We start from the raw sequence: 115,343 nt of genomic DNA, 5'->3' as shown, positions 1-115,343 counted from the left end.
TCTATTTGTTTTTGTATACCGTGCTCCTTAAACATTTTACGTACAGCTTTCTCGACTCGAACTTTACGCTCCAGGTCGTTGGAAATGATAGTCTGAGTACAGAGCTTTATGATCGCAGCGACACCTTGCTCGATAAGCCACTCACGCGACATGAACACGTCGATGTCTAGCTCGTCATCTTTACTAGTAGTATCACTCATAGATTCTCCTTATCCTTCACAAATATTTTCAATGTTTTACCATCGTCTTGAAAACTCTGCTCAATCTGGATGGTACTAGTCTCTGCATTTCTGAAAGCTCCATACACTCGACCACCCATCATCCCACTGCCGCCACACTTGTCGCATGGCTTCTCTTTGTAGCTTCCGTTTTTTTGCAATACGTTTGCAGTTTTTCTTCCACGACACCCGAAACATTGGCGATGATCGATGACCTCGAAGCGAGTGACATTTTCTAACGATTCACGCTCATCAATATCTAGTTTCCATTGTTCAAAAATCTCGACTTTATCTGACAGATTCATCGCGTTACACTCATCTACCTTTGCTTGAGTGTAGGTGTCGATGAGTTGCATAGTAATGTCACGAAGCCCCTCCCTTCCGCACGTACAGCTTCTGTTGTTAACCTCTTTATCGCACCATAACTTATGAGGATGGATGTTATCGAGTAGCTCTTCTCGCACTCGATCATGCAGCGTCAGTTTGGTTGTTGGTTTAGTAGGGTTAGGCATTATTGAAAACTCCAATACCCGCTAGATAGATGATGCTCGTCGGAATCTTCACTATCGTAATCCTTGTGCGATACGCTGTGACTATCGTAGTGGTACATTCTTAGGTTGCCACTATCATCTGCATAGTCTTCGTGCTGAATATCGTTTAGCTTGACTGCCAGTTTAACGGCTTCCTCTTCCGTGTTATTCTCAAGTTGCACATCGAGCACCAGAGGCATTTCATCGTTATCACAAAATCGTTGACCAGTTATGTCGATGTCGTTATTGCATCCACTACAGAAAACTAATTTACTCACTACTTCTTATCTCCCCCATATAGGTTTCTACGTTGATGATCTTTAAGCCGATTCTGTGCCATTCGAGCATTTATAAGGCCTGACGTAGTGAGCGATTCTGTCCTTAGATTCTCACCGATCACATTTTTATCGACTGCTAGTTTTATCGCCTCTCTTGCGGATTTTTTCTTTCCATCCCATTCGGCACTAGGTTCATAAAGTTTGAATTTATAGATCTCTAGGGCGAAGTCGTTTAAAAGTCTGCTTAGCTCTTTATCGAACTCTGACTCTGTAGGGGTGTTACTCATCTCCGTTCCTCCAAACTCCCCGCCAGATACCCGAACGGATCATCAGACACAGCGACAGTCTGGGTACGAACTATCCACTCCTCACCCCAAAGTGCTCGGCAGAAGTCGTGGTTCATCAGCAAGATCCCCAGTACTGCACGAGGTGGCATGTTCCACTGGTTAATCAGATCCATGGTTCCGAAGAGTGCAGGGTTGTGGTAGCCGTTGGTGTTGGCGAGTCTGATTGCAGCGCGGAGCGTTTGGGTTGGGGTCATGAGGTGACCTCCAGGAGTTTTGGGTTCTCGAAGATGTTACCGATGACCGTTCCGTAGCCGAAACAGTCATCAGTAAACCTTTCTACAGGGCGCGTTCCGTCGTAGGATCGTTCTTGCCATTCAATTAAGAAACCAGCATTGTGCCAAAATACTTGACCGATATGACCCTTACTGTCTTTTAAAATGTCACCTGCGTAAATCTCTACGCCGTCCTTATCCGTAAGACCTATGCACTGAGAAGTGTTCTCATCGGTCAGGTCGAGGCGCAGTAGGTTGTTGATATAGACGCCGTCCCCCATCTTCCCGAATATAAAGTCCACCCGTGGCTGTGTGGAGGAGTAGAAACATCGACGTTCGGCGTCCCATGCCCGGAGTTTGATGCGGTGACTCATGCCATCTCCCCCGCCCAGTCCTCATAAGCAGCTTCGAGCTTGAGGTAGTCAGCGATCACCTCTTCCTCAGACTTGTAGTCACCTACGTGAACGAAGCCATCGTCGGTTTCAACGAGCAGGTAGTGTCCGATTAAGGCAGACGGATCAGCGAGGCCGGCAGACTGGATGGCTTCCTCGAAGTTGGTTGTCAGCTCTTGAAGTTCGGCTTCACTGTTGCTGATCCTGGCGAAGCAACCCGTGGTAGATGCGGTGTCCCCTGAGCTTTGGTTGGCCCAGCCTTCTAGCGAGAGGTAATGCAGGACTTTATCGCGAGGCGAGGAGTACTTGGTGCTGATGTACTCGGGTGTGGATGTCTTTTCTAGATTCTTATATTCATGTTTCTCCTATGCAAATAACTATGAGCCAAATAGTCATTAAATGCAATAGCGAAATGCTCGGACTTATCCACAGTTTTCAACTTCACTATTGCAATTCTTTAGACTTTGTGTTTAAATAAGTAACGTAATGATAGTTAAAACAAACGGTTCACTAAATATCCCCCTAACAGCGAAGATCACTCTTTCCCCGTATGTTCGCAAGTACGCAGATAAGATCGATTACCTGTTCACCCATCAGACGATGGACGGCTACACACCCTCTTCGAATCGCTAACCCCACCTCGCAATTCTCTCCATTCCCCACCCCCGAAACTCGCTATCCCCTTTCTCGGAATCTCGCATAAAATGGGTCGAAATCCGCATTCGGCTATTTGTCCCGTGCGCGATTTTCCAGAGAATTGGGAGGCCACCCATGGATACAGCCAACACCACCGCTTTCGACAGGTCACGGGGACTCTCCCTTGACGATCTTCTCCCCGAGTCTCAGCGGGTACACACACCGGAACCCGAATACGAGATCTACGAGCCGGTACAGCCGCCGGCCACCCGTAGGCGTCGACCTCGCTGGCGTCGATGGACGATGTACGTTGCGCTCGTAATACTCACTCCCCTAGCGCTTTCGGAGATGGTGACGCTCTCGTACCGATGGTTCACGCCACCTCGAACGTCGTTCATGCTGCAAGACGAAAGCCCGATCGTTTACCAGTACGTCGATCTCGACCACATCAGCCGATACATGATTGCGGCAGTGATCGCCCACGAAGATCAGCGACTTGGCATGCGCGCTGGTGGGTTTGAGATCAGCGACTTGACTTCTAAGGCAAGGGAATACATGGACGGCGATGCTGGAGTAGGTGGATCAACCATCCCCCAGCAGTTGGTGAAGAACATCTTCCTCTGGCCTGGGCGTAGCGCTATCCGCAAGGGACTCGAAGCAGTTATGGCGACAGAGTTCAGCTACACAATGTCAGATCAGCGGATCTTGGAGCTGTATCTCAACTACGCACAGTTCGGTCCTGGCCTTTACGGGGTGTGTGCAGCGAGTTGGTACTACTTCAACACCCCGCCCTGGTTCATGAGCGAGTACAACGCCAACCAACTATCGGGAGTGCTCCCTCGACCCGCGTACATCGAACGTGCAGCAGACGGCGGGATCTACCTCGGCCCCGATGCTGATCAGCTGGCGATCGAGAAGGTGGACATAGCGGCGAGGTTCAACCCTGGTTCGATTGCTGCTCTTGGTGGATGGGAAGGCACTGTTGCGACAGTGGGGATTACCGACTCTGCACTCGACCACGCGGAAGAGCGCGGTGAAGACTCTTGCTCGACCATGCCTGACAGTGTTGCTGAGCGACTGGAAACTGAACTCGGCCAGCGATGATCAGTCACGAACATCGTCAGCGATGCGAACAGACACGTGGATGTCGTCAAAGGTGTCAATCAGATCGTTGACGATCGACTGCAACCCACGGTTGACTTCCCGTTCCAGTGCGTCGATATGTAGCTCGAAGAGAACTATCTGATCCATCTCAATGACCGTGGCAACCAGCTGTCCTCCAGGTTCCAACGTGAGGTACTGACTGAACCCACGACCAAGCTGCTCAGACCGATCTTCAAGCGTCGAAGGGCCGATGAAGTATCCAAGATCGCTCAAGCATCGCCTGACGGATGCCATCGTTCGGTCGTACAACTCGTAGATCCCGATCTCTGAATCGAGTCCCATACTGATAAAGAGCCGGTGCATGATGTACTCCCGTGCGCTGATTGATCCCACCAGCTTAATCACGACCGCGACAAGGCGATTGGTCGCAACAACTAGTAACAGATAACTAAGCGGGAACCCGTGGCGCCGGCGTTGCTGACGGTGTGCCGTGGTAAGACTTCACGATGGATTTCATCTTGGGCGTGCTGCGGTTCTTACAAGCAGTGGCGGGACTCGTCGGAATCTTTCTTGTCTTGGTCGGTGGCTGGGATCTGTATCAGACAAGCAGCAAGTCAGGTACCAGTGGTTTCAAGGAGTCTGAGAAGAAAACGATGAAGGACGATTTCCATATGCTGCTTCTTGGTCTGGGTCTACTCGTTGTGTCCGGTGCGATCTTCTCGTTCTTCTAGACGTTGTGAACTAGCTCAGGTGTGCTCTCACTGCGTTGGTCGATGTAGTCACGCCAGTACTCAGGGCGAGGGCAGTAGTTGAAACGAAGGTTCGTCTCGGTGCCTGCTGTTTGGATTAGAAGATTGCCGTAACCACCAACGAACGCCAACGGTCCCCTGCGCTGCACGTTGAGGTCTTCGATCTCATTCCAATCGCAGTGTGTCTCGCTGCTGAAGAACAGACTCCCCCAGTTCTTGATCGTCACGCCGCTGTCGTTGAGTGTCATCGAGTGCAGGTTGTAGACGATGGCGGTTACTGCTGTGGAGATCAGGACGACTACGCCCATCAGCTGGAGGATTGCAATCGGTGTCGTATCGCGTGGATTCTGAGTGTGGAGGAAGTACGCCAAACCATAGATGAATCCAGCGATCAGAAGGCCCACCAGAATCAACCCAATTAGGCCAAAGAGACTGCGCCGGATGATGATTGGTTGGTTACCCATATGTTCTTAACGTACGACAATGCTTGAAATATGTCACTAGGAACGCACAGAAGGCCGCTCGTGAGGTTCGAGCGGCAAAGATGGGCATTTAGTCATGCTGACGTTTCAAGCAGGCCAGGATGCTCGTGGACGTTACCCACTACTTCCCATTCACGGCACTGGGCGTCTGTGTCACCTCGGTAGGGAGTGAACGGCTTTGTATGCCTGCCTTTTCGGAACCGGAAGCAACCCCACTCGTACGTCATAACATATCCGTCCGCATCGATGTCTCCCTCGTAGATCTCTCTACTAGTGCGGTCGAGTAGGCCCGTAAATTGCTCCAGCGTCATCGGACGAGCTTTGTGGCAGAGCGGACACCAGACGCCTAGTTCACCACGCTGGTTGAAGTGGACTGCCTCTAACGGAGTGCCAAAACCCGCCGGGACGTAGCCGTGGCTTGCGCACCAGAAACGGAATGTGATCACTCGGCTCATGAACGCATCCTCATCGGGTACATTGCCGCCAACTCCTGGGTTCGGACGGCTGAGTAATCAACAACCTGGATCACGGGCGTGATGACCTGCGGTTCAACCCGCTGCCTAGATCCGCCAAGCCTCATGACCAGGACGATGAACTGCACGCATTCAATCGACAGCTCACGACCGAACAGGATGATCGAGAGAGTCGTGGAAATCAAGGATGTTCTTCTCATCAACCGTCACAGGACTGTCCAGGATCTCCTCTCGCAAAGTTGTTTTCATGACCGCACTCCAACATGCTGCACAGTCACGGTCGTCGTCTTCCCCTGCAACGTCCCGGTCTTCTGGCAGATCCCTTGATCTTTGAAATCTCCGAGTACGTTCTCTCGGTGAGATGGACTGTTCATCCAGGCAGCAACGAGGCTCGCATCGTCAGGGTATGACTTCGCAAGGTTCTCCCCCGCAGTTGTGTAGCGGTAGCCGGCCTTCTCGATGAAGCTCCAGGGAGTCACGCCATCTGGTGAGGTATGTGCCCAATAGTCCTGTGAGAGCATGTGATCCGCTTTGGCACACGCGCTCGATCTGAGCGTCTCACTTGTTGTGAAGGGCTGCTTACCCGTTTTGGTTCTCTCAGCGTTGACGATGGCTTCGAGAGAGTTCGGACTCGCGGCGTCACTAGAGACGGCAGCAGGTTCAGCCAGCGACGGTTCGGGCTTGTCGGCCGTCAAGAACGCTAATGTCAGCATAATTATGGCGGAGGCGAACATAGAAGCTATGAAGATACCGTTGAGCGGCCAACGATCCATCGCACCTTTAATCATAGGTATAGATGCCCTTCTCGGCGCTTCATCTCGTCGTCGCTTGCAACCATGCTTCGATGCACGAGGGCATAACTCGTCACCTCGATGCCGCCTGAAACATCTTTTGTGTACGACGGAACGATGTAGTACTGCTCTAGCTGTGGGACTGATGTGTCGAGTGTGATCCTGACGTATCCAGCTGAACTCCTATCGTCAAAATTGATGGTGAGTGGAATTTCGATATTCATGACCTATCGCTCTTCTTCCACAACGACAGTCCACTCACCATTCCCCGAAACATCGAGGTAGTAGCCGCCAGATGCCTTGTACATCAGCGTATCTCCACTTACTGGAGCCATGGTGACCTCAGGGATTCCGCCATGCTTGTCGAGAGACTTACCCTCTGCCATCACGTAGACGTTCACGAACGGGCTGTACTCACCGTTCACTGTGTACGTGATCCGTTGCTTGGAGCTGTTCAGCTGGAAGATGTCACTGCGCTTGCTTGTCGAGCCGGATAGCTCGATGACCTTGTGCCAGGACTTCTGTTGCGCGGGTGCTGGTGTCGAGGTTTCAGTTGGAACTACAAGCCCAGTTGGTTGGTCGGCCTTTTGAGTGAAGGCTGCGACGGCGATGAAGGCGACGATTACTAGTAGAAAGACTACGAGGCCGCGGCGGTTCTTATTGGGTTGATCGTATGAACTCATATTGCATTGATTCCTGCTTATTTACTATGCAAATAACTATGAGCCAAACTAACGATAAATGCAATAGCGAAATGACCTGTTGAGCATCAGGCTGTGGAAAACTCGACCATCGACTCCTGTAATGTCCCGCGAGTGCTGAAGAAAATTGGATACGGTGTCGGTCTACTGATCGGCGTTCTCCTTGTGTCGTTGCTGGCCTACTACCTGTTCGCGCTTGCTACGGGGACCACATTCAACGAAACACAGTGGGCCGCAGCGGGTGCATGGTTCGGCGGGATCATGACGTTCGGAGCAGTCAGCGTCGCTCTGTGGCAGACCAATCTCGCACGAGCAGACACTGCTGCCGCAAAGGTCGAGGCCGACGAGCGGCTAACTCGCGAGTTGAATGCAGCTGACGTCCGATTGTTGAAGGAACTCGATCGAGCGCGAGAGGTCGCGAGCGAACAGATGGCTAGCGCGGAGGCGCGCCATACCGCCCAACTCGTGAAGTCGGATGAACTTCTTGCCAGGGAACTGGACGCCCAGAGGCGGGCCGAGCAGGTCCGATGCATACCGCCTCTCTGGGAAGAAATCCTGGCCCTTGCGCTACCAATACAGGAGTTCCAGGAACTGGTGACAACCGTGCCATCTCTTCCGCGAACGGTTGCGACTGCAGAGAAATTTATGCTGGGAGTGAAGCCATGGATGCAATCTTTAGCGTCAATTGAAATGGGATTCAACACACCACACCTCATAGTGAGCGAACCTCATACCCTGGCAGCACTCAAGGTCTTATATGAAGATGTGCGTCGACTTCATCAGCTAAGCGACGACGCAATTACGACAGCGATACGAGAACATGTTGCCCCCGATATGTCAGAACTAGATAGGTGCTACTTGAAGATTATTGGACAGAGAAACACGATGACGGAGACGATTCGCGAGCACCTAACACAAGCCCCTCCACTGAAACAGCCTGAAAGTGCTCCCTCCTAGAAGCCAGTAGCGCCTTGCCTACGTTCGTCCAGGGTTGAGCATTACTGGCAATCCCCTCGCTCGATCGCGTGCCGACTGTCGAGCAGCCTTCAGAGTTGGGAAGAAGCTGTTGTGCGCGTTGGCATCCAAGTTAAGAGGAACGTCCAGGCTGGAGATGAGCTGGTGCTCCAACACCCAAGGCTCGGGGTTCAGAACCCACGAGACCAATGCGTTCTCAGCCATCCACTCGGACAGCACCTTCTCACCCGTAACGAACGTCAACCGTTTGCCCGAACCAACCAGACGTAGCTCGATCCCCAGTTGATCCGACAGCAAGCACCCAAGTGTTAGCCGCAACGTCGAACCTGCGGCATTGCCCCTGTAGTGAGTCTTGATCCGAGTCCGAAGAGTCTGTTTGCTCGGGGCTTTTCCATTAGTGGGAGGCGCTGATGGACTGATCCCCGTGTACAGCAAGGTCAGCCCGTCCTTCTTCGCACACCCTGCCGTATTGATGTCGGCGGGCAACTCTCGGAACCACCAGCCGTAAACACCAGGGGTGGCCGGCACGGGGCAAGGACTCGTTAGAACCTGAGCACGAGTATGGGGAGATGCTGCCAGGTAAAGGGCGCTTTCATCCACGGCGGAGTCAGTGGTGGGGATCAGGTTCATAGCGAGGATGTTCGCATAGTGGTCTGACAGTGAAGGACGATCGGTCGGATCTGCTTAGATCAGCGGGTGCAAACCCCGAAGTTTTCAAGGACCTACACGACATTACGGTGGACCTGCATCATCTTGTTCGCCATCGTCGTGGTCCTTGCTCTGATTGTCCTTGTTCCGCTCTTCGTCGAACGTGTAGATCAGTGGAGTGGGTGGAAGAGCGGAGAATGGGCTGCGGCGGGGGCCTGGATCGGTGGGATCGGTGCGACAACGGCGGTAATTGTCGCACTGTGGCAGACAAAGCTAGCGAGAAGTGATGCAGCTGAAGCAAATTCTCGGCTTGATCACCAACTCCAGACCGCGAGTCGCCTTGAGCAGATTAAGACGATACCTCCTATTTGGGACGCCATCCGCACGCTGTCGACACCGACCACAAATTTGATCATAGCCTTTTCCAAGATGAACGAACGAATTAACGACCGCGATGCAGCCGAGGAAGATCTTACGCGGGCCGACTTCGAGATTGTTCATAATACTGCGAACATCTGGAAAGAAACCTTCACTGCTGTTGAATCATCATTTTCTCCCGCACTCATGATAATCGAAGAGGAGAAAACGAGAATTATCATCGCTACGTTGTACCAACGAGTGATAAAGCTCCACATGATCGCCATCACCGCACTAAAGGGTTTTCCAGAATGGGAACGGTGTGATCCAAAGGAAATACAACGTGAATACGAGCGCGTGAATGCGATGAGAACACCAGTAGTCAATACAGTCCGAAAACACCTGATGGAGATACCTCCGTTGACGTCGTTGGTCGAGGACTTCACTGACGAAGATCTGACCAAGGCGACGACATACGCGGCCAAGAGACAGTGATCGATAGGGAACGCGGACTTCTTGCGACCATGCCATCGAACCAACTCGCGCTCGTTGAGGACCGCAGGAAAATCGAGAAGACGGTCCTGTACGCCCGCGATGGTGACGAAATGGTGATGATGACCGACTTCGCAGCAACACGTAATTACGTACCAGACCAAGTGGCAATAGGGGCGCTTCAGTCAGTTGTCGAGACACTATCTAAAGGTGACACCCTGATCCTCCATACGATGAAATCCCTTGATCAAGGCCACTATTTCGGATTCTCTGTTCCCGCCTTGGAACTCTTGGAACGGGGCGTCACCGTCGTCACGGTTGAAGAGAACTTCGTTTTGAAGGATGACCTGGGATCTCGAATCCTTGTCGGCGCAAGTTCCATCGCGTCGGAGATACAGAAGAGTCAGACTGCTGCTCAGCCACTAGCAATCACCAGTCCTGACACAGTGGCGACAGACGAAGACAAGAGTTCCTAGGTCGTCGTCCTGGCGCAGTTCACGGATCGAGCACGGCGGAGCCGAGAACTTCTCGCACTCGAAGCAAACATGCTCGTTCAGACCACTGTCGACCATCCAAGCGACGACACGGCGACGCAGCCGATCACCCAACAGTGCTGGAGCGCGCTTAGGCCGAGGACCGAGGAACTTGTTCACCGTCTTCTGGATCGCACGCTCCCCCACAGATAAGCCAAGTTCTTCCACGATCTCAGCAGCACACTTGCCGGCTTCGGCTAGAGCAAGGACTTCATCGAGATCGTAGTGACGTCTTGGCATATATAAGACTAAGTATATAGGAGAAGTAATGAAAGTTTACCAGCCAAAAGATTATTCAAAATTTGTAAAGACCTGGGCACAAGCCAAGAGACTCGGAGAGGACACAGGATGGGTTTCTAAGCGACTCAAGTTGGACCGCGATGAGGTTCGTGGTGCAGCACAGTACCTACGCAACCGTGGGGTTGAGCTACCAAGCCTTAGGCACAAGATAGAAATACCTGCCGAACACTACAACCAGATAATCGCCAGCGAGCTTACTGACCAGTCGCAGGTCCAATCGTCACGAACTACGAAGCGAATCATATAGTTCGCTATGGTGTGCGCCCTCGAACGTAGATTGTGCGCCGCATGAAATCGCCGTCTAACAGAGGTCACTGACTCAAAAACCAAGCACACCACATAGTTTCAATATTTCAAGCCCCGAAATTCATTGACACACCGCCTGCAACGTGGCGAAGCTCGTGACCAGACAATGATCCTGCAATCGCAGTCAAGTTTGCAGCGCAAGTTCGCAACACGCCGAGTTGTCCACAAGTAGCAGCACATTGAAATAGAAAATCGTCAAGTGAACAACTTTTCTCTTGACAAACCGCTGGCATTGCTGGCCGTCGAGCGTAACTATTATTCAGCGCACCACGCATTATTAGTTGGTATTCACCCGCTCGTCGTCCAGCTGTGTCAGTGAGTACACAACTTAATAAGGAGAACCAATTTATGTCCACACGTTATTCATCATCAAGCAGTTCATCGAGCAGCGGAGGCATCGGCTTCGTTGGCCTGCTCACCATCGTCTTCGTCACCCTCAAGCTACTGAACGTGATCAATTGGTCCTGGTGGTGGGTAGTTTCACCGATCTGGATCACAGGGTCGCTCGTCATAATCGCAGTCGTACTTGGATTCATCGGATACCTGATCTACAGGGCCCTCAGGAGGAACAAGTAGATGAGCGGTCGACACACCAAGACGGCAATCGTCACAGTAGGAGTGCTCACCATCGCCGTGGTGGCCTCGACAGGGACAGCCCTCGCAGCGCGATACATCGAATTGCCTTGGACGAACACCATTTACCAAGTGAGTAGCCGAGAGAACCAAGGCAAGACTCCAACTGTCAGCATGTTCGACCACGACGGAAACAAGTGCTACGTGGTCACAGGCGCGCAGGAGGAAAATTACCGAGCCGACGGCGACCACGTTGGAATCAGTTGCGTGAGGTCGAACTGATGGAACGCTTCCCCTCCCCCGAAGAACCCGAACGCTACAAGATCAACACTGCTCAAGAGAAAGCACTACGCAACCTCTGCCACCGCTACGGCGTGGAGTACCGAGCTGATGACTACTACGTCTATCCACCTGATGCAGCAATGTGTCCAGGTTATGCCGAGGGCTGGGTTGGCGGTTACGTAGATGGTGAGTCGCGGCTGTACGTCGGGGTTTCTCCAGATGGACGGGTCAATTCGTAGTGGCCGACTACAACGACCTCCCACGAGCAACGATGCGGACAGTCAAAGTTGCTTTCGACGTAGACGGAACCCTTCGCTGCAACTGCACCGAGACCTGCGAAGATCCGAACCAACGCATAGTCGATCTGTTCAAGATCCTCGCCAGCTTCAAGAACGTAGAGCTGTTCGTATGGAGTTGTGGCGGAGCTAGGTACGCCGAGCGATTCGCTGACAAGTTCGGCTTGAACGTGGCAGCGAGTCACTGTCTCAGCAAGTTTGGCGCACTAGCAATGGATCTCTGCATCGATGACATCCAGGACACCGACCTCGCAACCATCAATCTGATCGTGAGGGAGAAGTAATGGCTACCAAGGAAACTCACACAGCCAAGATCCTCAATCTGCTCAAGGCCAAGGGCAAGGTCAGCAACCTTGAACTCCGCAAGGTCGCGTGGCGCTACCCCGCTCGCGTCCTCGATCTGAAGCACGAAGGTCACCTGATCCGCAGTGTCCACGACAAGGGACCACTGTGGTTCTACATCTATGACGGTCACCAGGATGACGGAGTGGCGGCATGAACCTTCACCCCTACTTGATCCCCGCACTCAAGCTAGCCGGCCGATGGATCGCGATGTTCCTGGTAATCGCCGTGATCATCGTTGGAACCCTGTACCTGTCGCTGTTCATCGTTCCAGTGCTGATCTGGCACACGTAGGGACTGGTCGGATTGGTACTGTTCGCGCATGGCAGACGACTTGAAGATCTTCATCAGCTGGTCCGGCGATCTCGCCAAAGGTGTGGCACATGTATGGCATGACCTACTACGCGAGATGTTTGACCGGGTCACACCATGGGTCTCAGACATTGACATCGAGGCAGGTGCCCGTGGTCTCGATGAGATCAAGCGTGAGCTTGACGGAACCCTCTTTGGAATCGTCGTAGTGACGCCGGAGAACCAGGATGCGCCGTGGCTAAATTTCGAAGCAGGCGCTCTATCGAGGTCTCTGTCAGAGGCGTCCACGCGGGTTGTACCAAGCCTGGTCAACTTCTCCAGTCCGACACAGATCACAAGTCCGCTGAAGCAGTTTCAAGCCACACTGCTGAATGAGGATGGCGTTGCGCGCGTCCTCAAAGCTGTTGCAGGCGTGGTGGACGCCGATTGGCCGACGAAGGAAAAGGCCTTCACTCGCATGTGGCCCGAATACCAGACGCGGTTCAATGACAAGATTGTCGAGAGTGTTGACCCAACAAATCCAGAGCCAAGAACAAACCAAAGCATGCTTGAGGAGCTCCTGACTATAACGCGCTCAATGCAACACGATTTGCAAGGCACCACGAGGTTTCTGCCAGGAGGAATGCTGATTTCGGACGGACCTGCGCTTTCCGCCGACGATGCCCGAGCATGGCTAACCGAGTACTTAGTTACCGTAGATATCGATGTCATCGACATGAAGATTGATACGCGAATTAACGGGCGTCCAATCGTCAAGTTAATCGTCGCTGACGACACACCTGCACAGGTAATCAAGAATTTACGGGCGGAAGTGGAAGCACTTGCCAATATTACGCTGATTTGCGAATATCAGGGCAATACCAACAGGCCGCCACGAACTAAGCGTGGATAACAATACGATCAATATCACGGAGATCAATAAATAAGATGAGAACAACTTCATATGGAAAAACAACCCAACAACAACCCCGAACACTGGTCAGATGAACGGCTCATCGACCACGAACTAGCAAGCGCCACATCAGAAGAACGCTCAATTGGAGACGCTGGCGCACGCGTGATCGCCTCGCAATGGCATGGCGGTCAGGCGAGCGCCCTCTACAGCCTCACCAGTACTGGAGCGATCGATCTACCCCAAGTCGTCGCTGAGATCAACGAGTCTTGGGCCAACGCCGACACCGACTACAACCGCGAACACCTCGAAGCCCTTGGTGCGTACGTTATGGCCCGTGAGTCACATGATCCCGTCGAAGGATGGTCGAAGCAGTGGCTCACTTCCCCAGATGAATCAACTGAACAAGACGACTTCTGCCCCGCCTGTCGCGCTCACATGTCCGCCCCTCACTCCGTGGGTTGCCCACTCGGCGAAGAAGATCCCGAGCTACTTGAACAGGTCGAGCAGGCTGTCACAGCTAAGGGAATCGCAGTCGCCCACTGGCTTGAGTACGTCGGCTTCAGGAACGGCGAAGAGCTGGAAGCGGCGATCGACATGTTCGAGGACCACTATCTGGGTCACTTCGAGAGCATCGAGGCGTACGCGGCCGACTACTTGATCGAGAGCGGACTCGAAGCTCAGTTGGATCAGTTGAGGCAGTACCTACCCGAAGACATGAGACAGCACGTCAAGTGGGATGAGGCAGGTATCGCGCACGACTTCGCCCTGAACACCATCCACTCTGTTGAAGACGATGACGGCCATCTGTACCTGTTCACCAAGTAGCGAGTTATCCACAACCACAGCGCATTTCGTGACATTTCGCTATTGCAAAAGAAGACGGTTTGGCTCATAGTTATTCGCAGAGGGGAACACCAAAGCAATGAATACAGAACGCGAAATCGTGAACATCAATCTCGAGTTCGAGCACGCCGATGACACACCGTTTCTACGGTTGATCGGTCAGTACAAGACGAAGCGCCGAGCACGTGAGGCTCGCAAAGACAAGGAGACGATATTATCGCGTTCACAGTCTTTCATCTCACGAAAGCGTTCACTGCAATAGTGAGACCCAGAAGGTAGCAAGGTTGCCCGCAAAACTCCGTCTCGAACGGTAAGGCCGTGTCTGATCAGGACGGCAACCAAGCACCACACTTAGCCGCACAGCGAGGGCGGCCGAGATGCACCTTTACAGAACAGTTCATGCAGTTAAATGGGCGCATCAGAAAATAATTAGAGCATTAGATTGCGATTTTTTACAACTACCTGGTGCGTTCTAGTGTGCATACAAGTGGCGGAATAGGTAGACGCATATCCAAGGCCCGTAAGCTTATGGGGAGAGAAGCGTAAACCGCAGACTTACGGCGTTGACTCATGCAAGGTGACTTCACCCTCTGGGACTCGAAATCCCAGTAGGGGCAAATCAGTAATCCGTCTAGAACGGTACCTGCCTTGTATGCACAACATGGACTATGTAAGACGTAGTAGCGCTGACAGTAAGTATTGTATGAATTGAGCTCTGGGAGATGATCGCCCGGAAGTTTCAACACTGACGCTTGCTATTAGCGCCATACGCCTTACATAGACCACCTTCTAGTAGTAGGGCAGCCAAAAGAGTGATCTGCGGCGGAGTGAGGCTTTCGAGCTGATCTGGACTAGGGCCACTACTACTAGCAGCCATTTAACTGCATGAACCACTTCCACTTCCCGGCATATTCATCGTGTGCTGGGAAGTGGGCGCATGAACCTCCACAGCTCGTGCGCTCTACTGGTCAGGGTTTAGGTGAGAGGGTCGCGCCGATTAATAAGGCGCAAGTGAGTCCACGTCGTGAGACCTCCTTCCGCGAGGCCCAGCTCACCCCCTGACCCCAAGTCGCTGATCTCTGCACCTGGATCAGCACTTCGTACCTGTCACGAGTTCCCACAATTCATTTGGCTTCAAAGTTTGCCCTCCAGTTTCTCTGAAGTTTCCTGCCCGTGGAACGTAATCCGCTTGCATGACGGCTAGTACGTGGACTCATGACGGGTATCTAGTTGCTCCATCGAGGTTCTGTTGAAGCCCACCCTCAACAGGACACTTGATTACTCGATGGCGCAACCAGATCGACTGTCACACAACTAAATAACAACTGAACAAGGAATCATCCATGGCACACAACGGACCTGAATCACTGCCGAACCAACCGTGCATCGACCATCTAGCCGGCACGGTGGATCTACGGGCAGACATCGCCAAGCTCGCACTGATACTCGCGTTCGAGGACACCTTCAGCGAGGTAGACGAGCGCCTGATTACACGAGAAGAAGCTCTTGTACGCATGGAGGCATTGGCTCCGCACATCTTGCATGGTGCTTACCGGGGAGGTGCTGCATGAGCAAACTGACTGTGGACATCAACGAAGAAACAGCCCTGTTCATCAAGAGCATCGCCCATGAACTGAGCACACAGAACAACCGTCATACCGATACTCCAATCTTCCGCATCTACGAAGAGCAGAAGGTCGAGCGTCGCGACGGATGCGGCGACCATACTGAACGACTTGATTATGAAGGCGCACATGAACACTGGTGTGAACCGTGCAAGCGGATCTGGGAAGAGTTTGATTGTGACGATGACAAGTTGCCAGCACTTGGCGAAGACGATTGCTACTGCGACGGTCTTGCTGATGCGCATTGGACCTACGACATCGAACTACTACCGGCGGTTGGTGGGTATGACGGCGTAGCTTTCCTTACCGAAAAGGCCGCACAAGAATACCTTGAATCCAACAGCTACCACTTCACCAAAGGGGTTGTGTACGCGGAGAGTGCGTTCAGGGATCACGAGTTGAAACCGATCATTGCAGCGTTGCAAGAGATTGGAAGCCAGCTATGAACGAACAACCGCCAAAACCATCCCGCATAGAAACCGAGATCGCTGCCAAGTTCGTAGGTATCCCGAACGCTCAACTCATCCGCGAGATGGAGCACGCCCAAGACTTCGGTTACGACGACGAAGAGTTTGAACTCAACCGACGGCTCAAGCTCGGTGGCCTCGCCTGGCGATGGAGCGGGGACTTCTACCGGCCAACGGTTGAGGTGTACAAGCCGGAAGATGTTGAACAGCAACCAGACACACCAGAGGAGGTGATATGACAACCCATTACAACTACAACCCTGAAGGAGTACCACTCTCCCACCACGAAGACAGCGAAGAACAGCTGGTGATCGGGAGCGAGCGAGACTTCATTGATCTGCAGGAACCTGAACTAGTACGTTCGATCGGAGCAGCAGCCCTTAGACGTGCTCAGGAGCAGCTAGGCGTGTACTTTCACTGTCGCGACAACTTGGAAGAGTACGGCCACGAGCCAAAGAGTCGCATCCGCAAGATTGATCTGGTTGAGAAGTATGGCGGGAAGCCATGAGCGTCTCAAGTGAAAAGGGCAAGTCCCTCGAAGAACACATCGCCAAGACCCTCCGTAAGAAGCTAGGCGCAAGAGTCTAGCGGGACAAGCGAAGTGGTGCAGGTTCGCATCAGAAGATGGACCTGAACAACTTCTACGGAGACATTCCATTCGACATAGAGGCGAAAAATCATAAGACCATCGCGATCAAAGACCGGATGCGCCAGGCGAAGGCCGGCGCAAGCTTGAACCGCATCCCTACCGTGGTGTTCAACGCAGACGATGACGTACTCGCCTGCATCCCGTTCGATGACCTGGTTAACCTCGCAGTTCAGATCCGAGACCTCACTGCTGAGATCGATGATCTGAGATCTCCGATCCCCGCAAGTCGACTCACCTACCTTGGCGACCAGAACGACAACGGTAATAAAGAACTCGTGGTGGAGCCGAACCCGTCAAACGCATTGTCCGAACTGACAAAGCGCATCGCTATATCCGGTGTAGCCACTTGCCGTAACGGTCACATCGTCTCGCCTGGCTCTAACCGTTGTCTCGACAAGCACTGCGCATTCAGTTCGACCTACAAGAAGCCCAAGGTCAAGCAGTAGCGCCGCTCGCGGTGCTTGTCCTGATCTCAGCCGAGATCAGGTAGGCCCCACGATCAAGAAGGACGTGAGCACGATGGGTTCAATCCAATGCCTCATCATTCCTGCAGACCTCGATGTACTGGTACAGACGATGGAACTTGAACAAGGCGACATCAAGACTATGCAAGGCATCGTTGATGGACGGTTCCAAGTACTCGAACTCGAAGCTCAGAAGGCATCGATGTTCGTGAACGAGGAGGGGAAGAACATCGGCCTCAAAATGAACCAGAGAGCGACGATGCTGCTCTGGCTGTCGGATAGTGTCTGGCGATTCCAAGATGTCGTGGCAGGCAACGTGTTCATCATCGGACCACCTGACGATGAAGGCGACTCCACATCCGTTCCGCAAGAGTTGGTGGATCTGCTGTTCAGTACTGAGAAGTACAAGGGCGAGGTCACCACCCTCAACGACGAGGACTCCTGGAGCAGCAACAACCTGGAGTTCCCTGACTACTGGGAAGCCGCACATAGCGTGCTGGAACTGGCTTCACGGTGGCAGCTCGTCAAGGAAGCTCGTGTCGTTGCAGCTTAGATCGTGGGAGTAAGACCCCGGCTCATTGCGAGCCGGGGCATTTCATCACTCGCCAGGTGCTGGAAGCGCTCGCTTACGTCGGATCTCGTAGTCAAATCTCACCTCTGTGTGGGTCGCCCCCCGATTTTGACACTTGACGTCAACGATCTTGACCATCAAATACCCGCCATCGACACGTATCGCGCCAATCGCCCCGACCGAGATGTCTCGAGTGTAATTACTCCAGTCATAGGCTCCGGGGTCATCAACCTCGGCAAACTCCCTCGCATGCTTCAGCGCCGCGACGTTCCCGGCGTGATCGATGATGTAAACCGAGTCATCGCCGCACTCGCTGGTTCGCAGTGAGAACTTCAAATCTTCATGCTGAATTCGAAAACGTCCGCCATTCTGCGTGAAGTCATAGTGAGCACTTCCACGCTCTCCGATCGCCACGCGGTACTGGTCAATGAACTCCGCATTGTCAGTGCTGATCGCGTCACGGAAGTCCTCGTCAAAGTCTGTCAGCTTGATCCCGGCTTCATTCAGCAGCTTCCAGCCTTCTCTGTAGATCTCAGGATTGGGATCATAGATTCCGACGCATACCTCGGACACCCCGGCCTCCATCAGATGCGAAGCACAAGGGCGTTTCGGCTCGTTGCGGCGCGAACACGGCTCCAGTGTCGAGTAAACAGTGGCACCAACAACGTCGATGCCCTCTGACTTGAGTCGATCAAGCAGTCCGAACTCGGCGTGACGGCCCTCGCCTGTTTCACCTCGGAACGATTCGCCAAGCACTTCACCGTCGCGGACAATCACGACACCAACTACCGGCTTCTTGACGTCCTCCGAAATGCTCTTCTTACCCAACTCAACTGCACGACGCATGAAGGCGCGCCTCTGTGTGTACTCGTTCACCCGTAGTCCTTCCAATTCGCTGTCGGTCAGTCTATGCAGACCTAGCGACGAAGAATCCTTCGCACTTCGTCTAGGCGAAAGATCAGCTCAGTAGCACCCTCGTCTTTTAGTGCAGCCAGCAAGATTTTCGTGAAGTCAGGTTCATCGTCGTAGCATCCAGCGTGCAGGTAGGCTATGAAATCTTCCGAGTACGACGGTTCATACTCGATCGGCGGGATCTCGTCATTTGTCAAAGCACTCCTTGGTCGGGATCGATACTGTGGAAAATCCCCCACCTCAGCGCATGTTCTGCAGCTGACGTGGGGGATGATTTAGTTCTGTAGCCGGGACAGTGAGTCAGCCGTTTCCGGCGAGCGGGTCAGTCAGCATTCGGACGATAACCCTTGCGACGACCACGAAGCTGATTGAATGTCGTCAACTTCTCCGCAGGAACCAACTTCGCGAACTCGACAGCAGTGGCGAACACGTCCTGCGAAGTTCTATTTGCAAACCGAAGTTCGAGACTCACGAGGTTTCCCACTGTCTTGAGCGCCTTCAGCTCTTCCTGCGAGGCGTCGAATTGACGAGCCTCTTCGTGCTCGGGATGTCGAACGACGACGTTGACCACCTGGTCATCATCGAGCTCAATACCCGTAAGGTCAGATACGCGAACGCTTCTGAAACCCATTTCTCTCACCAACTTTCAAACGAGATGCGACACAACGACTTTTGCCATTGCGATACTTCTAGTTAGACATAGTTGAACCTTTAAGTAAATAGGGAAATGTGAGACAATAGAGGTACATGACAAACGGATTTGATCTCGCTACCTACCTCGCGAAATCCACACAGGCTAGTGGGGTTCCATTAACCGTCCGTCACGCCACGGCAGTCAAAGCGATTGCCCGACTTCTCAAATCTCAGTAGCGATTTCGTGTCGCTCAGTCATATCCAACCAGCCGTGATCGAGTTGAATTGTCCGAATCAGCGACGCGTCCACGCGCTGGCAGATCCGAGACTCCTACTCTGTGAGCACTTTAGGGCCTTCCTCGCCACTTAGTTCATCAGACGGCGTCCCATCATCCGGGTGCTCTTTATCCCAGTCCTTCCATTCGAGACGCGTAATCAACGCCCCTCTGATCCTCCCTGGTCGTTTCGACTCCACAGGTACGCCCATGAAGGGTCGTTCCCACGCCACGCTGTTCGCATCCATGAAGGCCAGTTTGATGTCGACTTCTTCTGCGGCGATATGAGATTCATCAGGAAGGTGCAGTACGTAGCGGATGTCCGTGTCGGGAAGGATCGTACATGTGATGTCGTCCTCGACCTGAAGCCTCTTGGACGCAATCACTTTCTTCTGCGGCCTAAACCAGCGATCGAACAACGACAGTCGCCGCCGTGCGGTACCTCTCTTCATCTCAATCGAGATCTGAGCGCCCGTTACAAGAGCCGACGAGTAGTTGTGAACACTCCCGCGAATCGTCACGAGTGGCATGATGTCGCCATCTTCACCGAGAGAACTCGTGTAGTAGTTAGTGACGACGACTAAAGACGCTTGCTCGCGGCGTTTGTCCTTTTGGTTGGTTCGCATGATCTTGAACCCAAGAAACAGCGAACCGCCAGTCAGGATGGACCCGAACCACTGCCCAGCTGTCCCCCATACTGACGCATGGAACGGGTACTGCCATAGATCACCCAACCAATTCACTGAACTATTGTGTCTTGGAATCGATGCCCGTTGGGGTAGGCGCGCCTCAGCGTGCCGACTTCAGCATGACGAAAGAGTTCCTAGGCAAAACTGGGCAACCGCAGGTTGGATCGCAGCCTTCTACAACGGAGGATCGACCCGGTACCAGAAGAGCATCGCATCATCAATGGTGCCGTGCCGGTGGTACGGACCGCTGCTCGTCAATTGTATTGTGACAGTGCTTGATTCTTGCACATTCTCATCCGTCACGATCCATCTAAAGGAGACCACGTCCCCATTCGCATGGTGCGTCTCTTGTCGCTGGTGTTGGTTGGTGAGTGTCCACATTTCCCATGTGAGTTCACGTCCGTGTGGATCGGTAGCGGCACACTTGAATGAGACCTCATCGCCGGGACGAAGGATCACATCAGGCTTTATGTTGGTCGTGATCCGGGTTCCGAAAGAGTCGACGATTGATTCGATCTCCGGGTAGTACTTCATATCCGGTCCTTGGGTGCTTCGGTAGATGGCCACGAGGTTGCGAAACTCTCCAACGATACCTTCAACGAGGGCTGCCTCGAAGGGAAGAAGCGTCCGACTGTGCATGGCGGGGTTCCGGAAGCCGGCCAGCCTGTCCATGTAGACGTCGAAGTATTTCTTCTTTTTGAGCGCGGGTTCGAACTTGGTCCAGTTCCTTTCGATGATCTTCTGAAGCTGAAGGAACTCAGTAAAGGCCAGTAAGTCGTCGGATACGGCCACACCGCGCCTCTTTGCCCGTTCCTCGTCTCGCTTCGACTCAAGCTTGGCAATGTCAATGTACGATTCGCTCTGCCAGGCATCCCCGATCACCTCGCGCACCAAGTCGCGCAGGACAACCTCAACTAGGTTGATTGCTTCCGTTGGCTCCACAGCAGGTGACTCTACATGCCGGATATATCAGAAGTGGTTAAATCTTGCACCGGGCACACTAGACACCCGTACGTTTGCGCCTTGTGCCTACCAACGCAAAGCGCATGATTAAGCCCGAGCCTCGCCCCGACTTTGAACTCGAAGATTATCTGCAACGATCAACGGAAGCGGCGGGCGTTCCATACAATGTTGAAAACCGTCTCACGATCGCCCAACTAAGTCGTCTACTCAAGATCGAGTACCCGCCTGAGGCTGAACCACGGAATTAGTTCGTAGAGTAGAATCACGTAATGCTTTGGGGCGCTTAGCTATACAACACTCGTCGAGAAACAGCACGCCGCGATGGGCGCGGCTGACCGCGCCAGGACGAGCCATCCCACTACCACCGCCCACCAGTGAGCTGACCGACGAACTGTGATGCGGCGCAATGAAAGGCGGCATATCGATCAACGGCCGATCCTCCGGCAACACCCCCGCCACCGAATGAATCGCCGTCACCTCCAACGACTCCCCCTCCGTCAACGGTGGAAGAATCCCCGGAAGCCTCTGCGCCAACATCGTTTTCCCGATCCCCGGCGGACCCGTCAACATCAAATGATGCGCACCCGCCGCAGCAACCTCGATCGCCCACCGAGCATCCGTCTGCCCGACAACCTCACTCAGATCCCGCGCCGTCACCACATCAGCGCGCTCGAAGACATCAGGAACGGCCAGCGCCAACTCACCACGCAACCACCCGATCACCGCGGACAGATCGTCAGCACCCAGCACTTCGATCCCCTTCACCAAGCCCGCCTCAGCCAACGCCCGAGCAGGAACCACCACAGTCCCCCATCCCGCCCGCTTCGCCGCAAGCACCGCAGGCAACACACCACGCACCGTCCGCAAACGCCCGTCGAGTGCCAACTCCCCCAAAAACACAGTCTCCCGCAACAACTTCCGCGGCAACTTCTTCGCCGCATCGAGAACCGACAACGACAAAGCCAAATCGTAAACACTGCCCACCTTCGGCAACGTCGCCGGCGACAACGCCAAAATCACCTTGCTGTCCGGCCACTCCTCACCAGAATTGGTCACCGCCGCTCGAATCCGATCACGCGACTCGTGCAACGCAGTATCAGGCAGCCCTACCAAATGCACCGCAGGCAACCCGCGCCCGATATCCGCCTCGATCTCCACTATCTGCCCGTCCACGCCACTGACCGCAACAGAATGCGCCCGCCCCAACGCCATCAGAACGCATCCACAAAATGCTCGACCGAAGGCACGCCGTCGCGGCCGATCAACACGGCCACCACATCAAAACGCACCCTCGACCACGACCGACCCGAATCAGTGAGCCAGTGCATCGCCAACACCCGAATCCGACGCTGCTTCGCGAACGTCACCGACTCCGCCGGACTCCCGTACCCGACACCCGACCGAGTCTTCACCTCCACGAACACAATCCGATCACCGGAAGTCGCAACAACATCCAACTCGCCGTACCGACAACGCCAATTGCGTTCGACAATCTCCAAACCCGCATCAATCAGGAACTCGACAGCCACATCCTCGCCCCGAGCCCCCAACGCCATATTCCTCGCCATCACAGCCCCCACCACTCACACGATCGCGCGCCCGCCCCATACGAACCGCGTCCCAACCACCACCCTCAACCCACCACCACAAAACCAAGCCACCCAAAACCAACCTGTTCACAACCCAGATCCTGTGGAATTCGGCAGCGCGACACACCAACGGCGACCCGAAACCTGACAATTTTCTGAAATCAGCCACATCTTGGACGAAAGTCCAGTAGAACTAGTTACAGTTTTGCTCAAACCGTCACGCACCCCGCTGAATGGAGTTCTACATGGCCCGCCGCTCACTTCGCCACGCAGTAGCAACCACTACATCCCTCGTTCTCATCGCCGCCGGCGTCACTGTTGGACTTGGAGCCTCGGTGGCGCAAGCAGCACCGGCATGCGCGCTCAACCAGTCGGTCACCGACAGTTGGGCCGGTTCCCTCGGGACGCCGTACACCGTCAGCAAGGAGGTTGTCGGCGATGGCAAGGTCGCCGCGGGTCAGACGGTCACCTACATCACCAAGGTTTCCGGTTCCGGAGCCCTCGTCAATCAGATCCGCGATTTCCACCCGGCAGGATTCCAGCTGGTCAAGGCTCGCCTGAACGTCAAATGGCTTATCGGCGACCAGAAGTGGGACGACGTCACCAAGACCGTCGTTGTCGGCAACAACTCCGTGGTGGCAAAGGGCGGCGGATGGACCACTGCGGGCGGCGGCGTCATCGCTTTGGAAACCACCTACAAAGTTCCCGATAACGCAGTTGTAGGCACGCAGCTCGACAGCGGCGCCGGCACCAACATTGTGCTGGCGGCGGGCGACTGGAACATCAATCCGATGGGCGTCTGCGTCACCATCCGGCAGCCGAACCCCGTCGAGGCGGGCGCCGGAAGCCTCGAGGACATGGGCTTCGGCTCACTCAACTCCGGATCAGGCCAGGTATTCGGCTCCCTGACCGACCCGCAGGGGTCGATGACCAATGTCATCAGCGGTGTCTTGGGCAATGTGCTCGGCAACATGAGCTGACTCAGTTCAGATTAGTAAATCGGCCGAGCTACCAGCAGATGCTGGTAGCTCGGCCCATTTCTACGTTGCCGAACAAAGCTTTGCCGTCAACCGAGTTCAAGAAATCATCAGCAAATCACCGCGTCAGCTTTCCGCCGTACCGGGCCGGCGTCGTACCGAAGGTTTCCCGAAATGCGGCGATGAACCCGCTACTGGTTCGGTAACCCACCTGCGGGGCAACGTCGTTGACACCCTCACCCCGCGCGAGCATCTCGAGCGACGCATACATTCGGGCGCGAGTCCTCCACTGTCCGAAGGTAATCCCGGTATCGGCGACAAAGGCACGCATCAAGGTCTTGGAACTGACCCCGAGTTCGCCCGCCCACTCCCCCAGCGTCCGTGAGTCTGCCGGATCGGCGAGGATCCGTGCAGAAACCGAACTCGCCGCAGCATTACGAGGAACCGCGAGGACGTCGTGCCGTTCGGGCGCGGCAGCAAGAATGTCGTAGAGCAACTCCTGACTCATCAACCGCCGAGCATCGTCGATGGTCCGGTCAGCGAGGTGCCGCAGCAATTGAGCGGACAGAGCATCGACTTCGAGAACACGTGGCTGAGTCCACCGCGGCCCGGCAGGGCGTAGATCCGGACGCGCATAGGCCGCGATCATGCATCCCTCCGTCAGAAGAGTCATGTCATGGAGGACGGTGCCCGGCAGCCAGACCAAGTGTTCGCTGTGCAGGTGCCACACATTGCCCCCGGCAGCGATCTGCATCGTGCCTTCACTCATCCAGGCGATCTGATGCTCCGGGTGACGATGAGCTCCGTACGCAGTCACTCCGTCGACGACGTTGGTGAAGACCTGAAAATCTTTGAATGTCCGTCCGCGACTATCGGGCAGCGCTAGCAAGGACTTTGGACGAGTCGAGTACTCGATAGTGGACATTTTGCGTCTTTCTGGGCGTATCCGAGTCCATCCTGAAGGATGGACCGACGATCCTGCAAAGGTTAGCCTCACTTTATTGCTGACGCGACCAGTTCAGCACTTCACGCGGAACTCAGATCACTTCGCCCACCACTTCGAAGGAGCATGCACGTGCCCTCACGTAGCACCCGAATCCTCGCCGCCTTATTCACGACGGCCGCGATCATCGGGTTCTCGACCGCCTGTGGAACCTCGCAAGGCGTCGACACCGCATCAGCGACCCAGAGCAACGACGCATTCCCCGTGACGATCGAGCACGCACAGGGTTCGACGACCATCGATGCCGAACCGCAACGCGTCGTCACACTCGGATACACCGATCACGAACCACTGCTCGCCTTGGGAGTCGAACCCGTAGGCATGGCCGAATGGTGGGGGTCCGGCATGGATGAAAGCTGGCCGTGGACGAAGAATTACTGGAAGGGGAAAACTCCGACCTACATCAACAGCGGCGGAGACTTCAACTTCGAGCAAATCGCTTCCCTCGCACCAGATCTGATCCTCGCGCTGTACGCCGACATCGACACGGAAACCTACAAGAAACTGACCTCGATTGCGCCGACTGTCGCGCAGAGCAAGGACTACGACGCGTACACAACGCCGTGGACCGACATGACGCTCACCGCCGGGCGCGCCCTCGGCAAAGGACCACAAGCTCAGCAACTGATCACGGATACCGAAAACGCGTTTGCCGCCGCCCGCGCTGCACACCCGGAGTTCGCCGGGCAAACCGCAACGATCGTCAACCTCGACACTCCCGAGGGATACGTGTTCTCGTCGCACGACCCACGCGGCATTTTCCTCTCGTCACTCGGGTTCACCCTCCCCGCGACCGTCGACGCATTCGTCGGCGACCAGTTCGGCGACTGGCTGCCGAACGAGCGATACGACATCCTCGAACCCGTTGATCGTTTGATCGTGATGGCCGATCCGGGGGGAGAGAAAGCCCTCGCCGACAACACGCTCTACCAGCGACTACCCGCCGTGAAGAGCGGAAATGCGATAGTCGTGCGGTACACCGCAGATCCCCCAGTCGGCGCGGCGATGTCCGGCAACACGGTCCTGAGCATTCCGTATGCCATCGACCAACTGACAGCCACGTTGTCGAAGTAAACAACAGGGCAGGTATCGAAAATATGTTCGAATAGTGTTAGCCTCGGGGTCAGGAAGCACTCACGGACATCGAGGATCACCATGGACGAGGTACCGGACACCGCGTTAGATCTGGCTCGACTGGTCGACGAGCTGACGGTTCTCGACCAGCGACGCGTCGACATCGGCGAGAGTTTGGTTCATCTCGAGTACCTCTACTCCCAGATGGGCGCACGGCAACAAGCAGATGCTGCCCGAAAAGCCTTCCAGGAGAAGTACGTCGGACGAATCTACGAACTCGCAGACGGCCTGCGAACCTGAAAAGGGGTTGCACACAACCACTGACCGAGCGCATGGTCATTCCTGCACGACACACCGGACCGATGGGTTCGGCTGTGAACTATGTGGGAGAAATCTGATGGAGAAGATCACCAAGAGGTTGTGGAACTGGGCATCGATACTCGACGAGAACACTCGCGAGCAAGCGCTGCGCACGTCCCAGATGCCTTTTGTCCGTCCACATCTGGCATTGATGCCGGATGCGCACCTCGGTGCGGGAGCGACGGTGGGTTCGGTCATTCCGACGGAAGGCGCAATCATGCCCGCCGCCGTCGGAGTCGATATCGGCTGCGGAATGATCGCGGTCAAAACCCAGTTCAACGCACGCGACCTTCAAGGCCGCGACCTGAGCGTACTTCGCCACAGCATCGAACGCTCCGTTCCGCTCTCGGCAGGTGTCTACAACAAGACGCTGAGCGACACGGCGAAAATCCGCATCGCAGACCTCGAGGCAATGGCGGGCGATCGCCTGGCCTTCTACGACAAGTTCAAGAACAACTGGAGGTTTCAGCTCGGAACGCTGGGCTCTGGTAACCACTTCATCGAGGTGACACTCGATGAAAGCGACGGCGTCTGGCTGTTCCTGCACTCGGGAAGCCGCGGTATCGGAAACAAGCTCGCGCAGCATCACATCAAGATCGCCAAGGACTTGTGCGAGCGGTGGTACATCAACCTTCCCGATCCGGATCTTGCCTACCTGGTCGAGAAGACACCCGAATTCGACTCGTACATCTCCGATCTCAACTGGGCTCAGCACTTCGCTCTGCTCAACCGCGAAGAGATGATGGACCGCGTCGTGAAGGACTTCGCGCACTTCATGGGAGACGGCAAGCCCGCGATCATCGACGAAGTCGAGCGGATCAACTGCCACCACAACTTCACCCAGAAGGAGTTCCACATGGGCAGGGGTGTGTGGCTGAGCCGTAAGGGTGCGATCAAGGCAGACGAGGGCACGCCCGGGCTCATCCCCGGTTCGATGGGGACGGCGAGTTACGTCGTCGTCGGGAAGGGAAACGTACCGTCGTTCAAGTCCAGCCCCCACGGCGCGGGTCGGGTGTACGGACGTAACCAGGCACGTAAGACCTTCACCATCGAAGATCTCGACAAGGCAATGGTCGGCATCGAATACAAGCGTTCCTCGACGTTCCTCGACGAGATCCCGGGTGCGTACAAGGACATCGACGTCGTGATGGACGACGCGAAGGACTTGGTCGAAATTCGACACACGCTGCGTCAGATTGTGAACGTCAAGGGCAACTGACCCCGCACAACTCCGCGAAATACGAAGTGCCCCGCCGATATCGGCGGGGCACTTCGTTGTCGAGATCAGTTTGGCAAGCGCAGATCAGTCAGGAAGGCGCAGATCCGGCTTGTCCAGCTCTTCGATGTTGACGTCCTTGAAGGTCACGACGCGTACGTATTTCACGAATCGCGCCGGGCGGTACATGTCCCACACCCAGGCGTCGGACATCCGCAGCTCGAAGTAGATCTCCCCGTCTGAATTGTGGGGCAGCAACTCGACCGTGTTGGCCAGGTAGAAACGTCGTTCGGTCTCCACGACGTAGGAGAACTGTCCGACGATGTCCCGGTATTCACGGTAGAGCGACAGCTCCATCTCGGTTTCGTACTTCTCGAGATCCTCGGCACTCATCGGTTTAGCCAGTCCTCCCAGTTCGTCTGAACGTCCATCATCCCGTACGGCCCGCGCGTTGTTCCAACCGGACTCCCGCAGCCACCACGTTGGCATAGGTCATGCGGTGCTCGGGGCACGGCCCCAGCGCGTCGAGAGCGTCCATGTGCAGTGGCGTGCTGTATCCCTTGTGAATCGCGAAGCCGTATCCCGGATGAGTGTCGTCCATCTCGGTCATCACACGATCTCGGGTCACCTTCGCGAGAACGCTCGCCGCGGCGATGCATGCAGCGGCGCCGTCACCGCCGATGACGGGTAGCGACGGAGCCGTCAGACCCGGAACCCGGAACCCGTCGGTGAGAACGTAGCCCGGTTCGAGATCGAGGCCCGCAACTGCTCGTCGCATCCCCTCGATGTTGGCGACGTGGATGCCGATCTGATCGACTTCCGCAGCGGGAACAGAGATGACACTCCACGCCAACGCCAAGCGCTTGATCGCCGGGAAAAGCTCCTCGCGCGCACGTTCGGTCAGCTTCTTCGAATCGTCGAGCCGCGCGAGGGCTGCTTGCGGTTTCGGCGCCAGGACACACGCTGCAATGACAAGTGGACCAGCGCACGCTCCGCGCCCGGCTTCGTCGACGCCGGCGACCGGACCGAGTCCGGTTCGCGCCAACGCAGACTCCATCGTCCGCAGACCTGCCGATCTGCGAATGACAACGCGAGGGGGCCAACTACTCACTGTCTCTGCCTACTCGGAACTACGCGAATCCATGTGTGCGGTCCGACAACTCAGTTGCCCTGAATATCAGGCGCATCGATGCCGCCCATTCGCGACGGGGGAAGGACGATGAATCGCGCTTGACCGATGATGTTGTCGATCGGGACGGTTCCCTGGAACTCGTCGTCGACGTGGTAGCGCGAGTCGGCGGAATTGCTGCGGTTGTCACCCATGACCCACACGTGGCCCTCGGGAACGGTGATCGGCCCGAAGCAGCGGCCCGACTTCAGTTCGGTGTCACACGTCTGTGTTCCCGGGGTGAACGGGAAATCCATCTTGATGTACGGCTCGTCGAGCGGCTTGCCGTCGACCAGGACTCGGCCCTGATCGTCACAGCATTCGACGGTCTGGCCGCCGGTAGCGATCACTCGCTTGACCAAGTCGTTCTCGTCCGGCGGAACGAGGCCGACCCACGAACCGACCTCTTGAATGCCGCGGACGACAACGTTGTCGGACCGATTGGACACATATTTCGTGTTCCACGAATCGGGTCCCTTGAAGACGACGACGTCGCCGGGTTCCGGATCGCCGAAGCGGTATCCGATCTTCTCCACCACGATGCGGTCACCGGTACATCCCGCACAGCCGTGCAGTGTCGGTTCCATCGACTCGGATGGGATGAGAAAAACTCTGAAGACAAATGCCTGAAGGACGATGCTGAGTACCAGCGCTACGCCGATCAGAACAGGGAGTTCTCGCAGAAACGATCGCTGTTTCTTCTGCGGCCGATGTGAGGTCGGTTCCGCGGAACCGCTTGATCCCTCGTGATTCTCGGGTCCGGACGACAATGCCTGCTCCTTCGAAGAATCTGCCACAGAAACCAGATTAGCCCGACACCGCGCGTACGCGGTGCCGGGCTCATCGGAAAGATCAGCGCTTTTCCTTGATCTTCGCCTTCTTGCCACGAAGCTCACGGAGGTAGTACAGCTTGGCGCGACGGACGTCACCGCGGGTCAGAACCTCGATGGAGGCCAGCGTGGGGCTGTGAACCGGGAAGGTGCGCTCGACGCCGACGCCGAAGGAGACCTTACGGACGGTGAAGGTCTCGCGAACGCCGCCGCCCTGGCGACGAATAACGACGCCCTTGAAGACCTGCACGCGCTCCTTGGAGCCTTCGATAACCTTGACGTTCACGTTGAGCGTGTCGCCGGGACGGAACTCGGGGATGTCGTCGCGGAGCGACTTTTTGTCCAGGAAGTCCAGGGTGTTCATATGTCATCCTTGTATTTCGCAGGAGCAGAGGAACCGAGCGGCACGCGTTTCGGTCTCCCGAAACGGCGCTCGTCTGGTTCGTGCCCAGATCAAGTGCTGCTGCCTGGTCCAGGCAACCCGTCCATTGTGCCAGACGCGGATACCAGCGGGGAAATCGGTGGCGGCGGAGCTGCGTGGATGGTGTGGTCCAGTTCCTGCTCGGCCGCGGTCATCGCATGTTCGACGCTCGGCGATCCGGCTATCAGATCCTGGACGTAGATCTTGGCCCGGATGACGGGCCGACGCCATTTCCGTTCGCGTTCGAGCGCGCGGTTCATCCGTTTCGGCTTGCGCGTGTACCGCCAGCGAGCCCACGGTGCACCCGGCCGGCTCAGGCGGACCGCTCCGATTACCAGCAACGGGAAAACGAACAGACCGACGAGCCCCGTCCAGATCTTCCCCTTGAGAATCACGATGGCTGCCAAGGCGAAGTTGATCAACGCGACGAAAACGAAGACCAACTTGATCCACGGATCGCGTTCTTCACGGAATCCGGCGACGTCGAGAAGTTCGAGCGGGCGGAAACCCAGCAGCACCAGGCCGGTCACGGCGATCGCGACGAAGACCGCATCCACCGAGGTCCGACCTTGTTCGGACCAGTACACATCCTTCAGATAGAAGATCAGTGCGAACTCGTCGAGCACCAACGCAGCACCCATACCGAAGATCGCCGCCAGGACGGCACCGGTGGTCTGCGAACCATCGACGTAGACCGCGATCAACGCACCACCGGAGATCATCATGGCGATCACACCGAACACGACGTGATGCACATGCTGGCCTCCGGGCGCGATGTTGCCCGGCCACCATTTCACTTGCGCGCGAATCATCCGGACGCTGAGGCGGATGAAAAGGAAGGCGGACAGGAACCCGAGCAGGAAGAACAGCAACGGCAATCGGCCATGGGCGATGATCTCGCGCTCGAGCCACTCCCGCATCACTGTCCTCCCTTCACCGAATTCATGATCCGACCCTGATCGGATTCATACCGCCAACCGACTCGATTGTGACGATACGGACTTCGAAAACCCGGCGGACGGATTTACTTGCCGAAGCCCGCCTTGCGCAGAGCGTCGGCCATCGACCCGGCAGCAGGCGCGCGGTTGTCCGGTCGCTGCTCGCGTCCGCCCTGGCGTCCGCCATTTCCTCGTTGCTGACCCTGCCCCTGACGCTGGCCCTGCGGCTGGCCCTGCCGCTGAGGTTGCCCACCTCGCTGGCCTTCGGACTTGCGGGGCGCTCCCACCTCGTCGTCGAGACGAAGCGTCAGCCCGATGCGTTGGCGTGCCTCGTCCACTTCGAGGACCTTCACCTTGACGACGTCACCTGACTTGACGACCTCGCGTGGGTCCTTGACGAAGTTGTGCGACATCGCCGAGACGTGAACCAGACCGTCCTGATGAACTCCGATGTCGACGAAGGCACCGAAGGCTGCGACGTTGGTGACCACGCCTTCGAGGGTCATGCCGGGCTTGAGATGCGCGACCTTCTCGATACCTGCGGCAAAAGTCGCGGTCTTGAATTCGGGTCGTGGATCTCGTCCCGGCTTCTCCAACTCGGAGATGATGTCGGTGACGGTCGGTAGACCAAATCGCTCGTCGACGTAGTCGGACGCCTTGACCGATCGAAGTGCCTGCGAGTTTCCGATCACGGTGCGCACGTCCCCGCCTGCACTCGCGACGATCTTGCGAACCACCGGATATGCCTCCGGGTGGACGCTCGACGCGTCGAGAGGGTCGTCGCCGTCGGTGATCCGCAGGAAGCCTGCGCACTGCTCGAATGCCTTGGGTCCCAGTCGGGAGACATCCTTGAGACCCTTGCGGGATTTGAACGGACCGTTCTGGTCCCGATGCGCGACGATGCTCTCTGCAAGGGATCCTGCAATTCCGGACACCCGAGCAAGCAGCGGCACGGACGCGGTGTTGACGTCGACGCCGACCGAGTTGACGGCATCCTCGACGACGGCGTCGAGGGAACGCGAGAGCAGCGATTCGGTGATGTCGTGCTGGTACTGACCGACGCCGATGGACTTGGGATCGATCTTGACCAACTCCGCCAACGGATCCTGCAAGCGACGCGCAATGGACACCGCACCGCGAATCGAGACGTCGAGGTCGGGAAGTTCCTGCGACGCGTAGGCCGAAGCCGAGTACACCGATGCGCCTGCCTCGGAGACGACGATCTTGGTCAGGTTGGGCGCGCCGGTCTTCTTGATCAGTTCGGTAGCGAGCGTGTCGGTCTCGCGTGAGGCCGTGCCGTTGCCGATGGCGATCAGTTCGACGCCGTGTTCGGCGACCAGTCCGGCAAGCGTCGCGAGAGCCGCGTCCCACTTGTTCTGCGGCTGGTGCGGGTAAATCGTCTCGTAGGCAACAACTTTGCCGGTTCCGTCGACGACGGCAACCTTCGTTCCGGTGCGGAATCCGGGGTCGAGACCCATGGTGGGTCGGGCGCCGGCGGGAGCTGCGAGGAGTAGATCCTTGAGGTTGGTGGCGAAGACGTCGACGGCGTCCTTTTCGGCCGACTGCCGCAGACGCATCCGAGTGTCGATACCGAGCGTGACGGCGAACTTCGTCTTCCACGCCCACTTGACGGTGTCGAGAAGCCACCCGTCGGCGGCCCGACCACGGTCGGCGATCTCGAACCGCGACGCGATGCGGCCTTCGTAGACCGTGCGCTCCCCCGGCGCGAGTTCTTCGGTGTCTGCCGCCATGTTGAGCGACAGCACTTCTTCCTTCTCGCCGCGCAGGACGGCGAGGATGCGGTGCGAGGGCAATTTGGAGAACGGTTCCGAGAACTCGAAGTAGTCAGCAAACTTCGAGCCATCGGTTTCCTTGCCCTTGCGGACCGAGGAGACGACCTGGCCGCGATTCCACATCAGCTCACGCAATTCACCGACCAGATCGGCGTCCTCGGCGAAGCGCTCGACGAGGATCGACCGGGCACCGTCGAGCTGCTCGTCCGAATACTTCGCGGGATCGGTGGTGGGATCTCCGATGAGAGCATCGGCGACGGGCTCGTGGCCGGCCTCGCGGGCGATCTGCGCCTTGGTGCGCCGCTTCGGCTTGAAGGGGAGGTAGATGTCCTCCAGCCGCGCTTTCGTCTCGGCCAGCATGATCTGACCGCGCAGTTGATCGTCGAGTTTGCCCTGAGAGTCGATCTCCGTGAGCACGGCGTCACGACGGTCGTCGAGCTCGCGGAGATACCGCAGCCGCTCGTCCAGGAGTCGCAGCTGGGCGTCGTCGAGCGTGCCGGTGACTTCCTTGCGGTACCGGGCGATGAAGGGCACCGTGGCTCCGCCGTCGAGAAGGTCGACTGCTGCTGCAACCTGGCCTTCGCGGACGTCGAGTTCCTCGGCAATGCGCTGGTTCACGGTCTTGAGAATCACGAGATCCGACCCTACCGCTATCCTGAGACAAGAAGATCGGCAACAGTGCCGTGTCAGGGCTACCGGGGGAAACAAATGAGTACGCGGTACGTCCGGATTGCCGCAATGGTGGCCGCAGTTACTTTTGCGGCTTCGTGCAGCGGTGGGCAGAACCCGGATGATCCGATGCAGACCCCCGCCTTTCCCGACACCAATGTTCCGGTAGCCGAGACCCTCGACGGCCGTCTGGGACAGGCTCAGGTGGCTGCGCTCGGGCGTGGTGCGGACGTCTCCATCGCCATCCTCGACCGCTCCTCGGACAAGTACCTCGACGTCGCCGGTGACCAGCAGATCGAAACAGCCTCGGTGGCAAAACTTTTCATCGCCGAGGATCTACTTCATCAGGATGCGCGCGGTGAGCGACCCATCACGGACGACGATCGCACCCTCATGGCGGCGATGCTCGAATCCTCCGACGACACCGCAGCCAACCTCCTGTGGGACGAGGTCGGCGGCCAAGAGGTGATCACCCGCGTCGCCGAGCGTTACGCACTGACCGCGACGACGCCGCCCTGGGACGGAATGTGGTGGAACACCGAGACCACGACACGTGACCTGGTCACCTTCTACAGCGGTGTCCTCGACGACTCCGATCAACTCGGACCTGAACGGGTCGAGCAGTTCGTCGAGTACCTGCGGCAATCCACTCCCGAAGGAACCGACGGTTACGACCAGAGATTCGGCCTGCCCGAGGCCTTGTTCGGCGAGCCCGTCATAGGAGTCAAACAGGGCTGGATGTGCTGTGTCGAGGACAAGTGGATCCATCTGTCCACCGGCATCGTCGGTGACGACAACCGATACATCATCGCGATCGGTTCGCGAGAAGACGTCCAGTACACGGACGAGGACAGCTTCTATCCCGACACCTCGTTCACCGATGCCGTCGACGACGAAAGTGCATTGCACGCTCGCGACACGGTCACCGGCGTCACGCAGATTCTCTTCCCGAGCGGAAGCATCGACGACTGGGCAGCGGCATCCACGACCGCGGATTCGGCGATGCCCGAAGCTTCCGGGCCCTGATTCGATCCAACGCGGTCGTGTTCGTCCTCAAGCCTGCTTGTACTCGAGCACCGAACCGATGACACGGTCCTGTTGTTCGAACGTGAGCATGGGCCACAGCGGCAGTCGAAGGATCGACGCGGAGAACTCGGCACTACGCACGCACGGCTGCGGTGTTCGTCCGTAGCGCACACCGGCCGCACTCGTATCGAGCGGAACGTAGTGGAACGGCGCCACGATTCCGTCACCGGCAAGGTGCCGAATCAAGCCGTCACGGCTCTCTTCGGTCGGCATCTTGAGATAGAACAGGTGCGCAGTGTGCTCGCGATCATCGGGCACCGCCATGGGCACGACACCGTTCGCGGCCGCCCACTCGCCCAGACTCACGCTGTAGGCATCCCAGACGCGATGCCTGGCCGCCTGAATCGCGTCGAACTCGGAGAGTTGTGCGTCGAGGACGGCGGCATTGAGTTCACTGGGCAGATAACTCGACCCGATGTCCTGCCACGAATACTTGTCGACCTGCCCGCGCAGGAAACGCGCACGGTCGGTCCCCTTCTCACGGATGATTTCGGCGCGAGTCATCAACTGATCGTCGGAGAGCAACAGCGCGCCGCCCTCACCGCAGTGAACGTTCTTGGTGTCGTGAAAACTCTGCGTTCCGATAGTTCCGATGGTGCCGAGCGAGCGCCCGCGCCACTTTCCGCCGAGTCCGTGAGCGTTGTCTTCGATCAACGCAACGCCGTGGAGTTCCGCGAGGTCGAGGAGAGGTTCCATGTCCGCGGCGACTCCGCCGTAATGCATGACCAGTACAGCTTTGGTGCGTTCGGTGATCGCCGCCGCGACGCACGCCGGGTCGATGTTGCCGGTACTCGGATCGATGTCGACGAAAACAACAGTGGCCCCGCGCAACGCGACGGCGGTCGCCGCCGAACTGAACGCGAAGCTCGGAACTATTACCTCGTCGCCCGGGCCCAATTCGAGCAGCAGCGCACCCAATTCGAGTGCATGCGTGCACGAGGTGGTCAGCAGAGCATGCGTGGATCCGGTGATCGCCTTGAGCGCTGCAGTCGCGGACTTGGTGAAACGTCCGTCACCGTGAATGTGGTCGGACTCCAGAACCGTTGCCAGATTCGACAATTCGTTCGATGCCCGATAGGGGCGGGAGAAGATGATGCGATCAGTGCTCACGACTACGCCGATCGATCGAGGTTCCGGGCCGCGGGGAGTCGACAGTCAGATACAGCGGCTTTCCGACAAGGACGTGCAGTGCCACACCGAGATATTCGGCAATGAGCCCGAGCGAGAACAGAATCGCACCCGAACAGACCAGCAGCGCCATGATGATCGACGCCCATCCTTCGGGATCATTGTTGTCGCCGGTCATGGCCCCGATGAAGATCACCGCGGCCATGATCACGCCGGCCGACGCCAGGGTGACTCCGAGCAGGCTGACCAGCCGCAGACCGCGTGTTCCGCTACACAACACCATCTTCCAGAACAACGAGAACAAACGGCGGTAGTTGTACCCGGATTCTTCGCGGCCTTCGGCTCGAAGTGTCACCGGCGCCGTGGCCGTGTTACCGACAACCCACGTCAGCGCAACGTCCAGATACACGCCGTTGGCCGCGACGCCGGCCAACTGTCGGCCGATGTCACCGCGGATCAGGCGGTAACTTTCGAATCTCGTCGAATCAGGGAACGCGAATACCGTCGCCAAGACGATCTTTGCGCCGCGCGAGGTCAGGTTCCGCAAGAATCCGTGCGGGCGTGTGTTCGTGGGTTTGGAATACACGAGATCGGATCGCTCCGTCAGCGCGGTGTCGAGGAAAGCCCCGATGTGCACCGGGTCGTGCTGGCCGTCCTCGTCCATCGTCACGATCCACTGTCCAGTTGCAGCGGCCATGCCGGCGATGGTCGCCGCGTCCTGGCCGTAGTTGCGGCTGAGCCACACGACACGCACCTGCTCGAAACGGCGCTCCAATTCGAGTAACACGACGTCGGAGCGGTCCGGGCCGTTGTCGTGAACCAGCACGATCTCGTCGACGGAGAACTGCGCACCACCGGGCGTCGCACTCGGTGTGCCCAGGCCGTCCAACTCCTCGACGAGCGCCGTGATCGTCTTTTCGCCCTGATAAACGGGCACTACGACGGAAATCGAGTGCACTCGCTTCCACTCCCTTCAGGGGGCTCGACTGGCGCCGAGAGACAGGCACGATCGGGCCCACACCGTCGCGAACTTTAACACGCAGAGATGTCTTGACTTCGGATGCCGGCGGCGCGTGACGCGCTCGCGTCTCCGTACGCCCCACCTGCCCTGTTAAGGTCTGGAACTCGTGGTGGAAACTCGCACTCTCGCCCGGGCAGACGTGTACAAGTGGGGCGCCGTCACGGCGATCGGTGTCATCGCCGGTTATCTGGCCGTGGTGCTCGCGAATGCTCGTCACTTCTACACCGACGACACCGAGTCCCAATACGCGCCGCTGTGGGTCATGCTCGGCCGCAGTCTGCGAGAAGGACACCTCCCGGTGCTCGTCCCCGAGAACTGGATGGCGGGCAACTACGCGATCGAGGAAGCAGGCCTTCTCAATCCACCGCAACTCCTGATCGACCTGATCGCACCGTCCTTCGACAACCTGGCGTTGTACGCGACGATCGTGAAGTTGATCTTCGCGATCATCCTTGCACTCGGCGTCTATCGGATCTGCCTCGAGTACGGCTCGAAGCCCACGTGGGCTGCCGTCGCCGGCGTCTCGATTCCGTTCACCGGTTTCCTGCTGTTCTTCGACTCGGCCAGTTGGATGACTGCCTTCACCGGCACTGCCTGGATGGTTCAGGCGTGGGCGTCGGCAATCCGCTACGCCCGAGGTAAGAGCGGTCCGATCCCGACCTTCGTGTTCTTGTATCTCGCGATGTCGGTCCAATATGTTTTCCCCGCAGTCGAATCCGGCTTGATGATCGGCGCGGTCGCAATCGGCGAAGTTGTCTATCAGCGGCGTTGGCTGCCGTCACTGCGGCTTCTGGCGGTGTCCGCGTGTGCCGCTCTGGCCGGTCTCGCGACGTATCTGCCGAGCCTGCTCACCGCGGACGTCACCTGGCGCGGTGCATCCGAAGTCAAGAACGATGCATTCCTCGCCGTCCCGTGGTCGGAATCGCTGAACGCGAGCCTGCCGAGCACGATGCCCGCGTTCACCTCGTGGTGGGGATACATCCAGACCATGCCCATGGTCTACATCGCCTGGTTCCTCATACCCGCCCTGGCATTCATCGACTGGGGCAAGGCACGCGCCGCGGCACGCGAATTGACCGCCGTCGGGATCTTCACGGTCGCCGTCCTCATGTGGACTGCCGGGCCGAGCACGATCGGCCCACTGCGGTGGCCCGCGCGCGTACTTCCGATGGTGGCCATCGGACTCCTGCTTCTGGTGTGCATCCTGCTCGGGCGTTACGCCACGACCGACAAGTTGCGCGGGCGCTGCGTTGCAGCGGGAATCCTCGTGGGCCTGCTTCTGATTCGGTCAGCCTCGGCAGCTCCCGGGCTCGCGAAATGGCATGTGATCTCGGCCCTGCTCGTTGCCGCACTCGGCGCCGCGATGGTCTGGCTCGGCCGTACCAAGGGCACTGCTTTCGCATGCCTCGTAGCGATCGTCGCGGTCTCCCCCATCGCGTACGCCCAGGTTCGGGCCGCGCAACCAACCCCGATGAGCTGGAACCTGCCCGAATCCCGCTCGGAGATGAAAGACGCCTTCCCCGACTTCGAAGGCACGACACTGCAACTGGGCGACCGTGCGCTCATCGCCCCCGGGGACAAGACCCTCGACGGAGCGTACGGTTCCCTTGCTTTCGGCAACTACCCCAAAGACCTCGAACTGACCTACACCAGCGGCTACACCCCCAACGGGCACTTCTACTTCGGTGATCTGCTCTGCATGCGCTGGGACATGAGTGTCTGCCCCGACGCCTTCCGACGCGCATTCACCGTCGAACCCACCACCGGCCGCACCATCGTCGACCTGATGAACGTGGACCGCGTCGTACTTCAGAACGCTCTCTACCCCGATGCACGCAAGAACCCGGCTCCCGACGGATGGAAATGGGTCGACTACCCCGGACACGAGAACTACATCTCGGTACTCGAACGCGTCGACGGCCCCGTCTCGACACGCAACGGACGCATCGCCGACGCCCACGGCGTCGAGGCTACGTCGATCGCGGAATCGAACATGTCGAGCACCCTTCGTGTCAGTTCGGAGACCGGCGGCAAGGTTGTGTTCGCACGGCTCGGCTGGCCCGGATATCGGGCGAGCATCGACGGTCAGCCTGTCCCGATCGACGTCGTCGCGAAGTCCTTTGTCACCGTGGACGTTCCAGCCGGTACGAAAGACGCGGAACTTGTCCTGACGTGGCGTCCCCCGGGATGGAAGGTCGGCGGCGCTTCGATGGTCGCCGGAGTCCTCGGACTCGGCGTGCTCGAGTGGATGTATCTGCGGAACCGACGCAAGGACGGGATCAACACCGTGAAAACCGAGTCTTCATGACCGAAGACATCGCATCACCCGAGAATCCCGGCCCACTGCTTCGGGTGGTCAAGCATCAACCCATCGCATTTGCCATTGTCGGAGTGGCTAATACGGCGATCGGATACGTGCTCTTCGTGATCTGGACACTGATCCTCGACAACAAGGATCTGTATCAAGTGGCTGTGATCGGCGCGTACTCCATCAGCGTCCTCATCGCTTTCGTTCTGCATCGGACTCTCGTTTTCCGCGTCCGCGGACATGTGGCACGCGACCTGGGAGCGTTCATCGTCGTCAATTCCGGTGGCCTGGTGCTGAATCTGATACTCGGAACAATCGCGGTGTCGATTCTGCATGCCCCGCCGCTTCCCGCCCAGGCGGTTGTCATGTTGATCGTTGCCGGTGTGAGCTTCTTCGGTCATCGATACTTCTCGTTCCGCCGCAAACCTGCCGAACGGCACTGACCTTCTACGATTCGCGGGGTAGCGCTCGATCCACCGCTGCCTCGACGATCGTCCGAATATCTTCCTCTCCGAACAGGTTCGGCAATGTGAGTCGATCCAGTGCGAGCCAGTTCAGCGACAAATAGAGCAGGCGAACGGTCATCGCATCACCCGGCACGCCCGACGCCAGATGATTGGCTACGTTCAGATCGAAGTCTTCTCGGATGCGGACGGTCAGTACCGCACGCAGGTCCGGTCGACGCGTCGCCTCCAGTCGCAACTCCATGAGCGCGAGGAAACCCGTTCCGAACGAGGTGACGCGCTCGACCACGTCGAGCATGAGCGTCACCAGGCGCTCACGATCGGTGCCGTTGACGGGATCGATCATCCCTTCGAGGTCCTCCGGAATCAGTCGCTCGTAGATCCGGCCACCCGCTTGAGTGAGCAGGTCGTCGCGATTGGAGAAGTAGTTCGACGCTGTCCCGTTCGGCACTGCTGCCTGGGCGTCGACGGCTCGAAACGTCAAGCCTCGAGCACCCTCTCGGGCCAACACCTCGATTGCCGCGTCGATCAGGGCAAGCCGGCGTTCCGGGTTCTTTCGCACTTGACATCACTCCTGACACAACCCTAAATTAAACCACTACAAACATAGTACTACGAAGGGAGCGCCTTATGCGAAAGCTTGTGTACTACGTGGGAGCTTCCCTCGACGGATACATCGCGGGGCCTGGTGGCGAATTCGATTTCCTCCCGGTCTCCGAACAGATCACGGCCTGGATATGCGATCGATATCCTGAAACCGTGCCAACGCATGTGCGGCCCGCTCTCGGAATCGAGGACGCACCCAACAAGACCTTCGACACGGTCGTCATGGGCCGCGGCTCCTACGAGCCCGGGCTGGCCGCCGGAGTGAGAAGCCCCTTCGCGCACCTGCGTCAGTTCGTCGTCTCCACAACCATCCCTGACGCCGAGGATCCCCCCGTCACCATCGTTCGCGCCGATCCGCTTGGGGTAGTCAGATCTCTCAAAGAGGAAGAAGGACAAGATATCTGGCTGTGTGGCGGCGGAACTCTCGCCGGCGAACTACTACCGGAGATCGACGAGTTGATCATCAAGAGGTATCCGGTAGTCGCCGGCGCAGGCATACCGATGATCAGAGGTAACTTCGAGCCGACACTGTTCACACCGACTGCAACCGAATCGCTCGACGACGGCGCAAGCATCACCTGGTTGAAGCGAAATACCTAAGGAAGAAGATCCGGTCGACGCTCGGCCGTGCGCTGCAGCGACTGCTCATGGCGCCACGCTTTGATCTTCGCGTGATCACCGGAGAGAAGCACCGGCGGAACTTCGAGGTCGCGCCACACAGCCGGGCGAGTGTAGCTAGGCCCTTCGAGAAGGCCGTCGGAAAACGAATCCTCTTGGTGTGAAAGCTGATTGCCGAGAACGCCGGGCATCAGTCGCACGACAGCCTCGACCATCACCAGCACGGCTGCTTCGCCGCCGATCAGGACGTAATCGCCGATGCTGACTTCTTCGACTCTGACCCGCTTGGCGGCGTCGTCGAAAACCCGTTGATCGATACCTTCGTATCGGCCGCAGGCAAACACAAGGTGCTTGGCGTTGGACCAGCGGTGCGCGGTCTCCTGGGTGAACGGAACGCCGGCGGGAGTGGGCACCACCAGAATGGTCTCGGCATCATCGGGGCCGGAAGAATCGGAGCGCCCGATCACGTCGTCCAGTGCCGGGCCCCAGACGGTGGGTTTCATGACCATGCCGGGTCCGCCGCCATACGGAGAATCGTCGACGGCTTTGTGCACGTCATGGGTCCACGACCGAAGATCGTGGACGTCGACCGAGATCAAGCCACGTTCGATTGCCTTGCCCAGCAAGGCAGCACGAAGCGGTTCGAGATACTCGGGAAAGATGGTGACGACGTCGAGACGCATAACAAACGATCAGTCGTTGTCTGAGTTCGATTTGTCGCTGTTCGACTTGTCGCCGAAGTCCGGGTCGAGCAGTCCCTCGGGAGGCTCGATCACCACGACACCGTCGGCGATCGACACCGAGGTGACGATGGCGGCGACAAACGGGATCAGCAATTCGCCGGATGCCTCACCGGTACGGCGAATCGAAAGCAATTCGCCTGCGGCGGAATGCAATACCTCGATGACCGAACCGACCTCGGCACCGTCCGTGAGGACGACCTTCAGTCCTTCGAGTTCGTGATCGTAGAACTCGTCCGGATCATCCGAAGGCTCGAGTTCGGAACTGTCGATGACGAACAGTGTGCCGCGCAACGCATCTGCGTCGCCACGGTCACTGACGCCTTCGAGGCGCAGCAGAAGCCGCCCGGAATGATCCCGGGCGGCTTCCACTGTGTACGACTTCAGTGTGGACTCGCGCGGCTTGCGCCCACGCAGCACGGAACCTACGGCAAAACGATCTTCGGGCTCGTCTGTACGAACCTCGACTACCAATTCACCTTTGATGCCATGCGACTTCGCGACACGACCGACTACGAGTTCCACCTGTTTACTGCCGTCTACTGATCGGTGTCGACGACATCAACACGGATACCGCGGCCACCGATGCCGGAGACCAAGGTCCGCAGAGCGGTCGCAGTGCGACCACCCCGACCGATGACCTTGCCGAGATCGTCTGGGTGCACGTGCACCTCGACGGTCCGTCCCCGACGTCCGGTGATCAGCTCGACGCGCACATCGTCGGGATTGGCGACGATGCCGCGCACGAGATGCTCTACCGCATCAGCGACGACGGCACTCACTTGTCAGCAGCCTCGGCGTCTGCAGCGGGAGCCTCGGCGTCAGCCGCGGTGTCTTCTGCCTTGGCCTCGTCAGCCTTTGCAGCCTTCTTCTTCTTGGGGGTGATTGCTTCTGCAACCGGCTCGTTCTCGGCCTGCGCGAGCGCAGCCTGGAAGAGCTCGAGCTTGGTGGGCTTGGCTTCCTTGACGCGCAGGGTGCCTTCGGTGCCCGGCAGGCCCTTGAACTTCTGCCAGTCACCGGTGATCTTGAGGAGTGCCTCGACGGGCTCGGTGGGCTGTGCGCCCACGGACAGCCAGTACTGAGCGCGCTCGGAATCGATGTCGATCAGCGAGGGCTCTTCCTTGGGGTGGTACTTGCCGATGGTCTCGATCGCACGGCCGTCACGACGGGTGCGCGAGTCGGCGATGACAACGCGGTACTGAGCGTTGCGGATCTTGCCGAGGCGGGTGAGCTTGATTTTGACAGCCACAGCTGCAGTTCTCCTTCAGCGCGCACAACAGTGCTGCGCATGTCACGTGCAATTCAGCGACCCACACGATTTGTGAGCCCGGTTTTGCCTCTATCCTGTGACCGTCGCAGCGGTACGTAACCGGTTGCGACGAACAATGGTCCATTGTGCCAGATGGGTGGGCTCGTTCGGAAACCACCCTGTGCGCGCTTCGAGAGTGCGGGGACTCCCTAACCACTCACGGGGGTTCCGCGGAGGATCACACGCATCGGCTTCGCGAGCACATCGGGGTTTCCGCGCGGATCTTCAGAGTAAACCACCAGGTCGGCGGGCGCTCCTTCTGCGATCCCCTGCGCACCCAACCAACTCCGTGCGTCCCAGCAGGCTGCGCCCAGCGCCTGATGCGCCGTCAAACCGGCAACTTCGAGTTCGGCGATCTCGTCGGCGATCCGCCCGTGCCTGATCGATCCGCCGGCATCCGTTCCGGCATAGATCGGAATCCCGGCCTCGTGAGCGGCACCGATCGTCCGATGTCGACGAGCGTGCAGATCCCGCATGTGCGCCGCGTAGATCGGATACCGCGTGGCGGAGTCCGCGATCTCGGGGAAAGTTGCGATGTTGATCAGCGTCGGAACCAAGGCCGTGCCGTGAGCGACCATCAACTCGATGGTCGCGTCCGTCAATCCGGTGCCGTGCTCGATGCAGTCGATGCCGGCATTGATCAGGCCGGGCAGAGCATCCTCGGCAAAGACGTGAGCGGTGACCCTTGCGCCTTCGGCATGGGCGGCAGCGATGGCCTCGACCAGAGTCTCGTCGCTCCACAACGGGGCGAGGTCACCGATGGAACGATCGATCCAGTCCCCGACGAGCTTGACCCAACCGTCACCGGCGCGTGCCTGACGCACCACCTCGGCCGGCAACTGAGATTCGTCGTCCAGGTCGACCGGCAGGCCCGGGATGTACCGCTTCGGTGCGGCGATGTGCTGACCTGCGCGAATGATCCGCGGCAGATCGAGGCGCTCGTCGATGAACCTGGTGTCGACCGGCGATCCGGCGTCACGAAGCAACAGCACGCCCGCGTCACGTTCGGTCTTCGCCTGCCCCAGCAAGCCGTCGACGGTTTCGCCCCCGCCACCGCCGTAGCGGATACCGACGTGACAGTGCGCATCCACGAGACCCGGTGTGATCCAACCCGATTCGACGATCGTCTCCGCACCGGACACCGGCTCGAAGGAAATCAGCCCGTCGACGATCCACAATTCGATCGGCTCGGCATCGGGCAGACCGATACCCCGCAGATGAAGCGCAGCCACCGACTACTTCTTGGGCAGCTTGAGCTGAGAGAGATCGATGCCTTCCAGTCCGGGCGGCAATTGATCGAGACCCTTGGGCATGTTCGACAGGTCGGGCATGCCAGCCGGCATTCCGCCGGGCATACCCGGGAATCCGCCCATGCCGGGGAATCCTCCGCGCATCTTGGGCTGCGTCGGGCCCTTGCCGCCCTTCTTGCCCTTCTTGCCCTTCTTGCTGCGAACCTGCTTACGCGCGCCGGGCATACCCATACGGCCGGCCATGGCAGCCATCATCTTGCGGGCTTCGAAGAAACGGTCCACCAACTGGTTGACGTCGGAAACCTTGACGCCCGAACCGTTCGCGATGCGCAGTCTGCGTGAGGCGTTGATGATCTTCGGATCGTCGCGCTCGGCCGGCGTCATACCGCGGATGATGGCCTGAATGCGATCGAGTTGCTTCTCGTCGACGTTGGCAAGCGCGTCCTTCATGCCGCCGGCACCCGGCAGCATACCGAGGAGGTTGCCGATCGGGCCCATCTTGCGGACGGCCATCATCTGATCGAGGAAGTCTTCGAGGGTGAGCTGACCGGAACCGATCTTCGCTGCGGTGGCTTCGGCCTGATCGGCGTCGAAAACCTGCTCGGCCTGCTCGATGAGGCTCAGGACGTCGCCCATGCCGAGGATCCGGCTGGCCATGCGATCGGGATGGAAGACGTCGAAGTCTTCGAGCTTCTCGCCGGTGGAGGCGAAGAGGATCGGCTGGCCGGTGACCTCGCGGACGCTCAGCGCGGCACCACCGCGGGCGTCGCCGTCGAGCTTGGTGAGGACGACACCGGTGATGCCGACTCCCTCACGGAAAGCGTCGGCCGTGCTGACCGCGTCCTGACCGATCATGGCGTCGAGGACGAAGATGGTCTCGTCCGGGTTGACGGCGTCACGGATACCGGCGGCCTGCGCCATCAGCTCCGAGTCGATACCGAGGCGACCGGCGGTGTCGACGATCACGACGTCGTAATGCTTGTTGCGTGCTTCTTCGACGCCGGCGCGGGCGACCTCGACGGGGTCGGCTGCGGAAACGCCCAGTGCGTTCTCGCCGCCGCCGATGGAGGTGCCGGGGTGCGGCGCGAAGACTGCGGCGCCTGCACGCTCACCGACGATCTGAAGCTGAGTGACGGCGCCGGGACGCTGAAGGTCACAGGCGACGAGGAGGGGCGTGTGCCCCTGATCCTTGAGCCACTTGGCCAACTTTCCGGCCAGCGTGGTCTTACCGGAACCCTGCAGACCGGCCAACATGATGACCGTCGGCGGAGTCTTGGCGAACTGCAGTCGACGAGTTTCGCCGCCGAGAACCTCGACCAGTTCTTCGTTGACGATCTTGACGACCTGCTGAGCCGGGTTCAGTGCACCCGAGACCTCGGCGCCCTTGGCACGTTCCTTGATCTTGGCGATGAAGCTACGCACTACGGGAAGCGCTACGTCGGCCTCGAGCAGGGCAAGGCGGATCTCGCGGGCCGTAGCGTCGATGTCGGCGCCGGACAGACGACCCTTGCCACGCAGATCCTTGAGAGATCCGGTCAATCTGTCGGAAAGGGATTCGAACACCGAGTGCGCTCCTGAAGGTCGTGCGAGTTAGCCGTGGATATTCTCGGGCACCAGCCTAGCCGCTACGCCCGCACCGATCCCAGCCGATGCGGGCGTAACTGCCGAAACCGGTCCGTCAATCCTCTTTCTTCTTGGGTTGTGGCACCGGAACCACCGCCAGCACCGCCTCCTCGACGCGCTCTCGCGCCGCGCGGGTATCGGCCTCACCGAAGTCGAGGCAGAACGCGTCGACCACCGAGGAACCCAAGGTGGCGACCTTCGCCCACCGGATGTCGGCTCCACTGTGTTCGAGTGCTGCGGCCAGTCGGCAGAGCAGGCCGACGCGGTCCTCGGTACGCAATTCGAGGATCGCCTGACCGTCACCGGGCGCGTCGAACCAGATGACCCGCGGTGGCGCCTGCGCATAGAGCACCGGAACCGCGGAATCCTTGTTGGTCTGGATCGGGTCGTCCCACTGCTCTGCCCGTGCCTCCTCGTCCTTCGCGTCGAGAAGTTCGAGCAAATTCAGTTCACCGGCCGAAGCCCGGATCAATTCCTGCCGGAGCAGCACCGCCTGCGGGGGTGTGCCGAACCTCGGCGTCACGACAAACGAGTTGACCGCCGAACCTGCATGCGACCCCAGCGATGCGGAATGCACCCGCAACGACTGCAGCGCCAGAACTCCGGCAGCCCGAGACAGCAGCCCGGGAGCGTCGGGCGCGATGACGGTCACGACGTAGGTGTGCGCATTCTCGGCCGGAACGAGCGAGACGTGAACCCCGCCCTCCTCGGCGATGGCCAATTGCTCGGGAGCGAGTGGATCGGGTTGCGGGAGCTCCTCCCCTGCCATCAGCAAACGACAACGACGCACCAGCTCGCCGATCAACGACGACTTCCAGTCGCCCCAGACACCAGGCCCGGTGGCCAGCGAATCCGCTTCCGCCAACGAATGCAGGAGATCGAGAAGGGTCCCGTCTCCCTCGAGTGCGTCGACCACTCGCTGCACCGTTGCCGGATCGTCGAGGTCGCGACGGGTGGCGGTTTCCGGCAACAGCAAGTGGTAGCGCACCATCGCCGTCAACGTCGCGACGTCGGAAGGCCAGAGTCCCAAGCGATTTCCGATCGCGGTGGCCAATTCGGCACCGACGACGCTGTGGTCTCCCCCTCGCCCCTTCCCGATGTCGTGGATCAACGCACCGAGCATGAGCAGATCCGGCCGAGCGACGCGAGTGGTGAATCCGCTTGCATACGCGGCGGTTTCGACCAGGTGCCGATCCACCGTCCACGTGTGGACGGCGTCGCGCGGCGGAAGATCGCGAATGGTCCCCCACTCCGGCAGGAGTCGACCCCAGAGCCCGGTCCGGTCCATCGCCTCGATCACCGGAACCGCACGCGATCCCGAACCCAGCACGACCAAGAGATCGTTGACTGCATTTTTCGGCCACGGCTCACGCAATTCGGGGGCATTGTCTGCCAAGCGATTGAGCGTCGACGCGGAGATCGGCATGCCGTTGGTGGCCGCCGCTGCCGCGACCCGCATCACCAGACCGGGATCCTTCTTCGGTCTCGCATCGCGCGCCAGAACAACTTCGCCGGCATGCTCGACGACGCCCTCGTCCAGTGGCCGCCGCACCGGCGCGCGACGCAGCCGCGACAAACCACGCCGGGGCAAGGAGTTTCCGGCGGTACGGATACCGACGTCGACCGAATAGCTGATGGTGCGCGCCGATTCGCTGAGAAGGCGGGCCAGATCGAATCGATCACCGATCCGTAGCGCCGCACCGATCTCGTCGGCGTCCTGTGCTCGCAGTTGGTCGCGGGCGCGACCGGCAACGCGGTGAAGTTCGGTGCGCACGTCGAGCAACCGCCTGTGCGCAAGTGCCAGACCGCCGCCGGGCGAGTTGGGTCCCAGCCCCGGCATCCCGTCGGTCAATTGCGCGATGGACAGGGCGTTGAGCAGTTGGACGTCTCGCAGCCCGCCACGACCGCTCTTGAGATCCGGTTCGGCGCGATGGGCGATCTCGCCGCTGCGCTCCCACCTCGTACGGGTCTGGGTGATCAATTCGTCGAATCGGCTGCGGATGTCCATGCGCCACTGTCGTCGCACACCACTGATCAACAAGTTGCTCAGCTCCACGTCGCCCGCAATGTGGCGTGCTTCGAGCATTCCGAGTGCTGCCGTCATGTCGGTGGCCGCAACCTGAAGCGCCTGCGGAAGCGTCCGCACGCTGTGGTCGAGTTTGATGTGCGCGTCCCACAACGGGTACCACAGGCTGTCCGCAACCTGGGCCACGACTGCTGGGTCCATGTCGTCGTGCAGCAGAATCAGATCGAGATCGGAATACGGCAACAGTTCGCGTCGGCCGAGACCACCCACGGCGACGATGGCAAACCCACAATCCGGTTTGATGCCCAGTTCGGTCCCCTTGGTGGTCAACCAGAATTCGTGCAGATCGACCAGTGCATGTCGCAGCGCGGGGGCGTCGAGCCTCCTGTTCTTGACGCCTCCGGTGAGTAGGGCCTTGCGTGCGCGGGCCAGGTCCGCAGCTTCGTCGGATCCCCCTGACGAGACCGGCCCTGGCCCCGTCGCTTTCGCGACGGAACCAGGGCCGAAGTTCTCGGACCCTTTCGGGTCAGAGTGCATCGCCACCGCGTTCCCCGGTGCGAACCCGGATGACCGACTCGACTGGCGAGACCCACACCTTGCCGTCACCGATCTTGCCGGTTCGAGCGGCCTCGACGATCACCTCGACCACCTTGTCCACGGCCGCGTCGTCGACGACGACCTCGACCCGGACCTTGGGTACGAAGTCCACGGAATACTCCGCACCTCGGTACACCTCGGTGTGGCCCTTCTGTCGGCCGTAGCCCTGAACTTCGCTGACTGTCATACCCAGCACTCCGGCCTGCTCGAGTCCGGTCTTGACGTCCTCGAGCGTGAACGGCTTGACGATTGCTGTGATCAGCTTCATGTGCTCATCCCTTTCCAAACTCTGAAGTGCCTGAATTCACTTTAATCACGTGCTGATCACGCGAGGTCGTATGCGGTCTCTGCGTGTTCGGTCTCATCGATGCCGCGTGCCTCGTCCTCGGCCGAGATTCGCCAGCCCAGGGGCTTGAGCGCGAAGCCGATGATCGTCGTCAGAACGCCGGTGAAGACGAGGGCTGCGAGTGCGATCACGATCTGAACCACCAGTTGCTTGTAGTCGCCGCCGTAGAAGAGGCCGGTTGCGGTGCCGAAGAATCCGATACCGATCGTGCCCCACAGGCCGGAGACAAGGTGAACACCGACGACGTCGAGCGAGTCGTCGAAGCCGAAGCGGAACTTCAGGCCGACTGCGAGAGCGGACAGGATGCCGGCTATTGCGCCGAGGAAGATGGAACCGACCGGGTTGAGCGCACCGGCAGCAGGGGTGATGGCGACCAGACCGGCGACCGCACCGGACGCTGCGCCGAGGCTGGTGGCGTGGCCGTCACGAATACGCTCGGTAGCGAGCCAGGCCAGGACTGCGGCACACGTCGCGGTGGTCGTGTTGACCCAGGCGAGACCGGCGTTACCGTCGGCGGCGAATGCCGAGCCGGCGTTGAAGCCGAACCAACCGAACCAGAGGAGTGCGGCGCCGAGCATCACGAAGGGCAGGTTGTGCGGACGGAAGGCGGTCTTGCCGAAGCCGAGACGCTTGCCGACGATGAGTGCGAGGACCAGACCGGCCATACCCGCGTTGATGTGAACGACTGTGCCACCGGCGAAGTCGATCGGAGCGACGTTGGCGACGGTGACTCCGTCGTCGTTGACCGTGGTGCCGAAGAGCTTTGCCGCGATGCCGTCCTCGGAGCCCGAGAGGAGTCCGCCGCCCCACACCATGTGTGCGAGCGGGAAGTAGACGACGGTGACCCAGATACCCGAGAACAGGAGCCAGGTGCCGAACTTGACCCGCTCGGCCAGGGCACCACTGATGAGGGCGGTGGTGATGATCGCGAATGTCACCTGGAACGCGATGTCGATGACGTTGGGGTAGCCCCAGGCGCCGGCGATGAAGTTGCCGTCAGCATCGGTGATGCTGTTCTTGAGGCCGAAGAACTCGAACGGGTTGGCAAAAATGCCCCCGATGTTCTCGGTGCCGTAGGACATCGACCATCCCCACAGAACGTAGATGACGCCGATGACGGCCATGGCCCCGAAGGACATCATCATCATGTTCAGGACGGACTTGGACCGAGACATCCCGCCGTAGAAGAAAGCGAGGCCGGGTGTCATCAGCAAGACCAGAGATGCAGCCATCAGCATCCATGCGGCGTTACCGGAGTTCGCCAACAAATCGTCGGTACTCACTTACTACCTCCTAGTCGCACGTGCCGGGCAGCACGTCGTTAAGGAGAAGAGTGCTGGGCTGGTGTTTCGTCCATGGCGCTGTCGCGTTTCGCAGACGTGAACCAATTGCCCAACTTTGTTGCAAACAGGTTTCGCCAGGGAGTTCTACCGTCCCTGTGCGCCTTTTTGGTAGTTCGAACTACCAAAAAGGCGCACGGGGGCGTCAGCCCAGGAGGGCGTCGACGAACGCACCCGGCTCGAAGGGCGCCAGGTCGTCGGCACCTTCACCGAGACCGACCAACTTCACCGGCACACCCAGTTCATGCTGAACCTGGAAGACGATTCCGCCCTTGGCGGTTCCGTCCAGCTTGGTCAGTACGACGCCGGTGATGTCCACGACCTCCGCGAACACTCGAGCCTGCGCCAGTCCGTTCTGGCCGACCGTCGCATCGAGAACCAGCAGAACGTCGTCGACCGAGGCCTTCTTCTCGATAACCCGCTTGACCTTGCCGAGCTCGTCCATCAGACCGGTCTTGGTGTGCAGACGGCCGGCGGTGTCGATCAGGACCACGTCGACGCCGTCCGCGATGCCCCGTGAGACCGCGTCGAAGGCAATCGCAGCGGGATCGCCACCCTCCTTGCCACGAACAACTTCAGCGCCGACACGCTCGGCCCACGTCTGGAGCTGATCGGCGGCGGCGGCGCGGAACGTGTCCGCGGCACCGAGCACGACGCGACGACCGTCGGCGACGAGCACGCGAGCCAGCTTGCCGGTGGTCGTTGTCTTGCCGGTCCCGTTGACGCCGACGACGAGCAGAACAGCCGGGTGATCATCGTGCGGCAATGCGCGGATGGAGCGGTCCAGTTCGGGACGCAGTTCGGCGATCAACACCTCGCGCAGAAGGGCGCGGGCGGCAGCCTCGGTCCGGACGCTGCGGGCCGCCATCTGCTCACGAAGCTTCGTGACGACTTTTTCCGTGGTCGCGGAGCCGAGGTCTGCGATGAGGAGGGTGTCCTCGACTTCTTCCCACGAGTCCTCGTCCAGATCGCCGCCACCGAGCAGACCCAGCAAGCTCTTGCCGACTGCTGACTGCGAGCGGGAAAGGCGCCCGCGCAGTCGGTCCAACCGACCCTCGGTCGGGTCGATCTCGTCCAGCACGCGCGGTGCAGGCTCGACTGGCGCGGGAACGACGACAGGTTCGGGAACGACAGGTTCTTCGACAACAGGTTCTGCTACCGCTGGTTCTTCTACGACCGGCTTTTCGATTACCGGCTCTTCGACAACCGGTTCCTCGACAACAGCGGGTTCTTCGACAACCGGCTCCTCGACAACGGCCGGCTTCTCCGCAACCGGTTCTTCGACGATCGGTTTTTCGACGACAGGTTCTTCGACGACGGGCGGCATCTCGGCGACCGGCGGCGTCGGAACCACCGGAGGTGGCGCCGTTGCCGTCGACCCCTGACTGAAGTTGAACCCGCCACCGGCCTTGTAGCCGCCTGACTTGTCCTTCTCGGGGGCGCCGAGCTCCGGCTTCGTCTCGGGCGCCTTCAGCGATACCTGCCCCTTGCGGTAGCGCAGGAATCCGGCAACGAGAACGACGAGTAGTACGGCCGCTACAGCCGCGATGATGATCCAAGCCTGGGTAGTCACCGGCCCATTGTTTCAGGCTCCGACCCGGAAAGTGAGCAGGGCTTACGTCGAGGCCATGTCTTGACCGCGAAGTCGCTGCGAAATCACGGTGGTGATGCCGTCGCCGCGCATGCTGACGCCGTACAACGCATCGGCGATTTCCATCGTCGGTTTCTGGTGAGTGATCACGATCAACTGCGACTTCTCCCGCAATTGTTCGAAGAGTCCGATCAGCCGCCGCAGGTTGGTGTCGTCCAACGCCGCCTCGACTTCGTCCATCACGTAGAACGGGGACGGGCGTGCCCGGAAGATCGCGACCAGCATGGCCACCGCGGTCAACGACTTCTCGCCGCCCGACAGCAACGACAACCGTTTGACCTTCTTACCGGGCGGACGCGCCTCGACTTCGATGCCGGTGGTGAGCATGTCCGAGGGATCGGTGAGGACCAGCCGCCCTTCTCCCCCGGGAAACAATTTCTCGAACACTCCCACGAACTCACGCTCGACGTCGGCATAGGCCTCGGTGAACACCTGCAGAATTCGTGCGTCGACGTCTGCGACCACAGCAAGAAGGTCCTTGCGTGCGGTCTTGACGTCCTCGAGCTGAGTGGAGAGGAAGGTGTACCGCTCCTCGAGAGCTGCGAATTCCTCGAGCGCCAGCGGATTGACCTTGCCGAGGGTGGCGAGGTCCTTCTCGGCCCGCTTGGCGCGCCGTTCCTGAGTCGCGCGGTCGTACGGAAGCGGAGCGGGGGCGGTGACCTGCTCCCCACGCTCCTTGGCCTGCTCGTACTCCTCGATTTCGAGAGCGGTCGGCGGCAGTTCGACCTCGGGCCCGTACTCGGCGATCAGATCGTCGAGGCCGATACCGTACTGATCGAGGATCGACTCCTCGAGTTGTTCGATGCGCAGCGCTGCCTGTGCCTTCGCTACCTCGTCGCGGTGGACGGCGTCGGTGAGCGAAGCGAGTTGTCCGGTCAGTGCTCGGACTGTCTCGCGGACCTGATCCAGCTTGGCCGTGCACTCGGTGCGGGCCCGAGCCAACTCGTCACGGTGAGCAAGAGCCGCGGCGACGACGGTCTCGAGTTCGGCCGCCACACGCTGTCCCGATTCGGCCACGGCAGCTGCGACCTCCGCAGCGTGCGCCCTGGCGCGCAGAGCCCGTTCGGCGCGGATCCGCGCTTCTCGTTCGGCGGCCGCGGCGCGGCGAAGCGAATCAGCCTTTCCGCGTACGGATTCCGCACGCTCTTCGGCGGTGCGCACGGCAAGGCGAGCATCCATTTCGACGATGCGCACTTCGGCGAGCGCTGCTGCGGCCATTTCGCGATCGGCAGCGGTCGATTCCGCACCGTGTCCCGGTGCACTGCCGTCGGTTTCGGCGACGCGCAGACGTTCCTCCAGATCCGCGAGCTTTGTCAGCGACTCACCGCGGCCCTCCTCGGCACGCACTCGCTGGGCGGTCAACCGCTCGGATTCCGCGTGGGCGACTCGTGCTGCCTGCCCCAATCTGCCCAACTGCTCGTAGATGGCGGACATGGCAGCGTCCGACTCGTTGAGCGCGGCCAAAGTTTGCTCCGCGGTCTCGCGTCGAGCGGCCTGTTCGGCCAGAGCGCCGGACAGCGCCGCGTCGAGTTCCTCGGATCGGCTCTCCGTTGCCGCCAGTTCCGCTGCTGACGCGTCGATCGCCGCCTGCACCTCGAGCGTGCTCGGTTGCCGATCCGAGCCACCGATCATCCACCCCGAACCGTGCAGATCGCCGGAACGCGTCACTGCGCGAATTCCCTTGTGGTCAGCAACAACTCGAATCGCGTCATCGAGAGTCTCGACCAGGACGACGCCATCGAGGATGGCGGTCAATCCGGCACGCAACTCGTCAGGGCAGTCGATGACGTCGACGGCCGGACGACTACCCGGCGCGATCTCGGCCTCGCGCTTGATCGCCGGTTCACCGCTCACGATCAGTGATGCACGTCCACCGTCCTGATCGGCCAGTGCTGTGACAGCGGAACGAGCAGAGTCCAGCGACTGCGCCACGACGGCGTCCGCCGCCGGCCCCATCGCGGCAGCGATCGCGGCCTCGTAGCCGGGTTCGACGTGAATCAATCCGACCAGCGAGGTGATGCCGTCGTCGCCGCGGTGTTCGAGCAGCCAGCCGCCACCGTCCTTGCGCTGCAAACCCATCGACAGTGCCTCGATGCGCGCCCGGAGCGAAGCGATGCGTTGCCCGCTCGTTTTTTCTTCCTCACGAAGCTCTTCGACGCGCGCGTCGATCATCTCGAGAGCCTCGATGGCGCGTTCGTGATTGGTATCGAGGCCGACTTCACCGGCGTCGAGGTCCCCGATGCTTTCTTGCACCGTGTCGAACTCGGCCTGTGCGGCATCGCCACGCAGACGAGCCTCGTCGATCGCCTCGGTCAGCCGAGACACTTCCGCGTCGACGGATTCGACGCGGGTACGCAGAGTGTCGACCTGACCGGAGAGTCGAGCAAGACCTTCACGGCGGTCGGCGACGGCACGAACTTCCGCCATGTGCGCCCGTTCCGCTTCTGCTGCAGCATCTTCGGTGGCTGCGAGCTGGTCCCGAGCAGCTTCCGAGGCCGCTCGCGCGATTTCGACGCCTTCGAGGAGTTCGGCCTCCTCGGCAGCAAGACGTTCGGCGCGCGCCTCCATCTCGTCCGGGTCCTGGCCGCGGTTGCCGACGGGTTCGGAGTCGAGATGACGCGCACGCTCGCGGGCGATGCGCACAGTGGCGTTCACGCGTTCGGCAAGCGCGGAAAGCTGGAACCAACTCTGCGCAGCGGCTTCCGATCCCGGAGTCAGACGAGCGAGAGCTTGCTCCTGGCGCCCGAGTTCGAGGTTGGCCTCGTCGAGCGCAGCCGCCACCTGGTTGTGCTGTTCACGGGCCGCTTTCTCGTCCTGTGCCTGGTCGTTCAACTGGTTTCGACGGGTCACCAGATCGTCAGCGGCCAGACGCATCTTTGCATCACGCAGGTCAGCCTGGACCGTCTGTGCTCGCCGAGCAACCTCGGCTTGGCGTCCCAGCGGTTTGAGTTGCCGACGCAGTTCCGCGGTGAGGTCACTGAGGCGAGCGAGATTGGCCTGCATGGAATCGAGTTTGCGCACCGCTTTTTCCTTGCGGCGGCGATGTTTGAGGACTCCCGCGGCTTCTTCGATGAAGGCGCGTCGATCTTCGGGACGGGATTCGAGGATCGCGGCGAGCCGTCCCTGCCCGACGATGACATGCATTTCGCGGCCGATGCCGGAGTCGCTGAGCAGTTCCTGGACGTCCATCAGACGGCAGGACGAGCCGTTGATCTCGTACTCCCCCGCGCCGTCGCGGAACATGCGGCGCGTGATCGACACCTCGGAGTACTCGATCGGGAGCGCCCCGTCGGCGTTGTCGATGGTCAAGGTCACCTCGGCGCGGCCCAGCGGCGCGCGGCCGGAGGTGCCGGCAAAGATGACATCTTCCATCTTGCCGCCGCGCAGGGCCTTGGCGCCCTGCTCGCCCATCACCCAGGTCAACGCATCGACGACGTTGGATTTACCCGAGCCGTTCGGGCCGACCACACAGGTAATTCCCGGCTCGAACCGAAGAGTCGTTGCCGACGCAAAGGATTTGAATCCCTTGAGTGTCAGACTCTTGAGGTGCATGGGGGGAAACTTTACCGCCAAACCGGTCAGCGTTCGACGAACCCTGTCAGGTCGCCCCTGGCGGTGTCCCAGCTGTCGACCACGAGATCCACCGTGCCCGGGGTAGTGCCGGAGCGCAGCAGCTCCACCAATCGCTCGAGCTGCGTGCGTTGGCCTTCCGCCACGACGAGCACTCGACCGTCACGCTGATTGGACGCATATCCGATCAATCCGAGTTCGAGAGCGCGGGCCCTGGTCCACCACCGGAACCCGACGCCTTGAACGTATCCGTGAACCCACGCCGTCAACCGCACAGGCGCTGCTTCAGCCATGACGCTCAGCCCGCCACACGTTCGAGACGGTGAACGTCACCCAGGAATCCGGTGGTGTAGAGCGCGTTGGGATCCCAGCCCGGTCCGGCGCCGAACTTGACCGCAGATGTGAACGGCAGACCCGAGGCGATCTCACACGAAGATCCCGAATCCGGATCGACGCGAACAACTTTGCCGCCTGCATTGAATGCGACGTACAACGCGCCGTCCGGTCCGACGGTCAGATCGTCCGCCATGTTTGCCGGACCGAACCCGGGGAGCGTGATCGTTCGCACCGGCCCGCCCAGATCGTTTGCGTCGAGGATGTGGACGGCGGTGACCATGTCGAAGGTCGTGCTCACGTAGATCGTCGAACCGGAGCGTGCGAGGCCGTCGACGGTGCCGAGGTCTTCACGAACGATCGAACTGCTTCCGTCACTGTTGACGACCGTGAGCCCCGGCCTGGTGAGTGTGCGGGCAGTGAGGAAACGGTTATCGTCCAGCTGCACAAGCCCGTTCGGCATCACCAGACCGTCGGCGATCGTTGTCACCGACCCGTCTGCGACGTCGACCTTGCGGAGGCTGCCGTCGGCGATTCCGAACAGTCCCGAGACAGTCGAGTTGCCCGTGGTGAAGTACACGGATCCCTCACGCGCGACCAGACCGCCAGGTCCGGTGACGTCACCGACCAAAGTTGTCCGTGTTCCGTCCGGCGCCACTTTCAGCAGTGCACCCGGCCCGATCAGAGCCGACTGCGACAACACCATCGATCCGTTGCCGTCGAATTCGAGGTTCTCGAGCATTCCGGCACCAGTCGTCACGACGCTCGACGTCCATGTGCCGCAACTACCGGCCGAGCCGTCGGCCGGGACCGAGGCCTGCGCTGGAGCATTCAGCGCCACAACGGAACCCAGTGCGATCGCAGCGACAACGCTGCCGGCGCGGAACATCAGGCTTCCGTGTCGAACGACAGAGTGACCTTGGTTCCGGCCTTGAGCGTGCGCCCGACCGTGCATACCTTGTCCACGGAACGCTCGACGAGAGTGATGAGGCGCTGCTGTGCCTCGGCATCCAACTCGCTGAGATCGAGCTCGAGGACCTCGTCGAGCTGCGGGTAGACCTCGTTTTCACGATCGGCGGCTCCGGACACTCGGACCGTCGCGTCGTAGTTGTCACCGAGCCGGCGCGAGATCGGGAAGTCGGAGCTCATCCCGGTGCATGCGGCCAGTGCAATTTTGAGGAGTTCGCCGGGCGTGAAGACTCCTGGCACCGATTCGGAGCCGATGAGAACCTCTGCGCCGCGCGAACTCTTGCCGGTGTAGAGGCGGGTTCCGGTTCGTTCGACCCAAAGCTCCGTGTGAGCCGGGGCGGTTGCAGTGGTGTCGGGAGTCTGTTCAGCCATGACGCAATCTTGCCATTCCGCCGAACCGAAGGGGCGGGAGACCTAGGCGATTCGCCGGGCCCACGGGGTCGGCTGGCACCGCGGGCAACTGAACGACGATCGATTCATGAACTTCTCACGCTTGATCGGCGCGCCGCATCGCGGGCACGGGAGATTTTCCTGCCCGTACGCCGACAGCGACCGGTCGAAGTAGCCCGATTCCCCGTTGACGTTCACGTACAGCGCGTCGAAGGACGTACCGCCCTGATCGAGCGCTTCACCCATCACCGAGTGTGCCGCGGTCAACAGTTCTCGAAGTTTGGGCCTGGTAAGCGTTTCGGCGATTCGGTTGCCGTGAATCTTGGCGCGCCACAATGATTCGTCGGCGTAGATGTTTCCGATTCCGGAGACCACCGTCTGGTCGAGAATCGCGCGCTTGATCTCGGTGTGCTTGCCCCGCAGGACTTTCACGACGGATTCGAGATCGAACGCCGCATCCATGGGATCGCGAGCGATGTGCGCCACCGACTCGGGCAGCATCGTTCCGTCGACCTCGACGAGGGGTGAAATCGACCAGCCACCGAAGGTCCGCTGATCGACGAATCGAAGATCGGCCCCGGAATCGAGGGCCAACCGAATGCGTAGGTGCTTTTCCCAGTCGACTGTCGGGGGTTGGACCAGCATCTGCCCGCTCATCCCGAGATGAACCACCAGTCCGACACCGGCAGGCTCGAGAACCAGCCACAGGTACTTGCCGCGACGCTCTGCCGAAGCGATGGTCTGCCCGGTGAGTTGGCCGATCAAGTCCTCGGAACCGAGAATGTGGCGCCTGATCGCGCGGGGATGGAGTACCTCGACGGCCTCGATCGCCGCACCTACAGCATGAGACTGTAGGCCGCGGCGAACGACTTCGACTTCGGGAAGCTCAGGCAAGAGTGAACTCAGCCGGCAAGATCAGGCGTGTCGTCAGCAGCGACTGCGGTAGCAGCGGCATTCTCCGACATCGTCTTCCATGCCGAACTTGCTGCCTTCTGCTCGGCTTCCTTCTTGGAACGACCGACACCGACACCCAAGGGTTTGCCACTGATGAGAACGGTGGCCGTGAATTCCTTGTCGTGATCGGGTCCGGTGGCGGTGATCTCGTAAACGGGAACTCCGGCACCGTGTTCTGCGGTCAGTTCCTGCAGACTCGTCTTCCAATCCAGACCCGCGCCCAGAAGCGGTGCGCGAGTGAGGAGATCGTCGAACAGATCGAGGACGACGCGTCGCGCAGTCTCGATGCCGTGCTGCAGGTGGATGGCGCCGAGAATCGACTCCATACCGTCGGCGAGAATGGACGGCTTGTCACGGCCGCCCGTCATTTCCTCGCCCTTACCCAGCAGCAGGTGTGCTCCGAGTCCACCTTCACCCAGAGTCCTGGCAACCTCGGCGAGTGCATGCATGTTGACCACGCTGGCACGGATCTTCGCCAGATCACCTTCGGATTTGTCCGGGTGGGACAGGTAGAGATTTTCGGTCACCGTGACGCCGAGAACGGAATCCCCGAGGAACTCGAGGCGCTCGTTCGTGGGCAGTCCGCCGTTCTCGTACGCGTACGAGCGGTGCGTGAGAGCCAGGGTCAGAAGACCGGGCTCTATATCTACGCCGACAGCGGCGAGGAGCTTGTCGTGATTGCCCTCGCCGCCGGCGGCTGAAACTGTATTTTCGCTCGTCATAGTCTTTCTCCGGGGAGAACTAGACAGCAGCGGTTACCTGGCGGCCCTTGTAAGTACCGCATGACGGGCATGCGATGTGGGGAAGGGTCTGCTCGCCACAGCCACGGTTGGGGCAGGTAACGAGGGTGGGCACAGTGGTCTTCCACTGGCTACGACGCGACCGCGTGTTGGATCGCGACATTTTGCGCTTGGGGACAGCCACTTCTACTTCTCCTCGGCTTCGGTGATCACAAGATTTTCGCTGGTGTTTGATTCCACGCCAAATTTGGCCGCGAGACCAGCCCAGCGAGGATCAAGTATGTCATGCCCATGCCCAGATTCCGCAATCGCCAGGCGAATGCCACATTCTGAGCACAATCCCAGGCAATCGTCACTGCACAGAGGCTGGAGCGGAAGCGCCAGCCCGACTGCATCGACGATGACCGGTTCGAGGTCGATTTCGTCGTCTTCGACCGCGTAGACCTCTCCCTCTTCCGTCGTCTCCTCGGTGGTGCTGTCCGGGTAAGCGAACAACTCCGTGAGATAGATGTCCACGGTGTCGGTGAAAGGTTCAAGGCACCGCGAGCATTCACCCTTGGTGGGTGCGTGCACGTTTCCGGTGACGAGAACGCCTTCGGACACTGCTTCGAGACGAAGATCGAGATCTATGTCCGCGCCCGCTTCGATCGCGATCAGATCGAGACCGATACGGTTCGGGGACTGAATTGTTCTCTCGACGGTACGCATCGACCCTGGACGACGACCGAGCTTGACCGTGTCCAGCAAAAATCCCGCATCACTTGACTGATGCGACGAACTACGACGATGCGTTGACAAAGAGAACTCACCTAACTGTTGAAACTGGTATGGGCAACCACTCCACAATACGGCAGCTACAAGGCAAATCCCAATTCGATCCACGAAAAAGTGGGCCGCCCCATATCGGACGACCCACCCTCGACTGACTTGTCTGCTCTATCGGCGCCGCTCGGAACGACGATCGTCGTCCTGGTAGTCGGGAACCCCCGAACCCGTTCGAAGCTGTTGACGACCACGCCCGACCGATCGAACCGTTCCGGTGAGGAACTCTTCGAACTCGGCCAACTTGGTGTCCACGTACAGGTCACACTCTGAACGCATCCTGTCGGACTCGGCATGAGCGGCGTCGATCACTCGCGCGGATTCCGCGTGAGCTGACTGGACAACCTCGGTCTGCGACACCAGACGAGCCTGCTCCGCCGTTCCCTCCGCCACCGAATGTTCGTACGAGGCCTGGCCGGACTCGATCATCCGATCGGCCTCGGCACGCGCCCGTCCGGTGACGGCCTCGTACTCACGACGGCCGTCGGTGACGGTCCGTTCCGCTTCTGCTTCGGCGTCCTCGACCAACTGATCGGCGTGCGCACGCGCTTCGGCAACCATGCGATCGGCCTGAGCCTTGGCATCGGACAGAATCCGGTCGGCGTCGTCGCGTGCGTTCTCCACAGTCGAGGTTGCCTCGGCATTGGCGCTGCTGACCGTCTTCTCGGCGTTTGCTCGCGCGTCACCGACCAATTTGTCGCGATGATCGAGGACGTCCTGAGCGTCGTCCAGCTCGCTCGGAATTGCGTCCCGGACGTCGTCGAGTAGCTCGAGTACGTCACCGCGAGGCACAACACACCCTGCGGTCATGGGAACACCGCGCGCCTCTTCGACAATTGCGACCAGTTCGTCCAGTGCCTCGAATACGCGGTACACAAGCAACCCCAATCTCTACCGGCCGAAATCGGCCCACATCGTCACCGGTCCACTCGGACCTGTGCCCGTTCCTGTCCAAGTTTGCCGGAAGAACGGCCAACGGGGTGTCGTCGTGGTCGGTGTGTCGGGGATCAGCTGTTTTCGGCTGCTCGCTCGGCGATACGTGCGAGTAGCCGAGAATGCACTTTGGCCGGCAACATGTCGGAGACGTCGCCGCCGAAAGTCGCGACTTCCTTCACCAGAGAACTCGACAGGTAGCTGTACGTCGGATTCGTGGCGACGAACAGTGTGTCGACGCCCGTGAGCTTCTGATTCATCTGAGCCATCTGCAGCTCGTAATCGAAGTCGTTCGCGCCGCGCAGACCCTTGACGATCGCGCTGAGGCCTTCTTGTTTCGCGTAGTCGACCAACAATCCGTGCCACGACGTGACGCGAACGTTGGGCAGGTGACTCGTCGCGTCTTCGAGCATCTCGATCCGCTCGTCGATCGTGAACATGCCACGCTTGCTCTTGTTGATCAGCACGGTGACCACGACCTCGTCGAATTGCGCAGCAACTCTTCCGATTACGTCGAGGTGACCGTTTGTCACAGGGTCGAAGGATCCGGGGCAGACGGCGCCAGTCATGAGTCCAGACCGTAGCAGGTGGCCAGCTCGATGCGGGCTTCACCGTAGTTCTTGGCCTTGATCGGCTCGTAGCCCTGAGGCCACACGGTCTCCGGCGAGCGCGACGATCGTTCGAGTACCACGATCGTGCCCTCCCCCACCCATTTGTTGGCCTGCAGATCGGTGAGCATGGACACGACGGCCTCGTCGGTCACCGCATACGGTGGGTCCGCGATCACGATGTCGTATTCACGCGCGCTCGGACCCGAGACCACGGCCGCAACCGGAGCGGCGCGAACCGTCGCCCCAGGCAACGCGACAGTGCCGATGTTCGCCTTGATGACGGCAGCAGCCTTGGCATCCGATTCCACGAGAACAACGTGCTCGGCTCCCCGCGAGAGCGCCTCGAGGCCGAGAGCACCCGAACCCGCAAAGAGGTCGAGAACCGCGCACCCTTCGAGATCGATGCGCGCTTCGAGAGCACTGAACAGCGCCTCACGAACCCGATCCGACGTCGGACGGGTGCCGCTCGGCGGGACTCGCAGGCGTCGACCGCCCGCGAGTCCCGAGATGATGCGTGTCACTCTGCGGCGCTCTCCCCCGTCGAGACGACTACCAGCAGGTCTCCGCCCTCGACCTGTTGGACGGCGCTGATCGCGATCCGAGAGACGACGCCGGCGCGCGGCGAGGTGATCGCCGCTTCCATCTTCATTGCTTCGATCGTGGCCACGGTGTCGCCGGCCTCGATCTTCTGGCCTTCCTTCACCGCGAGCGTCACGACGCCCGCGAACGGTGCCGCCACGTGGCCCGGGTTGTTCTTGTCGGCCTTCTCCGCCACCGGTACGTCACTGGCAATGGAGCGATCGCGGATCGAGACCGGGCGCAATTGACCGTTCAGGATGCACATGACAGTGCGGTAGCCGCGCTCGTCGGGCTCGGAGATCGCTTCGAGACCGATGATCAGCTCAACGCCGGGAGCCAACTCGACGCGGTGTTCGTCGCCGCGCCGCAAACCGTAGAAGAACTGGTTCGCCGAAAGCCGCGACGTGTCACCGTACTTCTCGCGGTGTTCGAGGAATTCCTTTGTCGGGCCGGGGAACAGCAGACGATTCAGCGTCGCCTGACGGTCCTTCGACGAGCCCTCGAGCAGCACCTCGTCCTCAGCGGACAACGTCGCTTCGGGCTTGGCCTGGCCACGTCCTTCGAGTGCCTTGCTGCGGAACGGTTCCGGCCAACCACCGGGAGGCGTACCGAGTTCACCGCGCAGGAAGCCCACCACGGAGTCGGGAATGTCGAACTTCGCCGGATCTGCGGCAAACTCCTCCGAAGGCACGCCGGCGCCGACAAGGTGGAGGGCGAGGTCGCCGACGACCTTCGACGACGGCGTCACCTTCACGAGATGCCCGAGCATGCGGTCCGCGTCGGCGTACTTGGCTTCGACCTCTTCGAACCGGTCGCCGAGACCGAGAGCAACGGCCTGGGTCCGGAGGTTGGAGAGCTGGCCTCCCGGAATCTCGTGCGTGTACACGCGACCCGTCGGCGCCGGCAATCCGGATTCGAACGGCGCGTACACCTTTCGCAGCGCCTCCCAGTACGGCTCGAGGTCGCACACGTTCTGCAGGTTCAGTCCGGTGTCGAACTCGGAGTGCGCGGCAGCGGCGACGATGGCCGAGAGCGCAGGCTGGCTGGTGGTTCCGGCCAGTGCCGCGGAAGCACCGTCGACTGCGTCGGCGCCCGCCTGCCAAGCGGCGAAGTACGTCGCCAGCTGTCCACCGGGAGTGTCGTGCGTGTGAACGTGAACCGGCAGATCGAAGTTGCTGCGTAGCGCGGTCACCAGCTTGGTAGCTGCCGGAGCGCGCAGCAGGCCTGCCATGTCCTTGATCGCGAGCACGTGAGCGCCGGCATCGACGATCTCTTCGGCCAACTTCAGGTAGTAGTCGAGCGTGTACAGAGTTTCGTTCGGATCCGACAGATCACCGGTGTAGCTCAGCGCCACCTCCGCGAGGGCCGTTCCGGTCTCACGCACCGCGTCGATGGCAGGGCGCATCTGGTCGACGTTGTTGAGCGCGTCGAAGATTCGGAAGATGTCGATGCCGGTGTCGGTGGCTTCCTGAACGAATGCGCGCGTGACCTTTTCGGGATACGGCGTGTAGCCCACCGTGTTTCGACCGCGAAGAAGCATCTGGAGGCAGATGTTGGGAATCGCCTCACGCAGTGCGGCAAGCCGGTACCACGGATCCTCGTGCAGGAAGCGAAGTCCCACATCGTAGGTCGCGCCGCCCCAGGCTTCGATCGAGAGCAGTTCCGGCGTCAACCGCGCAACGTGCCCGGCAACTCCGAGCAGTCCGCTGGTTCGAACTCGCGTGGCCAACAACGACTGGTGCGCGTCACGGAAGGTGGTGTCGGTGACGCCGACGGCCTTCTGCTCACGCAGTGCCTTCGCGAAACCTTCGGGTCCGAGTTCGAGCAGGCGCTGACGGCTACCGGCAGGAGGAGGCGTCGAAAGATCGATCTTGGGCAGCTTGTCCTGCGGGTACACCGCCGAGGGCCGCTCACCGTGAGGCTTGTTGACCGTCACATCCGCGAGGTAGGTCAGGATCTTCGTGCCGCGGTCTGCCGAAGAACGCAGAGTCAGCAACTGAGGACGTTCCTCGATGAAGGAGGTCGTCACACGTCCGGCCCGGAAGTCCGGGTCGTCGAGAACCGCCTGCAGGAACGGAATGTTGGTCGAGACACCACGAATGCGGAACTCGGTGACCGCGCGGCGAGCTCGCGCCACAGCGGCTTCGAGGTCGCGACCGCGACAAGTGAGTTTGACCAGCATGGAATCGAAGTACGCTCCGACCTCGGCGCCGAGTGTGGCGCCACCGTCCAAGCGGATACCGGCTCCGCCCGGGGTGCGGTACGCGGTGATACGGCCGGTGTCCGGGCGGAATCCGTTTGCCGGATCCTCGGTCGTGATGCGGCACTGCAGCGCCGCGCCGCGAAGCTTGATCGTCTCCTGTGACAGACCAAGTTCTGCAAGCGTCGAACCGGACGCGATCTTGAGCTGCGACTGGACCAGGTCCACGTCCGTCACTTCTTCGGTGACGGTGTGCTCGACCTGAATTCGCGGGTTCATCTCGATGAAGACGTGGTTGCCGCGCTTGTCGAGAAGGAACTCGACGGTGCCCGCGCACGTGTATCCGATCTCCTTCGCGAAGGCGACGGCGTCGGCACAGATCTTGGCGCGCAACTCTTCCGAGAGATTGGGCGCCGGAGCGAGCTCGATCACCTTCTGGTGGCGACGTTGCAGCGAGCAGTCACGCTCGAAGAGGTGGATGACGTTGCCCTGCTCGTCGGCGAGGATCTGCACTTCGATGTGCCGCGGGTCGATGACGGCCTGCTCGAGGAAGACCGTCGAATCGCCGAAGGCCGATTCCGCTTCGCGCGCTGCGGCTTCGATCGATTCCTTGAGCTGTGAGCGCTCCGCAACACGGCGCATTCCGCGCCCACCGCCGCCTGCGACAGCCTTGACGAAGAGCGGGAAGGTCATGTCCTCGGCGGCCGCGAGCAACTCGTCGATGTCCGCTGACGGCTCCGAAGACGCGAGCACCGGGAGACCGGCGGCCTTTGCCGCTGCGATGGCCCGAGCCTTGTTTCCGGTCAACTCGAGGATCTCGGCGGACGGGCCGACGAACTTGATGCCTGCCTCGGCACACGCCGCCGACAAGTCCGGGTTCTCGGAGAGGAAGCCGTAACCGGGGTAGATGGCGTCGGCTCCGGCGCTCTTGGCGGCGGCGACGATTTCCTCGACCGAGAGATACGCGCGAACGGGGTGACCCTTCTCCCCGATCTGGTAGCTCTCGTCTGCCTTGAGACGGTGGATCGAATTCCGATCCTCGTACGGGAACACCGCGACGGTTCCGGCACCTAGTTCGTAGGCGGCGCGGAAGGCACGGATCGCAATTTCGCCGCGGTTCGCGACGAGCACTTTGGAGAACATTCGAGAAAACTACCCCGATTTCATCTTGCGTCTACATGCGGAGTCTCATATTTCGGACTGAATCGAGAAACCAACCCGGCGGTCCTCGTGCTATTCGATTTCAGCTTGTCGTCATACCCTTCACGACTTCTCGAGGTACTCGATCCGGTCGGAGTCCAGGGCAGCGGTCACCATGGACGCGAGGGCGGGATGACCGTCGAGCGACGGATCGGAGTCGACGATTCCCTGAGCGAACTCCCTGGCGGACTCGAGGATGTCTCCATGGGCCATGAGGGAAAGCAGCCGCAGATTCGAGGTTGTGCCCGACTGCGCCGCACCGAGGATGTCTCCTTCACGTCTGGTCGCGAGGTCGAGTTGAGCCAGTTCGAACCCGTCGTTGGTCGCTGCCACCGCCGAGAGCCGCTCGTACGCCGGTCCCCCGGGATTGCTTCCGGTGACGAGGATGCACAGTCCCTGGTGTTTCCCTCGACCGACGCGGCCACGCAACTGATGGAGCTGACTGACGCCGAACCGCTCGGCGTCGACGATCACCATCACCGTCGCGTTCGGAACGTCGACACCGACTTCGACAACGGTCGTACAGACGAGGACGTCGATGTCACCGACGTTGAACGCGCTCATCACGACGTCCTTTTCGTCGGAAGGCAGTCGACCGTGCAGCAACCCGACTCGCAGATCGGCCAGCGGACCACTCGACAGCTCTTCGAAGACGTCGACCGCCGACTTGGTCTCGGGCTGCTTCTCCTCGGTGAACTGGTCTTCGCCTGCACCCTGCTCGCCGTCACCGATCCGCGAGCACACGACATACGCCTGACGGCCGTCGGCGACGTCCTCACGGATTCGTTCCCATGCGCGATCGACCCACTGCGGCTTCTGCTTCGCGGGCACGACACTGCTCTTGATCGGGGTTCGCCCACGTGGAAGCTCTCGCAGGGTCGAGACCTCGAGGTCGCCGAGCACGGTCATGGCGATGGTTCGCGGAATCGGCGTTGCCGTCATCACCAGCAGATGCGGACTCAGTCCTTCACGGGCACGTGATCGCAACTGATCACGTTGCTCGACGCCGAAGCGGTGTTGCTCGTCGACGACAACCATGCCGAGGTTGAAGAACTCGACGTTGTCCTGAATGAGCGCATGGGTACCGATGACGATCCCGGCGTCGCCGGTCACGGCTTCGAGCAGCGCTGCGCGCTTCGCAGCGACTGGCAGCGAGCCGGTAAGAAGGGCGATACGGGTGGAATGTTCGGCAGAACCGAGTTCACCACCTGCAGCCAGCGAGCCCATCATCTTGCGCAGTGATCGCGCGTGCTGATTTGCCAGGACCTCGGTGGGTGCGAGCAACGCGCACTGATAACCCGCATCGACGACCTGCAGCATCGCGCGCAGAGCCACGATCGTCTTGCCTGACCCGACCTCGCCCTGAAGAAGGCGGCTCATCGGGTGTGGGCGGGCAAGGTCGGTGGAGATCTCCTCCGCGACTGCTTGCTGTCCCTCCGTCAGAGTGAACGGGAGCATCTCCTCGAACTGGTCCGCGATCCCGCCGGCGACCGGAGCGCAGGCCGGAGCCACACGCTCGGAATTGTCGTGACGACGCATCGCGAGGACCAACTGCAGAGACAGCGCCTCGTCGAAACGCAGACGATCCTGTGCTCGTTCGATGTCTTCCTTGGTATCTGGCAGGTGAACGGTGCGCAGCGCCTCGTCCAAACCGATGAATCCGTGCTCGGCCCGAGTCTCGGCGGGCAACGGCTCCTCGATCGGATCGAGTTGGTCGAGCACTTGCCGCACGCACCGCATGATGGTCCAGCTCTCGACCTCGCGGGTCGCCGGGTACAGCGGGATCAACGCGCGGTCGAAGACGGACAGATCGAGTTCGGCGCCGGGATCCTGATTTGCGCGAGCCAGGCCCGCAAGGTCACCGGCTCCCTTGATGGATGCAAGCGGAACTACCGAATCCTCTTCGCCGACACGAGGTTCCGGGAGAATCAGGTAGCTCGGATGAGTGAGAGACCACTTGCCGCGGAAGTACTTCACCGTCCCGGAGAACATCGCCCGAACGCCGGGCTTGATGACGTGCCGCACCTTCTGCGGGTTGAAGAACGTGACGTCGACGGTCTGCGAATCAGTCGCCAGCGATACTCGCAACATCTGCCCCGGACGGTTCTTCATCTTCACGACGGCGGCCGACGCCACCCGCGCGATGATGGTGATGTGCTCACCCTCGGGCGGCTCCTTCTCGGCGAGTTCCTTGCCTGCCGACGCGTACCGGTGTGGGTAGTGACGCAGCAGGTCCTCGACGGTGCGGATCTCGAATGCCTCGTCGAGCGCGTCCGCGGTCTTCTTTCCCAGCAGCCGATCGAGTGGGTCGGCGAGCGTCGCCATCAGTTCCTCCAGCACAGTGTCGCGGTAAGCACATGTGTTCGTATATCAGCAGTCACCGACAGACCAGGTTCGATCACTCCACACCCAACTGGAACAGGTCACCCGGCTGATCACCCTGATAGACGAGCACGTCGACGCCCGGGTGGTGCGCGACGACGTGCGCCTCGAGCTGCCCGGCCAGGTCGTCCGGCGCGTCTGCGCCCATGAGTAGGGTCACGAGTTCGCCGCCGGATCCGAGCGCGAGGTCGACCAGTCGCGCACTCGACTCCGCGACGTCGGGACCGATGAGCACCACCTCGTGCCCCATCAGACCGATCGCGTCACCCGGATCACATGTCCCGACGTAGGTCAGCGAACGCTCGACCGCGATCCGCAACGATCCCCAGCGCGTGGCGGCCGCCGCCTCGGACATCGTGAAGCCGTCGTCGGCGACGTTGCGCTGAGGGTCGTGAACGGCAAGTGCTGCCAGGCCCTGGACCATCGACGACGTCGACAGCAGCAGAACCTGGTGAAGCGGATCGCGTGCAGCGGCACTGACTGCGACGAGTTCCTGAGCGGTCAAAGCTCCGTTCGGAAGCACCAGAACTTCGCTGCGTTCCATCTGACGAATGCGGCCGAGCAGTTGTGCGCGTGTCACCGGCGCATCGTCGCACCGAAGAACCGTCGCACCCTCACTCTCGAACAACGCCGCCGCGCTGTCACCGGCAACGACGGCCAGTACGCCGCGCGCGCCGGCCCCGGGGAATCGCCTCTCCGCCCGTGCCACCAACTGGTCGCGTTCGTCGACGAGAAAACTGCTGATGCGAATACCGTGAACCTTCCCGGCCTCGAGGCCGGCTTCCACGGCTGCACCGGCATCGCAGCAATGCACGTGCACCGACCAGCCGCCGAAACCGTCGCTGACGATGACCGTCGAATCTCCGAGGACGGACAGCCGCGTGCGCAGCGCCGTCATGCGATCGTCGTCGGAGTCGTCGACGAGGTACATGACCTCGAAATCCTGTTCCGAGTGATCACCACATTCGATCGGGCTCTTGTGAGCCCAATCGTGATCGAATGCGCTGACGTCGACAACTGCGCTCGACCTCGGGTCCGGCGTCCCCAGATCTTCGCGAACCTGCGGCTTCCCGGTCAGCACCTCGACAAAAGCGTCGAGGATCAGAACCAGACCGAATCCCCCGGCATCGACCACCCCGGCGGACGCGAGAACGTCCAGTTGCTCCGGCGTCTTGTTCAGTGCGACCGCAGCGGCGTCGGCAGCGGCGGCAACCACGGATGCAAGATCCTCGCCGCTCGGTGTCCTGGTGTCGACGCACTCCTGCGCTGCTTCTCCCGATGCACGCAATACCGTGACGATGGTGCCTTCCACCAGATCGGAGACAGCCCGAGAGGCCAGCGTCGTCGCCGTGGTCAGCGAGTTCGCGAAGCTTCGGCCGTCGATGTGCTCACCTTGAACGCTCTCGGCGATGCCCCGGATCACCTGGGAGAGGATCACTCCGGAATTACCGCGAGCACCGGACACGGCGCCCCGAGCCAGAGCGTTGGCGACGCGGCCCGCACTGCGGACGTCGTCCTCGATCGTCTCGGCGGAATCGAGTGCAGCCCGCATCGTGAACAGCAGATTGGTGCCGGTATCCGAATCAGGGATGGGAAAGACGTTGAGGCTGTTGATCTCACCGCGACGTTTCTGGAGGCTGTCGACCGCCCGGCGGGCCCAGCGCCGCAGCAGATGTCCGTCCGCGACGGATTCCGCTTCCTCGGCGACGCGTTGCACTTCCCCCACTGACGGTTCCCCTCGACGATGGAAAGACTGACGATGAAAAAGAGATCGGTGATCGGTGCAGTCGAGGGTAGTCCGACGCTTCTGCGCAACCGTCATTACCGGGCGGTTTGGCCATTCGGGCCGGAAGCGGTTACTCTTACACGGTTGCCTCGAACGGGCTACACGAAATAATGCTGCACTTTGTTTGTTGCTGATTGACTGTTTTCACGTTCGACTGCACAGTGAGCGGTCAAGGATCGGTTCGAAGTCGAGTATATTCGGATTGTAATTCTGGCTGCCCTACCGTGTAGGGTAACCACTTCAATATTCATTTCTAACAAGGAGTTCGCGACTATGGCTGCCGTCTGCGACGTATGCGCCAAGGGGCCCGGCTTCGGTAAGTCGGTCTCGCACTCGCACCGGCGTACCAATCGTCGCTGGAACCCGAACATTCAGTCTGTTCGTACCGAGGTTGCCCCGGGTAACACCCGTAAGGTCAACGTGTGCACCTCCTGCCTGAAGGCAGGCAAGGTCGCTCGGGGCTGATTGCCCGAGCACAAACTATTGCAGGCTCTGCCCCCGTCACTTCGGTGACGGGGGCAGAGCTGTATCTATGTGGCTGTATCTATGTGTCCCCGTGTTTCGTATGGCTGTCGGACACCCGTAATGTGCGTTGAGTGACTTCCATCGATGACCTGAGCAAAGTGACCCTCGACGAGGGCGTACTCCGCATCACCATTTCCACCGCCGCCAACGGCACCTCCCTCGACGACGAAGGACTGGTTCAGGGCGCGCAGGCGCTCGAGACAGTCGGAAACGACATCGGGAGCATCCTTCTGGTCGGCGAAGGCGCAAACTTCTGTGCCGGCGGCAACGTCCGTGCGTTCGCCGCAGCCCCTGACCGCGGCGAGTACGTGGCCGAGGTTGCCCGCGTCTTCCACGTGTTCGTTCGCGCGCTCGACGCTGCGAGCGCTCCAGTGGTGGCCGGGGTCCACGGATGGGCTGCCGGCGCCGGAATGAGCCTGGTCTGCCTCGCCGACGTCGCAATCGGCGGCACCGGCACCAAGCTTCGCCCCGCGTACCCCTCCATCGGTTTCACCCCCGACGGCGGAATGTCGTGGACGCTTCCACGCATCGTCGGCGTGGCACGCGCTCGCGAGATTCTTCTCAACGATTCGGTGATCGGTGGCGACGAAGCCGTCCGCCTGGGGATCCTCACCCGACTCGTCGGTGACGACGAGGTCCAAGAAGAGGCAGCTCGCCTCGCCCGCGCTCTGGCCAACGGACCGAGTACGTCGTACTCGGGAATCAAGGCACTGCTGCGTTCGTCGCGGACGAACTCGCTCGCCGAGCAACTCGACGCCGAAGCCGCGTCCATCGCCATCGCAGCGAACAGCCCGATCGGACGCGAGGGCGTCGACGCGTTCGTCGACAAGCGTCGGCCCGATTTCACTTCCGCAAAGCAGGCCTAGTCAGCTGGCATGCCGAATGTCGTGTCACGACGTTCGGCATGCCGGGTGAGTGCAGACGCTGATCGATCAGCCCAGATTCCAGTCCACCGGGTCAGCTCCGAGTCCGGTCAAGAGTTCGTTCGCACGACTGAACGGGCGCGAACCGAAGAACCCGCGCGAAGCCGAAAGCGGTGACGGGTGCGCTGATTCGATGATCGGTGTGTCGCCCAGCATCGGCGCGAGAGTGGCCGCGTCACGACCCCACAAGATCGCCACCATCGGCGACGACCGCGCCACCAAAGCGCGGATAGCCTGCTCGGTCACCGGCTCCCAGCCCTTCTTACGATGAGAAGCGGCTTGACCCGGCTGCACGGTGAGTACGCGATTGAGAAGCAGCACACCTTGTTTCGACCACGGCGTCAGATCGCCGTTCGGCGGTATCGGCAACCCGAGATCCTGGTGATACTCCTTGTAGATATTACCGAGACTTCGCGGAACCGGCCGCACGTCCGGGGCAACCGAAAAGCTCAACCCGACAGCATGACCGGGCGTCGGATAGGGGTCTTGACCGACGATGAGCACCCGAACGTCGTCGAACGGATTCGTGAATGCACGCAAGACGTTCTCTCCCGCAGGCAGATACTCCCGTCCCGCAGCGATCTCTTCGCGCAAGAACTTACCCATCGCGGAGATCTGCTCCGAGACCGGTTCGAGTGCCCGCGCCCACCCTGGATCGACGATCTCTGCAAGCGGCGCCATCAGTCGAGCCTGCGCAACGCGTCGCGGTAGTACGCCGCATTGGCTGCGTACATCTTGACGTTTCCGTCGAGGTGGCCGAGCGGAACCTCGTATCCCGCACGGACCTTGGCGGGCACACCGAGTGCCATGCTGCGCGGGGGAACCTGCATCTTGTTGGCCACCACCGCACCCGCGGCGACGATCGACCCCGTCCCGATCACCGTTCCGTTGAGAACAACTGACCCCGACGCGATCAGGCAATGGTCCTCGATGGTCGATCCCTCGATGTGCGCGTTGTGGCCCACGACGCAACCGGAACCGATGACAGTCGCATCGACGGCGGTGCAATGGATGACGGTTCCGTCCTGGATGTTCGATCCGATTCCCACCGAAATGGTTCCGTAGTCACCACGCAATACCGCTTGCGGCCAGATCGAGGTACCCGCTGCGAGAGTCACGGCGCCGATCACCACCGCGTCCGGGTGGACGTATGCGTCCGGATGAATGTCCGGAACTCTGTCTCCAAGTGCGTATACAGCCATGAAAGCAACCTATACCGCGGTGGTACCGGTGGTCGAAAAGCTGTGCCAGCCCCCGCCGCTCTCGCGAAGCGAACCGTCGACGCTCACGCCCGAACCGGCGGCAACCTCACCGATCACGATCCAACCCGACGGAATCTCGACCTCAGGCCCGAAAGTTGCTGCGAATCCGTGATCTTCACCACCGGAGAGGATCCAGTCCAGCGGATCGACGTCGAGCGCCTCGGCCGCCGATGCGACATCGGGTGAGGTCGGAACCGCAGCCGAGAAGATGTCGAACCGCGCGTGCGAGGCCTCTGCGAGATGTCGAAGATCCGCGATCAATCCGTCGGACACGTCCGTCATGGAATGTGCTGATTCTGCGGCGTCCCATGCCGATTGATACGGAGGATTCGGAACGCGATGGGAGGCAAGCAAATCTGGAAAGTTTGCGGGCTTGTCGAGCAGTACGGCTTCGTCGAGCAGTAGTGCCAACCCTGCTGCCGAGCAACCGAACAACCCGGCGACCGCGATCTTGTCACCGATCTTTGCTCCCGAACGCAGAACTGCCGCACGGCCACCGAGATCGCCGAGCACGGTCACCGACACCACGATCACCGGTGACTGGACCAGGTCACCGCCGACCACACCGGCACCCAGATCGGTTGCCGCGTCCCAGATTCCCGCGGAGATTGCGTCGACCACGTCGACGGGTGTCGAAGGCGGGCACCCCAGAGACACCGTGAAGGCCGTCGGCCGCGCTCCCATCGAGACCACATCAGCAGCGTTCTGTGCCACTGCCTTCCGGCCGATGTCGCGTGGTGAAGACCAATCCATTCGGAAATGTCGACCTTCGACCAACATGTCGGACGAGACAACCACACGGCCGTCTCCGGAAGTCACGATGGCGGCATCGTCACCCGGCCCCAATTCAGTGGTGACCGGTTGGATTCGGCCGAGAAGAGATCGCGCGATCACGTCGAACTCCCCCACCTGCTCGACAGTGGGCTCCGACCCGAACTCCGATGACGCAGTGAACTCTGATGATGCAGTGAACTCCGATGATGCGATGAGTCTCTCCAATGCCGACGCAATTCGCTCGTAAGCGGCCTGCGGTACCTTCTAGCTGTGGTCGTGAATGCTTCTGCAAGCTCACGCGTGTGTCGGCAATCCTACCGATTCACCGACATGCTCTCAGAAGTGACAAGACCGCTGATCGACTGGACCAGGACCCGAGCGAAGAACTGAGCATGGCAGAAAACACCTCCACCGCAGACAACGCCGACATCGACCCCGACGGCGACGACGATCCGTCAGAGCGCCGCAGTCCGGCGCTGATCGCCACCGCCATCGCACTCCCGGTAGCCCTGATCGTCGGAGTAGTGATCGCGGCCGTCGTCGCGGGAAACAACCCTGAACTCTCGCCGGTTGCATTGGGACCCGTACCGGCACCGGCAGCGGAGTCGCCGGCCTGCGTTTCCCTTCTCGGCGCGCTCCCCGACAAGATCGACGACTTCACGAAAGCCGAATTGGTGGAACCTGCTCCGGCCGGTGCGGCAGCGTGGCAGCGCAGCGAAGGAGAGCCGATCGTCTTGCGCTGCGGACTCGACCGTCCGTCCGAGTTCGACCAGGCTGCAGCACTACAGGTCGTGAACGGTGTCCAGTGGTTCCAGGTCTCGGGAACCGACATCGGTTTGGCGGCGAGCACTTGGTTTGCCGTAGACCGCGGTGAATACATCGGTATCACGATCCCCGACGGGACCGGTCCGACGCCGATTCAGGAAATCTCCGACACCATCACGGCGACCCTCGAACAGAAGCCTCTCGACCCGGCGCCGGTCGCGGTTCCCTGATCAGCGAAGGCCGGTGCCGCGAGCGATGGCGGTGTCGACCAGAGTCGAAATCAAAGTGCGGTAATCGATTCCGGTGGCGTTCCACATCTTCGGGTACATCGAGATGGAAGTGAACCCGGGCATCGTGTTGATCTCGTTGATCACCGGGCCGTCAGCCGTGACGAAGAAATCGACCCGCGAGAGTCCCTGGCAATCGAGTGCCTTGAACGCGCGGACAGCAAGCTCTCGAATCTGGTCGCTCACCGACTCCTCGAGTTTCGCGGGGATGTCGAATTCACAGACGTCGTCGAGGTACTTGGTGTCGAAGTCGTAGAATGCGTCCGAATCGGCGTCGGAATCCGGCATCCGGATCTCGGCGACCACACTCGCCTTGACGTCGCCGTTCGGGAATTCGAGGACGCCGCATTCCACCTCGCGGCCGATGATCGCGCCTTCGACGATCACCTTGGGATCATGCAGGCGTGCATGAGCGATCGCCCCGTCCAGACCGTCCCAATTGCTCACCCGAGTGATGCCGATGGACGAGCCTCCACGAGCGGGCTTGACGAAAACCGGAAGGCCCAATTCCGCCTTCTGCTCTTCGGTCAGCGTTGCGGTTCCCGGTCGAAGCACGACCTGCACTCCGACGGGAAGTCCTTCAGCAGCAAGAAGCTTCTTCGTGAACTCTTTGTCCATGCCGGCGGCGCTGGCCAGAACTCCGGGTCCGACGTACGGAACCCCGGCAAGTTCGAGCAGACCCTGGATCGTGCCGTCTTCGCCGTAAGCCCCATGAAGAACGGGGAACACGACGTCGACCGACGCGAGCACAGCACCGGCGTCGGAGCCGTCGAAGGAGATGACCTCGCCCTCGCGGGTGGGGTCCGCGCTGAGGACCACCGACGTTCCGTCTTTGTCGACCGACGGCAGCGCGCGCCCGCTGATCGCGAGGGAACTGGGGTCGCTCGAACCGAGCACCCAGGAACCGTCGACGGTGATGCCGATCGGTACGACGTCGTACCGATCGGGGTCGAGGTTGCTCAGGACGCTTCCGGCGGAAACACAGGACACTGAATGCTCATTGCTCCGGCCACCGAAGATCACGGCCACGCGGGTACGACTGCTGTTCACGCGTCAAACCGTACCGCCGAATCGACTGCGGCACGCGATCGGGCCGGACCGATTTCGTCGACCCGGCCCGTTTACGCGTCGAGTGCGCGCTCGATGTCGGCCAGGAGATCGGCGGTGTCCTCGATGCCACAAGCGATTCGGACAAACCCCGCACTGACCGGATCGCCCCAGCGCGCACGGCGATCCGCCGTCGTGTGGATCCCGCCGAAGCTGGTAGCAGCCGTGACGAGAGCGCTCGCTTCGACGAACGAGTGGAATGCCTGAGCCGAATCCAACTCGACGCTCACCAATCCGCCGAATCGATTCATCTGACCGGATGCCGTTGCATAGGACGGGTCACCGCGAAGGCCGGGGTAACGAACGGACCGGACTGCTTTGTGATTTACCAACATCTCGGCAAGCGCCAGCGCGTTGTCGCACTGACGCCCGAATCGCAGGCCTGCCGTGCCGAGGCTCCGGTGCGCAAGCCACGTCTCGAAGGGGCCGAGCACCGTTCCCGAGAGAAGTCGCTCACGCTCGATTCGCCGACTCACTGCCGCATCGGAGGTGGCGACGTAACCCATCAGGAGGTCACTGTGCCCGCTGAGAGCCTTGGTACCGCTGGCCACCACGACGTCGGCACCCAATTCGAGCGGGCGCTGACCCAGCGGTGTCGCGGTCGTGTTGTCGACGATCAGCAGCGCACCCGAACGGTGGCACACGTCGGCGAGCACGCGAAGGTCGACCACGTCCAGCACCGGGTTGGACGGCGTCTCGGCGACGACGACCACGCGGCCCGGTGACGCGTCGAGCAGATCTACGAAGCTCGCGTCGCCCATCTGCAGAGTCGAAACCTCGCGAACGGTGATTCCCAACGGCGCGAGGCGCTCGTTCGCGTACAACCGCACTTGGTAGTACCCGTCCGAGGGCACGACGACGGTATCCCCCGCGACGAGGACGCTGCGCAAGGTAGCGGTGATCGCGGACATCCCCGATCCCATGACGAGGGCGTGGTCCGCTCTCTCGAGCGCCGCGAGCGCGGATTCGAGTCCGCGCCAACCCGGGTTCGATGCACGTGCATAGGTATCGGACTCGGAACCTTCGTCCGCCGAAAGTTGGTACGGCGCAGCGAATATCGGGCCCAGTTGCATGGGCTGACCCGCGGCGTGTTCGCGCGCGACGGCGCTCACGCTGCGCGTCGAATCCCCGTAATCCTCGAAGCGACCCACACCGATTTCACTCATTCCGGCTTCGTCCGGCGTCCGAGCAACTGACCGATCGCATCGCTGACGGCCATGCCTTCGTGGCACACCCGGTGGACCGCGTCGGTCAACGGCATCTCCACGTCGTATCCGGCAGCGAGTGCGCGTACCGACGTGCACGACTTCACGCCCTCGGCGACCTGACCGTTGGTTGCCTTCTGTGCCGACTCCATCGACCCGCCTCGTCCGAGCCGCTCTCCGAACGTCCGGTTTCGCGACAACTCGGACGTGCAGGTCGCTACCAGGTCACCGACACCCGCCAAGCCTGCAAGAGTCGACGCCTTGGCGCCGAGCGCAACGCCGAGACGAATCGTCTCGGCGAGCCCACGGGTGATGATGCTGGCAACCGTGTTGTCGCCGAATCCACTGCCGGCGGCCATGCCGCAGGCCAGCGCGATCACGTTCTTACACGCACCACCGATCTCGCATCCGATGACGTCGGAGTTGGTGTACGGCCTGAAATAGCCGGTAGCACAAGCATCCTGGAGAGCGAGGGCACGCGAGGAATCCGAACAGGCGATCACCGTCGCCGCGGGCTGCCCGCCGGCGATCTCGTGTGCAAGGTTCGGGCCCGAGAGCACCGCGACGCGCCCCGGTTCCACGCCGGTCACCGACACGATGACCTGGCTCATGCGCATGAGCGTCCCGGTCTCGATTCCCTTGGCCAGACTCAGCAGAGTCGCATCGGGTCCGATCGAGCCTTTCCACTGCTCCAGGTTTGCTCGTAGCGACTGCGAGGGAACCGCCAGCACGATGAAGTCAGCACCTGCCATCGCCTCCTCGTGGTGGTGGGTCGCGCGAATCGACGAAGGCAAAGCAATGCCTGGCAGATAGTCGCTGTTCTCGTGCGTGGTGTCGATGCGCTTCGCGACCTCTTCACGCCTGGCCCACATCGTCACGTCGGTTCCGGCCTCGGCCATCACCTTCGCCAACGCCGTTCCCCACGAACCTGCGCCCAATACAGCTGCCTTACTCACACGCTCACCCCGTCTACCCGGCGAAGCGGGTCGCCGCCAGAAAAATCGTCTGCACAGAGTATCGCCTGTGGTGCACTGCGGTGGGCAGCCGCGGACACCGAGCGTGATGACTGGCAAGATCGAGGGATGGACAGCGCGGAACCCCCGTACCCACACGCCGTGGAGACACCGCATGCGCGCACGGAGATCGAACGCCCCATGCATGCGATAGTGGCCGTCAAGTCCTTGAGATCGGCCAAGTCCCGCCTCGCGGGCGAACTCGACTCGGACGCGCGTGCAGACCTCGTGTTGGCCATGCTTCACGACACCCTCGCCACAGTTGCAGCCGTCTCGGCCATCGACAGCGTCACAGTGGTCACCCCAGACCCCACCGTTGCCGCCCTTGCATATTCCGTCGGCGTGACGGTCTACGCCGATCCAGCTCCCGACGCCGCCCGAACCAACGGCGCAACACCGCGCACGGAGGAAACCCTCAACGCGGCGTTGAGTGCAGCGGCCGCCGATATCCGAGCCAAGCGCGGAGTGGTCGACCTCGTTGTGCTGCAAGCCGACTTGCCCGCCATGCAACCGAGCGAACTGACGGAGGCCGTGGCCGCGGCCCGAAGCGGCGGACGTTCAGTCGTCGTCGATCACCACGGCACCGGCACTTCCGCATTGTTTGCGTGCGGCGAAAGCGCGCTCGACCCTCGGTTCGGGCCGGAATCCGCACTTGGACATGCCAATTCAGGTGCTCGTCCACTCAACGGCCAATGGCCGGGACTGCGCACCGACGTCGACACCCATGCCGATCTCGGCACTGTGCGAGCACTGGGAGTAGGCCCCGCGACATCGGCTTCGTTGACCAGACTCAAGGCCACGCCGTCGAACAGTCGATGAATTTTCTTTCATCGATTGTCGGACCGCGCGATTGTGGGGGATGATCGACGAGTGAGCAATGGCGAAGCACTCGAAAACCGTATTTCCGAAGACCAGTCGGACGGAGACCACAGCTCCGGCCGGCACGAGAACGGCGCGGCCACCTCGCCGCGATCTCAGGCCGTCGCGGTCGCCACCAACATCCCGGGCGCTCCCCCTGCAGCTACCAAGGCAGAGCTACCCGAATTGCTCGTCGGACTTCCCGAGGATCGTTACCTCAACCGCGAACTCAGCTGGCTCGATTTCAATGCCCGTGTTCTCGCATTGGCCGCCGACGAGTCACTGCCGTTGCTCGAACGCGCAAAGTTCCTCGCCATCTTCGCTTCCAATCTCGACGAATTTTTCATGGTCCGGGTCGCCGGACTCAAGCGCCGCGACGAGACGGGACTGTCGGTCAGGTCCGCCGACGGCCTCTCCCCACGCGAACAATTGGCGCTCATCGCGCGTCGCACCCAGGAACTCGCCGACAAGCACGCACACGTGTTTCTCGACTCGGTCCGCCCTGCCCTGGCGGCAGAAGGCATTTCAATCGTTCGATGGGCCGACCTCAGTGCCGACGATCACGGCCGGCTCTCGGCGCATTTCCACGAGCAGGTCTTCCCGGTACTGACGCCGTTGGCAGTCGATCACGCCCACCCGTTCCCCTACATCAGCGGACTGAGCCTCAACCTCGCCGTGACAGTGAAGGACTCCGTCACCCGCGGCGAACACTTCGCTCGCGTCAAGGTTCCCGACAACGTCGGCCGGTTCGTGCGAGTCAAGAGCACGACATCTTCGTCCACCATCGATTCTTTCCTCCCGATGGAAGAACTGATTTCGGCTCATCTGGACGTGCTGTTCCCCGGAATGGAAATCGTCGAACATCACGCTTTCCGAATCACACGCAACGCCGATTTCGAGGTCGAAGAAGATCGGGACGAGGATCTGCTGCAGGCACTCGAACGTGAATTGGCGCGTCGTCGTTTCGGTTCACCAGTTCGCCTCGAAGTTGCCGACGACATGACCGAGCACATGCTCGAACTGCTTCTGCGTGAACTCGACGTCGATCCGGCCGACGTGATCGAGGTTTCCGGTCTCCTCGACTTGTCCTGCCTCTGGCAGGTTTACGCCGTCGACCGCCCCGCTCTCAAAGACGCTCCGTTCGTCCCGGCGACGCATCCGGCGTTCGGTGAACGCGAGACTCCGAAGAGCGTGTTCTCGACCCTGCGCGAAGGCGACGTGCTCGTCCACCACCCATACGACTCGTTTTCCACAAGCGTTCAACGCTTCATCGAACAGGCCGCCGCCGACCCCCAGGTGCTCGCGATCAAGCAGACCCTGTACCGCACTTCCGGCGACTCCCCCATCGTCAATGCACTGATCGACGCCGCCGAAGCGGGCAAGCAGGTTGTCGCGCTGGTGGAGATCAAGGCCCGCTTCGACGAGCAGGCCAACATCAAGTGGGCACGCAAACTCGAGCAGGCCGGCGTTCACGTCGTCTACGGTCTCGTCGGTCTCAAGACTCACTGCAAGACGTGCCTCGTCGTCAGGCGAGAGGGCTCGACCATTCGTCGTTACTGCCACATCGGCACGGGCAACTACAATCCGAAGACCGCGCGCATGTACGAGGACGTCGGATTGCTCACCGCAGCACCGGAGATCGGTGCAGACCTCACCGACCTCTTCAACTCGCTGACCGGATACTCCCGAAAGACGAGCTACCGCAACCTTCTCGTAGCGCCGTATGGGGTTCGCCGCGGGATCATCGAGCGGATCGACAACGAGATCGCTCACAAGCTCGCAGGCCGCGATGCCGGTATCCGCTTGAAGGCCAACGCATTGGTCGACGAGCAGGTCATCGACGCGTTGTACCGCGCATCCAAGGCCGGTATCCCCGTCGAGATAGTGGTCCGCGGAATCTGCGCGCTCAAGCCGGGCGTTCCCGGCCTCAGCGAAAACATCGAAGTACGTTCCATTCTCGGACGCTTCCTCGAACACTCGCGAATGTTCCATTTCCGCTCGGCCGACGAATTCTGGATCGGCAGCGCAGACATGATGCACCGCAACCTCGATCGCCGCGTCGAGGTCATGGTGCAGGTCAAGGACCCGAAACTGTCGAAGCAACTCGGTGACATCTTCGACTCCGCGCTCGATCCCCGAACTCGCTGCTGGGTACTGCATCCGGACGGGAGTTGGGTCGCTGCCCCCGAACGCGGTGAGGACGTACGTGAGCATCAACAGTCGTTGATGCGCAGCCGCACCGCCAGCGGGTCTTGACGGGCTCGGATCACACAATGAGCGACAAGCCGGTCAAAGCCAACATCTTTGCCGCAGGCGCGGTTCTGTGGCGGAAGGCTCCTCAGGATCCTTCCGCCATCGAGATCGCCGTCGTACATCGACCGAAGTACGACGACTGGTCATTCCCCAAAGGAAAGCTCGATCCCGGCGAGACCTTCTTGACCGCAGCAGTTCGCGAGGTCCGCGAAGAGACCTCGATCACCGGACGTTTCGGAAGGCACCTCGGTGGCGTGACGTACCCGATCCCGGGACATCGCAAACTCAAACGGGTCGAATACTGGTCGGCCGAAGCAGTGGACGGAGATTTCGGGCCGAATAGCGAAGTGGATGTTCTCTATTGGCTTCCGGTCACCGAGGTAGCCGATCATCTTTCCTACCCGATGGATCGAATGATTCTTCGCCGCTTCGTTTTCCTTCGGCCTGACACGAAAACGGTATTACTCGTCCGCCACGCAAAAGCTGGAAGCCGTAAGCGATACAAGGGCGACGACAATGTGCGTCCACTCGACGCCAAGGGCAAAGAGCAATCCGCCGCCTTGGTCGAACAGCTGAAAATCTTCGGAGCCGATTCGGTTTTCGCGGCTGACCGTACGCGCTGCATCGACACTGTGATGCCATTGGCGGAGGCATTGGGTGTAGAGATTTCGACGGAACCTCTTCTGACCGAAGAAGGTTACGAGGCCGATCCCGACGCCGCCAGGGCGCGTGCGCTGCAGATCGCCGCGCTGGAGGGCACTCCCGTAATCTGCAGCCAAGGAGGCGTCATCCCCGATTTGATGCGCTGGTGGGCTGATACGGCCGGTATAACACTGCCCTCGGCGCGCAACCGTAAGGCGAGCACTTGGGTGCTCTCGTTCCTCGACGGCCGTCTCGTCGCCGCGGATCACCTCGACAGCCCGCTCCCCAAAGTCGCCAACTCCTGACGGATTTGGACCAACCGACACTCAGCTCGATTCGGTAGTTTTGCAAAGCACTGAAACACAGGAGAATTCACACTTCTCCCAGACAGCACAAAGAGGTGCAGCCGCGGATCTGATCCGCGGCTGCACCTCTTTGTCTTACGGCATCGGGTTTTTCACCCGAACGCGACTACTTTGCGCGCTTGGCCGGAGCCTTCTTGGCCGGAGCCTTCTTGGCTGCGGTCTTGGCGGGAGCCTTCTTGGCCGGAGCCTTCTTGGCCGGAGCCTTGGCTGCGGTCTTGGCCGGAGCCTTCTTGGCGGGAGCCTTGGTGGCAACCGTCTTCTTGGCTGCGGTCTTGGCCGGAGCCTTCTTGGCGGGAGCCTTGGTGGCAACCGTCTTCTTGGCTGCGGTCTTGGCCGGAGCCTTCTTGGCGGGAGCCTTCGCGGCAACCGTCTTCTTGGCTGCGGTCTTGGCCGGAGCCTTCTTGGCCGGAGCCTTCTTGGCTGCGGTCTTCTTGGCAGCAGCCTTCTTGGCTGCAGCCTTGGTGGCCGGTGCTGCTACGCCACGCTTGACTGCCGGGCCGGTGGCCGGAAGCTTCTGTCCACCAGCGATAACAGCCTTGAACTGCGCACCCGGACGGAAAGCCGGAACCGACGTCGGCTTGACCTTGACGGTCTCGCCCGTACGCGGGTTGCGTGCAACACGTGCTGCACGACGACGCTGCTCGAAGACTCCGAAGCCGGTGATGGTCACGCTCTCGCCACGGTGGACGGCGCGGACGATGGTGTCCACGACGTGCTCCACTGCGTCGGTCGCTGTGCGCCTGTCCGAACCCAGCTTTTCAGTCAGAACATCGATGAGCTCTGCCTTGTTCATTGAAATTCCTCCGCTAATTGTGGTCCACCGTCGGACCGACTGAGAACCACGGTAAACCTGATAACGGCAAGAGTCTATGTGCCACGCCAATTCTCATTCAACGTGACTGCGAAATGGTGACCTATTTCTCTTCCCGCGCGGAGTTGCGGATTTCGGTTCAGCCCTGCGAAATTCGGGCTGGAAGGGTAGTCGGTTTCCATGAAGGCCTTGACTTTTCGAACTCGGAAATCGCGTCTACCTGCCGCAATGTCAGTCCGATGTCGTCGAGACCCTCCAGCAGACGCCACCGTGTGTAGTCGTCAATATTGAACGGCACCACCGTAGTTCCGGCGCTGACGGTCCGATTCTCGAGATCTACTGTCAATTCCAGTCCGGGCTGCTCTTCGAGCAACTTCCAGAGCAATTCGACGTCGCTCTGCTCGACCTGTGCCGCTACGAGACCGGCTTTTCCGGCGTTTCCGCGGAAGATGTCGGCGAACCGGGAAGCAATGACGACCCGAAATCCGAAGTCGGAGAGAGCCCACACGGCATGCTCACGCGAAGAGCCCGTGCCGAAATCGGGACCGGCCACGAGGACGCTTCCCTTGTCGTACGGAGCCAGATTCAGAATGAAGTTGGGGTCGGTACGCCAGCCTGCAAACAGCCCGTCCTCGAATCCGGTGCGCGTCACCCGTTTCAGGTACACGGCAGGGATGATCTGGTCGGTATCGACATTCGAGCGTCGCAGCGGGACGCCGATACCCTTGTGCGTGGTAAAGGATTCCATCGAAATTCTCCTCGAGATGGTAAGTGGGTCAGACCAGATCGGCCGGTGCCGAGAGCGTTCCGCGGACCGCCGTGGCAGCCGCGACGAGCGGGGAAACCAGATGAGTCCGGCCGCCTTTACCCTGTCGGCCTTCGAAATTCCGGTTGGACGTCGATGCCGAACGCTCGCCGGGAGCAAGCTGGTCAGGGTTCATTCCCAAGCACATCGAGCAACCGGCCTGGCGCCATTCAGCCCCTGCCGCTGTGAAGATTTCACCGAGACCTTCGCTTTCGGCTTGAGCCCGCACCCGCATCGAGCCGGGAACGATGAGCATCCGAACGCCCTCTGCCACATGGCGACCCTCGAGCACCTCCGCCACTGCGCGCAGGTCTTCGATGCGTCCGTTGGTGCACGAACCGACGAACACGGTGTCGACAGAAACATCCCGAAGCGGCATACCGGCGTCGAGACCCATGTAGGTGAGCGCCTTCTCGGCTGCCTGACGCTCGCTCTCGTCGACGATCAGTTCGGGATCAGGCACACGGTCGCCGAGCGGCGCACCCTGTCCCGGATTGGTTCCCCACGTGACGAAAGGCGTCAATGCGCTTGCGTCGATGTGAACCTCGTTGTCGAATTCCGCGCCCTCGTCGGTCTTGAGCAACTCCCACGCGGCGACGGCTTCGTCCCACTCTGCGCCGGACGGTGCATGCGGACGGCCCTTGATGAACTCGTAAGTGGTCTCGTCCGGTGCGATCATGCCCGCGCGGGCTCCGGCCTCGATCGACATGTTGCAGATGGTCATACGAGCTTCCATCGACAGTTTGCGAATGGCCTCGCCGCGGTACTCCAGTACGTAGCCCTGGCCGCCGCCGGTGCCGATCTTGGCGATGACTGCCAGGATCAAGTCCTTGCTCGTGACGCCGGGAGGCAGCTCGCCGTCGACCGTGATCGCCATGGTCTTGAAGGGGCGCAACGACAATGTCTGCGTTGCCATCACATGCTCGACCTCGCTGGTGCCGATTCCCATTGCGAGCGCACCGAATGCGCCGTGCGTCGACGTATGACTGTCGCCGCACACCACGGTGGTTCCGGGCTGCGTCAGGCCGAGCTGCGGTCCGACCACATGCACGATGCCTTGGTCGAGATCGCCCATGCGGTGCAAGCGAACTCCGAACTCCTCGCAATTTCGGCGCAAGGTGTCGACCTGAGTCTTGGACACAGGATCTGCGATCGGCTTGTCGATGTCGATCGTCGGAACGTTGTGGTCCTCGGTGGCGATCGTCAGGTCGGGACGGCGCAACTGGCGTCCCGCCAGGCGAAGTCCGTCGAATGCCTGGGGGCTCGTCACTTCGTGAACGAGGTGGAGATCGATGTAGATGAGGTCGGGATCCTGCCCCTCCCCTTTCACGACAACGTGGTAGTCCCACACCTTCTCGGCGAGAGTGCGTGCTTTCTGTGCCATGTCTTCCACCTCTGTACGTAGCCTCGCGTCGGCGGACTACGGGCTGGCCCGCCGCGCGTGAAGTAGGTCCCCAGCCTTCACAGCAGATGCAGACTGTCCCGAGGAAATGCGCTATCCCTCCAGGAAATGCGGTAGCATCCCACTATGCGAGAAACTGGTATCGACCTATGAGACAGCATAGCGGCATCGGCGTCCTGGACAAAGCAATGGGCGTGCTTCATGCAGTAGCTGAGGAACCGTGCAGCCTCACCGAACTCTGTGCACGAACCGGTTTGCCGCGCGCGACCGCCCATAGACTCGCCGTCGGTCTCGAAGTCCATCGACTCCTCACTCGCGACTCGGACGGTCAGTGGTGCCCAGGGCCCGGACTCGCCGAACTCGCTGCCACCGCTAATGATCCACTCATTGCTGCGGCCGGACTCATCCTCCCCCGCCTTCGCGAAATCACCGGCGAAAGCGTCCAGCTGTACCGTCGCGAAGGCACACAACGCATCTGCGTCGCGTCGATGGAACCACCGACCGGCCTGCGTGACACGGTGCTCGTCGGAGCCCGACTGCCGATGAACGCCGGATCCGGCGCCAAGGTCCTTCTCGCATGGGCAGATCCACAAACCCAACGGACCGTCCTCGCCGATGCGTCGTTCGGCGAACGAGTGCTCCTCGAGGTTCGCCGGCGCGGCTGGGCACAGAGCGCGGCCGAACGTGAGCCCGGTGTCGCCAGCGTCGCGGCTCCCGTCCGAGACTCGGCAGGCGCTGTCATTGCCGCGATTTCGGTCTCCGGCCCCATCGATCGGATGGGTAGACGACCGGGAGCCCGCTGGGCGGCGGACCTTCTCGCAGCTGCCGAAGCGCTCCACAAGCGTCTGTAATTCGTGACACAGTAAGGCCTTCAGATCCTCGAGCACGTAGGAGTACGACGCGACCATGGCAGGAAAGCAGCGTAGTCAGATCACGATGACCGAGGCCGAAATCTCGAGCTTCGTCGAAAAGAGCCGTACGGCAACGATGGCGACGTTGAGCGCCGACGGAATGCCTCACCTGATCGCGATGTGGTTCGCGATAGTCGACGGCGAAATCTGGTTCGAGACCAAAGCCAAGTCGCAGAAGGCCGTCAATCTTCGCCGGGACGCCCGAATGTCCGTCCTGATCGAAGACGGTCAGACGTACGACACGCTCCGAGGAGTCTCGATGGAGGGTACCGGGGTCATCGTCGAAGATCCGGAAGCCCTCTTCGCTGTGGGAATCAGCGTCTGGGAGCGGTACACGGGCCCGTACACCGACGATCTCCGCCCGGCCGTCGACGCGATGCTCCACAAGCGCGTCGCGGTACGGTTCGTTCCCGATCGAACTCGTTCGTGGGATCACCGCAAGCTCGGGATGCCTGCGATGCCTCTTTCCGGCTCTACCGCACCGCCGCCGCAGCCCTGAGATTCGTGAGCGGAAAAATCACGAGCAATCGAATTCGGGCCGGCGTAGTTTCACCAACAGGCCCAACAACAAGGAGTGAGCATATGAGCGATCTCGACAGCAACACCCCGTCCGCACCCGAATCCCAATCGGAGGAAACCAAACGAAAGTTCCGTGAGGCCCTCGAACGGAAGAATCATCAGAACGCCAAATCGACCGACCATCGCGACGGACAGTCCAAGGTCCACAACACGCATGGCCCCGCCGATCACAAGCGAGAGTTCCGCCGTAAGAGCGGATAACCGATCGCGGACAACAGAGTGAGATGACGATCACCCCCAGTCGAATTCGACTGGGGGTGATCGTTTTTCGCATCGCCGGAAACATTTCCCGCACATACGAAAAGACCCCCCGATCAATGATCGGAGGGTCTTTTCTTTGTAGCCCCGACGGGATTCGAACCCGCGCTACCGCCTTGAGAGGGCGGCGTCCTAGGCCGCTAGACGACGGGGCCAGGACACGCTTTTAAACGTGGTATTTCAGTCTTGCTCTTGGATGCTCAGCAAGCTTAGCTTGTCTGAGTCCGGCCACAAAATCGACCGGATTTCCGCTGGGGTACCAGGACTCGAACCTAGAATGGCGGTACCAGAAACCGCTGTGTTGCCAATTACACCATACCCCAAGGTCTTTCTCACCAGCCTTGCTCGATCCGCTTCGCTGTTGTGCTCGGCGGCTCGTCTCCGGCCGAAAAGAAGATTACCAGTACCCCTGCCCCAAATACCAAATCGTATGGTCACAGGAGGTTTTTGCTTCGTTTTCGGCCGGAAGACCGTCCGATCTAGGCGGTTACCGCTGCCCGACCGGCCCGCAACCGAGCGAGCGAGACCTCACGACCGAGCAATTCCATCGACTCGTACAGCGGAGGGCTGATGTGAGAGCCCGTGATCGCGACCCGAACCGGAGCGTAGGCCTTACGCGGTTTGAGCTCCAGATCCTCGATGAGGGCCTTCTTGAGTGCTTCCTCGATACTGGCCGCCGACCACTCTGAGATGGCATCGAGCGCCGCAAGAGACGCGTCCAGAACCGGACCGGCATCTTCCTTCAGGTTCTTTGCCGCCGCGGCCGGATCGAGAGCAAACGACGCCTCGTCGACGAACAGGAATTTCAGCAGATCCCACGCGTCGGACAGGACGACGATGCGCGTCTGCACGAGGTCCGCCGCAACAGTGAACGTCGCTTCGTCGACGTCGGCGCCGATATGTCCGTGCTCCACCAGGAACGACTTCAGACGACCGGCGAAGTCGGCCGGCTCGAGCAGACGAATGTGCTCGGCATTGATCGCGTCGGCCTTCTTCTGGTCGAAGCGGGCAGGATTGGAGTTGACCTTGGAGACGTCGAAGGCCGCAACCATCTCGTCGAGCGAGAAGACGTCGTGATCGTCGGCGATGCTCCACCCGAGCAGAGCCAAGTAGTTCAGCAATCCCTCGGGAATGAAGCCCCGATCGCGGTGGATGAAGAGGTTGGACTCGGGATCGCGCTTGGAAAGCTTCTTGTTGCCCTGACCCATCACGAAAGGCAAGTGCCCGAACGACGGTGTGAAATCGGCGACACCGATACGAATCAATGCCTCGTACAACGCGAGCTGACGCGGAGTCGAGGACAGCAGATCTTCGCCGCGCAGTACATGGGTGATCTTCATCAACGCGTCGTCGACCGGGTTGACCAACGTGTACAGCGGAATGCCGTTGCCGCGAGTCAGCGCGAAGTCCGGAACGGTGCCTGCCTTGAACGTGGTCTCGCCCCGCACCAGGTCGTTCCAGGTCAGATCGTGATCGGGCATCCGGAGGCGGACGACGGGCTTGCGCCCCTCGGCGATGTAGGCAGCGCGCTGCTCGTCGCTGAGCTCGCGATCGAAGTTGTCGTATCCGAGCTTCGGATCGCGTCCGGCCGCCTTGTGTCGCGCTTCGACCTCCTCGTTGGTCGAGTAGGACTCGTAGGCCTCGCCCGCGGCCAGCAACTTGGCAACAACGTCGAGATGCAGGTCACGACGCTCGGACTGGCGATACGGTGCGTGCGGCCCACCGACCTCCGGGCCTTCGTCCCAATTGAGCCCCAACCAGCGGAGGGCGTCGAGGATGGCCTGGTAGGACTCTTCACTGTCGCGCTGCGCATCGGTGTCTTCGATACGGAACACGAATGTGCCGCCGTGGTGTCGTGCGAATGCCCAGTTGAACAAGGCGGTGCGCACCAAACCCACGTGCGGGGTTCCGGTGGGTGACGGACAGAAACGGACGCGTACTTCGCTGTTGGTCATGGCTCACTTGGCTCGGCGATGATGGATGGTCGTACTACAGGTTAGTCCGGCAGCCCTTCCTCCATCCGGCCGATCACTTACCCGGCAGGACGTTGATGCGTGTCATGTCGCCGTCGTAGTAGGCCAGCAGTCGCTTGTCCATGACCTTTCGCCACAGCGGCGGCACCCACGCGCAGACGATCATGACTGCGTAACCCGCTGGAAGTTGCGGCGCTTCGGCCGCACTTCGCAGGCTCTGGTACCGCAGACGCGGATTCGCGTGATGGTCGCTGTGACGCTGAAGTTGATAGAGGAACAGATTGCTGACGACGTGGTCGCTGTTCCAGCTGTCCTCGGGCGAGCACCGGACGTACGAGCCGTCAGGCCGCTTCGCACGTAGCAAGCCGTAGTGCTCGAGATAGTTGGCGGTCTCGAGGAACGTGAAGCCTGCAATTGCCTGAACGGCGAGCCACGGCGCAATTTCCCAGCCGAACGCGGCGATCAGACTGCCGAACAGAACCACACTCATCGCCCACGCGTTCAGGATGTTGTTGCGGTAACTCCACGTCCGTCTCCCCTGACGCCTCAGACGAGCGCTTTCGATCCGCCATCCCGAGCGCAGGCCGCCGATGACGCTGCGAGGCAAGAAGAACCAGAAGTTTTCCTTGTACCGCGAGCTGGCCGGATCCTCCGGCGTCGCGACGCGGACGTGATGACCATGGTTGTGTTCGACGTAGAAATGGCCGTAGAAGGACTGCGCGAGCGCTACTTTCGCGAGCCACTTCTCGAGCTTCTCACTCTTGTGCCCCAATTCATGCGCCGCGTTGATCCCCACACCGGCAACCACGCCGGCAGTCATCGCGAGCGCGAACTTCTCCCCCGCCGCCATCGGCGCGTTCACCCAACACCACGCGACGAACACCAGCCCGACGTATTGGAGGGGCAGGAACAAGTACGTGCACCAGCGGTAGAAACGATCCTCTTGCAATTCAGGGATCGCTTCGTCCGGTGGGCTGTTACCGTCCTCGCCCGCCAGGAGATCGATCAGGGGAATGACGATGACGATCAGCCACGCCCCGATGGCCCAGAAGAGCCCGAGACTGAATTTGTCGACCAGGAACCACGCAGCGAACGGGCTGAGAGGAACCAGCAAACCCAGTGGCCACAGGTAGCGCTTCTTGTCTCGCCACACCGGCCGCTGCCCGTTCCGCGCTTGCCCTGCCGCTGTCCGGGAGGCTTCCGCGAAGGTCGTCATGTATCACCACGTTTCTGCGCAATCCACTCGATTGCCCCATCGGCTTCTATCCAGTTATCGGTCACCCTACTGCTCAGCGTTACATTTCAGGGAATTTGGTCTGTTACGGGTCGCGACAGCAAACCGTATGGCGAACTCTCCCAACCTGGCCAAATCCGACATAACGCCAGGAGGATCAGAGGCGAAGCTTCGCCTGGGTCATGAAACCCGCAGGTCAGTCCCGGAGCCTGATTTCTTCGAGTCGGTTGGCAATCCCGATCAATCCACTGGCGATAGTTACCATCTTGCAACTTTTCTGCGACAGGCACCTCTCAACCTCACACCACGACGGAGGCCCCATCCGGTTGGATGGGGCCTCCTTAGTCGCGTGACTGAACGAACCGGGTCAGATCAGCTCTTGGCGGTCACCGGGTTCGTGAGCGTGCCGATCCCCGAGACCGTGACCGACACGGAATCGCCGTCGACGATCGGGCCTACTCCGGCGGGGGTGCCGGTGAGGATGACGTCGCCAGGCAAGAGAGTCATCACCGCCGAGATCCACTCGATGATCTTCGGAATGTCGTGGAGGAGAAAAGCCGTGCTGCTGTCCTGCTTGACCTGGCCGTTCACCTCGGTCTTGATATCGACGTCGGACGCATCCAGACTGGTTTCGATCCAGGGGCCGAGTGGGCAGAAAGTGTCGTGGCCCTTCGCGCGCGTCCACTGCCCGTCGTGACGCTGATGATCTCGCGCCGACACGTCGTTGGCGATCGTGTAACCGAGGACCACGCTCAACGCCTTCGCCGCCGGAACGTCCTTGCACGGTTGACCGATGACGACCGCGAGTTCACCCTCGAAGTGCACCTCGTTCGAGGTGGGAGGCAAGACGATCGGGGCACCCGGGCCAACTATGGACGTGTTTGGCTTGAGGAAGATCACGGGGTCCGCGGGAGCCTCTCCGCCCATCTCCGCGATGTGATCTGCATAATTCTTGCCGATGCAGATCACCTTGCTGGCGAGAATCGGAGCCAGCAGACGAACATCGGCGAGCGGCCAACTTCGGCCGGTAAATGTGGGGTTCCCGAACGGGTGCTCCGCAATTTCCTTGGCGACGAGGGCATCCTCTTCACCTTCGATACTGACGAACGCAACACCATCGGGACTGGCAATTCGACCAAGACGCATGCCGGCCAGTCTATCGGGGTGCCGGAAACGACTGACGCGCGCAAGCCGAAAGGCTTACGCGCGTCAGTCTCGTGAAAGAATTCCTTACAGCGCTGCAGTGATCCGGTCGCCGATCTCCGTTGTGGAGATGGGACCTTCGCCGCGGGTAGCCAGGTCGGCAGCGACCACAGCCTCGACCCGAGCGGCGTCGTCCTCGCGTCCGAGATGGCGAAGAAGCAGTGCGGCCGAGAGGATCGCGGCGGTGGGATCAGCGATTCCCTTGCCGGCGATGTCCGGAGCACTGCCGTGAACGGGCTCGAACATCGACGGGTTGGTACCCGAGGCATCGATGTTTCCGCTTGCGGCCAAACCGATGCCACCGGTTACGGCGCCGGCGAGGTCGGTGATGATGTCACCGAAGAGGTTGTCCGTGACGATCACGTCGAAGCGCGACGGGTCGGTGACCATGTAGATCGTGGCCGCGTCGATGTGGCAGTACGCGGTTTCGACGTCCGGGAACTCGGCACCGACGGTCTCGATTGCACGCGTCCAGATTGCGCCCGCGTTGGAGAGCACGTTGGTCTTGTGAATCAAGGTGAGGTGCTTGGACCGGGTCTGCGCCAAGGCAAATGCGTAACGCACCACGCGCTCGGCACCGAACCAGGTATTGATCGACACCTCGGTTGCGATCTCGTGATCGGTGCCGACGCGGATCGCTCCACCGTTTCCGGTGTACGGACCCTCGGTGCCTTCACGAACCACGACGAAGTCGATCTCCGGCTGGGCCGCCAACGGCGACAGCGCACCCGGATACAGCTGTGCGGGGCGAAGATTCACGTGATGATCGAGCTGGAAGCGCATGTTCAGCAGCAGACCACGCTCGAGGATGCCGGGTGCGACGATCCGCGGATCACCGATGGCGCCCAACAGAATTGCGTCGTGCTGACGAATCTGGTCCAGCTCGTCCGCCGGGAGCAACTCGCCGGTGGCGTTGTAGCGACGGGCACCGAGATCGTATTCGGTGGTTTCCAGATCCGGAACCAACTTGCCGAGCACCTTGAGCGCCTCGGCAGTGACCTCGACGCCGATTCCGTCACCCGGAATGACCGCAAGCTTCATGGAGTCCTCATCTCAGTAGAACTGTGCGCCTTTATCAACCGCGGGCGGTTGATAAAGGCGCACAGCAAAAACAATCAGGAAAGGTCGACCTGGGCGACGCGAGCGTCGAGCTGCGAGACGATTGCCTCGACCTCGGCGTCACCGACGACGCGATCGACGCGCAAGATGACAGTTGCGCCTTCGCCTTCGGCATCCTGGCTCAGTGCTGCTGCGAGGATGTCGACGCCCGCGTTTCCGAGGACGGTGCCGAGGACACCGAGAACGCCCGGGCGATCGCTGTAGTGAACGACGATGTTGTGGCCCTCGGCGCGCAGGTCGAAGCTGCGTCCGTTGATGTTGACGATCTTCTCGACCTGCTGCAGACCGGTGAGTGCGCCCGTGACCGACGTGACCGTGCCGTCCGCGGCAACTGCACGCACCTCGACCGCGCTGCGGTGAGCAAGAGCCTCCGAGTGCTTCTCGACCGACACGGTCACGCCGCGCTGCTCGGCCAGTGCCGGAGCGTTGACGAACGTGACGGCCTCATCGCTGCTGGCGGAGAACACGCCGCGCAGTGCAGCCAGGCCGAGGATGTCGACGGTTTCGGCAGACAGCTCGCCGGTGGCGACAACCTGCACGGTCTGCACAGCTTCGGGCGACAACGTCGCAGCGAGGAGACCGAGCTTGCGGACGAGCTCGAGCCACGGAGCAACTTCTTCGCCCACGGGGCCGCCGGAGACGTTGACAGCCTCGGGAACGAATTCGCCTGCCAGAGCGAGGAGAACACTCTTGGCCACGTCGATGCCTGCGCGGTCCTGAGCCTCGGACGTCGATGCTCCGAGGTGCGGGGTGACAACGACGTTGTCGAGCTCGAAAAGCTTGGAATCGGTGCACGGCTCGGTGCTGAACACGTCGAGACCGGCGCCTCGGACCTTGCCGGAGACGAGTGCGTCGTAGAGCGCATCTTCGTCGATCAGACCACCGCGAGCGGCGTTGACGATGATGACGCCGTCCTTGGCCTTGGCGAGGCGCTCGGCGTTGATCAGGCCGGCCGTTTCCTTGGTCTTGGGCAGGTGCACGGAGATGAAGTCGGCACGCTCGACGAGCTCGTCGATGGTGACCAGTTCGATGCCGAGCTGCGCTGCGCGCGCTGCGGGCAGGTAGGGGTCGTACGCGATGATCGTGGTCTCGAACGCAGCGAGACGCTGCGCGAAGAGCTGGCCGATGCGGCCGAGTCCGACGACACCGACGGTCTTGCCGAGGATCTCGACACCGTTGAACTTGCTTCGCTTCCAGGTGTTCTCACGCAGAGTCTTGTCTGCTGCGGGAATCTGGCGAGCGGTCGACATGAGGAGCGCGACAGCGTGCTCGGCAGCGGAGTGAATGTTGGAGGTCGGTGCGTTGACGACCATCACGCCGCGCTCGGTGGCTGCGGGGATCTCGACGTTGTCCAGGCCGACACCGGCGCGGCCGATGATCTTCAGCTTGGTGCCGGCAGCCAGAACCTCGGCGTCGACGGTGGTGGCGGAACGGACGAGAATCGCGTCGGCCTCGGGTACCGCGGCGAGCAGCGCCGGGCGGTCGGGTCCGTCGACCCAACGCACCTCCACACCGTCACCGAGCGCCTCGACTGTGGACGGCGCGAGCTTGTCGGCGATCAGAACAACGGGACGGCCAGGCTGGCTCACGTGCAAACTCCCTGATTAGGTGGGTGTGAAGGTGGTTTAACCACCGATAGTTTAGTGCGCGCTCACTTGGAATCCACAACGCGGTAGGCAATACCACATAGTGGACACATTCGCGGGCAAATTCTCGATGGAATATGAATCCGGACTCAGACGACCCGGAAAACGACTCCGGCCCAATGCCGCGCTGGTTCAACGTAATTGAACCGGCGCGGCATCAGGCCAGTGGAGACGTGGAGCGTGAAACTGCGAATTACGCGGTTTCGGTGATCGGACGATCGACCCAGCTCATCAGGTCGCGCAGCTTCTTGCCGGTGACCTCGATGGGGTGCTCGGCGTTGGCCTTGCGCAGGCCCTCGAGCTCGGTGTTGCCGTTCTCGACGTTGGCAACCAGACGACGGGTGAACTCGCCGGACTGGATGTCGGCCAGGATCGCCTTCATGCGCTCCTTGGTGTCGGCGTCGATGACGCGCGGGCCGGAGAGGTATCCACCGAACTCAGCGGTGTCGGACACCGAGTAGTTCATGCGGGCGATGCCACCCTCGTACATGAGGTCGACGATGAGCTTGAGCTCGTGCAGAACCTCGAAGTACGCCATCTCGGGTGCGTAGCCGGCCTCGACCATGACCTCGAAACCGGTCTTGACCAGTTCCTCGGTGCCGCCGCAGAGCACGGCCTGCTCGCCGAAGAGGTCCGTCTCGGTCTCTTCCTTGAACGTGGTCTTGATGACGCCTGCGCGGGTTCCGCCGATGCCCTTGGCGTAGGACAGAGCGAGAGCCTGTCCTTCACCCTTGGGATCCTGGTCGATGGCGATGAGCGCGGGAACGCCCTTGCCGTCGACGAACTGACGACGCACCAGGTGGCCGGGGCCCTTGGGGGCGACCATGCCGACGGTGACGAACTCCGGAGCCTTGATCAGGTCGAAGTGAATGTTCAGGCCGTGACCGAAGAACAGCGCGTCGCCGTCCTTGAGGTTCGGCTCGATGTCATTGGTGAAAATGCTCGCCTGAGCGGTGTCAGGTGCGAGCACCATGATGACGTCGGCCCACTCGGAAACCTCGGCCGGCGTACCGACCGTCAGCCCCTGCTCTTCAGCCTTCTCACGCGACTTCGAGCCTTCCTTGAGGCCGATGCGCACATCGACGCCCGAGTCACGCAGGCTCAGCGAATGGGCGTGGCCCTGGCTTCCGTAGCCGATCACAGCAACCTTGCGGCCCTGAATGATCGACAGATCGGCATCGTCGTCGTAGAACATCTCGACTGCCACAGTTCTCAACCTCTCCTTGGATTTTTACGTGTCTAAAAGTACTAGCGGGTGGCCGTGATCGACTTCGGCCCTCGACCGACTGCCACGACCCCGGACTGAACGATCTCCCGGATACCGTACGGATCAAGCATCCGCAGCAGTGCATCCAGCTTGGACCGAGTACCGGTCGCCTCGATGGTGACGGACTCCGGAGAGACGTCGATCACCTTGGCGCGGAACAGGTTCACCGTTTCGATGACCTGCGTGCGCACGCTTGCATCAGCGCGCACCTTGATGAGCACGAGCTCGCGAGCGACGGATGCTTCACCGTCCTGCTCGACGATCTTGATGACGTTGATCAGCTTGTTGAGCTGCTTCGTCACCTGCTCGAGAGGGAACTCGTCGACCGTGACGACGATGGTCATACGTGAGATCTCGGGGATCTCGGTTCCGCCCACCGCAAGGGATTCGATGTTGAATCCGCGGCGGGAGAAAAGTGCGGAGACGCGAGCCAGCACGCCTGGCTTGTCCTCGACGAGAACACTGAGGGTGTGACTGGTGCTCACTTCTGATCCTCCCCTGTGCCCGCGGCGGGTCCGGCTTGCTCGCGTGACATGGCTTCGTGGATGACGGCGGGCTCGGCAACTGCCTCGTCGTCGTCGAACAGCGGCCGGATGCCCCGGGCCGCCATGATTTCGTCGTTGCTCGTTCCGGCAGCGACCATCGGCCACACCTGTGCGTCGGCGGTGACGATGAAGTCGATCACGACAGGCTTGTCGTTGATGGACTGCGCCTCACGGATCGCAGCTTCGACATCTTCTTCACGCTCGACACGAATTCCGTGGCAGCCCAATGCTTCTGCGAGCTTCACGAAGTCCGGGATGCGGATGGCGCCGTGCGTTCCGAGGTTGGTGTTGGAGTAGCGCTCTTCATAGAAGAGTGTCTGCCACTGGCGCACCATGCCGAGGTTGCCGTTGTTGATGAGTGCAACCTTGATCGGAATACCTTCGAGTGCGCAGGTTGCGAGTTCCTGATTGGTCATCTGGAAGCAGCCGTCGCCGTCGATCGCCCACACCTCGGTGTCGGGCATACCCATCTTGGCGCCCATGGCTGCGGGAACCGCGTACCCCATGGTGCCGAGCCCGCCCGAGTTGAGCCACGTGCGCGGCTTCTCGTAGCCGACGAACTGCGCGGCCCACATCTGGTGCTGACCGACGCCGGCGCAGTAGATGGCATCCGGTCCGGCGAGCTTGCCGACGGTCTGGATCACGTACTCCGGGCTCAGCTGACCGTCGGTGGGACGGTCGTAGCTCAGCGGGTACGTACGACGGATGTCGTTCAGGTACGCCCACCACTCGGTGAGGTCGAACGTGGTGCCCGTGGCCATGTCGGCACGGATCGCCTCGATGAGTTCGGTGATGACCTCTTTGCAGTCGCCCACGATCGGGACGTCCGCGTAGCGGTTCTTGCCGATCTCGGCCGGGTCGATGTCGGCATGGATGACCTTGGCGTCGGGCGCGAAGGAATTCAACTGACCGGTGACGCGGTCGTCGAAACGCGCACCGAGGGTGATCAGTAGATCGCTACGCTGCAGAGCGGCGACTGCGGCAACGGTGCCGTGCATTCCCGGCATACCGCAGTTGAGGTCGTGACTGTCCGGGAACGCGCCGCGGGCCATCAGCGTGGTGACGACGGGGATACCGGTCAGCTCGGCCAATTCGAGCAGCTCCGGCGAGGAGTCGGACTTGATGACGCCGCCACCGACGTACAGAACCGGCGACTTGGCGTCGGCGATCAGACGTGCAGCTTCACGAACCTGCTTGCCGTGCGGCTTGGTCACCGGGCGGTAGCCCGGCAGACGCATCTCCGGCGGCCACGAGAACGTGGTCTGCGACTGCAGGATGTCCTTGGGGATATCGACCAGGACGGCGCCGGGGCGACCGCTGGCCGCGAGGTAGAAGGCCTCGGCCATGATGCGCGGGATGTCGATCGCGTCGGTGATCAGGAAGTTGTGCTTGGTGACCGGCATCGTGATGCCTGAGATGTCGGCTTCCTGGAAGCCGTCGGTACCGATCAGCGAGCGCGCCACCTGTCCGGTGATCGCCACGATCGGAACGGAGTCCATCTGCGCGTCGGCCAGCGGCGTGACCAGGTTGGTCGCACCGGGACCCGAGGTGGCCATGCAGACGCCGACCTTGCCGGTCGCCTGGGCGTAACCGGTGGCAGCGTGGCCTGCACCCTGCTCGTGGCGCACGAGCACGTGGCGGACCTTGACCGAATCGAAGAGTGGGTCGTAAACCGGGAGCACGGCACCGCCGGGAATGCCGAATACCGTGTCGACCTCGAGCTCTTCGAGGGCTCGAACCACAGACTGCGCGCCGGTTACCCGCTCAGGCGGGAGCTGGCGACGGTTGGCCGTCTGGGTTGCGGCAGCCGCGGTTGTCGGGCTCGGTGTCCCTGACTTGCGCGGCGTGGGTTGAGGCCGTGCTGTTGGTGCGCTCACTGGGAAATCCTCTGATTCTGGCTCCGGGCAACAAAAAACCCCCGTCAGCATCTGCTGAGCGAGGGTGGCGCGTCGTTATCTGGTGAGTTGAAAAATCGACTCAGGCGACGACGCGCCGGCCGATTACGAGCAACTCATTCTGTTTCACGCACTCGACAGTAGAGGCGCTAGTCGCGAACGGCAAACTTGGTGAGTCGACCGTCCCAGAATCTGAGATACATCGGCTGCAATGCGAAGATGTAGAGGTGTCAACTTCGCAGCAGCCCGTGCCACCGGCTCAATCATCCCACACGCCGAAACCACTTCGGCACGTCATCCGCATTTCGCAGCTCGCTTACATGGCGTGCGCGTTCCTTCTGTTCGCGGTCAGCTTCCCGATCTTCGGGTGGCCCGTCGCCTTCAGCTGGTTGCTGATCCTTCCGATCATCGCCGTCTATCTCGTCGCGCGACTGCGCACCACCGTCAGCCCTGACGGCCTCGAGGTCCGCTCGACGTTCTCCAAGCGCACCCTCGCCTGGGACGACGTCAAGGGTTTCCGCTTCCCGAAGCGGAGTTGGGCGCGCGCGGAACTCACCGACGGAACCGAGGTGACCCTGCCTGCGGTCAGCTTCGTCAGGCTTCCCGAGATCGCGATCGCCAGCGGCGGCCGCATCACCGATCCCTACGCATCCGCCGCAGAAGCCTTCGCCGCCAAGGAAGCCGAAGAGGAAGAAGCAGCTGCAGAAGCAGACGCAGAATCCGAGGTCGCCGAGAACACACAGGACCAGCCCGAAGAGAAGCGCCCGTAACACGCGAGTAGCGTTGAAAGGCCCTCGCTTCTATTTGAGTGGACCAGCAACGATCACATAAGGAACACGCCCATGCCCCCGTTGAGGTCACGCACCACCACCATCGGACGTAATGCTGCCGGCGCCCGATCCCTGTGGCGCGCCACAGGAATGACGGATTCCGACTTCGGAAAGCCGATCGTCGCCGTAGCGAACTCGTACACCCAGTTCGTACCCGGCCACGTGCATCTCAAGAACGTGGGCGAGATCGTTGCCGAGGCCATCAGTGCGGCCGGCGGCGTCGCTCGTGAGTTCCACACCATCGCAGTCGACGACGGCATCGCAATGGGCCACGGCGGAATGCTCTACTCGCTCCCGAGCCGCGAGATCATCGCCGACTCGGTCGAGTACATGGCAAACGCCCACACAGCCGACGCACTGGTGTGTATCTCCAACTGCGACAAGATCACTCCCGGCATGCTCAACGCTGCGATGCGCCTGAACATCCCGACCGTCTTCGTCTCCGGTGGTCCGATGGAGGCCGGTAAGGCAGTGGTCGTCGGCGGCGTGGCCCAAGCCCCCACCGACCTCATCACCGCGATCTCCGCCTCTGCCAACGATGCCGTGTCCGACGAGGGCCTCGACGAGGTCGAGCGCAGCGCGTGCCCGACATGCGGGTCCTGCTCCGGAATGTTCACCGCCAATTCCATGAACTGCCTGACGGAGGCCCTCGGCCTCGCATTGCCGGGCAACGGCTCCACGCTGGCAACTCACAAGGCTCGTCACGCACTCTTCTCTCGTGCGGGCACCACCGTGGTCGAGGCTGCCCTCAAGTACTACCGCGACGGCGACGAGTCGGTGCTGCCACGCAACATCGCGACCCCGGCAGCGTTCCGCAACGCGATGGCTCTCGACGTCGCCATGGGCGGTTCCACCAACACCGTCCTGCACACGCTGGCTGCGGCGCAGGAAGGCGAGGTCGACTTCGACCTCGACACCATCGACGCGATCAGCCGAAAGGTTCCGTGCCTGTCCAAGGTCTCTCCCAACTCGGACTACCACATGGAAGACGTCCACCGCGCCGGCGGAATCCCCGCCCTGCTCGGTGAGCTTCGCCGCGGCGGACTCCTCGAAACCGACGTGTCCACCGTGCACACCAAGAGCTTCGACCAGTGGCTCGACGACTGGGACATCCGCTCCGGCAAGGCAACCGACGAGGCAATCGAACTCTTCCACGCGGCTCCCGGCGGCGTGCGCACCATCGAACCGTTCTCCACGGACAACCGTTGGTCTGCCCTCGACACCGATGCGGCCGGCGGCTGTATCCGCGACGTCGAGAACGCCTACACCGTCGAAGGCGGCTTGGTTGTCCTGCGTGGCAACATCGCACTCGACGGCGCAATACTCAAAACGGCCGGCATCGACGAGGAACTGTTCTCCTTCCAGGGCCCGGCGCTCGTCGTCGAATCCCAAGAAGAAGCCGTCTCGGTCATCTTGCAGAAGAAGATCAAGGCCGGCGACGTTCTCGTCGTGCGCTACGAAGGCCCCAAGGGTGGCCCCGGCATGCAGGAAATGCTGCACCCCACTGCCTTCCTCAAGGGCGCAGGCCTCGGTAAGGAATGCGCGCTGATCACCGACGGTCGTTTCTCGGGCGGAACTTCCGGGCTGTCCATCGGTCACATCTCCCCCGAGGCTGCCGCAGGCGGAATCATCGGTCTCGTCCAGAACGGCGATCAGGTTCGCATCGACGTCGCCTCGCGCACGCTCGAGATCCTGGTCGACGACGACGTCCTCACCGAGCGACGCGCGAAGATGGAGGCCTCGGAGCGCCCGTGGCAGCCGGTCGATCGTCAGCGCACCGTGACGACAGCACTGCGCGCCTACGCCGCTCTGGCGACGTCCGCCGACAAGGGCGCGGTTCGCTACGTTCCGTAAGTTCTGCCACGAATCGAAAAAATCCCCGGCCACTTTTTCGGCCGGGGATTTTTTCTGTCAGCGCTCGTGCGGCTCGAGACGCCCGTAGCCGATGTGACAGTCACACAAGGTTTTCGGGCAGCCGCACGTGCGGCAACCAACTCAGCTCCACGAGAATGCTCGCCAACGGGCCACGACAGAGGGTCGACAGAGTCGGGTTCATTTCACCTCGGAGAAGAACGCGGGACCGACTGCGTCCGAACACGCCATACTTCCTCCGGTGTTGTATGAGCTTGAACCACAACCCAATCCGATCATCCCGTCGCCGACACACTCTGCCACGACGCGTGATGGACGCTCGACCGGATCCAGGTACGCGGTGGTCCTCTCGCCTGTCGCCCCGATACGGGTGAAATGGGACGTGCCGGCACAGCGACAGTGCAACTCATCGACAGCAAGACCGACCGACAGGTACCGAATAGTCGGGCGACACGCGGAGCACCAACGGGACGATATGAGCTATCAGACATTTCAGACCGAATCGCGCGTCCGGCTCGTGAGCGAATTCACTTGGACGTAGGGTTTCAGACACCAGCTGATCAATTCAGATACATGAGGGGGGATGACTTTCAGTCAGGTGATCATTTCGGTCAGTTCGAGCGAGCTGACTTGCACACGGCGCTCACCAGTGGTTCCCTCATCAGGTCGCTGAGACGCACATCACAACGACGACAGTCAGCCACCGCCCGTCACCCACAAGGTCGACGGGAAACAACCAAGGAGCAATACATGCCCGGAGTCGGCATATGGCGCACCAAATCCGTCGAGCAATCGATCGCGGACACCGACGAGCCTGAGACAAAGCTCAAGAAGGAACTGACCGCGAAGGACCTCACGGTATTCGGAGTCGCCGTCGTCATCGGCGCAGGCATCTTCACGCTGACTGCTCGAACCGCAGGCAATGTCGCAGGACCCTCCATTTCACTGGCATTCGTTCTCGCTGCCATCGCCTGTGGCCTCGCCGCGCTGTGTTACGCGGAGTTCGCCTCCACCGTCCCCGTCGCAGGCAGCGCATACACGTTCTCCTACGCCACGTTCGGGGAGTTCGCCGCCTGGATCATCGGCTGGGACCTCATTCTCGAGTTCGCTCTCGCCTCCGCCGTCGTCGGCAAGGGCTGGTCGCTGTACCTCGGCAACGTCATCGGGGCCAGCGGAAGCACCACCGCCCACATCGGTTCGATCAGCTTCGACTGGGGCGCTCTGCTCATCATCGGCGCGATCACGCTGATCCTCGCGATCGGCACCAAGGTTTCCTCGCGAGTCTCCGCAATCATCACCGCGATCAAGATCGCAGTAGTCCTGCTCGTCATCGTCGTGGGCGCGTTCTACATCAAGAAGGAGAACTACTCCCCCTTCATCCCGCCGTCCGAAGGAACCGAGAGTTCTGCAAGCGGAATCCATCAGACCTTGTTCTCCTGGCTGACCGGCGCAGGCGGAAGCAGCTACGGCGCTTACGGATTGCTCGCCGCAGCCAGCCTCGTGTTCTTTGCCTTCATCGGTTTCGACGTCGTCGCCACCACCGCCGAGGAAACCAAGAACCCGCAGAAGTCGTTGCCGCGAGGAATCTTCGGCTCGCTCGCCATCGTCACGGTTCTCTACGTTGCCGTCACGCTCGTACTGACCGGCATGGTCAAGTACACCGAACTCAAGGACGGCAGTCCGTTGGTCGGCGATTCCAGCGCCACCCTCGCAACCGCATTCGAGGCCAACGGAATCGGTTGGGCACAAACCGCCATCAACTTCGGTGGCCTGGCCGGCCTCACGACAGTTGTCATGGTCATGATGCTCGGCCAGACCCGCGTCCTCTTCGCCATGTCCCGTGACGGCCTCATGCCGCGCAGCCTGGCCAAGACCAACGCCAAGGGCATCCCGATGCGCATCACGTTGATCGTCGGTGGCATCGTTGCCGTCCTGGCAGCGTTCTTCCCCATGGGCACGCTCGAAGAGATGGTCAACATCGGAACGCTGTTCGCCTTCGTCCTGGTTTGTGTCGGTGTCATCGTCCTTCGCCGCACCCGCCCCGACCTGCCGCGCGGATTCCGCGTCCCGCTGGTGCCGTTCGTTCCGATCGTCGCCGTGCTCGCCTGCGGTTGGCTGATGCTCAACCTCTCGGTCGAGACCTGGATCCGGTTCCTCGTCTGGATGGCCATCGGTGTGCTCGTGTACTTCGCCTACGGTCACCGCAAGTCGGTCCTCGGTCGCAAGCTCAAGGACGGAACGGCCATCCCGTCCGCGAACGCCGACCCGGTACTCGTCAAGGACTGATCCTTCACAAACGAACCGCCGCTCTCCGATTCGGAGAGCGGCGGTTCGTTTGTTCGACGGCGCGAGTTTCAGATGAGCGGATTGGCACCGTTCAGGAAGATCCAGGTGCAGACGCCGGCAGCGATACCGAGGATCAAAACCACGAGCGATCCGATAAACGGACGAGTTGCCCAGCCACGACGACCGTCGAGCGCAATACGACCTGGTCCCGTCAAAATGATGACGCCCGCACAGATTCCGAGCAGCATCTCGTACTCGGTCCCGGCCGGGGCGAAGTACTCCAGGCCGGGTGCGCTCGCCTGACGCAGCGCCCACGCATTGATCATCACCGCCAGAACCGACGCTGCCGCAACGGGAGTCAGCAACCCGAGGATCAGGAGGGCGCCACCTGCGACTTCACCGACGGCGCCGAGTATCGCCATCCACTTCGCCTGCTGGAACCCGGCGTCCGCCAGCATCGACTCGAACCCGTTCAGCCCCGGCCCGTTCCAGATACCGGTCAACTTCTGCAGACCGTGCACCAACGCAGTTCCACCGACGGCCAATCGCAGTGCAAGCAACCCGAGGTCGAGAGTGCCTCGGCCCCGCGGAGACTCAGTTGTACCTGCCACGGCTTCGGCGGTGGGAACGGCGGCGATCGGAGCGTCGTACGCCGTCTCACGCTCGAGAGCCACGGTCGGCTGATCCGCGCCAGGTGCTCGGTATGTCGGTATCTGTTCGGTCAGGGAGTTGGCGTTCGTGGAACCGAAATCGAGATCGTCGTCGGTCCGCGGCAACGGATTCTTGGCGCTCACCGTCGGAAATTGTTCGGTGGGCGAATCATACGGACTGGACACATTGCCCGTCGGCTTGTCCGCATCCGACAACTCGCTGGGATCTTTTCGCTCGTCAGTCACGTAGGTGAGCCTATGACCGATTCACGAACTCGACGGGGAACCTTGGTCCGGCGTGGCGGCATCTGCCGTGCATTACGTAACGTCTTGGGCATGACTACGGGTAGGCATGCAGCGCTGGGCGCACTGGCGCTGGTGCTCGGGACATCGTTGCTCGCAGGTTGCGCCGACTTCGACGAATCGACTGCCTCGCCGTTCACACCCGAACCGACCAACCAGGCCAGCGCGGAAGTGCAGCCGGAGAACCCGCCGCCGTCGACCACGCCGCCGGCGCCGCGGACCGGCCCCCTCGGACCGTGTCAGGATGCCGACACCGCCGTGATCGCAACCTGTCTCGACACCACGGGTGGGCTCGTCACACTCCCGGACGGGAACTCCGGACTGGTCGCCGAACGGCGGACCGGCCGGATCATGCAGGTAGCTCCCAACACGACACCGGTCGAGGTAGCCAAGATCGACGTCGACGGCAGCGGTGACGGCGGCCTGCTCGACATCGCACTCTCCCCCACGTTTGTCGAAGACAACTTGATCTATGCCTACGTCACCACCGGAACGGACAACCGGGTTGTCCGCATCGCTCCGGGTGACACCGCCAAGGAAGTACTCGGTGGAATCCCGCGCGGCGCGAGCGGCAACGGCGGGTCACTGGAGTTCGCGGCCCCGGACCAGCTCATGGTTCTGACAGGCGATACCGGAAACCCTGCGGTTGCTCAGGATACCGCCTCGTTGGCGGGGAAACTCTTGCGGGTCCGATCGCTGACACCCAACGCTGCGCCGCCTCGCCCGGAAGTTGTTCTGTCCGGAATCGGAAACGGCGGCGGCGTGTGCGTCGATCCGGGAATCGCGACGTGGGTCACGGACCGAACCACTCTCGAGGATCGCCTCCAACGCGTCGGCGCCGACGGCACGGTGACATCCCCCGCGTGGACGTGGCCCGACCGACCCGGAGTCGGCGGGTGCATCGCGGCGCAGGGAGTGGTAGCTGTCGCGCTGGGGGCCGGCAAAGCGATCTCGGCGCTGGCCGCAGATCCAGGAACAGGTGCCGTCACGACCGCGCCGTCGGCAGTGGCGAAAGACACGTACGGCCAGCTGGGCGGTTTGGCACTCGGATCCGACGGTTTGATGTGGGCGAGCACGATAAACAAAACCGCGGGCGAGCCGGGTCCGAACGACGACAAGGTGGTCAAGATCCCGATGCCGAGTGGCAGCGGCGGGATCGACTGAGCCGCCATGTCTGTTCGGTCACGGATCCCGTGACCGAACATGCACAGATGCGTACTCTTTTGTTAGCGGGGCTAAACACCACGCATTTGCCAGGACCGGTTGGCCAACCACGACAAAGGAGTCGGTATGAAGGCAATCCAGTACACGAGAATCGGCGCAGAACCCGAACTCACGGAGATTCCCAAACCCGAGCCCGGTCCAGGTGAAGTGCTCCTGGAAGTCACCGCTGCCGGCGTCTGCCACTCGGACGACTTCATCATGAGCCTGCCCGAAGAGCAGTACACCTACGGCCTTCCTCTCACGCTCGGCCACGAGGGCGCCGGCCGGGTCGCCGCCGTCGGCGAGGGCGTCGAAGGGCTCGACATCGGAACCAATGTCGTCGTCTACGGACCCTGGGGCTGTGGCAGCTGTTGGCACTGCTCGCAAGGACTCGAAAACTACTGTTCTCGAGCAAAAGAACTCGGCATCAATCCTCCTGGTCTCGGTGCACCCGGCGCGTTGGCCGAATTCATGATCGTCGATTCACCTCGCCACCTCGTCCCGATCGGCGACCTCGATCCGGTCAAGACGGTGCCGCTGACCGACGCCGGTCTGACTCCGTATCACGCGATCAAGCGTTCACTGCCGAAACTTCGCGGTGGCTCGTACGCCGTCGTCATCGGTACCGGCGGTCTCGGCCATGTCGCCATCCAACTCCTCCGCCACCTCTCGGCAGCAACCGTCATCGCACTCGACGTGAGCGCGGACAAGCTCGAACTGGCAACCAAGGTAGGCGCTCACGAAGTGGTTCTGTCCGACAAGGACGCGGCCGAGAACGTCCGCAGGATCACCGGAAGTCAGGGCGCCGCACTGGTTCTCGACTTCGTCGGCTATCAGCCCACCATCGACGCCGCGATGGCTGTCGCCGGCGTCGGATCGGACGTCACGATCGTCGGGATCGGCGACGGGCAGGCCCATGCCAAAGTCGGGTTCTTCCAAAGTCCTTACGAGGCTTCTGTGACAGTTCCGTACTGGGGTGCCCGCAACGAGCTGATCGAATTGATCGACCTGGCGCACGCCGGCATCTTCGACATCGCGGTGGAGACCTTCAGTCTCGACAACGGCGCCGAAGCGTATCGACGACTGGCCGCCGGAACGCTCAGCGGCCGCGCGGTTGTGGTCCCTGGTCTGTAGACCGACAGCGGCAAAACGACAGCGAAAAACACTGATGCCCGGCCGAATTCGATTCGGCCGGGCATCAGTGTCAGAAATTCAGTGTGCGCTAGCTGCACGCCTCGATGACAAGTTCCTTCACACGAGCCGCGTCTGCCTGTCCACGAGTGGCCTTCATGACGTCGCCGACGATCTTTCCGGCGGCCTGCACCTTGCCACTGCGAATCTTGTCCGCGATGTCGGGGTTCGCTGCGAGCGCTTCGTCGACGGCTGCCTTGAGCTTGGTTTCGTCACGTTCGACGACCAACTCCGGGTGGGCCGCGACAACCTGCTCCGGGTCACCCTCGCCGTCGAGGACGTGATCGACGACCTGGCGAGCCACTTTGTTGTTGAGCTTGCCGCTGTCGATGAGAGCTACGACCTGGGCAACCTGCGCCGGGGTGATCGGCAGAGCGCCGAGTTCGACGCCACGGGTGTTCGCCTGCTGTGACAGGTAGGACAGCCACCAGGAGCGCGCTGCCTCGGGCGAAGCACCGGCCTCGGTGGTCGCGATCACCAGATCGATGGCACCGGCGTTGACGAGGTCGCGCATGACCTCGTCGGAGATTCCCCAGTCCTTCTGGATCCGCGCACGGCGAATCCAGGGAAGCTCCGGCAAGGTACCGCGCAGTTCTTCGACCCACTCGGCGCTCGGAGCGACGGGCTCGAGATCCGGTTCCGGGAAGTAGCGGTAGTCCTCGGCCGTTTCCTTCCGGCGTCCCGCTGCGGTGGTGCCGTCGCCTTCCTGGAAATGGCGGGTCTCCTGGATGACCTCACCGCCGGCGTCGAGAACTGCTGCCTGACGGCGCATTTCGTAGCGAACTGCGACCTCGACGCTCTTGAGGGAGTTGACGTTCTTGGTCTCGGTGCGGGTCCCCAGTTCGGTGGAACCGATCGGCATGAGGGAGATGTTGGCGTCGCAGCGCATCGATCCCTGATCCATGCGGACGTCGGAGACGTCGAGGGACTTCAGCAGATCACGAAGCGCCGTGACGTACGCGCGAGCAACCTCGGGGGCGCGCTCACCGGCACCGTGGATGGTCTTGGTGACGATCTCCACCAAGGGAACGCCCGCACGGTTGTAGTCGAGCAGCGAATGGCTGGCACCGTGGATACGACCGGTAGCGCCACCCACGTGGAGGGACTTACCGGTGTCCTCCTCCATGTGGGCGCGCTCGATCTCGACGCGCCACGTCGTGCCGTCGTCGAGGATCACGTCGAGGTAACCCTCGGTTGCGATCGGCTCGTCGTACTGGGAGATCTGGTAGTTCTTCGGCTGATCCGGGTAGAAGTAGTTCTTGCGTGCGAATCGGCCCCACGGCGTGATGGAGCAGTTGAGCGCAAGGCCGATCCGGATCGCGGACTCGACAGCGGCTGCGTTCACCACCGGCAACGAACCGGGCATGCCCAGACAGACCGGGCACACCTGGGTATTGGGTTCGGCACCGAACTCGGTGGGGCACGGGCAGAACATCTTGGTCGCGGTGCCGAGTTCTACGTGCACCTCCATACCCATCACAGGCTCGTACTTGGTCAGTACTTCGTCGTAATCGAGGATGTCGGGCGCATCGACAGCAGTCATGGTGATCAGTTTATGCGTCTGCGGCTCAGCCGAAGAATGCGGCTGCCTCCTCGTAGCGCTCCTTGGGCACCGTCTTGAGTTTGCGGGTCGCCTCGGCGAGCGGAACGAGGTCGATGGACGTTCCGTGCAACGCGACCATCTGACCGAAATCTCCGCGGTGAGCTGCGTCGGTGGCATGAACGCCGAAGCGAGTGGCGAGGATGCGGTCGTGCGGCGTCGGGGTGCCACCGCGCTGAATGTGCCCGAGGACGGTGGTGCGAACTTCCTTGCCGATCCGGCGCTCGATCTCGTTTCCGAGCTGCTGCGCGACACCGGTGAAGATCTTGTGGCCGAACTCGTCTATGCCACCTTCGCGCAGGGTCATCGACGCGGGATCGGGCATCGCACCTTCAGCCACGACGCAGATGAAGTGGGAGTCGCCACGCTGGAAGCGCTTCTTGACCATCGCGCACACCTCGTCGACGTCGAACGGCTGTTCCGGAACCAGAGTCAGGTGTGCCCCCGACGCCAGTCCGGCCTGCAGCGCGATCCAGCCCGCATGCCGGCCCATGACCTCGACGAGCATGACGCGCTGGTGCGATTCGGCCGTGGTATGGAGCCTGTCGATGGCGTCGGTGGCGACAGCCAAGGCGGTGTCGAAACCGAAAGTCACGTCAGTGCAATCGATGTCGTTGTCGATCGTCTTGGGCACACCGATCACGGGTACGCCGCTCTCGGAAAGCCAACTGGCCGCGGTGAGAGTGCCTTCGCCGCCGATCGGGATCAGGACGTCGATCCCGTTGTCGTCGAGAGTCTGCTTGATCTGATCGAGGCCCGCACGGAGTTTGTCGGGGTTCACGCGAGCGGTGCCGAGGATCGTGCCACCGCGGGTGAGGATGCGGTTGATGCGGTCATCGGAGTCGAGCGGGACCTTGCGGTCCTCGAGCAATCCTCGCCAGCCGTCCCGGAATCCGACCACGGTACTGCCGTAACGACCGGCCGACGTACGTACGACGGCGCGGATGACCGCGTTCAAGCCCGGGCAGTCGCCGCCGCCCGTGAGGATTCCGATTCGCATAGTGCAGCACCTCTCGTGACCGGATTGTGGATCTTGGTGTCCATCTTCCCCCAGTCACGGTATTGCCGCAGGATAGCGGCGTTGCCGAGCCGCAACGCCGCGCCGCACGGGACCCCTAACCCGGCGTGACGAGCCCGCTTTCGTACGCCAGCACGACTGCCTGGGCGCGATCGCGCAGATCGAGCTTCGACAGCACCTTCCCGACATGGGTCTTGACGGTCTGCTCGGCGACGAACAGCCGCTCGGCGATCTCGACGTTGGACAATCCGCGGGCGATCAGTTCGAGGACCTCGCGCTCACGCGGGGTCAGGGCGTCCAGCGCTGCGGGCCGTGCGCGCGGGGCCGCCCGCCGGCTGGTCACATCGGCAATCAGACGCCGAGTCACCGTCGGCGCCAGCAAAGCCTGCCCTTCGGCAACGACGCGTACCGCCCGAATCAGCTCCTCAGCCGGTGCGTCCTTGAGCATGAAACCGCTCGCTCCGACGCTCAGGGCCTCGTAGACGTAGTCGTCGATGTCGAAAGTGGTGAGCATGAGGACTCGCACCGGTGGTTCCCATCCGGCGGACAGAATCTGGCGGGCAGCGTCGAGTCCGTTCATCTCGGGCATGCGAACATCCATCAAGACCACATCCGGACGCAATCGCGCGACCTCGGCGACGGCGATCTTGCCGTCCGGCGCATCGCCGATCACGCTGATGTCGGGCTGGGCGGAGAGTAGGGCTCCGAACCCTTGTCGAACCATCGCCTGGTCGTCTGCGATGAATACTGTGATGGGCACTCGGACAGCCTAGGCGGGCATCGACGGCAACTCGGCCCGGACCTCGAACCCTCCGTCCTGTCGCCGGTTTGCCAGCAGCATGCCGCCCACCGCCGAAGCCCGCTCGCGCATTCCGCGGATTCCGTTGCCACCAGTGGTTTCCGACGCCGAGTGCTGATTGCCACCCAATGGCGAAGGTCCGTTGTTCACGAGCGCGCTCACCGATTGCGGACCGAAGGCCACGGCGACATCGATGGGTCCGCCTGGCGAATGCCTGGCCGCGTTGGTGATCGACTCCTGAATGATCCGGTAGAGCGCAAGGCCCGTGGATTCCGAGACCGACGCTCGATCACCGTCGACTCGCCACGACACCGGCAAACCGGCACGGGTACTGCCGAGCAACAGTTCGTCCAACTGGTCGACGCCCGGTTGCGGAGCTGTCACCATGTGGTCCCCGTCGCTGCGCAGTACTCCGAGGAGACCACGAATCTCGTTGAGCGCTGCTCGCCCTGTCTCACTTATCGATTCGAATTCGGTTCGGATCTCCGGAGTGACTGCATCGAGTCTGTACGGCGCACTCTGAGCTTGCACGACCACCATCGACATGTGGTGGGCCACGATGTCGTGCAAGTCGCGCGCGATCCGCGCCTTCTCCTCGAGGATCGTGCGTCGAGTGCGTTCGAGTTCGCTGACTTCCTCCTGCTTGGCCAACTGGCGGCGCGAGAGGACCAACCAGCGGATCAACAGGCAGAAGACGACCAGGGCACTCAGCCCGACAGCCCAACCGGCGCCGTCGCTTCCCGGGGCGTTGCCGAGAAAGAGCAGCACCGTGGCGATCCAGGCGACACCGACAACCTGAATGGGCGCCCGCAGACTCACTGCGGCCAGCAACGACATCAGCACGATGATGTGGACGACCTGCCACGGGTAGTCGTAACCGGGAGTGTTGTCGAACACCAACGGGATGATCAACGCCGAGACCGCCGACACCGCCCACCCCAACGGAGCGTTGATCCGGATCAGGACGAACGGAAATGCAGCCAACGCGGCGACGAAGGGCATGATCGGCGGCGAAACATGATGCGTCAGTTGCAGTGTCGGCCAGGCAATCGAATAGAGGATCAGGGTGATCGCTACGATGACGATGTTCCAGAACTGACCGCGGGCCACGAAACTGGTTGCCCGACGCACTTTCTCCGAATGAACGACCGCCCCGTCGAGGCCGGACAGCATCGACCCGGCGGTGGCGTATGTCGGCGCGGGCACATCCGGTGCACCCTTGTTCTTCCTACGGACCTTGATCACTCGTCAAGCCTATGAAGGCGAACCCCGAAAGTCCTCATACTGCAGAGTGAGATCCCCCTACCTCCGAGGTATCACCGGGGAGGGAATTCTCACCCGAATGCGCGTCGGAGAACCCCTCCACAGAGCGATGACCGCCAGGATTGTCCGTTCATAGCGTGAACGGCATGCGGATCACACGGGTGAAAGACATCTCTCGAAGCGCCGGCACCTGGGCGGCCCTGGCGCTGGCTGCAACGGCAGCGATCACGGTCACCGCCGGAGCGAGCGGAGCCCAGTCGCCGCGCACCGAGAATTCGAACGCATCCAGGGCGATCGCCACCGTGACTACTGCGGATGCCGCTGACGCTGCGACCACCATCCCGGCGGACTTTGCGGCATTCGCCGGTTACACCCCCGCCGTCGTCGACGGATACCTCGCCAATCCCCACGGCGACTGCTCGTCGCCGGTCCCACTTCCCGACGAATTCGACTCGGCCTGCAAAGCGCACGATCTCGGCTACGACCTACTCCGCTACGCGCATTCGCACGGAACGGAACTGGGGCCGTGGGCACGTCAGGTCCTCGACGGTCAGCTCGACCAGCGAATGCATGCCGCGTGTGAAGACCGCACGTCCTTTCTCTCACGAGGGTATTGCTTCGCGATGGCCGATGTAGCCGTCACGGCTGTGAACGGAAACTCCTGGCGCCAAAGCTATCTGACGCCGGTCGCGGAATCGGGATTCGGTTACGGCACGGCCGGTGTTCTGGCAGTCTCCGCCTTCGGCTTCACCCTGATGCGATCGCGGCGCCTCGACCCGTCGAACGAGTTCTCCTACTCCCCGAAAGCGATTGCAGCATGAGCGTTCTGGATGCGTCACGGACCCCCGTCCTCGCCCGAGTCGGGGCGCTCGCACTCCCCCGCGTGTCCACGAGCGTCGCCGTGGCAGCGATGTCCGCCATCTCGCTGGCTCCCGGACTCCTGCCGCGATCAGCCGTACTACAAGGGGTGTTCAGCGGTCTGCTCGTCGCGGCCGGACTACTGGCGATGTGGGCGTTCTCCGCGGTAGCCCGTCGGCTCGTCCCCGACCGGGTCAAGGCCCGATTCGACGAACGTCATTGGCGCATCACCGCGTTCGGGTTGTCGACTGCCGGCACCGCAGTTGCGATGTTCGCCGCCGCCGGTTGGCAGAACTCGTTGCGAGCGGCGATGGGCGCACCGTCTGCCGGACTTCTCCACTGGGCGGAGGCGGGTTGCATTGCAGCACTGACCGCACTTGGTCTCTGGGGCATCGGGATCGGAATTTCGAAGGCGCTGCGGTGGATGGGTTTCGCGCGGAGCGTCGGCGCACTGGTCATGGGTGTTCTCGGGGTGCAGTTGGTAGTCGGTCCCGTCGTGTGGAACGGCCTCGCCGATTCGTTCGACAAGTCCAACGCGTACATCGACACCGCTCTGACACAGCCACTTTCGGCCTCTGTGTCAGGCAGCCCCGAATCTCTCATCTCGTGGACGTCGATGGGGGCGGAGGGACGCAAATTCGTCGCAGCAGGCGAAGACTCGGTGCGTGTCTACGCCGGTTTGGATTCGGCACCCGACACTGCATCACGTGCCGCTCTCGCGGTGAGCGAACTCGATCGCGTCGGCGGCTTTGCCCGCAACAGCGTCGTAGTGGCCGTTCCGACCGGATCGGGGTGGATCGACACGCATGCAGTCGCCGGTATCGAGCAACGGTTCGGCGGCGACGTCGCAATAGTCGGGCAGCAATACTCCGACGCACCCAGTTGGGCGACATTCCTGTTCAGCCGCGACGATGCCGAAGAATCGGCAACCGCTCTGTTCACCGCCGTCGGCAGCCACATTGCCGCTATGCCCGCCGAGGATCGACCGGACCTGTTCCTCTACGGACAGAGCCTCGGCGCCGTCGGCGGCAGCGCCGCACTGACCGAGGCTTTGTCCGAGGGCAGTCCCACCACCGCGTGCGACGTGTTGTGGGCAGGTCCCCCGGCCGGCGCGACACGAACGGACGGCGCAACCGTCCTCGCGAACACTTCCGACCCGGTGGTGTGGTGGTCCCCCGCCCTCGCGACGCAGAAGCCGGATCTGAGCCGTGCCGTGCAAGATGCACCGATCCCGCAGTGGATCCCGGGTGTCACGTTCTTGCAGACCACCGTCGACATGCTCGGTTCGCTCGGTGTCCCCGCCGGTCACGGCCATCGCTACGGAACCGATCAAGGGACGGCCCTGAGGACTTGCTCCTGAAACTGCTGTGCGCCTTTATTAACCGCGGGGGGTTGATAAAGGCGCACAGCAAACAGGTCAGACTGCAGTTGCAATCGGGCCGCGTGCAGCTTCGTAGGCGGCACCGACACGGTAGAGGCGCTCGTCAGCCATGGCGGGCGCCATGATCTGCAAGCCCACCGGCAGGTTGTCGTCCGCGGACAGGCCCGAGGGCACCGACATCGCGCAGTGTCCGGCCAGGTTGGTCGGCAGCGTGCACAGGTCGGAGAGGTACATGGCCAACGGATCGCCGACCTTCTCCCCCAACTTCCACGGCGTGAACGGGCTGGTCGGCGAGACCAGTACGTCCACCTTCTCGTAGGCCTTGTCGAAATCGCGCGCGATGAGCGTACGGACCTTGAGCGCCGAACCGTAGTAGGCGTCGTAGTATCCCGAGGACAGTGCGTAGGTACCGATCATGATGCGGCGCTTGACCTCCGGACCGAAACCGGCGGCGCGGGTTGCCGCCATGACCTGGTCGGCACTCATGTTGCCGTCGTCGACACGCAGTCCGTAGCGCATGGCGTCGAAGCGGGCCAGGTTGGACGAGACCTCACTGGGCAGCACCAGGTAGTACGACGCGAGCGCGTGCTCGAAGCTCGGGCACGAGACCTCGACAACCTCGGCACCGAGTGCCTTGAGCTGCTCGACGGCAGCATCGAAGGAAGCGATGACGCCGGGCTGGTAGCTGTCGGAGTGAAGTTCCTTGACCACACCGACTTTGACGCCGCGCAGGTCGCCGTTTGCACCTTCGCGTGCGGCGGCGACGACCGGACGCACGGGGGCGTCGATGGACGTGGAGTCACGCGGATCGTGTCCGGCGATGACCTCGTGCAGCAGAGCGGTGTCGAGCACGGTGCGACCACAGGGGCCGCCCTGATCGAGCGAGGACGCGCACGCGACGAGTCCGAAGCGCGAGACGGTTCCGTACGTCGGCTTGGTTCCGACTGTCGCGGTGACCGCAGCGGGCTGACGGATCGAACCGCCGGTGTCAGTGCCGATGGCCAGCGGGGCCTGACGGGACGCGAGCGCAGCCGCACTGCCGCCGCCCGAACCACCGGGGATGCGGGTGACGTCCCACGGGTTACGCGTCGGGCCGAAGGCCGAGTTCTCGGTCGAAGAGCCCATCGCGAACTCGTCGAGGTTCGTCTTGCCGAGGATCGGGATGCCGGCAGCGCGCAGCTTGGAGGTCAGAGTCGCGTCGTACGGCGCGACCCAGCCTTCGAGAATTTTCGACGCACAGGTGGTCGGCATGTCCGTCGTGGTGAAGATGTCCTTCAGCGCGATCGGAACGCCGGCGAGTGCCGAAGCGGGTTCGTTTCCGCCCGCGAGCGAGTTGTCCACTGCTGCGGCGGCTTCGAGAGCCTGTTCGCCTGCAACGTGCAGGAAGGCGTGGTACTCGGTGTCGACGGCCGCGATGCGGTCGAGATGCGCCTGCGTGACCTCTACCGAGGACACCTCACGCGAGTGGATCTTGCCGGCCAGCTCAGCGGCGTCCAGCGTGGTCAGATCGGTCATTCGCCCTCTCCAAGGATCTGCGGAACCGCAAAGCGATCCTGTTCGACTGCGGGTGCTCCGGACAATGCCTGCTCGGGGGTCAACCCGGGCACGATCACGTCGGGGCGCGTCACGTTGGTGACGGCATTGGGATTCGCCATGGGCGGGACGTCGTCGGCCGCAACCTCGGTGACCACCTTGACGTGGTTGAGAATCGAATCCAACTGACCGGCGAACTCGTCGAGTTCGGCATCGGACAGGGCGAGTCTGGACAGCCGCGCGAGGTGCGCGACCTCGTCACGGGAGATGGCAGGCACCGCGGGGCCCCTTTCGGAAGAGGACGTGAACATTGCCGGTCCAGCCTAGTTGCTCGCCGCGACAGACCTGTAAGCACGCCTGCTGTATCGAACGACGAGCACGCTCACTGTGTCGATCGCCACGCCGGATGCCCGCGGTGTGTTTCGCTCGTGTGACAAGCATGTGCATCCGGCGTGACGCCGCCGCGGCGCCCACCATCGCAGGTTGGGCAAGTGCAAAGATGAGTCAGGCCCGGGTCGACGTGATCCGGGCGAGAACCGATCAGCGAAAGGCACGCACGTGTCGTACCTGCTTCGCGTCCAACTGCCCGATCGACCAGGCAGCCTCGGCGCGCTCGCCGTAGCTCTCGGATCCGTGGGCGCAGACATCCTCTCCCTCGACGTCGTGGAACGAGGTGACGGTTTTGCCATCGACGACCTCGTGGTCGACGTCGAACCGGGCGCGCTGCCCGACACCTTGATCACCGCTGCCGAGCATCTACCGGACGTGCTGGTCGATTCGATCCGCCCCTACGCCGGGATTCTCGACACTCACCGCGAGCTCGAACTCATAGATTCCGTTGCGACGGCCCGAAACGATCGACTACAGGTCCTCGTCGACGGCGCGCCGCGTGTACTGCGAGTCGGCTGGTGCGTCGTCGCGGACATCGGCAAGCACGGTGCGTACCGCGTCGTCGGTAGCGCCGGCGCGCCGGAAACCCACGCCACCGACATTCCGTGGATGCCACTGGACAAGCCCACCGCCCTCGACGGCGAGGCCGACTGGGTTCCGGACGTATGGCGCGACATGAACACCAGCCTCGCTGCCGCACCTCTCGGCTCCGGCAATCGAGTCCTCATGCTCGGTCGTCCCGGTGGGCCCGAATTCCGCCCTTCGGAGATAGCCCGCCTCGGCTACCTCGCAGGAATCGTGGCGACGGTACTGGGTTGACCAGGCTGGCTGATCAGGCCAGGCCGCGAACCATGACGGTCAGTTCCATACCGCGAATCGGCTCCCACGCCCGCTCGGGATCGGGGACGAAACCGTTGCGGTCGTAGATACGACGGGCATCGACCATCTCGGGCTGCGTCGAGATGACCACCGAGTGATCGCCGCGGTCGTAGGCTTCGGCGATCACTGCGCGAACCAATGCGGTTCCGGCGCCCGATCCCCGAGCTTGCGGCGAGACTGCGAGCATGCGGAACTCGAGTTCGCCCTTCTGCGCAACATCCGCGAAGGGCGTGCCGGGTTCTGCGATCGTCAACGAGCCCACGACTTCGTCACCGAGAACCGCAACCAGCACCCGCCCCTGCTCCACCCGAGTTGCGGTGTCGCGCAGGCGCTCCGCGTACGGCGATCCGCCGGCGACAAATCCGCCACCCACGTACGACTGCACAGTCAGCTCCCCGACGGTCTCGAACTCAGCCGGTAGAACTTCACGAATCTCGATCATGGCGTCACTATCGCACCCAGCACACCAATCTCAGAAATCGGACAAAGTCACTCTGATTCGTCCAAATCGGTGGGAGCGACCGCATCCGGGCCATCTTCGAGCAACCGCCGGAAGCCGTCTTCGTCGAGCACCGGCACACCCAATTCGACCGCCTTGTCGTGCTTGGAACCGGGCGCTTCACCGACGACGACAAACGCAGTCTTCTTCGAGACCGACCCTGCCGCCTTGCCGCCGCGCACCAGAATCGCTTCCTTCGCCTGATCACGCGAGTAGGTCTCGAGCG

The 115,343-nt window shown here is 61.3% G+C and carries 117 protein-coding genes, 2 tRNA genes and 1 pseudogene (2 of these 120 running past the window's edge); 42 read left to right on the top strand and 78 right to left on the bottom strand.

The window, feature by feature from the left end; genetic code table 11:
* From P0M12_RS24505 to P0M12_RS24485, 5 genes are all read right to left on the bottom strand, one after another.
* On the bottom strand, positions 1–200 hold the 5' portion of the coding sequence (locus P0M12_RS24505) for a hypothetical protein (protein WP_277376979.1). 136 nt of this gene lie to the left of the window's left edge; only the first 200 of its 336 coding nucleotides appear in the window; its start codon is at positions 198–200; the stop codon falls past the left edge of the window.
* Positions 197–730, bottom strand: coding sequence for a hypothetical protein (locus P0M12_RS24500; protein ID WP_277376978.1), 534 nt, complete (start codon positions 728–730; stop codon positions 197–199). Before P0M12_RS24500 ends, P0M12_RS24505 begins: the two co-directional genes overlap by 4 nt.
* 295 nt (positions 731–1,025) lie before the next feature.
* Positions 1,026–1,313, bottom strand: coding sequence for a hypothetical protein (locus P0M12_RS24495; protein WP_277376977.1), 288 nt, complete (start codon positions 1,311–1,313; stop codon positions 1,026–1,028).
* Positions 1,310–1,567, bottom strand: coding sequence for a hypothetical protein (locus P0M12_RS24490; RefSeq protein WP_277376976.1), 258 nt, complete (start codon positions 1,565–1,567; stop codon positions 1,310–1,312). Before P0M12_RS24490 ends, P0M12_RS24495 begins: the two co-directional genes overlap by 4 nt.
* A complete protein-coding gene (locus P0M12_RS24485; protein WP_277376975.1) occupies positions 1,564–1,959 on the bottom strand; it encodes a YopX family protein in 396 nt (131 codons plus the stop codon). Before P0M12_RS24485 ends, P0M12_RS24490 begins: the two co-directional genes overlap by 4 nt.
* A 789-nt stretch (positions 1,960–2,748) precedes the next feature.
* Here P0M12_RS24485 and P0M12_RS24480 point away from each other — a divergent pair.
* Complete coding sequence (locus P0M12_RS24480) at positions 2,749–3,717, top strand: transglycosylase domain-containing protein (RefSeq protein WP_277376974.1); 969 nt, start codon at positions 2,749–2,751, stop codon at positions 3,715–3,717.
* Here the strand turns inward: P0M12_RS24480 and P0M12_RS24475 are convergent, their stop codons facing one another.
* The gene (locus P0M12_RS24475) at positions 3,718–4,122 is read right to left on the bottom strand and encodes a hypothetical protein (protein ID WP_277376973.1); all 405 of its coding nucleotides are present in this window, start codon (positions 4,120–4,122) and stop codon (positions 3,718–3,720) included.
* A gap of 101 nt (positions 4,123–4,223) precedes the next feature.
* On the opposite strand from P0M12_RS24475, the gene P0M12_RS24470 reads away from it, so the two are divergent.
* Complete coding sequence (locus P0M12_RS24470) at positions 4,224–4,448, top strand: hypothetical protein (protein WP_277376972.1); 225 nt, start codon at positions 4,224–4,226, stop codon at positions 4,446–4,448.
* Here the strand turns inward: P0M12_RS24470 and P0M12_RS24465 are convergent.
* From P0M12_RS24465 to P0M12_RS24455, 3 genes are all read right to left on the bottom strand, one after another.
* Positions 4,445–4,870, bottom strand: coding sequence for a hypothetical protein (locus tag P0M12_RS24465; protein ID WP_277376971.1), 426 nt, complete (start codon positions 4,868–4,870; stop codon positions 4,445–4,447). The two genes, P0M12_RS24470 and P0M12_RS24465, sit on opposite strands and share 4 nt — an antisense overlap.
* 796 nt (positions 4,871–5,666) lie before the next feature.
* Complete coding sequence (locus P0M12_RS24460; protein WP_277376970.1) at positions 5,667–6,194, bottom strand: CAP domain-containing protein; 528 nt, start codon at positions 6,192–6,194, stop codon at positions 5,667–5,669.
* A gap of 245 nt (positions 6,195–6,439) precedes the next feature.
* A complete protein-coding gene (locus P0M12_RS24455) occupies positions 6,440–6,895 on the bottom strand; it encodes a hypothetical protein (RefSeq protein WP_277376969.1) in 456 nt (151 codons plus the stop codon).
* Positions 6,896–6,988: 93 nt separating this feature from the next.
* On the opposite strand from P0M12_RS24455, the gene P0M12_RS24450 reads away from it, so the two are divergent.
* Positions 6,989–7,870, top strand: coding sequence for a hypothetical protein (locus P0M12_RS24450; protein ID WP_277376968.1), 882 nt, complete (start codon positions 6,989–6,991; stop codon positions 7,868–7,870).
* Positions 7,871–7,888: 18 nt separating this feature from the next.
* On the opposite strand, the gene P0M12_RS24445 is transcribed toward P0M12_RS24450, so the two are convergent.
* Positions 7,889–8,518, bottom strand: coding sequence for a GIY-YIG nuclease family protein (locus tag P0M12_RS24445; RefSeq protein WP_277376967.1), 630 nt, complete (start codon positions 8,516–8,518; stop codon positions 7,889–7,891).
* A 123-nt stretch (positions 8,519–8,641) separates the two neighbouring features.
* On the opposite strand from P0M12_RS24445, the gene P0M12_RS24440 reads away from it, so the two are divergent.
* From P0M12_RS24440 to P0M12_RS24375, 14 genes are all read left to right on the top strand, one after another.
* On the top strand, positions 8,642–9,388 hold the full coding sequence (locus P0M12_RS24440; RefSeq protein ID WP_277376966.1) for a hypothetical protein: 747 nt from the start codon (positions 8,642–8,644) through the stop codon (positions 9,386–9,388).
* Positions 9,385–9,861 carry a hypothetical protein gene (locus tag P0M12_RS24435; protein ID WP_277376965.1) on the top strand — a complete coding sequence of 159 codons (477 nt, stop codon included), beginning with the start codon at positions 9,385–9,387 and terminating at the stop codon, positions 9,859–9,861. Before P0M12_RS24440 ends, P0M12_RS24435 begins: the two co-directional genes overlap by 4 nt.
* Positions 9,862–11,378: 1,517 nt before the next feature.
* Positions 11,379–11,618 carry a hypothetical protein gene (locus P0M12_RS24430; protein ID WP_277376964.1) on the top strand — a complete coding sequence of 80 codons (240 nt, stop codon included), beginning with the start codon at positions 11,379–11,381 and terminating at the stop codon, positions 11,616–11,618.
* Positions 11,619–11,650: 32 nt separating this feature from the next.
* Complete coding sequence (locus tag P0M12_RS24425; RefSeq protein ID WP_277376962.1) at positions 11,651–11,959, top strand: hypothetical protein; 309 nt, start codon at positions 11,651–11,653, stop codon at positions 11,957–11,959.
* On the top strand, positions 11,959–12,174 hold the full coding sequence (locus tag P0M12_RS24420; RefSeq protein WP_277376961.1) for a helix-turn-helix domain-containing protein: 216 nt from the start codon (positions 11,959–11,961) through the stop codon (positions 12,172–12,174). The genes P0M12_RS24425 and P0M12_RS24420 overlap by 1 nt, the downstream gene beginning before the upstream one ends.
* Complete coding sequence (locus P0M12_RS24415; protein ID WP_277376960.1) at positions 12,171–12,311, top strand: hypothetical protein; 141 nt, start codon at positions 12,171–12,173, stop codon at positions 12,309–12,311. Before P0M12_RS24420 ends, P0M12_RS24415 begins: the two co-directional genes overlap by 4 nt.
* Positions 12,312–12,339: 28 nt before the next feature.
* Positions 12,340–13,221, top strand: a complete 882-nt coding sequence (locus P0M12_RS24410; RefSeq protein ID WP_277376959.1) for a hypothetical protein — start codon at positions 12,340–12,342, stop codon at positions 13,219–13,221.
* Between the two features lie 51 nt (positions 13,222–13,272).
* Positions 13,273–14,049, top strand: a complete 777-nt coding sequence (locus P0M12_RS24405) for an antirestriction protein ArdA (RefSeq protein WP_277376958.1) — start codon at positions 13,273–13,275, stop codon at positions 14,047–14,049.
* A gap of 1,361 nt (positions 14,050–15,410) precedes the next feature.
* Complete coding sequence (locus P0M12_RS24400; RefSeq protein WP_277376957.1) at positions 15,411–15,638, top strand: hypothetical protein; 228 nt, start codon at positions 15,411–15,413, stop codon at positions 15,636–15,638.
* Positions 15,635–16,138, top strand: a complete 504-nt coding sequence (locus tag P0M12_RS24395) for a hypothetical protein (RefSeq protein ID WP_277376956.1) — start codon at positions 15,635–15,637, stop codon at positions 16,136–16,138. Before P0M12_RS24400 ends, P0M12_RS24395 begins: the two co-directional genes overlap by 4 nt.
* Positions 16,135–16,398, top strand: coding sequence for a hypothetical protein (locus tag P0M12_RS24390; RefSeq protein WP_277376955.1), 264 nt, complete (start codon positions 16,135–16,137; stop codon positions 16,396–16,398). The genes P0M12_RS24395 and P0M12_RS24390 overlap by 4 nt, the downstream gene beginning before the upstream one ends.
* A complete protein-coding gene (locus tag P0M12_RS24385) occupies positions 16,395–16,667 on the top strand; it encodes a hypothetical protein (RefSeq protein ID WP_151097877.1) in 273 nt (90 codons plus the stop codon). Before P0M12_RS24390 ends, P0M12_RS24385 begins: the two co-directional genes overlap by 4 nt.
* 116 nt (positions 16,668–16,783) lie before the next feature.
* The gene (locus P0M12_RS24380; RefSeq protein ID WP_277376954.1) at positions 16,784–17,254 is read left to right on the top strand and encodes a hypothetical protein; all 471 of its coding nucleotides are present in this window, start codon (positions 16,784–16,786) and stop codon (positions 17,252–17,254) included.
* A 73-nt stretch (positions 17,255–17,327) separates the two neighbouring features.
* Positions 17,328–17,825 (top strand): DUF3846 domain-containing protein, encoded by a 498-nt coding sequence (locus tag P0M12_RS24375; protein WP_256932005.1) that lies wholly within the window; start codon positions 17,328–17,330, stop codon positions 17,823–17,825.
* Between the two features lie 45 nt (positions 17,826–17,870).
* Here P0M12_RS24375 and P0M12_RS24370 read toward each other — a convergent pair whose 3' ends face one another.
* The 6 genes and pseudogenes from P0M12_RS24370 to P0M12_RS24345 all read right to left on the bottom strand — a co-directional run bounded on the left by P0M12_RS24370 (position 17,871) and on the right by P0M12_RS24345 (position 22,883).
* Positions 17,871–18,719 (bottom strand): deaminase, encoded by an 849-nt coding sequence (locus P0M12_RS24370; protein ID WP_218748421.1) that lies wholly within the window; start codon positions 18,717–18,719, stop codon positions 17,871–17,873.
* A 358-nt stretch (positions 18,720–19,077) separates the two neighbouring features.
* A complete protein-coding gene (locus tag P0M12_RS24365; RefSeq protein WP_277376953.1) occupies positions 19,078–19,326 on the bottom strand; it encodes a hypothetical protein in 249 nt (82 codons plus the stop codon).
* Positions 19,327–19,719: 393 nt separating this feature from the next.
* Positions 19,720–20,406: a hypothetical protein gene (locus P0M12_RS24360; protein ID WP_277376952.1), complete on the bottom strand. Its 687-nt coding sequence runs from the start codon at positions 20,404–20,406 to the stop codon at positions 19,720–19,722.
* A 120-nt stretch (positions 20,407–20,526) separates the two neighbouring features.
* The gene (locus P0M12_RS24355; RefSeq protein ID WP_277376951.1) at positions 20,527–21,294 is read right to left on the bottom strand and encodes a hypothetical protein; all 768 of its coding nucleotides are present in this window, start codon (positions 21,292–21,294) and stop codon (positions 20,527–20,529) included.
* A 315-nt stretch (positions 21,295–21,609) separates the two neighbouring features.
* Positions 21,610–22,527, bottom strand: a pseudogene (locus tag P0M12_RS24350) (ATP-binding protein); the annotation flags it as partial.
* Positions 22,527–22,883: a YraN family protein gene (locus tag P0M12_RS24345; protein WP_054825518.1), complete on the bottom strand. Its 357-nt coding sequence runs from the start codon at positions 22,881–22,883 to the stop codon at positions 22,527–22,529. The pseudogene P0M12_RS24350 and the gene P0M12_RS24345, both read right to left, overlap by 1 nt.
* A 266-nt stretch (positions 22,884–23,149) precedes the next feature.
* Between P0M12_RS24345 and P0M12_RS24340 the strand changes: the two genes are divergently transcribed.
* On the top strand, positions 23,150–23,884 hold the full coding sequence (locus P0M12_RS24340; RefSeq protein ID WP_003942731.1) for a hypothetical protein: 735 nt from the start codon (positions 23,150–23,152) through the stop codon (positions 23,882–23,884).
* Between the two features lie 115 nt (positions 23,885–23,999).
* Here P0M12_RS24340 and P0M12_RS24335 read toward each other — a convergent pair whose 3' ends face one another.
* The gene (locus P0M12_RS24335) at positions 24,000–24,806 is read right to left on the bottom strand and encodes an AraC family transcriptional regulator (protein ID WP_042924425.1); all 807 of its coding nucleotides are present in this window, start codon (positions 24,804–24,806) and stop codon (positions 24,000–24,002) included.
* A gap of 144 nt (positions 24,807–24,950) precedes the next feature.
* On the opposite strand from P0M12_RS24335, the gene P0M12_RS24330 reads away from it, so the two are divergent.
* The 3 genes from P0M12_RS24330 (at position 24,951) to P0M12_RS24320 (ending at position 27,537) form a co-directional block, all read left to right on the top strand.
* Positions 24,951–25,958 carry an iron-siderophore ABC transporter substrate-binding protein gene (locus P0M12_RS24330; protein WP_277376950.1) on the top strand — a complete coding sequence of 336 codons (1,008 nt, stop codon included), beginning with the start codon at positions 24,951–24,953 and terminating at the stop codon, positions 25,956–25,958.
* Positions 25,959–26,039: 81 nt separating this feature from the next.
* Positions 26,040–26,258, top strand: a complete 219-nt coding sequence (locus P0M12_RS24325; protein ID WP_003942716.1) for a hypothetical protein — start codon at positions 26,040–26,042, stop codon at positions 26,256–26,258.
* A 97-nt stretch (positions 26,259–26,355) separates the two neighbouring features.
* Positions 26,356–27,537: an RtcB family protein gene (locus tag P0M12_RS24320; protein WP_277376949.1), complete on the top strand. Its 1,182-nt coding sequence runs from the start codon at positions 26,356–26,358 to the stop codon at positions 27,535–27,537.
* A gap of 84 nt (positions 27,538–27,621) precedes the next feature.
* On the opposite strand, the gene P0M12_RS24315 is transcribed toward P0M12_RS24320, so the two are convergent.
* The 6 genes from P0M12_RS24315 to P0M12_RS24290 form a co-directional block, all read right to left on the bottom strand.
* Positions 27,622–27,927 carry a DUF2469 domain-containing protein gene (locus P0M12_RS24315; protein WP_003942715.1) on the bottom strand — a complete coding sequence of 102 codons (306 nt, stop codon included), beginning with the start codon at positions 27,925–27,927 and terminating at the stop codon, positions 27,622–27,624.
* Positions 27,928–27,964: 37 nt separating this feature from the next.
* Positions 27,965–28,645 (bottom strand): ribonuclease HII, encoded by a 681-nt coding sequence (locus P0M12_RS24310; RefSeq protein ID WP_076948478.1) that lies wholly within the window; start codon positions 28,643–28,645, stop codon positions 27,965–27,967.
* Between the two features lie 50 nt (positions 28,646–28,695).
* Positions 28,696–29,499, bottom strand: a complete 804-nt coding sequence (gene lepB / locus P0M12_RS24305) for a signal peptidase I (protein WP_003942787.1) — start codon at positions 29,497–29,499, stop codon at positions 28,696–28,698.
* 55 nt (positions 29,500–29,554) lie between these two features.
* Positions 29,555–29,896, bottom strand: a complete 342-nt coding sequence (rplS, locus tag P0M12_RS24300) for a 50S ribosomal protein L19 (RefSeq protein ID WP_003942791.1) — start codon at positions 29,894–29,896, stop codon at positions 29,555–29,557.
* Positions 29,897–29,985: 89 nt separating this feature from the next.
* Positions 29,986–30,873, bottom strand: coding sequence for a hypothetical protein (locus tag P0M12_RS24295; protein ID WP_003942742.1), 888 nt, complete (start codon positions 30,871–30,873; stop codon positions 29,986–29,988).
* Positions 30,874–30,977: 104 nt separating this feature from the next.
* Positions 30,978–33,317, bottom strand: a complete 2,340-nt coding sequence (locus tag P0M12_RS24290; RefSeq protein ID WP_007729297.1) for a Tex family protein — start codon at positions 33,315–33,317, stop codon at positions 30,978–30,980.
* A gap of 75 nt (positions 33,318–33,392) precedes the next feature.
* Here P0M12_RS24290 and P0M12_RS24285 point away from each other — a divergent pair, with 75 nt between their 5' ends.
* Positions 33,393–34,379, top strand: a complete 987-nt coding sequence (locus tag P0M12_RS24285; RefSeq protein WP_007729299.1) for a serine hydrolase — start codon at positions 33,393–33,395, stop codon at positions 34,377–34,379.
* Between the two features lie 27 nt (positions 34,380–34,406).
* Here the strand turns inward: P0M12_RS24285 and rffA are convergent, their stop codons facing one another.
* Together rffA and P0M12_RS24275 are read right to left on the bottom strand one after the other, a co-directional pair.
* A complete protein-coding gene (gene rffA, locus P0M12_RS24280) occupies positions 34,407–35,549 on the bottom strand; it encodes a dTDP-4-amino-4,6-dideoxygalactose transaminase (protein WP_003942806.1) in 1,143 nt (380 codons plus the stop codon).
* Positions 35,539–36,525 (bottom strand): glycosyltransferase, encoded by a 987-nt coding sequence (locus tag P0M12_RS24275; RefSeq protein ID WP_003942691.1) that lies wholly within the window; start codon positions 36,523–36,525, stop codon positions 35,539–35,541. Before P0M12_RS24275 ends, rffA begins: the two co-directional genes overlap by 11 nt.
* 172 nt (positions 36,526–36,697) lie before the next feature.
* On the opposite strand from P0M12_RS24275, the gene P0M12_RS24270 reads away from it, so the two are divergent.
* Together P0M12_RS24270 and P0M12_RS24265 are read left to right on the top strand one after the other, a co-directional pair.
* Positions 36,698–38,896: a hypothetical protein gene (locus P0M12_RS24270; protein WP_064444658.1), complete on the top strand. Its 2,199-nt coding sequence runs from the start codon at positions 36,698–36,700 to the stop codon at positions 38,894–38,896.
* A complete protein-coding gene (locus P0M12_RS24265; RefSeq protein ID WP_030535434.1) occupies positions 38,893–39,339 on the top strand; it encodes a GtrA family protein in 447 nt (148 codons plus the stop codon). The genes P0M12_RS24270 and P0M12_RS24265 overlap by 4 nt, the downstream gene beginning before the upstream one ends.
* Before the next feature lie 4 nt (positions 39,340–39,343).
* On the opposite strand, the gene P0M12_RS24260 is transcribed toward P0M12_RS24265, so the two are convergent.
* Positions 39,344–39,922: a TetR/AcrR family transcriptional regulator gene (locus P0M12_RS24260; protein ID WP_003942695.1), complete on the bottom strand. Its 579-nt coding sequence runs from the start codon at positions 39,920–39,922 to the stop codon at positions 39,344–39,346.
* 68 nt (positions 39,923–39,990) lie between these two features.
* Between P0M12_RS24260 and P0M12_RS24255 the strand changes: the two genes are divergently transcribed.
* Positions 39,991–40,566 (top strand): dihydrofolate reductase family protein, encoded by a 576-nt coding sequence (locus P0M12_RS24255; protein WP_030535433.1) that lies wholly within the window; start codon positions 39,991–39,993, stop codon positions 40,564–40,566.
* On the opposite strand, the gene trmD is transcribed toward P0M12_RS24255, so the two are convergent.
* The 24 genes from trmD to P0M12_RS24135 form a co-directional block, all read right to left on the bottom strand.
* Positions 40,563–41,267, bottom strand: a complete 705-nt coding sequence (trmD, locus tag P0M12_RS24250; protein ID WP_003942745.1) for a tRNA (guanosine(37)-N1)-methyltransferase TrmD — start codon at positions 41,265–41,267, stop codon at positions 40,563–40,565. The two genes, P0M12_RS24255 and trmD, sit on opposite strands and share 4 nt — an antisense overlap.
* 9 nt (positions 41,268–41,276) lie before the next feature.
* A complete protein-coding gene (gene rimM / locus P0M12_RS24245) occupies positions 41,277–41,849 on the bottom strand; it encodes a ribosome maturation factor RimM (protein WP_030535432.1) in 573 nt (190 codons plus the stop codon).
* A gap of 14 nt (positions 41,850–41,863) precedes the next feature.
* Positions 41,864–42,106 carry an RNA-binding protein gene (locus P0M12_RS24240; protein WP_003939023.1) on the bottom strand — a complete coding sequence of 81 codons (243 nt, stop codon included), beginning with the start codon at positions 42,104–42,106 and terminating at the stop codon, positions 41,864–41,866.
* Positions 42,103–42,573 (bottom strand): 30S ribosomal protein S16, encoded by a 471-nt coding sequence (rpsP, locus tag P0M12_RS24235; RefSeq protein ID WP_003942818.1) that lies wholly within the window; start codon positions 42,571–42,573, stop codon positions 42,103–42,105. The genes P0M12_RS24240 and rpsP overlap by 4 nt, the downstream gene beginning before the upstream one ends.
* A gap of 209 nt (positions 42,574–42,782) precedes the next feature.
* Positions 42,783–43,865, bottom strand: coding sequence for an amidohydrolase family protein (locus P0M12_RS24230; RefSeq protein ID WP_030535431.1), 1,083 nt, complete (start codon positions 43,863–43,865; stop codon positions 42,783–42,785).
* Positions 43,866–43,868: 3 nt separating this feature from the next.
* Positions 43,869–45,446, bottom strand: a complete 1,578-nt coding sequence (gene ffh / locus P0M12_RS24225) for a signal recognition particle protein (protein WP_003942713.1) — start codon at positions 45,444–45,446, stop codon at positions 43,869–43,871.
* Positions 45,447–45,561: 115 nt separating this feature from the next.
* A complete protein-coding gene (locus P0M12_RS24220) occupies positions 45,562–48,069 on the bottom strand; it encodes a [protein-PII] uridylyltransferase (RefSeq protein WP_003942689.1) in 2,508 nt (835 codons plus the stop codon).
* Entirely contained in the window at positions 48,059–48,397 is a 339-nt protein-coding gene (locus P0M12_RS24215; RefSeq protein WP_003942772.1) for a P-II family nitrogen regulator, read from the bottom strand. The genes P0M12_RS24220 and P0M12_RS24215 overlap by 11 nt, the downstream gene beginning before the upstream one ends.
* Before the next feature lie 56 nt (positions 48,398–48,453).
* Positions 48,454–49,713, bottom strand: coding sequence for an ammonium transporter (locus P0M12_RS24210; RefSeq protein ID WP_051720804.1), 1,260 nt, complete (start codon positions 49,711–49,713; stop codon positions 48,454–48,456).
* 247 nt (positions 49,714–49,960) lie between these two features.
* Positions 49,961–51,388, bottom strand: coding sequence for a signal recognition particle-docking protein FtsY (gene ftsY / locus P0M12_RS24205; protein ID WP_030535428.1), 1,428 nt, complete (start codon positions 51,386–51,388; stop codon positions 49,961–49,963).
* A gap of 42 nt (positions 51,389–51,430) precedes the next feature.
* Positions 51,431–55,018: a chromosome segregation protein SMC gene (gene smc / locus P0M12_RS24200; RefSeq protein ID WP_030535427.1), complete on the bottom strand. Its 3,588-nt coding sequence runs from the start codon at positions 55,016–55,018 to the stop codon at positions 51,431–51,433.
* A gap of 26 nt (positions 55,019–55,044) precedes the next feature.
* Entirely contained in the window at positions 55,045–55,329 is a 285-nt protein-coding gene (locus P0M12_RS24195) for an acylphosphatase (protein ID WP_007729313.1), read from the bottom strand.
* Positions 55,330–55,334: 5 nt separating this feature from the next.
* A complete protein-coding gene (locus P0M12_RS24190; protein WP_030535426.1) occupies positions 55,335–56,258 on the bottom strand; it encodes an SMP-30/gluconolactonase/LRE family protein in 924 nt (307 codons plus the stop codon).
* Positions 56,258–56,710, bottom strand: a complete 453-nt coding sequence (locus P0M12_RS24185; RefSeq protein ID WP_003942740.1) for an OsmC family protein — start codon at positions 56,708–56,710, stop codon at positions 56,258–56,260. The genes P0M12_RS24190 and P0M12_RS24185 overlap by 1 nt, the downstream gene beginning before the upstream one ends.
* Positions 56,711–56,752: 42 nt before the next feature.
* Complete coding sequence (gene mutM / locus P0M12_RS24180; RefSeq protein ID WP_277376944.1) at positions 56,753–57,622, bottom strand: bifunctional DNA-formamidopyrimidine glycosylase/DNA-(apurinic or apyrimidinic site) lyase; 870 nt, start codon at positions 57,620–57,622, stop codon at positions 56,753–56,755.
* Positions 57,623–57,630: 8 nt separating this feature from the next.
* Complete coding sequence (gene rnc, locus P0M12_RS24175) at positions 57,631–58,404, bottom strand: ribonuclease III (RefSeq protein WP_003942759.1); 774 nt, start codon at positions 58,402–58,404, stop codon at positions 57,631–57,633.
* 19 nt (positions 58,405–58,423) lie between these two features.
* Positions 58,424–58,606: a 50S ribosomal protein L32 gene (gene rpmF, locus P0M12_RS24170; RefSeq protein WP_007729318.1), complete on the bottom strand. Its 183-nt coding sequence runs from the start codon at positions 58,604–58,606 to the stop codon at positions 58,424–58,426.
* Between the two features lie 2 nt (positions 58,607–58,608).
* Positions 58,609–59,169, bottom strand: coding sequence for a YceD family protein (locus P0M12_RS24165; RefSeq protein WP_007729319.1), 561 nt, complete (start codon positions 59,167–59,169; stop codon positions 58,609–58,611).
* A 189-nt stretch (positions 59,170–59,358) separates the two neighbouring features.
* A complete protein-coding gene (locus tag P0M12_RS24160) occupies positions 59,359–60,120 on the bottom strand; it encodes a DivIVA domain-containing protein (protein ID WP_003942696.1) in 762 nt (253 codons plus the stop codon).
* 131 nt (positions 60,121–60,251) lie between these two features.
* Positions 60,252–60,746: a pantetheine-phosphate adenylyltransferase gene (coaD, locus tag P0M12_RS24155; protein WP_003942776.1), complete on the bottom strand. Its 495-nt coding sequence runs from the start codon at positions 60,744–60,746 to the stop codon at positions 60,252–60,254.
* Positions 60,743–61,309, bottom strand: coding sequence for a 16S rRNA (guanine(966)-N(2))-methyltransferase RsmD (rsmD, locus tag P0M12_RS24150; protein ID WP_030535425.1), 567 nt, complete (start codon positions 61,307–61,309; stop codon positions 60,743–60,745). Before rsmD ends, coaD begins: the two co-directional genes overlap by 4 nt.
* Complete coding sequence (locus tag P0M12_RS24145; protein WP_003942675.1) at positions 61,306–64,710, bottom strand: pyruvate carboxylase; 3,405 nt, start codon at positions 64,708–64,710, stop codon at positions 61,306–61,308. The genes rsmD and P0M12_RS24145 overlap by 4 nt, the downstream gene beginning before the upstream one ends.
* 120 nt (positions 64,711–64,830) lie before the next feature.
* Positions 64,831–67,092, bottom strand: a complete 2,262-nt coding sequence (gene recG, locus P0M12_RS24140; RefSeq protein ID WP_003942757.1) for an ATP-dependent DNA helicase RecG — start codon at positions 67,090–67,092, stop codon at positions 64,831–64,833.
* 73 nt (positions 67,093–67,165) lie between these two features.
* Positions 67,166–68,875: a DAK2 domain-containing protein gene (locus P0M12_RS24135; protein ID WP_003942755.1), complete on the bottom strand. Its 1,710-nt coding sequence runs from the start codon at positions 68,873–68,875 to the stop codon at positions 67,166–67,168.
* 333 nt (positions 68,876–69,208) lie between these two features.
* Between P0M12_RS24135 and rpmB the strand changes: the two genes are divergently transcribed.
* Together rpmB and P0M12_RS24125 are read left to right on the top strand one after the other, a co-directional pair.
* Positions 69,209–69,400: a 50S ribosomal protein L28 gene (gene rpmB / locus P0M12_RS24130; RefSeq protein WP_003942669.1), complete on the top strand. Its 192-nt coding sequence runs from the start codon at positions 69,209–69,211 to the stop codon at positions 69,398–69,400.
* Positions 69,401–69,531: 131 nt separating this feature from the next.
* Complete coding sequence (locus P0M12_RS24125) at positions 69,532–70,326, top strand: enoyl-CoA hydratase-related protein (RefSeq protein ID WP_030535424.1); 795 nt, start codon at positions 69,532–69,534, stop codon at positions 70,324–70,326.
* 66 nt (positions 70,327–70,392) lie between these two features.
* Here P0M12_RS24125 and P0M12_RS24120 read toward each other — a convergent pair whose 3' ends face one another.
* The 3 genes from P0M12_RS24120 to P0M12_RS24110 are packed head-to-tail and all read right to left on the bottom strand — an operon-like array spanning position 70,393 to position 72,644.
* Complete coding sequence (locus P0M12_RS24120) at positions 70,393–71,064, bottom strand: uracil-DNA glycosylase (RefSeq protein ID WP_020907272.1); 672 nt, start codon at positions 71,062–71,064, stop codon at positions 70,393–70,395.
* Positions 71,064–71,585, bottom strand: a complete 522-nt coding sequence (locus P0M12_RS24115) for a gamma carbonic anhydrase family protein (RefSeq protein ID WP_003942761.1) — start codon at positions 71,583–71,585, stop codon at positions 71,064–71,066. The genes P0M12_RS24120 and P0M12_RS24115 overlap by 1 nt, the downstream gene beginning before the upstream one ends.
* Positions 71,586–71,594: 9 nt before the next feature.
* Complete coding sequence (locus tag P0M12_RS24110) at positions 71,595–72,644, bottom strand: thiamine-phosphate kinase (RefSeq protein WP_175280102.1); 1,050 nt, start codon at positions 72,642–72,644, stop codon at positions 71,595–71,597.
* 77 nt (positions 72,645–72,721) lie between these two features.
* Here P0M12_RS24110 and P0M12_RS24105 point away from each other — a divergent pair, with 77 nt between their 5' ends.
* Positions 72,722–73,414, top strand: coding sequence for a DUF3515 domain-containing protein (locus tag P0M12_RS24105; RefSeq protein ID WP_003942765.1), 693 nt, complete (start codon positions 72,722–72,724; stop codon positions 73,412–73,414).
* On the opposite strand, the gene P0M12_RS24100 is transcribed toward P0M12_RS24105, so the two are convergent.
* The 3 genes from P0M12_RS24100 to P0M12_RS24090 form a co-directional block, all read right to left on the bottom strand.
* On the bottom strand, positions 73,415–74,521 hold the full coding sequence (locus P0M12_RS24100) for a D-alanine--D-alanine ligase family protein (protein WP_030535421.1): 1,107 nt from the start codon (positions 74,519–74,521) through the stop codon (positions 73,415–73,417).
* A 71-nt stretch (positions 74,522–74,592) separates the two neighbouring features.
* Positions 74,593–75,744: a cystathionine gamma-lyase gene (locus tag P0M12_RS24095; RefSeq protein WP_003942728.1), complete on the bottom strand. Its 1,152-nt coding sequence runs from the start codon at positions 75,742–75,744 to the stop codon at positions 74,593–74,595.
* A complete protein-coding gene (locus tag P0M12_RS24090; RefSeq protein WP_030535420.1) occupies positions 75,741–76,739 on the bottom strand; it encodes an NAD(P)H-dependent glycerol-3-phosphate dehydrogenase in 999 nt (332 codons plus the stop codon). The genes P0M12_RS24095 and P0M12_RS24090 overlap by 4 nt, the downstream gene beginning before the upstream one ends.
* Before the next feature lie 126 nt (positions 76,740–76,865).
* Here P0M12_RS24090 and cofC point away from each other — a divergent pair, with 126 nt between their 5' ends.
* The 3 genes from cofC to P0M12_RS24075 are packed head-to-tail and all read left to right on the top strand — an operon-like array spanning position 76,866 to position 80,854.
* Complete coding sequence (cofC, locus tag P0M12_RS24085; RefSeq protein WP_007729336.1) at positions 76,866–77,615, top strand: 2-phospho-L-lactate guanylyltransferase; 750 nt, start codon at positions 76,866–76,868, stop codon at positions 77,613–77,615.
* A 51-nt stretch (positions 77,616–77,666) separates the two neighbouring features.
* On the top strand, positions 77,667–79,910 hold the full coding sequence (locus tag P0M12_RS24080) for an RNA degradosome polyphosphate kinase (RefSeq protein ID WP_003942685.1): 2,244 nt from the start codon (positions 77,667–77,669) through the stop codon (positions 79,908–79,910).
* Positions 79,911–79,927: 17 nt separating this feature from the next.
* Entirely contained in the window at positions 79,928–80,854 is a 927-nt protein-coding gene (locus P0M12_RS24075) for an NUDIX hydrolase (RefSeq protein WP_030535418.1), read from the top strand.
* A 166-nt stretch (positions 80,855–81,020) separates the two neighbouring features.
* Here the strand turns inward: P0M12_RS24075 and P0M12_RS24070 are convergent, their stop codons facing one another.
* The 3 genes from P0M12_RS24070 to leuC form a co-directional block, all read right to left on the bottom strand.
* Entirely contained in the window at positions 81,021–81,707 is a 687-nt protein-coding gene (locus P0M12_RS24070; protein ID WP_047271271.1) for an HU family DNA-binding protein, read from the bottom strand.
* 157 nt (positions 81,708–81,864) lie between these two features.
* Positions 81,865–82,473, bottom strand: coding sequence for a 3-isopropylmalate dehydratase small subunit (gene leuD / locus P0M12_RS24065; RefSeq protein ID WP_003944724.1), 609 nt, complete (start codon positions 82,471–82,473; stop codon positions 81,865–81,867).
* Between the two features lie 28 nt (positions 82,474–82,501).
* Positions 82,502–83,923 (bottom strand): 3-isopropylmalate dehydratase large subunit, encoded by a 1,422-nt coding sequence (gene leuC, locus P0M12_RS24060; RefSeq protein WP_030535416.1) that lies wholly within the window; start codon positions 83,921–83,923, stop codon positions 82,502–82,504.
* A 158-nt stretch (positions 83,924–84,081) separates the two neighbouring features.
* Here leuC and P0M12_RS24055 point away from each other — a divergent pair, with 158 nt between their 5' ends.
* The 3 genes from P0M12_RS24055 to P0M12_RS24045 all read left to right on the top strand — a co-directional run bounded on the left by P0M12_RS24055 (position 84,082) and on the right by P0M12_RS24045 (position 85,623).
* Positions 84,082–84,783, top strand: a complete 702-nt coding sequence (locus tag P0M12_RS24055; protein WP_007729342.1) for an IclR family transcriptional regulator — start codon at positions 84,082–84,084, stop codon at positions 84,781–84,783.
* 55 nt (positions 84,784–84,838) lie between these two features.
* Positions 84,839–85,342, top strand: coding sequence for a PPOX class F420-dependent oxidoreductase (locus tag P0M12_RS24050; RefSeq protein ID WP_003944740.1), 504 nt, complete (start codon positions 84,839–84,841; stop codon positions 85,340–85,342).
* An 83-nt stretch (positions 85,343–85,425) separates the two neighbouring features.
* Positions 85,426–85,623: a DUF5302 domain-containing protein gene (locus tag P0M12_RS24045; RefSeq protein ID WP_030535415.1), complete on the top strand. Its 198-nt coding sequence runs from the start codon at positions 85,426–85,428 to the stop codon at positions 85,621–85,623.
* 139 nt (positions 85,624–85,762) lie between these two features.
* On the opposite strand, the gene P0M12_RS24040 is transcribed toward P0M12_RS24045, so the two are convergent.
* The 10 genes from P0M12_RS24040 to P0M12_RS23995 form a co-directional block, all read right to left on the bottom strand.
* Positions 85,763–85,835, bottom strand: a tRNA-Glu gene (locus tag P0M12_RS24040).
* 96 nt (positions 85,836–85,931) lie between these two features.
* Positions 85,932–86,003: transfer RNA gene (locus P0M12_RS24035), tRNA-Gln, on the bottom strand.
* A gap of 156 nt (positions 86,004–86,159) precedes the next feature.
* Positions 86,160–87,635 (bottom strand): glutamate--tRNA ligase, encoded by a 1,476-nt coding sequence (gene gltX, locus P0M12_RS24030; RefSeq protein ID WP_030535414.1) that lies wholly within the window; start codon positions 87,633–87,635, stop codon positions 86,160–86,162.
* A 73-nt stretch (positions 87,636–87,708) separates the two neighbouring features.
* Positions 87,709–88,869, bottom strand: a complete 1,161-nt coding sequence (locus P0M12_RS24025; RefSeq protein ID WP_030535413.1) for an alkane 1-monooxygenase — start codon at positions 88,867–88,869, stop codon at positions 87,709–87,711.
* A gap of 390 nt (positions 88,870–89,259) precedes the next feature.
* Entirely contained in the window at positions 89,260–90,033 is a 774-nt protein-coding gene (locus P0M12_RS24020; RefSeq protein ID WP_003944722.1) for a fumarylacetoacetate hydrolase family protein, read from the bottom strand.
* A gap of 84 nt (positions 90,034–90,117) precedes the next feature.
* Positions 90,118–91,131, bottom strand: a complete 1,014-nt coding sequence (locus P0M12_RS24015) for a 3-isopropylmalate dehydrogenase (protein ID WP_003944691.1) — start codon at positions 91,129–91,131, stop codon at positions 90,118–90,120.
* 74 nt (positions 91,132–91,205) lie between these two features.
* The gene (gene serA, locus P0M12_RS24010; RefSeq protein ID WP_003944758.1) at positions 91,206–92,798 is read right to left on the bottom strand and encodes a phosphoglycerate dehydrogenase; all 1,593 of its coding nucleotides are present in this window, start codon (positions 92,796–92,798) and stop codon (positions 91,206–91,208) included.
* Between the two features lie 250 nt (positions 92,799–93,048).
* A complete protein-coding gene (gene ilvC / locus P0M12_RS24005) occupies positions 93,049–94,050 on the bottom strand; it encodes a ketol-acid reductoisomerase (protein ID WP_030535412.1) in 1,002 nt (333 codons plus the stop codon).
* 53 nt (positions 94,051–94,103) lie between these two features.
* Positions 94,104–94,607, bottom strand: a complete 504-nt coding sequence (gene ilvN, locus P0M12_RS24000) for an acetolactate synthase small subunit (protein WP_003944718.1) — start codon at positions 94,605–94,607, stop codon at positions 94,104–94,106.
* Positions 94,604–96,544, bottom strand: coding sequence for an acetolactate synthase large subunit (locus P0M12_RS23995; RefSeq protein ID WP_030535411.1), 1,941 nt, complete (start codon positions 96,542–96,544; stop codon positions 94,604–94,606). The genes ilvN and P0M12_RS23995 overlap by 4 nt, the downstream gene beginning before the upstream one ends.
* A 266-nt stretch (positions 96,545–96,810) precedes the next feature.
* Between P0M12_RS23995 and P0M12_RS23990 the strand changes: the two genes are divergently transcribed.
* The 3 genes from P0M12_RS23990 to P0M12_RS23980 all read left to right on the top strand — a co-directional run bounded on the left by P0M12_RS23990 (position 96,811) and on the right by P0M12_RS23980 (position 101,550).
* Positions 96,811–97,332, top strand: coding sequence for a PH domain-containing protein (locus P0M12_RS23990; RefSeq protein WP_083057532.1), 522 nt, complete (start codon positions 96,811–96,813; stop codon positions 97,330–97,332).
* Positions 97,333–97,404: 72 nt separating this feature from the next.
* Positions 97,405–99,246 carry a dihydroxy-acid dehydratase gene (gene ilvD, locus P0M12_RS23985; RefSeq protein ID WP_003944755.1) on the top strand — a complete coding sequence of 614 codons (1,842 nt, stop codon included), beginning with the start codon at positions 97,405–97,407 and terminating at the stop codon, positions 99,244–99,246.
* A 768-nt stretch (positions 99,247–100,014) separates the two neighbouring features.
* Positions 100,015–101,550, top strand: coding sequence for an amino acid permease (locus P0M12_RS23980; RefSeq protein ID WP_003944693.1), 1,536 nt, complete (start codon positions 100,015–100,017; stop codon positions 101,548–101,550).
* Positions 101,551–101,618: 68 nt separating this feature from the next.
* On the opposite strand, the gene P0M12_RS23975 is transcribed toward P0M12_RS23980, so the two are convergent.
* Positions 101,619–102,446 carry a DoxX family protein gene (locus P0M12_RS23975; RefSeq protein ID WP_003944742.1) on the bottom strand — a complete coding sequence of 276 codons (828 nt, stop codon included), beginning with the start codon at positions 102,444–102,446 and terminating at the stop codon, positions 101,619–101,621.
* 90 nt (positions 102,447–102,536) lie between these two features.
* Between P0M12_RS23975 and P0M12_RS23970 the strand changes: the two genes are divergently transcribed.
* Both P0M12_RS23970 and P0M12_RS23965 read left to right on the top strand, forming a co-directional pair.
* Positions 102,537–103,667: a PQQ-dependent sugar dehydrogenase gene (locus tag P0M12_RS23970; protein ID WP_277376931.1), complete on the top strand. Its 1,131-nt coding sequence runs from the start codon at positions 102,537–102,539 to the stop codon at positions 103,665–103,667.
* 126 nt (positions 103,668–103,793) lie between these two features.
* Entirely contained in the window at positions 103,794–104,840 is a 1,047-nt protein-coding gene (locus P0M12_RS23965) for an NAD(P)-dependent alcohol dehydrogenase (protein ID WP_277376930.1), read from the top strand.
* Between the two features lie 88 nt (positions 104,841–104,928).
* Here P0M12_RS23965 and gatB read toward each other — a convergent pair whose 3' ends face one another.
* The 4 genes from gatB to P0M12_RS23945 all read right to left on the bottom strand — a co-directional run bounded on the left by gatB (position 104,929) and on the right by P0M12_RS23945 (position 109,559).
* The gene (gatB, locus tag P0M12_RS23960) at positions 104,929–106,440 is read right to left on the bottom strand and encodes an Asp-tRNA(Asn)/Glu-tRNA(Gln) amidotransferase subunit GatB (RefSeq protein ID WP_007729370.1); all 1,512 of its coding nucleotides are present in this window, start codon (positions 106,438–106,440) and stop codon (positions 104,929–104,931) included.
* A gap of 25 nt (positions 106,441–106,465) precedes the next feature.
* Complete coding sequence (locus P0M12_RS23955; protein WP_019747919.1) at positions 106,466–107,497, bottom strand: ATP-dependent 6-phosphofructokinase; 1,032 nt, start codon at positions 107,495–107,497, stop codon at positions 106,466–106,468.
* 115 nt (positions 107,498–107,612) lie between these two features.
* A complete protein-coding gene (locus P0M12_RS23950) occupies positions 107,613–108,275 on the bottom strand; it encodes a response regulator transcription factor (protein WP_007729374.1) in 663 nt (220 codons plus the stop codon).
* A gap of 9 nt (positions 108,276–108,284) precedes the next feature.
* Positions 108,285–109,559, bottom strand: a complete 1,275-nt coding sequence (locus P0M12_RS23945) for a histidine kinase (RefSeq protein ID WP_042447443.1) — start codon at positions 109,557–109,559, stop codon at positions 108,285–108,287.
* Positions 109,560–109,723: 164 nt separating this feature from the next.
* Between P0M12_RS23945 and P0M12_RS23940 the strand changes: the two genes are divergently transcribed.
* Both P0M12_RS23940 and P0M12_RS23935 read left to right on the top strand, forming a co-directional pair.
* Positions 109,724–110,398, top strand: coding sequence for a membrane protein (locus tag P0M12_RS23940; RefSeq protein WP_039973090.1), 675 nt, complete (start codon positions 109,724–109,726; stop codon positions 110,396–110,398).
* Positions 110,395–111,795: an alpha/beta-hydrolase family protein gene (locus P0M12_RS23935; protein ID WP_042447446.1), complete on the top strand. Its 1,401-nt coding sequence runs from the start codon at positions 110,395–110,397 to the stop codon at positions 111,793–111,795. Before P0M12_RS23940 ends, P0M12_RS23935 begins: the two co-directional genes overlap by 4 nt.
* 57 nt (positions 111,796–111,852) lie before the next feature.
* Here the strand turns inward: P0M12_RS23935 and gatA are convergent, their stop codons facing one another.
* Both gatA and gatC read right to left on the bottom strand, forming a co-directional pair.
* Entirely contained in the window at positions 111,853–113,331 is a 1,479-nt protein-coding gene (gene gatA, locus P0M12_RS23930) for an Asp-tRNA(Asn)/Glu-tRNA(Gln) amidotransferase subunit GatA (RefSeq protein ID WP_030535403.1), read from the bottom strand.
* Complete coding sequence (gene gatC / locus P0M12_RS23925) at positions 113,328–113,627, bottom strand: Asp-tRNA(Asn)/Glu-tRNA(Gln) amidotransferase subunit GatC (RefSeq protein ID WP_003944747.1); 300 nt, start codon at positions 113,625–113,627, stop codon at positions 113,328–113,330. The genes gatA and gatC overlap by 4 nt, the downstream gene beginning before the upstream one ends.
* A gap of 280 nt (positions 113,628–113,907) precedes the next feature.
* Between gatC and P0M12_RS23920 the strand changes: the two genes are divergently transcribed.
* Positions 113,908–114,558 carry an amino acid-binding protein gene (locus P0M12_RS23920; RefSeq protein ID WP_003944719.1) on the top strand — a complete coding sequence of 217 codons (651 nt, stop codon included), beginning with the start codon at positions 113,908–113,910 and terminating at the stop codon, positions 114,556–114,558.
* 13 nt (positions 114,559–114,571) lie between these two features.
* Here P0M12_RS23920 and P0M12_RS23915 read toward each other — a convergent pair whose 3' ends face one another.
* Both P0M12_RS23915 and ligA read right to left on the bottom strand, forming a co-directional pair.
* Positions 114,572–115,060 (bottom strand): GNAT family N-acetyltransferase, encoded by a 489-nt coding sequence (locus tag P0M12_RS23915; RefSeq protein WP_003944764.1) that lies wholly within the window; start codon positions 115,058–115,060, stop codon positions 114,572–114,574.
* 47 nt (positions 115,061–115,107) lie between these two features.
* On the bottom strand, positions 115,108–115,343 hold the end of the coding sequence (gene ligA / locus P0M12_RS23910) for an NAD-dependent DNA ligase LigA (protein ID WP_277376928.1). It continues 1,867 nt past the right edge of the window; the window shows 236 of its 2,103 coding nt (coding positions 1,868–2,103); the start codon falls outside the window, past its right edge — the gene reads right to left on this strand; its stop codon occupies positions 115,108–115,110.

This window comes from Rhodococcus sp. RCBS9 (assembly GCF_029457415.1).
GTDB classification, from domain to species: Bacteria; Actinomycetota; Actinomycetes; order Mycobacteriales; family Mycobacteriaceae; genus Rhodococcus_F; species Rhodococcus_F qingshengii.
The sequence above is the reverse complement of the archived record's forward strand: the minus strand, read 5'-3'. Positions and strand labels throughout refer to the sequence as shown.

Coding starts and splice junctions, on each gene's coding strand:
- P0M12_RS24500 (WP_277376978.1), bottom strand. CDS start 730: ATGCCTAACCCTACTAAACCAACAACCAAACTGACGCTGCATGATCGA.
- P0M12_RS24495 (WP_277376977.1), bottom strand. CDS start 1,313: ATGAGTAACACCCCTACAGAGTCAGAGTTCGATAAAGAGCTAAGCAGA.
- P0M12_RS24490 (WP_277376976.1), bottom strand. CDS start 1,567: ATGACCCCAACCCAAACGCTCCGCGCTGCAATCAGACTCGCCAACACC.
- P0M12_RS24485 (WP_277376975.1), bottom strand. CDS start 1,959: ATGAGTCACCGCATCAAACTCCGGGCATGGGACGCCGAACGTCGATGT.
- P0M12_RS24480 (WP_277376974.1), top strand. CDS start 2,749: ATGGATACAGCCAACACCACCGCTTTCGACAGGTCACGGGGACTCTCC.
- P0M12_RS24470 (WP_277376972.1), top strand. CDS start 4,224: ATGGATTTCATCTTGGGCGTGCTGCGGTTCTTACAAGCAGTGGCGGGA.
- P0M12_RS24460 (WP_277376970.1), bottom strand. CDS start 6,194: ATGGATCGTTGGCCGCTCAACGGTATCTTCATAGCTTCTATGTTCGCC.
- P0M12_RS24455 (WP_277376969.1), bottom strand. CDS start 6,895: ATGAGTTCATACGATCAACCCAATAAGAACCGCCGCGGCCTCGTAGTC.
- P0M12_RS24445 (WP_277376967.1), bottom strand. CDS start 8,518: ATGAACCTGATCCCCACCACTGACTCCGCCGTGGATGAAAGCGCCCTT.
- P0M12_RS24430 (WP_277376964.1), top strand. CDS start 11,379: ATGGAACGCTTCCCCTCCCCCGAAGAACCCGAACGCTACAAGATCAAC.
- P0M12_RS24425 (WP_277376962.1), top strand. CDS start 11,651: ATGCGGACAGTCAAAGTTGCTTTCGACGTAGACGGAACCCTTCGCTGC.
- P0M12_RS24420 (WP_277376961.1), top strand. CDS start 11,959: ATGGCTACCAAGGAAACTCACACAGCCAAGATCCTCAATCTGCTCAAG.
- P0M12_RS24415 (WP_277376960.1), top strand. CDS start 12,171: ATGAACCTTCACCCCTACTTGATCCCCGCACTCAAGCTAGCCGGCCGA.
- P0M12_RS24410 (WP_277376959.1), top strand. CDS start 12,340: ATGGCAGACGACTTGAAGATCTTCATCAGCTGGTCCGGCGATCTCGCC.
- P0M12_RS24405 (WP_277376958.1), top strand. CDS start 13,273: ATGGAAAAACAACCCAACAACAACCCCGAACACTGGTCAGATGAACGG.
- P0M12_RS24400 (WP_277376957.1), top strand. CDS start 15,411: ATGGCACACAACGGACCTGAATCACTGCCGAACCAACCGTGCATCGAC.
- P0M12_RS24395 (WP_277376956.1), top strand. CDS start 15,635: ATGAGCAAACTGACTGTGGACATCAACGAAGAAACAGCCCTGTTCATC.
- P0M12_RS24390 (WP_277376955.1), top strand. CDS start 16,135: ATGAACGAACAACCGCCAAAACCATCCCGCATAGAAACCGAGATCGCT.
- P0M12_RS24385 (WP_151097877.1), top strand. CDS start 16,395: ATGACAACCCATTACAACTACAACCCTGAAGGAGTACCACTCTCCCAC.
- P0M12_RS24380 (WP_277376954.1), top strand. CDS start 16,784: ATGGACCTGAACAACTTCTACGGAGACATTCCATTCGACATAGAGGCG.
- P0M12_RS24375 (WP_256932005.1), top strand. CDS start 17,328: ATGGGTTCAATCCAATGCCTCATCATTCCTGCAGACCTCGATGTACTG.
- P0M12_RS24345 (WP_054825518.1), bottom strand. CDS start 22,883: ATGGCGAGGAATATGGCGTTGGGGGCTCGGGGCGAGGATGTGGCTGTC.
- P0M12_RS24340 (WP_003942731.1), top strand. CDS start 23,150: ATGGCCCGCCGCTCACTTCGCCACGCAGTAGCAACCACTACATCCCTC.
- P0M12_RS24335 (WP_042924425.1), bottom strand. CDS start 24,806: ATGTCCACTATCGAGTACTCGACTCGTCCAAAGTCCTTGCTAGCGCTG.
- P0M12_RS24330 (WP_277376950.1), top strand. CDS start 24,951: ATGCACGTGCCCTCACGTAGCACCCGAATCCTCGCCGCCTTATTCACG.
- P0M12_RS24325 (WP_003942716.1), top strand. CDS start 26,040: ATGGACGAGGTACCGGACACCGCGTTAGATCTGGCTCGACTGGTCGAC.
- P0M12_RS24320 (WP_277376949.1), top strand. CDS start 26,356: ATGGAGAAGATCACCAAGAGGTTGTGGAACTGGGCATCGATACTCGAC.
- P0M12_RS24315 (WP_003942715.1), bottom strand. CDS start 27,927: ATGAGTGCCGAGGATCTCGAGAAGTACGAAACCGAGATGGAGCTGTCG.
- rplS (WP_003942791.1), bottom strand. CDS start 29,896: ATGAACACCCTGGACTTCCTGGACAAAAAGTCGCTCCGCGACGACATC.
- P0M12_RS24295 (WP_003942742.1), bottom strand. CDS start 30,873: ATGCGGGAGTGGCTCGAGCGCGAGATCATCGCCCATGGCCGATTGCCG.
- P0M12_RS24285 (WP_007729299.1), top strand. CDS start 33,393: ATGAGTACGCGGTACGTCCGGATTGCCGCAATGGTGGCCGCAGTTACT.
- P0M12_RS24265 (WP_030535434.1), top strand. CDS start 38,893: ATGACCGAAGACATCGCATCACCCGAGAATCCCGGCCCACTGCTTCGG.
- P0M12_RS24255 (WP_030535433.1), top strand. CDS start 39,991: ATGCGAAAGCTTGTGTACTACGTGGGAGCTTCCCTCGACGGATACATC.
- trmD (WP_003942745.1), bottom strand. CDS start 41,267: ATGCGTCTCGACGTCGTCACCATCTTTCCCGAGTATCTCGAACCGCTT.
- P0M12_RS24220 (WP_003942689.1), bottom strand. CDS start 48,069: ATGCACTCTGACCCGAAAGGGTCCGAGAACTTCGGCCCTGGTTCCGTC.
- P0M12_RS24215 (WP_003942772.1), bottom strand. CDS start 48,397: ATGAAGCTGATCACAGCAATCGTCAAGCCGTTCACGCTCGAGGACGTC.
- P0M12_RS24210 (WP_051720804.1), bottom strand. CDS start 49,713: ATGCTGATGGCTGCATCTCTGGTCTTGCTGATGACACCCGGCCTCGCT.
- smc (WP_030535427.1), bottom strand. CDS start 55,018: ATGCACCTCAAGAGTCTGACACTCAAGGGATTCAAATCCTTTGCGTCG.
- P0M12_RS24195 (WP_007729313.1), bottom strand. CDS start 55,329: ATGGCTGAAGCAGCGCCTGTGCGGTTGACGGCGTGGGTTCACGGATAC.
- P0M12_RS24190 (WP_030535426.1), bottom strand. CDS start 56,258: ATGTTCCGCGCCGGCAGCGTTGTCGCTGCGATCGCACTGGGTTCCGTT.
- P0M12_RS24185 (WP_003942740.1), bottom strand. CDS start 56,710: ATGGCTGAACAGACTCCCGACACCACTGCAACCGCCCCGGCTCACACG.
- rnc (WP_003942759.1), bottom strand. CDS start 58,404: ATGACGAGCGAAAATACAGTTTCAGCCGCCGGCGGCGAGGGCAATCAC.
- coaD (WP_003942776.1), bottom strand. CDS start 60,746: ATGACTGGCGCCGTCTGCCCCGGATCCTTCGACCCTGTGACAAACGGT.
- P0M12_RS24145 (WP_003942675.1), bottom strand. CDS start 64,710: ATGTTCTCCAAAGTGCTCGTCGCGAACCGCGGCGAAATTGCGATCCGT.
- recG (WP_003942757.1), bottom strand. CDS start 67,092: ATGGCGACGCTCGCCGACCCACTCGATCGGCTGCTGGGAAAGAAGACC.
- rpmB (WP_003942669.1), top strand. CDS start 69,209: ATGGCTGCCGTCTGCGACGTATGCGCCAAGGGGCCCGGCTTCGGTAAG.
- P0M12_RS24120 (WP_020907272.1), bottom strand. CDS start 71,064: ATGGCGCCGCTTGCAGAGATCGTCGATCCAGGGTGGGCGCGGGCACTC.
- P0M12_RS24115 (WP_003942761.1), bottom strand. CDS start 71,585: ATGGCTGTATACGCACTTGGAGACAGAGTTCCGGACATTCATCCGGAC.
- P0M12_RS24095 (WP_003942728.1), bottom strand. CDS start 75,744: ATGAGTGAAATCGGTGTGGGTCGCTTCGAGGATTACGGGGATTCGACG.
- cofC (WP_007729336.1), top strand. CDS start 76,866: ATGGACAGCGCGGAACCCCCGTACCCACACGCCGTGGAGACACCGCAT.
- P0M12_RS24075 (WP_030535418.1), top strand. CDS start 79,928: ATGAGCGACAAGCCGGTCAAAGCCAACATCTTTGCCGCAGGCGCGGTT.
- P0M12_RS24070 (WP_047271271.1), bottom strand. CDS start 81,707: ATGAACAAGGCAGAGCTCATCGATGTTCTGACTGAAAAGCTGGGTTCG.
- leuD (WP_003944724.1), bottom strand. CDS start 82,473: ATGGAATCCTTTACCACGCACAAGGGTATCGGCGTCCCGCTGCGACGC.
- P0M12_RS24055 (WP_007729342.1), top strand. CDS start 84,082: ATGAGACAGCATAGCGGCATCGGCGTCCTGGACAAAGCAATGGGCGTG.
- P0M12_RS24050 (WP_003944740.1), top strand. CDS start 84,839: ATGGCAGGAAAGCAGCGTAGTCAGATCACGATGACCGAGGCCGAAATC.
- P0M12_RS24045 (WP_030535415.1), top strand. CDS start 85,426: ATGAGCGATCTCGACAGCAACACCCCGTCCGCACCCGAATCCCAATCG.
- gltX (WP_030535414.1), bottom strand. CDS start 87,635: ATGACCAACAGCGAAGTACGCGTCCGTTTCTGTCCGTCACCCACCGGA.
- P0M12_RS24025 (WP_030535413.1), bottom strand. CDS start 88,869: ATGACGACCTTCGCGGAAGCCTCCCGGACAGCGGCAGGGCAAGCGCGG.
- P0M12_RS24020 (WP_003944722.1), bottom strand. CDS start 90,033: ATGCGTCTTGGTCGAATTGCCAGTCCCGATGGTGTTGCGTTCGTCAGT.
- P0M12_RS24015 (WP_003944691.1), bottom strand. CDS start 91,131: ATGAAGCTTGCGGTCATTCCGGGTGACGGAATCGGCGTCGAGGTCACT.
- ilvC (WP_030535412.1), bottom strand. CDS start 94,050: ATGTTCTACGACGACGATGCCGATCTGTCGATCATTCAGGGCCGCAAG.
- ilvD (WP_003944755.1), top strand. CDS start 97,405: ATGCCCCCGTTGAGGTCACGCACCACCACCATCGGACGTAATGCTGCC.
- P0M12_RS23980 (WP_003944693.1), top strand. CDS start 100,015: ATGCCCGGAGTCGGCATATGGCGCACCAAATCCGTCGAGCAATCGATC.
- P0M12_RS23970 (WP_277376931.1), top strand. CDS start 102,537: ATGACTACGGGTAGGCATGCAGCGCTGGGCGCACTGGCGCTGGTGCTC.
- P0M12_RS23965 (WP_277376930.1), top strand. CDS start 103,794: ATGAAGGCAATCCAGTACACGAGAATCGGCGCAGAACCCGAACTCACG.
- gatB (WP_007729370.1), bottom strand. CDS start 106,440: ATGACTGCTGTCGATGCGCCCGACATCCTCGATTACGACGAAGTACTG.
- P0M12_RS23955 (WP_019747919.1), bottom strand. CDS start 107,497: ATGCGAATCGGAATCCTCACGGGCGGCGGCGACTGCCCGGGCTTGAAC.
- P0M12_RS23940 (WP_039973090.1), top strand. CDS start 109,724: ATGCGGATCACACGGGTGAAAGACATCTCTCGAAGCGCCGGCACCTGG.
- P0M12_RS23935 (WP_042447446.1), top strand. CDS start 110,395: ATGAGCGTTCTGGATGCGTCACGGACCCCCGTCCTCGCCCGAGTCGGG.
- gatA (WP_030535403.1), bottom strand. CDS start 113,331: ATGACCGATCTGACCACGCTGGACGCCGCTGAGCTGGCCGGCAAGATC.
- P0M12_RS23915 (WP_003944764.1), bottom strand. CDS start 115,060: ATGATCGAGATTCGTGAAGTTCTACCGGCTGAGTTCGAGACCGTCGGG.